Consider the following 115,343-nt stretch of genomic DNA (forward strand, 5'->3'; position numbering starts at 1 on the left):
CGCTTCGATATTTCCCGCATGAAGCAGTTTGCCTATCTGAACTTCGAACGCATCGCGGCTCATATCGGCGGAACCATTGTCGCGTGCTCCGGCAGCGAGCTCGGTGAGATCAAGGAAAAAGTCCATGCGAAATCGGCAGTTCTCGTGGAAAACGGCGTCGATGTCGCCGAGATCCTGCCCCGCCGAGCACGAGACGATGGCAAGACAGTGGTTGGAATGAGCGGTCGGGCATCGTTCCAGAAGAACCATCACGCATTCGTCGAGCTGGCCACCAAACTGCAGCGGGCTGACGTCGACTTCCTGTGGATCGGCGGCGACGCCGACGAGATTCCGGATCCACGCCAGAGCACGGCCGTCATCTGCAGCGGCTGGGTGACTCGCGCACACGCGCTGGCACTCACGTCGGGTCTGGACATCTATGTCCAGACCTCCCGCTGGGAAGGCATGCCGGTCGCATTGATCGAAGCCCAGGTTGCGGGCATACCGGCCGTGGTGACGGACGTCGTCGGTAATCGCGACGTGGTGATTCACGGCGTAACCGGATATATCGCATCGAGCGTCGACGAGATGGCCGTGTATCTGACCAAGCTGCGGGACGACCGGCAACTTCGCGAAAAAATGGGTGCGGCAGCGCGCACGAGAGCGGTTCAAAGGTTTTCGATGAACACGGTCTTCCGGCAGTGGCACATGCTTTATGGCCTGGACGCGGTCGATTCTCACGCCGGCACTCGCGACTTCAAGCCGGTTGCCCTGGATCACGTCAAAGCCCGATTCTGAGTTCAATGTCCAATGATTGACATGACCGCCTTCAAAAAGTCGAAACATCTCGTGTACAACGGTCGATTCACCACGCAGAAGACGACCGGCGTACAACGGGTCGCACGCGAGCTGATCGCCGCGCTCATCAAGTTTCAGCCTCAAGAACCGGTGACCCTCCTTATGCCTCCACAGCCCGGCGTAGAGGTGAACGGCGCGCGGACCGTCAAGGTCGGTTTTTACAAGGGTGCCGTGTGGGAGCAACTGGTGCTCCCGTTTTTCGCCCGTCCCGGTCGGCTCGTCAATCTCGGCAATTCCGCGTCCATTTTCATCCGCAACCAGATCATCTACATGCACGATGCGGCGGTATTCGACACGCCCGCCCACTTTTCGCGTTCGTTTCGGGTGTGGTACCGAATCATGTTCTGGATCCTGGCGCGAACCTCCGCTTGCGTGCTGACCAACTCCTATTTTTCACGGGACCGCCTCGCCTACCACTGTGGCATCTCGACCGAGAAAATCAGCGTCGTTCCGCTTGGTGCGGATCACCTCGACTCGCTGAAGCCCGACACGAGCGTGCTCGACGCGCACTCGCTGACGCCGAACCGGTTCGTGCTCGCGGTCAGCAGCATGAATCCCACCAAGAACTTTGGCCGGCTCATCGCGGCATTTCGGCAGATCGACGATCCGTCGGTCGACCTCGTCATCGTCGGGATGAGAAACACCACCGTGTTCGGAAACCAGGATCATGTCTTGGCGGCAGAACCGAACATCAAGTTCGTCGGCTATATCAGCGACGAGCAACTGAAAGCGCTGTACCAAAATGCGGCATGCTTCCTTTATCCATCCATCTACGAAGGTTTCGGCATCCCTCCTCTTGAAGCGATGCGCTATGGTTGCCCGACGATCGTCGGAAAAGCCGCCGCGCTGCCGGAAGTCTGCGCCGATGCGGCGCTGTACTGCGATCCGTATTCGCAGGACGACATTGCGGAAAAATTGCGGCGCGTGCTGGGTTCCGACGCACTCAGAGCCGAGCTCAGACGGAAGGGAAATCTCCACGCGGAAAAATACTGCTGGAGCAAAAGCGCAAAAATGATGACGGAAATATTCGAAGGGCTGTAGGCGATCGAAGCAAGCCGTCGCTTCGACGGAGGATTCGCACCGACATGATCCGGCGCGCTCACTCTGACGGTCGTCTCAACCAAGACTCGCGCCGTCACCAAGCCCTGGAATCATGGAAAGGGTCGGCATTTGCGCGCCGAGGCAAAGAAGTTCATGACCAAGCCCCCGATTCGACTAGCAAATACTCGACCGGAAACCTGATTCGCGTATGTCACGCGGCTGAATCACCAGTGACGCAGCATCCGATCCTTGCCCATACTTGCGATCATGGCGCGAGCAGCCCTTCGTGCTCTCGGTAGAGGACAACGAACCGTCGTCGCCGCAGACCAACCTGTTCCGTCACGAGCCGCATCACCTCGATCTTGCCGGTATGTTGATCAGGCCAACCCGTTCACGGAAGAGCACGTACATGAGTACGACGGTCACGATCGTTTCGACCATCAACACCGCGATCGCCGCGCCACGCTCCGCGAATAGCGAGGCAAGCGGCGGCAGTATCGTGACGTTCAGCAAGCCGGACGAGATCAGGATGGTACTGAAAACGCGCTTCATGCCGAGCGGCAGCATCGTCTGGATTCCGAATAGATCGGTCATGCATGCCATGAACGGCACCAGCGCAAGACAACGCAGCACGCCGACTGTCGGCCCGAACGAGTCTCCGTACAGGATCCGGACCGCGAGCGGCGCGAACTCGTAGATCACCGCCGACATTGCGAGCACTAGCGCCCCCTGCACGACAATCAGCTTGCGAAGGAACGCGAACGCCTCGTCACGTGCGTTATGCATCAAATAGGTGATATGAGGGTAAGTGGTTGCCCTCAGCGGCTGCAACATGCCGACAGCGGCCCGGATCAGCTTGTCGCCCGCGGCAAAATAGCCTGCGGCCACGTGACCGGAAACGATACTCAGCAGGACGGTATTGGTCGAGGCGTAGAACGAGATTGAAGTCGATGCGAGGAAGACCTGCGTGCCGCCTTTCAATGCATCGACAATATCCGCGAACCGCACGCGGACACGCGCGATCTCTTGACAAAAGAACAGGTAAGCAAGCGAGGTGAAACCGCAGAGCAACGGCACGGCTGCATTAATGGCGACCGCATGAAGAATATCGTCCGGCGTGTGAACCCACAGGAAGAAAGCGGCGACGCTCAGTGCGCGATACCCGACCACCGTCATGCTGAACACGCTCAGCTTCTGAATGCCCTGAAAGTACCAGCCTGGCGTGAGCGCGGCGCCTATTGCCATCCCGAATTCGATCAGCAGCGCCGTGCGCTCCGCTTCGAAGTACGGAATCAACGACGTCATCGCGACGAGTACCGCGAAGCCCGCGACGGTTATCAGCCACTGGGCGCTGATGGTCGTCCAGAAAATTCTGGACCGCTCGATCTTGTCACGCGCGAGCGCGACGCGCGGCGTCGCCGTCAGGTCGAAGCTGTAATTCACCAGATTGATGAAATACGTTGTCACCGCGAGCACGAACGCCAGCCTTCCGTACTGTTGAGGGCCCAGCACACGGGTCAAGAGCGGTAGCGTGACGAGCGGCACGACATACGTCGAGATCTGCAACGCAAACAACATGGCGAAGTTTTTTCGAACGGCGGTCATCGTGCTTTCTGAAGTGAAAATGGGTAGTGCATCGACTGTCAGCAGGCACGCGTGCGCGGTACGGGCTCGTCAATGCCGAGCGCGGCATACAGCGACGATGCGTAGCAATCGATCGAGTAACGTGACCAGTCGTAGTGACGATTTTCGTCGGCGAGGTGCGTGCGTAGCGCGTCGATTGCGCGGGAGAAATCTTCGGGGAAGTTTCGATAGAGGATCTTGTTGCCGATTTCGTCGCCGAATGTCGACAGACTGCCGATGTCGTTCACGAGCACCGGCAGGCCGAGCACCGCGGCCTCGACTATCACGAGGGGGGCGTTTTCCACCCAGATCGACGGAAGCACAAGCGCGTCGTGCGTAGGCAGTTCGGCGAAAAGCGCGGCGTGATCGAGACGGCCGGCAAAACGCAACCTTCCGGCTTTGACGAGGTCCGCGTGGCGTTCCTCGAGAGGACCGCGCTCCGATCCGTCACCATAAACGGTAAGCGATTCGATCGCTTCGCCGGCGGAATCGGCCATAAGCGCGAGAAACTGAGCCAGTCCCTTGTCCGCTTCAATACGGCCGACGAACGCAAGATCCAGGCGAGCGCGCTGCGCAGGTTTCGGCGCGCGCGGAACCAATGCCGAATCGATCGGATTCGATAGAAGCGTGACACGGGTTCGCCCGAATCGCCCGATCAGGTCGCGCATGAACGGGCTTGGGCAGAGGATTTCATCGAACAGGCCAAGCGGGTCGAAAAGTGCATTGACCGTGTGCCAATGCAACTTCTTAACGACGTCGTGGAGAATTCCGTGCGGACTGGCGACAGAGACGATGCGTCGGGCACTGTGCAGCTGGTCCAGCGACAATGGTTTCGTCTGCCCGCGGGAATAGATCTGCAGGCTCGGATTGTAGAACACGAGATGGTAATCGTGCGCAGTCAGGTACAAACTGCACCCCGAGCGCCGCTTGTAGCGGGCAAGCACGGGCAAGATCGCGCTCGACAGCAGATTGTGATAATTGTGTACCAGAATGCGTTGTGGCCGAAACCGATCGAGCTGCGCGACGAGCGCACGCGCAGTCGCGCGCGACCATACACGAGCGCGCCGAATATTTTCGACCGCGGGCAGCGCATGCTCGTCGAAGGTTTCGACCGTCACGTCGTTGCGCGCGCGCAGCACGTCAACGGACATTCGGTACACCTCCTCCGCCCCTCCCCTTCGAACGAAGTCGTTGATGACCAGCACGCGCATCACGCAGGACCTCGACATACGTGATGCCGGAAGCTCGACGCATCGTCATCGTCTTCGCGTCGCGGCGAGATCTGCACGGTGTCGCAGGCCGCTTGCAAGCAGTAAATTTTGCGCAATTTCCGGCAGTCGTGGCAATTTCGTTTCATGGATATTCCTGAGCGGAATCACGGCGCCACGTACGTCCGGCAAGTGGCCCCGTGACACACTACGTCGCAACGATAACGTACCGAGAATGACGAATCTGTTCGCATGGTCACTCAGAGCCGGTTTCGCCATACCTTCCCGGTGTGCCCGCGAACGTTCCCCGCAACGCGCGAAACGAATACCGCGATAGCGGCGGCGACATAACGATGCCCGCCCCGCCGACAACGATAAGGCTGCGGCCTAGCTGCGAAGCGTCAAGAGGTTGTTTCTCGACGCGGGCAGTCTGGCCATCGGCGCAATTCCGCCGATGGCGCTGTGGGCACGATGCCGGTTGTGGTGATGCGGCCAGCTTGCGAAGGCATCGCTGCGGTGGGCGGAGCTTTGGTATGTCCAGGCGTATGCCCACTCGCGCAAGGCCGATTGGATGAACTGCTCAGCCTTGCCGTTGGTCTGCGGACGATACGCCCGTGTAAATTTGTGCCTGATACCCAATTCCTGACAGGCGCGAGCGAATTCGCGTGAACGGAACGCCGAACCGTTGTCGGTCAACAGCCTGCGCACACGCACGCCGAGTGCTGCATACCAAGCCACGGCGTCACGCAAGAACTGCACGGCACGGGCCTGTTTCTCGTCCGGATGCATCGCCGTGAAGGCAATACGAGCGTGGTCATCTACGGCCACAAACAGATACTCCCAGCCGATGCCATCCACCGAATTGCGCCGATCGCCCGTGACGCGATGGCTGGGGCGTGCGATGCGGCCGGGCTTCTTGGTATCGATGTGCAGAAAATCCCCCGGAGCCTCATGCTCGTATCGCTGGATGAGCTCGCGCCGCTGCAGATCGGTCAAACGAGACAATCCAGCACGTACCAAGACTCGACCGACAGTCGACGCAGATACACCGACCTGGCGTGCGATCTGACGCTGCAACAAGCGCTGCTGGCGCAACTCCACGATCAGCAGAGCCGTGTCCGGCGCAATCGCGCAGGGCGCACGAGTTGGTCGAGAAGATGCGTCGGCCAGTGCAGCCGCACCGCCTGCCAGGTAGCGTCCCAGTCATTTGCGTACAGTCGGCGCCGTCACGCCGCGGTCGGCTGCCGCCTGCGGCACACTCAAACCGAATTCGGTGATCTCGTGAACCATCTCAAGTCGGTGGGCAAAGGTGAGTCGGGCATTCTTATGGGTGTTCATCCGGCTGGCTTCCCGGAAGGTTGGATGTTTGGCGACTGTCTCCCGGACTCAGTCCGGATGAACCATCGATACAACCCATTGAAGCTTCACAACTAGAGCGTCGACTCGGTGTGCCGTTTGCGCGAGTGCGACACAGTCGCGTGTTTCGTTTTCTCCGGCACCGCTAGCTCCACCGGCGCCCGCCAACATGCAAGCAGTGTAGTACACCTATCGATGACATATTGCGCGGCGGCGGTACCGTGCAATGAATGATCGACGGATTCCTGCAGATCGACCGATATGTTCGGCAAATGAGCGAACGCTCGCGACGCGGGACCGAAATGCCGTACCAGTGTATCGACGCCCGGATCGAGCATGCCGTAGACAAGATGGGTGCGAATGCCACGCGCCGACATGTCGCGCAGCAATCCTCGCGGCGTATCCTTGCCGGGGTATCTCCCGACCCGCTCTGCGATACGCATGATCGGCACCGACATGAAATCGACGAGGAAGCGCGACAATCCGCGCAGTACCGGACGCAAATCACGACCACTGCGCAGCAGACGGCGCCACTTTCCAGCGCTGCGCAGCGACGCTAGATAGCCTCGCATCGAATTCGTCTGATTCTTGATCACATTCGTGAGCGTCTCTCCGCGCGGCCACACGAAGACCTGGAGATTGACTGCGATCGCGCCGGCAAACTGGCCGTTCGACGCGGCATGAAGCGACGTATACGCGCCGGAGCAAATCCCGAACGAAACAACCTTGTAATGCCCGTGCTCTTTCAGCCAGTCTGCAGCTGAAACCATATCGATGATTACCTGATCCGAATACGGGATGTCCTGCTGATTGTCACGTGCGCGCGCGCCACTGTCACCGATTCCGCTGGCATCGATCCGCAGACTGCAGATACCCTGCGCGGCAAGCGACCGGGCGAGTCGAACCGCGAGGCGTCCATCCGCGATGCGCGGATTGGCGGCCGTATTCGTTATCAGGAGAGTGGGTGCGGCGGCACGCATGATGCCTTCGGCCGGCTCGCACAGCACCCCGACCATCTGCTGCGGACCCACGCGAACGATTCGTTCGATACTTTCTTTTCCCTTCAGTACCACGCCGGCGTCGGTGCATTGCGCGCACGCGCGAACGATCGGATCCGGATCGTCGTCGAGCCAGTCCGCAACCGTGTCGAGCAATGCCTCCGGAAGCCGCGACCAGAGCGGCTCTCGCATTGCGTCCGCCCAGTCGGCGCATGCATGAACCTTTACCTCGACACCCCGCGCCTGCAACGCGTCCGAAAGCGTCGCACTGTCGCCGTACGGTGCATCGACCAGCAATGCGCGCGCCGGCAATGTGCCCAATTGACCGGCAATCTGGCGAAGGTCGATACGCCGCAGCGCCTCGACCAGATCATCTGGGTACAGGTGTCCGAGTATGTTCAGGGGTTTCTCGTCGCGAACCGCGCATCTCACGGTCGGCGGGGCATTGTCGAGCCAGTGTTGCGCGACGACAGAGAGCTCGCGCAGGTAGCCGCGACCGCGCACGACGGGCGCGAGCGCGATGAAACGGGTCAGCCCGGGGATGCCGTCCGCGGCGAGGAGCGCCACTGCCGCGCCGGCACGTACCCCGACGAGCGTCAGATGGTCCACCGTGATGCGCTCTCGCAATGCCTGGACCGCGGACTGAACGCTCCCGAGCATTTTCCCGAAGCGATCAGGATCGCTTTCGTCGCCTAGCGAATCGCCACTCGCCGGATAATGAAAGCGCAGCACCGGGAAGCCACGGTCAGAAAGATGCTCGGCGAGTGAACGCACGAGCTTGTGAAGCCAAAGTGCTTCGTGACCGAGCGGCTCGCAGATGACGATGCCGTGTGTTCGATTGCCCTCGTGAAGCCAGCCGACGCATCCATCAAACTGGACAGGTGTCATGGTCTTATCCTTGTTTTAATAAACTCTAACGAAATCCGCTATATGGACTTCAATCGTGCGGTGCCGACCGATATCCGTTTCATGCCGCAATCCAGCATCCCCCGGAAGATATCGGGCGTCCGCTTCTCGATCCCGAGAACCATCCGCGTTTCTCTTTTTCAATCGGCCCGAATGTCGCCCGGACCGATCCGTACGGATCAGCCGTCAGCGTCGCCAGAGGCAAACAGACTACTGCTGCGCCGTGCGGTGAGCGTACGCGCAAACTCCACGAACGGAGCCTCGCACAAACGATAGCCGGCCCATGACAATGGAATCAAAGGCAGGACCGGTACGATCATGTAGAGACCAAGCGGCCATCCGGTGACGTGGAAACGCTGGCAAAACCAGAACATTGCAAACAACGGGAGGCTATGCAGCAAATAGATCGAGTAACTGATCTCGCCCAGCCATGAAAGCAGGCGAATGCGGAGCTTCAGAACGGTCGCCAATGCGACGAATATCGCGATGCCGATGAAGTAAGCAAGCGAAGTCGGAAAGTGTTCCATGTTGTGATGTCGCCAATCGCTGAGCGCCCCCATCAGCGCGACACTTGCAATCACCGCCGTCAGGCAACCTACCGCCGACCGGTAAGTGAGCGCCATTCGACCCGGTGCACCATGCCCTGGCCATCGAACGCGCAGCAATTTGAGAGGCGTGTCGTATGCCTGCCGAAAGCAGGCACCCCAAAACATGATACCGAGATGGTACGGCATGGTCTTGTATTCGCTGGGCATACCGGCCGGGGCGAGTTTCAACTCGACGATCGTCACGAACAGCCCGGTCAATCCGATGCTGACAACACATAGGCAGAACATCCGGTGAAGTACGCCGCCCCAGAACAAGATTAGGCAGAGCCCGTAAAAATACAATTCCGTCTCGAGCGTCCAGCCATGCGGCAAGATCAGGCTTTCTCCGAATGCGGCGGGCATCATGGTCACGTTTGCCACGATCCCATCGATATCCATTTTTTTATCAAACAGATACCAATGAACAAAATATCCCAAAGGAAGCGCCAACCAGTATGCCGGGTATAACCGGAAGAACCTTCGAACGAGGAACCGCTTCGTTCCCGCACCAATCTCTCCGTGCAGGCTGCTGGGAATCAGCATGCCGCTGATCGCGAAAAACACGACCACACCCACACGCCCGAAATTCATGGAGCGTTGAAGCGTGTCGAGCATGTATTGCGATCCTGCCAGCGGAGCAAATCGCTCGGCATAGTGTGTCCATATGACGAGTATCACGGCAACCGCGCGCATCGCATCGACATGGTGAAAGCGCTTCGAATCGTTCGAGTGGGACATGGCTGAAATAGTGAAAACCCAAGTATCTCGATCGCAACGCGACACCCATGCCTGCGGCGTCCGCCCAAATGATTCCGGTCGTCGAGATCGCACCGTTCGGTGCAACGGCCCAAGCGAATGCCGCATTCAACTCGAGCCGGAACGCCTCCTGTCGATCACGTACCACCAAACCAGTGCGGCCAACGCATAAAATGCCGTGCGCGAGCCGAACATCATCCAGTAATCGCCCTGCTGAACGGCGAAGGTCGCATACGAGAAGACCTTCGCCATCAGCCACAGCATCACGACCCCGCCACGCATCGTGACCAGGATCTGTAACGCGGCCAGCGCACCATATACGACGCCGGTCATCGCGACGAAAATTGCCCCCCCGACATAGCCGAACCAATACACGGGTACCGCCATGTTTCCCATCGTGAACGTGACGTCGTCGAAGATGTAGGCCTTGAGGAGCTGTGGCTCCATATACGAGATCATCAAGTCGCGCAAACCACTCGGTTCGGAATCGTCGAAAAAGGTTGGCATCGTCCAGGAAGCGAGAGAGTTCACGAAACGCCAAAAAGCAGCCGCGCCGCCGAGTGCCGGTGCCGTGAACATCCGCGCATCACCGTCCACCACGTACCACGGCTGCCCCTGCAGCAGAAAGCGCGACGAGATCACATCCGCAACTTCCAGCCCCTGCCCCCGGTAGGCGTAAACGATGGAAACGGTGCCGAGCAAGAGCGCCAGCCCGGCACCTATACCCAGATAGCGGACAACCGGCTTACCGTTCATCGCATGAATCGCGATGAACGGCGCCAGCGAACACAGGCCGATATGCAGCACCGCCATGAATTGCTCGCCATGCAGCACATTGAGGCCCAGGTCGATCGCCATCGTGAGGATCGCCAACCACCGGATGCGTTTATTGGAACTGGTGGCAATGGTGCCCAACAAAAAACCCATGAAGGTTTGATTGTTCAGGAAAAGATTGAACATCGCGCCGTTCGACGCATCATTGCGCAACGCATACCTATTGATGCCGGTAAACAACGAGAATCCCGACGTCAGCCCCGCCAGCACACCGGTCACGATGATCGCGGCCGCAAGTGCAAACCCCATCGTCATACTGATTGGTTGCAACGCGATCCGCGCCCTGATCGGCTTGTACGACGGGCGCTCATCAAGGAACCTGTCGAATGCGACGAGCGCACATAAGACAAAAATCAGATAGAACGAAAGAAGCCGGCTGAAAGCGCCGGTCGCCTCACCCGAGATGTCGGTTTCCCTCAGGTATCCACCGTTCTCCAGTCCGACACCGGCAAGGAATGCAGTCAGCCCGATCGCGAGTACATAGAGCACCGACACTGCAAACACCGGACGATACTTGACCAGGACGACAAGTCCCGATGTTGCCAGCAACAACGTGCACGTGGCGCTCGACTCCGTCACGCCGAGCGCCGGCATCATCGCATTGATCAAAAACGCAAGCGCGAATAACGTCGATATCGTCACCCCGGTTGCGGATATCGCCCCCCCGTTGATTTGTATTGTTCGCGCAGTTTTTTCTATCATGCTGCAACCCGAAATTCGTTCCACCGGTGACGCACCGTTCTAGCCGCGCGCGCCCTGCCCGCTGCAAGATCGCCCCCTTCCGCAAGCGCACTGCCGGCTCCCTCGCTCGATCCAGCCATGAACCAGCGAATTGACTGGTGCATGCGATATCAGGCAACGTTTCTCAGCAGTCCCTTTCTTACCCGCTCCCACGCCCTGAACAGAAATGCAACGGGTACGACGTCGCCTGGAGCGTTTCGCGACTTGGCTTCTTTCGTATGCGGCTCGATGTTCGCGTAATGGCGCCGACGCAACGGTGAAGGCTGAAAGCCGTTGAATACCAGCCCATCCACTTTCACGCCAACCCGGTTCAAATTCCGGATCACATCCGCCACGCCGGCGTAGCTGACCGAACCTTGCCGCGCCACCACCAACGTAACGTCCGCCAGCCTCGACAACATCGCGACCTTCGCGACCGGGCGCGCCACTGGCGCATCCACGACGACCGCGTCGTATTCGCGTCGCAATGCGGTGATCAGAGGATCGAGCCGTTCCATTTCGAACAGGTGCCGCGACGGCTCGACACGTTTTCCGGCAGGCAGTACATCGAAATTTTCCCGGACGTGGTAGATCGCCTTCCCGATGTCCCGCGAGCCAGTCAACACATCCGACATCCCTGCCGGGTATTTCGTGGACACGTATCGATCAGCGCCCGATTCGTCTGCATCGGCACGCACCAGCAGTGTCTTGAGACCGCTTTGCGAGAACAAATGCGCAAGATTGGATGAGATCATCGACCTGCCCTGACCCGGCTCGGGAGACGTGACCAGAACGATCCTTGATTTACCCTGCGTAGCAGTCGTCGCGTAACGCAACAACAGCGCCAGATCGTCCAACGCTTCGGCCAGCGGCGTATCGGGATACTCCCTTGCCGCTATAAACGCCGATCTGTCGTTCAGGTCGGCCTCGACCTGATGTAACGAGGTCGGGACAATACCCAGCACAGGGACGCCGGCCACCTCCTCTAAATGCTCCGGATTCCGGGCGTTTTGGAAAAACAACGCACAGCCTTGTGCCGAAGCAACGCCCAGTATCAAACCGATCGCAGCACCCAGCACGATGACGAGCAAGCGTTTCGGCTGAACCGGTTTGTCGGTGACATCAGCCTTGTCGATAACGGACGCGTTACCGACGGTGCCAGCTTTTGCAATTTGCAGCTGCTGCGCGTTGTTCATCAAGCCGATATAGAGTTGATTGTTGACCTCGACGTCGCGCGATAGGCGCAAGTAGGTCTGCTGCTGCGACGGCAAGCGCGCGACCTTGCTTTTCAATTCCGCCGACTGCTGATCCAGCGTTTTCAGCTTGCTGGCTACCGCAGTAAGCTGAGGTTGTCCGGCGACATATTTCGACGCCAGATCCTGGTACTCGAGCTTGGCTTCGAGCCGCGACTTTTCTACGAGCGCCAACTGGTCGATCAGCAGTTGCACATCGCCTTGCGCATCGATCGATCCCTGTGCATTGCGAAACTCGTTCAACGCATGCTCAGCCTGCTCCAGTCGCTTCTTGACCACCGGCAATTGCGTGTCGAGAAACGCAAGACTGTGCTCGGCATCCTCCGAGCGCCGCTTTGTCTTGGCGTCCAGATAGGCGGCAGCAATGGCATTGAGCAACCGCGCGGCATACACGGGGTCAGGGTCCTCGAAACTCAGCTGCATGATGCCCGACTGACGTTTCGTTTCGGCCCCGTTCAGTTTCTTCAGGACAGCCTCGAGTCGCACCGGCGTGGCGACGCGGCGCACGCGAAATTCCGTACCGGCGCGTGCCACGATCCGCGATACCTCCACCCGATACCCGTTTGCCTCGGTTGGTTGGCCCACTTGGCCCGCCAACACCTCTTGACCATTGCTGTTCTTCAACAGGAAGCGATTACCCTCGAGATAGTCGAGTTCCAGTTTCTTGCCGATCTGCGCATCGGGAACGTCGAATTTCGTGAATTCGATCCGCTCGCCGCCCCACGCCCAAAACGGCGTATTTAACAATGGCTCGACGAGGCCATTGCGATCCTTCGACAAGATCGAACCGAGTAAACCGCCGACGAGCGGAATCGTATTCCTGACCGACACATCTACCTGCGCGACGGTAGCGTCGATTGCCTGGGTGACAACCGCGCGCGAGCGAGCGATATCGATCTCGCCGACGACGGCCGAGTTCTGGATATCCAGCGCGTTTGAAATTTCGGAGAGCGAACCCAACGCGCTGTGCTTGTTTTCCTCGACCTGTATCAACGTGTCCACGGAGTACATCGGTGTTGCCGTAACGGCATACACGATCGCCAACAGCAAACACCCCAGGAAAACAGCCAGGAAAACGCGCCAGTGATCAAACACGTTTTCCAGCAGCTGGACCAGCGTGAAGTCAACCCCGTTTCGAGAAATACTTCCCGATCCGTCTCGAGATCGCTTCGATGAAGGCCTATCCAATGTCATGCATACGCTCCCAAATTGCCGTCCTGACGGGCTTACTGTCGCCGTGCATGCTGTTGATCACGCATGTCCCGCCACTCGCTCCGGGCCACTCTTTTCGGCACATCACGCGAGGCACTTGTCCTGAGTCCGACCACCTGCACGCGAGAACGCACCGTCGAATTCGTTGAACAGAAAACAAGTGACCTTGCTGGTCCGGATCACTATGCGATAAATGCGCGGTTTTCTGAGTGCGATGCCTTACATTAAGCGGCCCCGAGTAAGCGAATCACCGGGTCGCCGACCCTCTCGCGCCACGTCGGGGGTCGATTCGAGAAATGTGGCCCAGCCTACTTGAACGCGCCCGACCGCAAGGTTCCCCCCCTGTTTTCGACCTACCCCAACCGCACAATTAAATGACGAATCAACGACTGCTCGCGAGCGACCAATCCGGCCTGCTATCCACGGCTGGGTGAACTAACGCACATCCTTTTTCCGTGGTTCGTCCAACATGGCCCATGCGGGAACCCATCCCGGATCGGCCGGTACGCCCGGCAGCATGCGATGAGGTCGAGGCGTTTGATAGTCGGTCGACTGGAACGGCAAGCGAGCGAGGAAACAAGTGGGGTCTTCGGTCGAACTCAGGTTCATGAGCCCCCGTCACCTGCCGAAAAACGTCTTCGTCGCAATACGTCAATGTATCGATGACAAGGCTTTTTGTTTAACCATGCTGAATGACGACATGAGCAGCCACGAACGATTCGGCACATCGGTGCCGAACAAGAACGACCCGACAGGGCGCCGAACGCGCGCGGCGCTTTGCCTGGCGATTTCCGCCATGCTTTCCGCTTGTGCATATGCGCCCGGACAGCACATGGCGTCGTCCCCTGCATTGCCGGTCACGACTGACGACAACGGTGACGTGACCAGCGACATGAAGGTGCCGGTCAAGCAGATCGATCTGACGCTGATCACGCTCATTCGCGCGGAGCAGAAGAACCGCACCGCGTCGCCCATTCCCGACAATCTGCTCGGCAGGCCAAGCGGCTACAGGCTCGGTCCGGGAGACGTGTTGCAAATCACGGTATGGGATCACCCGGAATTCGCCACCGCTGCCGGCCAGCCGACGCCGAACACGAAGTCCTCGGACGCGGCGCCCGGTTTCGTCATCGATAGCGACGGCAACGTGCAGTTTCCATACATGACGCGACCGATCCACGCCGCCGGAAAAAACGCGGCGCAGATCCAGCGGGAAGTCACTGCCGAACTCAAGAAGGTGTTTATCAAGCCGCAAGTTACCGTTCGCGTGGCATCGTTCCGTGCCGAACAGGTGTATGTAGACGGTGAAGTGCGAGCACCCGGTTCGCAGGCGATCAACGACATTCCGATGACCTTGGTCGAAGCAGTCAATCGCGCCGGTGGCTTTGCACCGACAGCGGACCAGAGTCGCGTCACGATCACGCGCAATGGGACGACGTATCCGGTGAATGTCGCGCGGATGATGCAAACGGGCAAGAACCCCGCCGCCATCATGCTGCAGCCGGGCGACCTGCTGCATGTGAGCGCGCGCGAAGACAATCCGATCTACGTGATGGGTGAAGTCAACAAGCCGCTGGCCGTGCCGCCGCAACGTGACGGTTCGCTCACGCTGAACGAAGCACTTGCACAGGCCGGCCAACTCAACCAGCAGACGTCGAATGCCAAACAGGTTTTCGTGTTGCGCAAGGCCGACGACAGCGATCCCGTAGTCTATCGACTCGACATGAAGTCACCGGTTTCGATGCTGCTGGCGAATCAGTTCCCGCTGGCGTCGAAGGACATCGTCTATGTCGACAATACCGGGCTCGTCCGGGCCAGCCGCGTGCTGAATCTATTGCTGCCGGCAATCAGTGCGGGTTTGACCGGCGCGCTCATCACCAAGTAATTCCGCTTGTCGGCCTCGGCAAGCCAGCGTGCGAACCGGAAAGACACCGTCCGGTGACGCACGCTGTTTCATTTATCCGGGGGGATACGCCGCGGCCTCGCGTGAGCGGCACGATATACAGTCGGCTAGCGTGTTCCCGCTGGCGTTGTATGTGCCGATTCCGATCTCCCGTTCCCGCTCGGAACACCGGCCCCCGTGACGGCTTGCAGCCCGTAATAGAAAGTATCGGCATTGGCGCACACGGACGAAAATGCGCGGAATCCCGTCATTGCACCGGCCAGGGACAGTGCCCCCGTACCGGTAGAAGTGGTCGTTTCCTGAACCCGATCCTGAAGCTGGAATGCCATATCGATCCTGCACGTGTGATTGTCGGACTTAGCGGAAATCAACTCCTGTCGCACCTTCGGATTCGATGCCCGGTTTATTGATTATCGAAAAGAGATGTGCGAGTTCGATCGAGCGTACGCACCCGCGCAAGACTATAAACAGATTCACCGGCAAACAGTGCGTGAAATGACCCAAGTGATCGAGCGATACCGCCATCGCCATATGAAAAGTACGTTTCGAACATCCGGTCAACCGCGTCGTATTCGATGACATGTCAATGTCGATCCCGTTAGATGTGCACGCAACGAACCGGACAACTAGTCGCGGCGTATTGCTCTCGCAATAGCACCAGCACACAGGTACTTCTTACCCGACCACACCCCCACCATCGGGAACGATGACCGCCTTTCCAACCCACCCTGCGCGACTACGCAATAAAGATCGTACATATCGGTAGAAACACCGATGCTGTAGTCAAACTACATTCATACCATTAGTCGCTGCAGAGAATCGCTACATCCGATTCGGCAGTGCCGGGCGGCCTGCGCGTCGCCGCCCGCGTTGACCGGTCGAGCCCAACCGGCCGTAACGATTCCCCGCCCGGCCTGGCATGCCGACGCGCAACCACCCTGCATCGCCAGCCGAATGCGTCCGGTGCGAATCCACCGGACGAGCGCAGCTCCAGACATCATCCGAACAATCGGCAATACGATCAGGAGAGCAACATGCGGGACACACTCTGGCCGGCCGTCGTGCTGGCAGCGACCCTCTGCACCACCGCCTACGCAGGCGATGCCGACTTCAACACACAAGGCGACGCGACCGATGCGTTCGCGTCGGCCGCCGCACAACGACGCGCCGACCTGCTCGTGCGCAAGATGACGCTCGACGAGAAACTCCAGTTCATCCATTCGCAATACGAAATGTCAAAGGTGCCGGGCGGCGGCGCCGGCTATATCCAGGGCGTGCCGCGGCTCGGCATTCCCGATCTCAACATGGTCGACTCGGCGACCGGCTCCGGCAGCACGTCGCAGGCCAGCACGACGTTCCCCGCGACGATCGCCGTCGCCGCGAGCTGGGATCGCCGGCTGTCGTACGACTACGGCAAGCAGGTCGCGATCCAGTTGCGCGCGCAAGGATTCGGCATGGGCCTCGGCGGCGGCACCAATCTCGCGCGCGAGCCGCGCGGTGGCCGGCTGTTCGAGTATCTCGGCGAAGATCCATTGCTCGCGGGCGACCTGCTCGCCGAACGCACGCTCGCCACGCAGCGGCAAAAGGTCATCGCCACGATCAAGCACTACGCGGGCAACGAGCAGGAGCACGGCCGGATGGGCGGCAACACGCAGATCGACGAACGCACGCTGCGCGAGCTTTACCTGCTGCCGTTCGAGATCGCCGCGAAGCGCGGTCGACCCGGCAGCGTGATGTGCAGCTACAACCGGCTGAACGGCGCATACGCGTGCGAAAACACTCACCTGCTGAACGACGTGCTGAAGAACGAATGGGGCTTCCAGGGCCAGGTGCAGTCCGACTGGGGCGCCACGCACAGTACTGCCGCGGCGATCAACGCCGGGCTCGACGAGGAAGAAGACGTCGGGCCGAGCGTGTACCTGACGCCGACGGCCGTCAAGCAGGCGATCGCGAACGGCTCGGTGTCGACCGCACGACTCGACGACATGGTGCGGCGCAAGCTCGCCGTGATGATCCGCGTCGGCGTGATGGACGATCCGGCCACCGGCGGCGGCACGATCGATTTCGCGGCCGCGAACCGGTTCGCGCAGGCCGCTTCCGAGCAGTCGATCGTGCTGCTGAAGAACGACGGCAATCAGTTGCCGCTGGCGGCATCGGCGCTGTCGCGCATTGCCGTGATCGGCGGCCATGCGGACGCGGCCGTGCTGTCCGGCGGCGGCTCGGGCAACACGCGCGACCCGGTGTCGGGTTCGTTCGCGGGTTGCGGCGGCCTGACGTTCGGCGCGTCGACCGGGTGCAGCTGGTGGCGCAATCCGTGGCTGAAGGTCGACGTGCCGATCGTCGCGGCCATCCGCGCGCTTGCGCCGGCCGCGCAGGTCACGTATGCGGGCAACAGCGACCAGCAGTCGCCGTTCCGTGCGTATACGCAGCAGGAAATCGACCAGGCCGCGGCGCTCGCGGGCCGCTCGGACGTCGCGATCGTCGTGGTGGCCCAGCCGGCCGGCGAGGATTTCGGCGACCTGCAGAGCCTGAGCCTCGCGAACCCGTCGAACCAGGACGCGCTCGTCGAAGCCGTCGCGCGAGCGAATCCGCATACGATCGTCGTCGTCCAGAGCGGCAATCCGGTGCTGATGCCGTGGAAGGACAACGTGTCGGCGATCGTCGAGGCGTGGTATCCGGGCGAAGCCGGCGGCAAGGCGATCGCGAACGTGCTGTTCGGCGCGGTCAATCCGTCCGGCAAACTGCCCGTCACCTTCCCCGCGCGCGATCAGGATTCGCCGGCCTGGGGGCAAAACGGCACGTTCGACAACGACCCGGTCTACGCGGAAAAGCTGAACATGGGCTATCGCTGGTATGACGCGCGCAACATCAAGCCGATGTTCGAGTTCGGCTACGGGCTGTCGTACACGCACTTCGCGTATTCGGGGCTGTCGGTGTCGAAGCAATGGGACGGGTCGCTGAGCGTCGCGTTCACGGTACGCAACGACGGGCGCGTCGCCGGTGCGGAGATCCCGCAGGTCTATCTCGGCGTGCCGTACAAGGACGAACCGCCGAAGCGGCTGGTCGGCTGGGAGAAGATCCGGCTGAATCCGGGCGAGGCGCGGCGTGTCCGCGTGACCGTGTCGCCGCGCATGCAGAGCGTGTGGGATACATCGCGTAACGGCTGGCGGTACGTGTCGGGCGGGACCGTGTACGTCGGTGCGTCGTCGCGGGATATCCGGTTGCAGGGGCACTGAGCGGCGCCAACCCAGCGGAGGAGCCGCGCGTGTCGCGCCCGGCTCCTCCGTCTTCCGCCGTCCGCACCGGCGATCCTCACCGGAACAGTAGCGCCAGCAGCGTCGCGAGCGCGGCAATCGCGGCGATCCCCGCCGTCATCCCGGCCAGATGCGCGGCGACCACGAGGCCGGCCGGCAATCGCACGGATGCCGGGCCGCTCGCCGCACCCGACGGCCCGGCCCGCGATCGCGACGCGGCGCCCGTCGTCATGCTCCGCTCCCTTCCAGCGTATCGAGCAACGGCCTCGCCAGATGCAGCACCTGATACACCGTGCCTGCGCCGCCGTCGTCCGGCTCGTGTTCGGTGACGAGGGCACGCGTGAGCCGCCAGCGTAGCGAGTCCAGGCTGACCGCGGCCGCCACCACACCCTGCCGCGCCGCCACTTCGCGATTGCGCGTCACCTCCCGCGCCAGCGTCGCCTCGAGGTCGGCATCCGCCGGAATGTCGACGGCTTCCAGACGAACGAAGCGCCCCGTCGACGCACTGCCCTTGCGCGCATCGAGCGCGACCTGCACGTCGATCGGCGCGCGGCCGAAGCTGTCCGTCACGACCCGGTACCGGCCGCCCGTGACGAACCCGGCGAACGCCTGCTCGTTACGCCACAGATAGAACGACGCATAGCCGTTTTCCGTCGCACCGTAGCGGCCCGCCTCGCGCAGCAGGAACCCCTTGAACACCAGGTCCGGCGTGTCGTCCCAGAGCTTGCCGCGCTCGCGCACGCGATGGCGGATGATGTCGAGGTCGTAGTCCGCCGGCAGGCGGTGCACGTAGTACGCGGTCAGCATGATCGACTCCTGAAGGGAAACGGAGATTCCGAATGGCTCGAGAACAGCGTAGAAGACCTTGAATCATTTGAAAATACGATGGCAGAATATTTCAATGATTCAATTTCTCAATGGATGAGTGTGCGATGAAAACGCTCGACATCGAAGCCGTGCAGGCGTTCGTGCTGACCGCCGACCTCAAGAGCTTCACGCGGGCCGCCGAGGCGATGGACACGACGCAGTCCGCGGTGAGCCTGAAGATCAAGCGGCTCGAAAGCGGCCTCGGCCGCCGCCTGCTGGAACGCACACCGCGGCAGGTCCGCCTGTCGGCCGACGGCACCGCATTCCTGGAACCGGCACGCGAACTGGTGGCGGCCCACCACGGTGCGGTCGGCGCGTTCGGCACCGGCCGGCGGCGGCTGGTGATCGGCGTCAGCCACCATGTCGTCGGCGCCGATCTCCCGATGCTGCTGCGGCGCATGAGCGAAGCGGAGCCGACGCTCGTGCTGGAGATCCGCGTCGCCGCGTCGCGCGACGTGCTTGATGCATTCGACCGCGGCCAGCTCGACGCGGCCGTCGCGCTGCAGCACGACAGCCGGCGGCTCGACGGCGAAACCATCCTGTCGGAGTCGTTCGGCTGGATGGCCGCGGCGGATTTCGAGTACCATCCGCCGCAACCGCTGCGACTGGCCACGCAAGCCGAGCCCTGCAGCGTGCGCCGCATGGCGATCGGCGCGCTCGACCAGGCCGGGGTCGGCTGGACGGAGGTGTTCGTCGGCGGCGGCGTCGCGACGATCGGCGCGGCGGTGTCCGCGGGGCTGGCCGTCGCGGCGCTCGGGCATCGCGTGGCGCCCGCCGGCACGGTCGACGTCGGTGCGCGCTACGGGCTGCCGCCGTTGCCGACGCGCGACGTGGTGCTCCACTCGAGCCTGACCGATGCGCGCGCCCGGCAGGCACTGCGCACGCTGGGCGCGGCACTGCGCGCGTCGGTCGGGGCGCGTTGATGCCGCACGAGCCGGTGCAGGCCGTATCGCCCCGGCTCGACCCATGCCGAACCGAACCACCCGGAGAGAAGACACATGCGTCCGCTGGACGAACTGGTCAACGAGCGTGAATCCGCCCTGCCGTCATTGATCGAGTGGTCGGCGGCAGCGCCTGATCGTTGCGAGATATTGCCGCCATCGGGCCGGAATGGCGAAATCCTGTCCACCCTTCAGGTCACCACGCGATCGCTCCTGGGGACCATCGCCTATTCGACCGGCGGCCTGCTCGTGGACGGCGGCTACCTTCGTCTGCTCGGCTCGGGCCATCCCGCATTGCCCCGGGACATCGTCGGCTGGAATCAGGGACGCTCCTCCGGCTTTCTGTTGGTCGCGGACGATGCCGTCGGCGGATTCTTCGCCTTGAACGGCGGCGCACTCGGGGAGGACCCGGGCTCCGTGTACTACTTTGCACCCGACACGCTGGAATGGGAGCCCCTCGGGATCGGGTACGGCGACTTCGTGCGATGGTCGCTCGGCGACACGCTGAGCGACTTCTACGCGAGCATGCGCTGGCCCGGCTGGCAGGCCGATGTCCAGCGCCTGACGACGGATCAATGCTTCAGCTTCCATCCATTCCTGTGGACGAAAGAAGGATCGGTCGAACGCAGCAGCCGTCGGGCGGTCGACGTTGCCGAGCTGTATGCACTCCAGATCGGCGCCGGCGCCACGACGTCAAGGCAACCGTGATCCGATGGACCTGCCTTCGAATCCGAAGCGTCGAGTCCCGTGGCCAAGCCGGTGCGCTTGGCCGCACCTGAGCATTCGCATCGGCGTCGCGTTTTGACGGCTTCGAAAGGCGTCGATGCGCGCCACGGTAAAATTCCTGTTTCATCCCGCCCGCTCGTGCCGCCGCCCGATGCCTGCGCGGGTCGATATCAAACGCATCGCCAGGCCGTCATCATCTTGATTTTCCTACACCTTTCATCTCGCGACGCATGAGTTACTCGCTCGCCACCACCTGCATCCGCGAACTCGAGATCCGCAAGAGCCGCTTCATCGGGTTCGCGATCCCCGTCGACGATCGCGACGCCGCGATGCACGCGCTGCAGCGCCTGCGCGACGAGCATCCTGCGGCCACCCACGTATGCTGGGCGTTGCTGGCGGGTGGGCAGTCGGGCATGTCGGACGACGGCGAGCCGTCGGGCACCGCGGGCCGGCCGATCCTCGAAGTGCTGCGCCATCACGATCTCGACGGCGTGCTCGGCGCGGTCGTGCGCTACTACGGCGGCGTGAAGCTCGGCGCGGGCGGGCTGGTGCGGGCCTATACGGATGCAATCGCATCGGCGCTGCTCGACGCCGAGCGCGTCGAACGTGTCCGCTACACGCGGCTCGCGATCGAGATCGGCTACCCGGACGAGGCACGCGTGCGCCGCTGGATCGAACAGGCCGGATACGCGCTGGTGGACAGCGCATACGGGATGACGGTGAAGCTCTCGATCAAGCTGCCGGAAAACGCCGAAGCCGCGGCAAGAACCGAGCTGTTCGACCTGACGCAAGGGCGCTCGGGATTTCCGGCGACGTGACGCGCGGGGAGCGCGTCCGCGTTCCCCGCGTGGCCGGACGAATCCCGGCGCCGGTCAGTCGGTCATTCAGTAGGTATCCGGGACGATCATGTCGTCCGGCACCGGCCGGCGGATGTAGTCCTCGTGGTGCTCGCGCGGCGGGAGGTCGATCGGCGCGTGCGGCACCTCGTGATACGGCACCTGCTGCAGCAGATGGTGAATGCAGTTCAGCCGCGCGCGCTTCTTGTCGACCGCCTGCACGACCCACCACGGCGCTTCCGGAATGTGCGTGCGAAGCAGCATCTCTTCCTTCGCGGCCGTGTAGGCTTCCCAGCGGCGGCGGCTCTCGAGATCCATCGGGCTCAGCTTCCATTGCTTGAGCGGATCCTCGATCCGGCTCTGGAACCGCACTTCCTGCTCGTGGTCGGTGATCGAGAACCAGTACTTGACGATCTGGATCCCGCTGCGCACGAGCATCTTCTCGAACTCGGGCACCGAACGGAAAAACTCCTCGTATTCGTCGTCGGTACAGAAGTTCATCACACGCTCGACACCCGCGCGGTTGTACCAGCTGCGGTCGAACAGCACGATTTCGCCGCCGGCCGGCAGATGCGCGACATAGCGCTGGAAATACCACTGCGTGCGTTCGCGGTTGTTCGGCGCCGGCAGCGCCGCCACGCGGCATACGCGCGGGTTCAGCCGCTGCGTGATGCGCTTGATCGCGCCGCCCTTGCCGGCCGCGTCGCGCCCCTCGAAAATGACGACGAGCCGGTGCCCCGTGCTCACGACCCAGTCCTGCAGCTTCACGAGTTCGCCCTGCAGGCGGAACAGCTCGCGGAAATACTGCTTGCGCGCTTCGCGCCGCTCCTGCGAAAACAGCAGGTCGTCGCTATCGTCGAAGCGGCGATCGTCGAGCTCCATCTCGAGTTCTTCGTCGTAAGCGTCGACCAGGTCTTCCTCGAAGCGGCGCTGGCGCGCTTCCATCGATTCGAGATCGGCGCGGTTGTCGGTCTCGGTGCGGTTATCGTTGTCGCCCATGGGGCCTCCTTCCATCGTTGACGCAGCCAAACGCCGACATTATCCCAGCGTCGCGCGTCAAATTCATGAAAAAGGGCCGGCGCACCGGTCAGAAGCGGAACGCGAGCAGCACGCTCGCCAGCACGGGGTTCGCGGCAATATCGAACGTGTTCGACGCGAGCTGACGGTTCGGCTGGTCGATATCCAGCGTAATCTTCGTACGTAACGGGATATAGGTCACCATGCCGGTGATCCAGAACTGGCGCGTGATCTGGTAGCTCGCGCCGACCGTGAACACCGGCTCCCACACGCTCTTCACCTTCGCCGACACGTTGGTCTTGCCCGACAGCAGCAGGTCGCCGCCGGCATCCCAGATCCGCTGGAACAGCGCCGGGTCGAGCAGCAGCGACTGCAGGCTGCCGATGTCCGCGCCCGCCGCGAGCAGCCCGCCGAGCGAAGCGAGCTTGCGCTGGAACACGGGATTCAGGTTCGTGTTCGTGAAGCGCGTGTAGCTGACGCCGATGCCCGCGAACGGGCGGAAACGGTCGTCGCGCTCGCCGAGGTAATACTTGAACACGACGGACCCGAGCCACGCGCGCGTGGTCGCGAGCGGGTTGCTTTGCGTGTTCGCGAGATCGATCAGCGGAAAGCGCCCCTGGACGCCTGAAAAGATCCGGTCGAGCGGCAGCGCGATGCTGCCGTGCCCGCGCAGCGTCAGCACCGGCGGAATGCCCGCGCCGAGTTCGGCCGCCCAGTTTTCCGAGAAAAAATGCGTCAGCGTGAACGCCAGCGTGTTCGTGTTGCCGAGCGACAGCTGCGACCCCTGGTTCTGGAAGCTGTTCAGCCCGAGTGCGTCCGTGTGCGTCGTCACGGGCGTCGATCGGCCGGTCGTGCCGACGAAGTGCCAGCCGAGGCCGACCATGTTGCGGTCGTCGCCCATCAGCTGCGTCAGCAACGGCGGCGCCTGGGCGGCCGGCAGATCGGGCAGCCGCGACGGATCGACCGGATGCAGTTCGTACGGCATCCGGTCGGCGTGGACGACGCCGGGCGCCGGCATGTCGCTCGCCGCCGCGTCGCGCGGCGCGGCCGGATCGCAGCCGCCAACGGCGCCACCGGCGCCGCCGTCGTCGAAGCCGATGCCGTCCGCGCCGTCGTCGGGCGCTGCCGCGCATGCGCGCCCCGCCCCGCCGTTTCGCTGGCCGAGCGTGATCTTGCGCGCCGTCAACGGGACGGCGTCGGGTTGCGGCCCGTCGGCCTCTTCTCCGTGTCTGCCGTGCCTGCCGCGCCCGCCGCGCGCCGGCCCCGCGTCGGTCGCCCATGCGCTCGCATCGAACCCGTCCGCGTCGCCGCCCGGCCAGAAGCCGATCCCGTCGGCGCCGGCCTGCCAGCGTGGTTCGGCGTCCGCGTCCGGCTGCGGCGCGCCATGCGCGGCGGCCGCGCACGCGAACAGCGTCGCGCCGAGCCAGCGCGACAGCGGACGCACGGCGCCCGGCCGCGCACGGCGGCAGTACGTGTCCCGGCTCGCCATCGGCTCAGGCCGGCACGCCGAACAGGCGTTGACGGATGCGGTACAACGGCTCGAACAGCCATTCGAGCAGGCTGCGCCGCTCCAGCACGATGTCGGCCTTCAGCATCATCCCGGCCCGCAGCGACAGCGGCCGCCCTTCGAACGCCGGCGTGCGGTCAGCCAGCTCGACCCAGGTCTTGAAGTAGGTCTGCGGCGTGGCGGCATCGCCCGGCAGGTTCAGCTCCTTCGCGGAAAATGCGACGGGCGAGATCGACAGCACCTTGCCGCGATAGGTGCCGAACTTCTCGACCGGATAGCTTGCATACGCAACCTTCACCTCCTGCCCCTTCTTCACGAAGCCGGCCTTCGACGACGGAATGTAGACCTCGGCGATCAGCCCGTCGGCCTTCGCGGGCAGGATCTCGACGACGCGCGTACCCGGCGGGTCGATCACGCCGCCCTGCACGACGTCGAGCCGCACGATCTGCCCGTCGGCCGGCGCGTACAGCACCTGGTTCACGTTCTCGTCGATGTTGTATTCCTTCGCGTTCAGCTCCTCCTGCTTGATCTTCAGTTCCGCGTTCGCACCGTCGTACTTGCTCTGCATCGTGTCGAGGTCGCCGCGCAGCTTCATCGCATTCTTCGCGAGCTCGGCGCGGCGCAGCAGCAGGTCCTGGTACGCCTGCCCGGCCTGCAGGTACTGCGTGTTGACCTGGTTGTACTGCTCGAGCGTCACGACCTGTTCGTCGAGCAGCTGCTTCACGCGTGCGCGCCGTTCGCCATACTCGTCGACGATGCGCTTCTGGTCCTGGATCTGCCGATCGATCAGCCCGCGGCTCTCGCCCTGCGCGGCGATCTGCTGGTTGATCTGCTGTACCGACGACCGGTATTCGAGGCGTGCCGCGTCGATCTGCTGCGTGACCTCGACGCGCTGCCGGTCGAGCGCCGCACGCATCCCCTGCACGTTGTTCGCCTGGCTCACGAAGCTCGTGTCGCGCGTCACCGCCAGCAGCCGCTGGCCGGCCTTCACGTGCTGGTCCTTGCCGACGTAGACGTCGCGCACGGCCCAGCCCGGCGGCGCGCTGACGCCGATCAGCCCCGAACGCGGCGTCAGCATCCCCGACACGCTCTCGGTATTCGCGTAGCTCAGTTCGACGAGCGCGGTCACGAACATCGCGAACATCGCGAGTGACAGGTAGCAGAAGAAGCGCATCGACACCGGCACGTCGACGACGCCGTGGATCACGGTGCCGAAGGTCGTGCCGCGCGCGAGCTTGCGCGACGGCTTCTGTTCTCGGAGGGCGGAGTTCCAGGTCGGCATGGGGCAGGCTCGTCAGGAGCGACGCCGCGCGGCCGCATCGAGCAGCGGCGTCGGCATCAGGTAAGGCGTGAAGTGTTCCCAGAAATGCCACTGCTCGGGCTGCCGCACGAGCGCCTGTTCGAGACGGTCGACGATGCGCTGGTGCGTGGCGCGCACCGGCGACGCGTCGTCTTCCGCGCCGAGCATCGGCACGAGCGGGCTGGCCGCGAGCTCGGTGAAATGCACCGCGCAGCGATCGCGGAACGGCACGCCCGTCGCGTATGAGACGAGCAGCGGAATCCCCTGCTCGACCGCGAGCTTCACGCCGCCGCCGGCCATCCGCACCCAGCGCCCGCCGAGCCGGCAGCGGTTGGTCTTGCCGAACTTGCCGTGCAGGTCGGAGAACAGCAGGAACACGGGCGCCTCGCGCCGCAGGCTGGTGATCAGCCGCCGCAGGTGCACGCGTTCCTCGATGTCGATGAACTCCACCTCGCCTGCGCCGTATTCGGCGACGAGCCGCAGCGCATCGTCGAAGAACGCACCGGGCGCATCCCGGTGCAGAATCACCATCAGCTTGCGGTCGTCGGGAATCATGAAGCGCAGCTTCGTGACGAACAGCATCAGGTTGCCGAAGTGCAGCCCCGCGAGCATCAGCGGGCCGCCGCGCGCGAGTGCCGCCCGCAGCTGCTCGTCGCCTTCGCACGCCATCCCGTCGATCATCGACTTCATCGATTCGAGGCTGTGCGTGCGCAGCTTGAGCCCCGCGAATTCCGCTTCGAACAGTTCGCGCACGATCGCCGCCGACACGTCCCGCACGCGCCGCGGATCGTCGTTCAGGTGCGCGCTCAGCATGTACGCGACCGCGCGCTCGATCGACTCGCGAATGCACGGAAAGCAGCGCAGGCAGGCGCCCGAGCACCAGCGCATCAGCCGCAGCCCGCGCGCCGGCGACGTGCGCAGCGCGACGGCCCGCACCGCGCGCCGCACCAGGAACGCATACGAGAAAGGATTGAGCAGGAAGAGTCGCCCGAGCATCACCGTGCCTCCTCGGCCGCACGCCACGCATCGGTCGCGTCGGTCAATACGCCGTCGTGCATCTGGTAGATCCGGTCGACCATCGACAGGATCGACGCGTCGTGCGTAACGAGCACGATCGTGCACGGCAGCGTCAGCACGTTGCGGCAGATCTCGTGGGTCGTCGCCTGATCAAGGTTCGACGAGAATTCGTCGAGGATCAGCAGGCGCGGCTCGCAATACAGCGCCCGCGCGATCAGGAGCCGCTGCATCTGCCCGGCCGACAGGAATTTCTGCGTATCGCCGAGCGGCGTGTCGTAGCGATGGTCGAGCCGCTCGATCTCGTCGTGGATGCACGCGAGCTTCGCCGCGTCGAACATCGCGCCGATGCGCGGCGCGGGCGCGAAGTTCGTGATGTTGTCGCGGATCGTGCCGCGAAACAGCTGGTCGGACTGCGTCACGGCCGCGAGATGCTTGCGGTACTGCCGCAGGTTCACTTCCGCGAGATCGACGCCGCCGACGAACAGCGTGCCGGGCTCGGGCCGCACGAGCCCGCAGATCAGGTTCAGCAGCGTCGTCTTGCCGCTGCCGGTGCGGCCGACGATCGCGATCTTGCTGCCGGCCGGCACGTCGAGCGCGATGTCGCGCAGGATCGGGCGGTTGCCGCCCTTCGGCGTGTACGACAGCGCGCGGATGGAAAGCGTGCCGTCGAAACCGTCGACGGGCCGCACGACCGCGTCCGGCGCGGGTTCCTCGGTCTCGGTCTGCAACACGTCGGCGACGCGGTCCATGTGCACCTGCAGCACCTTGCGGCGCACGTAGAGCTGGATCGAATCGATGAACTTGTCCGCGAACAGGTTCTTGTACTGGATGAACGCGTAGATCACGCCGATCGTGCTCTGCCCGTGCATGACGAGCCACGCGCCGTATGTGACGATCACGAGCTGCTCGACGTGCACGATCCCCTTCGACACCGCATCGAACAGCAATTGCAGCCGCTCCTGCTGACGCATCGCCTGCAGCTTCTGCGTGAACGCGTTGACCCACAGGCTGCTGCGCGCGGTTTCGGCCGACAGCAGCTTGATCGAGTGCGCGGAGCGGATGTTCTCGATCAGCAGTGCGTCGGCTTCCGCGCCGCGCGTGAGGATCTGCGACATCGCGTCCTGCAGTTGCGGCTGGATCGCGAGCCGGCTGAGCGCGAACAGCACCATCCCGGCCAGGCTGATGCCGGCCAGCACCGGGCTGTAGTACAGCATCAGCACGAGCGTCAGCGTGCAGGTGACGATATTGAGCAGCCCGCCGACCAGCCCGTCGACGAGAAACCGCCCGACCTCCGACACCGACGACACGCGCGAGATCGAATCGCCGGTGTTGTGGAACAGGAAATAGCCGATCGGCAGCCGCGCGAGATGCCCGACCATGTTCGCCGACAACTGCTGCGACACGATGTTGCGCAGGTAGCTCTTGATGTTGCCGACGAGGTTCGCGTAGAGCGTGTCGAACAGGAACACGATCGCGAACAGGATCGTCAGCAGGTACAGGATGTCGACGTCGGTCTTCTTCAGCGCCTCGTCGATCGTCAGTTGCACGTATGACGGGCCGAGCAGCAGCAGGAGCTGCGCGGCGACGCCGCCCGCGATGCCGATCGCGAGGCTCTTGCGAATGCCGGTCAGCCCTTCGAGGTAGTCGCGCAGCCTGATCCGGTCGGCCTGCCCCGCCCGCGTGAAGCCGATATCGGGATTCAGTTCGAGCGCGTAGCCCGTGATGTGCGTGAGCGCCTGCGCGAGCGGCAGCTTCGTTTCGCCGAGCGCGGGATCGACGATGTGCACGCTGCCGTAGCCGACCTTCGTCAACACGACATAGTGGTTCATCCCCCAGTGCAGGATGCACGGCGTCTTGAGCGCGTCGAGTTCGCCCGCGTCGAACTGCAGCCCGCGTGCGCGCAGGCCGAGATCGTTCGAGATCTCCATCAGGTCGAAGAACGACAGCCCGGAATCGATCCGGACCGGATAGCGGTTGCGCAGCGTGCGCAACGTCGTTTCGCGCCCGTGCCACGACGCGATCATCGCGAGGCAGGCCAGGCCGCACTCCGTTACCTCGTCCTGCAGGACCGGACGGACTTTACGCGTATTGAAGAGCATGGTCGGGCACCCGGGGCGCGACGACGCGCCGCCCGGGCCTGCCGGTGCGGGCCCGTGGCGGGTCGTGCGCGATACGCAAGGGCACAGCCGGCACGCTGCCGGCTGCGACGGAAGACCGGTGTTACCGGCCGCCTGGCGGGCCGCTCAGCGCGACGAGCCGAGCGACATCCGGAACTGTTCGACGGCGCGGGTCTGGTACTGGGTCATCAGGCCCTGCAGCGTGGTCCCGATCGACTGGTTGACGAGATCGACCGTATAGGCGGCCGAATTGGAGTAAAGCGACGCGCCGCCGCGAATCTGGCGGGCCTGTTCTTCCGTGATGTCTCGCATTTGTTGTGGCCTTTATATTGTCGGAATGCCCGCCACCGTCAGCCAATTGAAATCTCAATGGCCGTTAACTTTATTACGGGGATAATCCGGCACTCCCGCCTCCTGATAATCGCCCGAACCGGAAATAATGCATTCCGGATTCGCTTTATTGCCACTTCGGCGATCGATTCTTTTCCTTCTGTTTCGCAGCATTTCGCGCGGGGGGCGCCTCCCCGCGCACGGCGGTTACTTGCCGGTGTTATTGAACGTCTTCGGGTTCTGCAGGTAATTGCCGAGGCTCGGCAGGAACTGGCCGAGCGCGGTCACCACCGGCGCGGCGTCAACGGCGAGGCTACCCAGCGAGCTGATCGCACCGCCGCCATGCACATTCCTGACCTGTTCCGTCGTCATGACCTTCATCATTCTCTCCTCGTAAAAAATAAAGATGATGCAAAGAACCTTCATAGAAAGACAAACGGCTTTTAATCCCTAGCGACTTGTTAATCTAATAATCACTGCGATTACGAGCCGAAATCAGGCTATCATGCGGGCGCATCGGAATTCAATGGAGGACACACTCTTACAGGCGCGTTTTCCGGTGCGCCACGGATGGCAGGCATTCACGCTGTTTGAATTTCAATTTCAATACGTTTAAATCCCGCCGCAATGCTTTGCGGCACGGGCAGGAGACGGAGACGGCCATGTTTGAAACGAGGCGCGCGAATTACGGATCGGCGACACGGAACTCGGGTAATTCCCTATCAAGTTTTACGACTAGGTGGAATCCCCGACTTGCAACCGTGACATTGTTCGCTGTAACGATAGCCGGCGTGTCGGCGAACGCGCACGCGTTCTGCCTCGACACCGCCTACCAGTACGCGGTCGTGCATGATCCGCGCTACCTGCAGGCGCGCAGCGAATACGATGCGGCCCGCCAGAAATTCCCCGAAGCACGCGCGCAGATGTTGCCGCAGGCCGCCGCGCAACTCGAATGGGGACGCTACGGTACGCACGCGAACCTGTTCGGCATCGACGTCAGCGGATCGAGCAATGCCGCATACGGTTCCGCGCAGGTCACGCAGGCGCTGTTCAACGTGCCCTACCTGTACGACATGCGGCGCGCGACCGAGTACGAGGAATCGGCGAAACAGAAACTCGAAGTCGCAAGGCAGGACCTGATCCTGCGCGTCGCGAACGCGTGCTTCGACCTGCTGAGCGCGCGCGAGAAACTGCAATCGGCCGACGACGAGGTGAACGCGCTCACCCGGCTCGAAAGCGATACGCGACGCATGGCACAGCTCGGCATGAAGACGATCGGCGACACGGCCGAAATCGAGGCGCGCCGCAGTCTTGCGCAATCCGACGAAGCTCTCGCGCAAACCGACGTGGACGCGCGCCGTGCGCGCTACGAGACGCTGCTCGGGTCGACGATCGATTTCTCGCGCTGGCCGCGGCTCGCGATGCGCGGCTCGTCGCCGCGCATTCCGTCGGGCGACTACGCGCCGCAGGACAACCCCGCGTACCGGCAGGCGTACCGCGACGTCCAGGTCGCGCGGCTCGCCGCGAAGCGCGTCAGCGCCGAGCACTTGCCGACCGTCGACCTGTTCGCGTCGTATTCGCGCGGGCTCAACCCGAACCTGCGCGGGCTCACCGATCGCTCCGACTTCCATCAGAGCGCGGTCGGCGTGCAGGTGACGATCCCGATCTTCTCCGGCGGCAGCGTGTACTACCGGCAGGTGGAAGCCGAGCACGTGACCGAGCAGTACCGCAACCGGCTGCGTGAAGTCGAAGAGCAACTGGGCACCGACCATCGCGAGGCGCTGTCCGCGCTCGAATCGGTCGGCAAGCGTATCCGCGCGCTGCAGCAGTCGCTGCAGGCCGCGCGCCTCGCGTACGATTCGTCGATGAAGGCGCATCAGGTCGGTTACAGCACGACGTACGAAACGCTGAACCTGCGGCGCGACATCTCGGGCATCCGGCAGAAGCTGTTCGACAGCTATCTCGACGCGCTGAAGCTGCAGCTGAAGCTGAAAAGTGTACTGGGCACGCTCGACGAGCAGTCGTTGATCGCGGTGGACAGCTTTCTCGAAAGCAACGCGGCGAGCGACCGAGGTTAAGCGTGGTCGAGCGTGGGTCGGCGCGCATCGGCATCGCGCAAAAAAAGGTTGTACACGCAACCTTGATGACCGATGCCGACGCGCCGGCCGGTCGATCCATCGAAGCCGGCGCGGCACGACAACGCGCCGTCGTTCACGCAAGCGTGCGTCCGACCCCGCTCGATCGCGCGGCGCAATACGCGATCCCGGACGCATGCCGCGCCCTCACCGCGTGCAGGGGTATACGCGATGTTGCGTCAAAAAAAAACTTTGCCTAGAGTGCATCCCATCGATCCGGCGGACAAAGACGTCCCACGATCGTGCGCAGCGCGCGCCCGCTAGCCCGCGCTTCGCCGGCCCCGTTTCGGGCCGCCCATCCGCATTCCCGTTATCCGACAGCGTTGTCGGATGAACGGACCGGCAAAGAAGCCCTTGCCTCGCTCGTCGAGGCAAGGGCTTTTTTTTGTCTTTCGAAAACGCACGTCTTCACCCGAACCAGGAGCACACCATGCGTCATGGCGATATTTCCAGCAGCAACGACGCCGTCGGCGTCGCCGTCGTCCAGTACAAGATGCCGCGCCTGCACACGCGCGCCGACGTGATCGCGAACGCCCGCGAAATCGCGGAGCGCGTGGTCGGCATCAAGCGCGGCCTGCCCGGCATGGACCTCATCGTGTTTCCCGAGTATTCGACGCACGGGATCATGTACGACGCGAAGGAGATGTATGACACGGCATCGACGATCCCCGGCGAGGAAACCGACATCTTCGCGGCCGCGTGCCGCAAGGCGAACGTGTGGGGCGTGTTCTCGCTGACCGGCGAGCGCCACGAGGAACACCCGGACAAGGCGCCGTACAACACGCTCGTGCTGATCAACAACCAGGGCGAGATCGTGCAGAAGTACCGCAAGATCATGCCGTGGGTGCCGGTCGAAGGCTGGTATCCGGGCGACTGCACGTACGTCGCCGAAGGGCCGAAGGGGCTGAAGATCAGCCTGATCATCTGCGACGACGGCAACTACCCGGAGATCTGGCGCGACTGCGTGATGCGCGGCGCCGAGCTCGTCGTGCGCTGCCAGGGCTACATGTACCCGGCGAAGGACCAGCAGGTGCTCGTGTCGAAAGCGATGGCGTTCATGAACAACTGCTACGTGGCAGTCGCGAATGCGTCCGGATTCGACGGCGTGTACTCGTATTTCGGCCACTCCGCGATCGTCGGCTTCGACGGCCGCACGCTCGGCGAATGCGGCGAGGAAGAGAACGGCGTGCAGTACGCGGAGCTGTCGGTGAGCCTGATCCGCGACGCGCGCCGCAACATGCAGTCGCAGAACCACTTGTACAAGCTGCTGCACCGCGGTTACACGGGCAAGATCGGTTCCGGCGAATCGCCGAACGGCGTCGCGCAATGCCCGTTCGAGTTCTATGCGAACTGGGTGAACGACCCGGACGGCACACGCCAGGCTGTCGAACGGCTGACACGCGCGACACCCGGCACGCCCGAATGCCCGATCGAAGGCATTCCGTCCGAAGCGCCCGCGCATCGCTGAACCCGCGCCCCGCCCGGCCGTTCGCGCTGCCTGCGCGAACGGCGCCGTCTCACTCTGGAGCCCTCATCATGCTCGGTGTCGCTCTCTTTTTCATCGGCGCGGTGCTGGTCGTCAACGGCGTCGCGCTCACCGGCCGCATCGAACCGCGCGACGCAGCCGGCCTGAACCTGCTCGTCGGGCTGCTCGCGCTGCTGATCAACCTCGCCGGCCTCGTGCAGGCGTCGGCGCCGCCGCAGTTTTTCTCGAGCGCGGGCGGGCTGCTGTTCGCGTTCACGTACCTGTATCTCGCCGCCGTCCAGTGGCGCGGGCTGCAAGGCGCCGGCCTCGGCTGGTATTGCCTGTTCGTCGCGATCAGCGCACTCGTCTACGCGGGCACGTCGAGCGACGCGCGTTTCGGGGCGATGTGGCTGCTGTGGTCGAGCCTGTGGTTCCTGTTCTTCGTCGCGCTCGGGCTGAAGCGGACCGTGCGCTTCCTGCCCGGCTACACGATCGCGATCGGCGTCGGCACCTGCTGGCTGCCCGGCATGCTGATGATGACGGGGAGGTGGTAATGAGCGCACGCGATACGCCGCTGGCCACCGATCCGCTCGCCGGGCACCGCATCGCCGATGTGCCGTTCTACCAGCCGGCCGGTGCCGAGGCCGACTGGTTCGAGACGGCCTGCCGCCATCACCTGCCGGTCCTGCTGAAAGGGCCGACCGGCTGCGGCAAGACGCGTTTCGTCGAATACATGGCGTGGCGCATGGGCCTGCCGCTGATCCAGGTCGCGTGCAACGACGACACGTCGGCGGCCGACCTGACGGGCCGCCACCTGCTCGACGCCGACGGCACCTACTGGGCCGACGGGCCGCTCACGCTCGCGGCGCGGCATGGCGCGATCTGCTATCTCGACGAGATCGTCGAGGCACGCCCCGACGCGACGGTCGTGATCCACCCGCTGACCGATTCGCGGCGCGTGCTGCCGCTCGACCGGCTCGGCGAAGTCGTGCATGCGCATCCGGATTTCCATCTGGTGATCTCCTACAACCCCGGCTATCACGGCGAGCACCGGCGGCTGAAGCCGTCGACGCGGCAACGTTTCGTCGCAATCGACTTCGGCTATCCGGATGCCGCGCACGAGACCGACGTCGTCGTGCGCGAAAGCGGCGCCGACCGCGAAACCGCGCGCCGGCTCGTCGATCTCGCGCAGCGCACGCGTGCGCTGGCACAGGCGGGCAACGGGCTCGACGAAGGCGCGTCGACGCGCCTGCTCGTGCACGCGGCCCGCCTGATCGTCGCGGGGCTCGCGCCGCTCGATGCCTGCCGGATCGCGATCAGCGACGCGGCGACCGACGACGCCGACACGCGTGCCGCGCTGCAGACGATGGCCGCCGCGCACTTCGCGACATGAGCGCGCTGCCACTCGCCCGCTTCCTGCACGGGATGACCGCGCACGAGACCGACGTGCGGCTCGACGATGCGGCGCCGCGCGCGACGCTCGGCCATGCCGCGCTGTGTGTGCCCCGTGCGTTGCCGCCCGATGCGCGCATCGCGGCGGCCGCGCACGCGCTGGCCCACTGGCGCCACTCGCCGTCCGGCGAGCCGGCCGACACGCTGACGCAGATCGGTTCGGCCGTCGCCGGCGTGATCGAGGATGCGCGCGTCGAGGCGCTGCTGGCCCGCGAATGGCCGGGGCTCGCAACGTTCTGGGCGCCGGCGTTCGCGCCGATCGGCCGTGAAGGACTCACGTTCGGCTGCCTGTGCGCGCGGCTCGCGAAAGCGCTGTTCGATCCGTCGTATCGCGACGGCAACCCGTGGGTCGACAAAGGCACGCAGCTGTTCGCCGAGCGGCGCGACACGCTTGACGATTACCGTGCGTTTCGCACGATTGCATCGAGGCTCGCGAACGATCTCGGCCAGATGCGCGTGCGCTTCGAACCCGACGACGGCGCATGGCTGCCCTATCGCGACGACAATGCGTGGCTGTGGGCGCGGCCGGCCACCGCGGCGGCCGAACAGGCGGGCAACGACGGCGTCGAGATGTCGGCCTCGACCGGCGGCCACAGCGACGAGCCCGACGACGCACCGCCGTCCGCACCCGATGCGCCGCGCTATCCCGAGTGGAATTGCCACACGCAGCGCGAACGACGCGACTGGACGACGATCGTCGAACGCGCGCCCGCCACGTCGGCGCCGCCGCCGTCGCTTTCCGCACTGATCGACGCCGACCGGCGCGCGGCAAAGCGAATGCCGGCCGCGCGCGCATCGGAGCTGCTGCGGCGCGTCGGCCGCCAGCTCGACGGCGATGCGCTCGACGTCGATGCGGCGATCGCCGCACGCATCGCCCGGCGCGCCGGGCACGCGCCCGATCCGCGCGTGTTCCGTCGCCGCGTGCCGCACGACGCGCGCGGGCCCGTGCTGATCCTGCTCGACCTGTCGGCGTCGACGGCCGCGCAGGTCGCCACGCTCGAGAAACGCGCGGCGTTCGTGCTAGGCGACCTGTTCGACCGGCAGCGGCGCCGCTGGGCCGTGCACGGCTACACGTCGGACGGACGGCATCGCGTGTACTACGCGTGCTTCAAGGATTTCGGCGAAGCGTTCGACGCCGGCCGACGCGCGGCGCTGCTCGCGGCCGATAGCGGCATGAGCACGCGCACGGGCGCGGCACTGCGGCATGCGCTGGCCTTGCTGCGCCGCGAAACCGGGAGCGCGCGGGCCGCCGTGCTGATGATCGGCGACGGCGAAGCCGCCGACATCGACGTGTTCGACCCGCGCTACCTCGTCGAGGATGCGCGTCACGCGGCACGCCTGGGCCGGCGGCGCGGTGTCGCGATTGCCGGTCTGTCGTTCGGCGAGCCGCCCGGGTTGTCTACAATACTTGGCGTCGGCCCGCGCTGCGTGCACGCGGCGAACGGCGACGCATTGCCGGCCGTCGTCGCGCACGCGGCCGGGCGACTGACCGCGTGACGGCTCTACCCGAAAGAGACAGGAACGACCGAATGAACAGTGTGAAGGTTGGCGTATTGTTCTCGCAGAGCGGATGCACGTCGCACCTTGGCCGGAGCCAGTTGCGCGGCACGCTGCAGGCGATCGCCGAGATCAACGAAGCGGGCGGCGCGAACGGCTGCGAGATCGTGCCCGTCGTGCGCGATGCCTGTTCGGACCCGGCCGTCTATGCGCGGCTCGCCGAGGAACTGATCGCCACGGAGCGCGTGAACGTGCTGTTCGGCGGATACATGTCGAGCAGCCGCAAGGCGCTGATTCCGATCGTCGAGAAGTGGGACAAGCTGCTGTTCTACCCGACGCTCTACGAAGGCTTCGAGTTCTCGCCGAACGTGATCTACACGGGTGCGGCCCCGAACCAGAACAGCGTGCAGCTCGCCGCGTTCATGACCGCGCAGTTCGGTGCGCGCGTGTATCTCGTCGGGTCCGACTATATCTACCCGTACGAGTCGAACCGCATCATGATCGACCTCGTCACGCAGCATCCGGAAGGCCAGATCCTCGGCGAGGTCTACATGCCGCTCGTCGCGTCCGAGCAGGATTTCGCGGCGGTCGTCGAGGACATCCGCGCGAAGGCGCCCGACTTCGTGTTCAGCACGCTCGTCGGCGACAGCACGGCCGCGTTCTACCGTGCGTATGCGCAAGCCGGCCTCGATGCACGCAGGATGCCGATCGCGAGCCTGACGACCTCCGAGATCGAGCTCGGTCAGATGGGCGCGGCCGCGGCCGGCCACTACACGTCGTCGCCCTACTTCCAGACCATCGATTCGGACGTGAACCGGCGCTGCATCGCGCAGCTCAAGGCGCGCTTCGGCGACGACGCGAACGCCTCCGCGCCGTGGGAAGCCGCGTATTTCCAGGTTCACCTGTTCGCCAATGCGCTCGCGCGCGCCGGCACCGACCAGCGCGACCGGCTCGTCGAACATCTCGCGGACGCGGAATTCGACGCGCCACAGGGCCGCGTGAAGATCGACCGGCTCACGCAGCACACGTGCCTGTACCCGCGCATCGGCTGCGCGACGGCCGACGGCAATTTCACGATCGTGCGCGAAGCGACGCGGCGCGTGCATCCCGATCCGTACCTCGTCACGCATTCGCTCGGCGACCGCGTGCACGCGCCCGACGAACAGAAGGCATAACCGACGATGCGCGCCCGCACCCCGATCCGCTCGACGCCGCGCCTGCTCGCCGAACTGCGCTCGCTGCGCGTGATGGTGTACTACCCGGATGACGACAACGGCCTGCTGCTCGTCGAGCAGCTCTCGCGCATCGGTTGCCCGAGCGAGCAGCGCTGGCCGCCGCCCGCCGCGCTGCCGGAGAGTGTCGACCTCGTGATTCTCGCGGTCCGGCCCGACCTGCTGCACCTGTCGATCCCGTGGCTCGAGGACGATGCGCGGCCGCCGCTCATCGCCGTCACGACCTACGAAAGCCCGACGATCCTCGAACTGATGCTGCGCATCGATGCGCAGAGCGCGGTGACGACGCCGGTGCGTTCGTTCGGCCTGTTGAGCGCGATGGCGCTCGCGTGTCACCAGAGCCGGCGGCACGACGAATACCGGCGCCGCATCGCGCAGCTGGAACAGCGCGTGATGTCCGCGCGCACGCTGCAGGAAGCGAAGACGCTGCTGATGCAGCACAACGCGATCAGCGAGGAAGAGGCCTATCAGCAGATCCGCTCGCAGGCGATGGAGCGGCGCATCTCGATCAACCAGCTCGCCGAGCAGATCGTGCACGCGCATGCGCTGTTGAAGCGGTAACCCGAACGCGATCGCCGATCGCCACGCGTCAGGCGCGTCAGTCCGGCGGCGGCAGCACGACCGTGTCCTCCGGCCCGAGCACGCGCCCGTCCTGCGAACGCAGCTCGAGCTTCCTGACGGGCAGCCCGGTCTTCCGGTCGACGAGCAGCACGTGCGCCTCGTCGGGTTCGAAGAAGAAATCCTCGCCCCACTGCCGCAATGCGACGAGCAGCGGAAACAGGCCGCGCCCTTTCTCGGTCAGCACGTATTCGTGATGCGCGCCGCCGTCCGCGGCCGGCACGATGTCCATGATCCCGTGCGCGACCAGGTTGCGCAGACGCGCGGCCAGGATGTTCTTGGCCAGCCCGAGGTTCTTCTGGAATTCGCCGAAGCGGCGCAACCCGTCGAACGCGTCGCGGACGATCAGCAGCGACCACCAGTCGCCGATCGCGTCCAGCGGGCGGGCAACGCCGCAAAGGGAATCTTCGTGCGTGGTTCGTCTGTTCATCGATGCATGAGGCAATGCCGTTCCGGGAATGCGGCCGGAACGGCGGTTACGCTCGGTGAAATGAATGGTTGCAATATAAAACTCGTCGCACGAAAGATCAATCGCGCGGGGCCCGACTGTTCGCGATCAACGAACGCCATGGCCGATTCGGGCCTCATTGGCACTTCAGTTCGTACATCTGGCATATAAATTCCGGTATTTCCCCGTTCCGGCACATCATCGCGCACCAACGTGCCGAGCGTCCGTCGATTGCGGCCGCCCTTCTTTTTGGTTGCAACTTGAAACCCGATATCCTACGCTTCGATTCAGTTTCAACTTGAAACCAAACTATCCGACTACCGAAGGAGCGTTCGATGATCCGGCCCGATGCCACGTTCGACGGCACCTTTCCTTTCGCCCCGCATTTCGACGACGCGTCCGGCTTCCGGATGCACTACGTGGACGAAGGCCCGCACGACGGCGAAACCGTCCTGTGCCTGCATGGCGAACCCACGTGGGGTTACCTGTTCCGCGATCTGGTGACGGCGCTGAGTCCGACGCACCGCATCGTCGTGCCCGATCACATGGGCTTCGGCAAAAGCGCGACGCCGCAGGATCGCAGCTACTGGCTGCAGGACCATATCGACAACCTCGAGCGCTTCGTGCTCGCGCGCGACCTCGATCGCCTCACGCTCGTGATGCACGATTTCGGCGGCCCGGTCGGCATGGGGCTTGCCGCGCGGCATCCGGATCGCATCCGGCGCATCGTGTCCGCGAACGGGCCGACGCCGTTCGGCCAGCCCGATCTCGTCGAGCGCCTGAATGCGAACGGCCGCGATGCGCCATGGTTCCAGTGGATCATGCGCGCGGCGGCCGATGACACGCTCGAAACCGTGCTCGGGCAGCTCGGCTTCAACATCCTGAGCACGCTGAAACTGAACGGTTTCGAGAACCACGCAGTCATCACCGACACGTGGATTGCCGCGTACGGTGCGCCGTTCGCGCAACCGGCGGACTGTCTCGGCGCGATCGGATGGGCCCGCGGGTTTGCCGAGGGCGCGCACCGGTTCGAGGTGCCCGATGCAGCGGCATTGCGCGCGATACGCGAGAAACCCGCGCTCGCGATCTGGGGAGACGCCGACCGGACGCTCGGCGCGGAACACTTCCTGCCGCTTTTCACCGCGCTGTTTCCGCGCGCACCCGTCGAGCGGCTGGCGGGTGTCGGGCATTACTGTTTCGAGGATGCGCCCGACGCCATCGCGGCGCGGATCGCCGGATTCATCCGGACGACCGGCTGAGTGCGTTCCGCAGCGGGCATCCGGCACCCCGCCGCGGAACACGGCGTGCGCGGCCGCCTTCGCAACCGCGCACGCACCGCTTCACGTCAGCGAATGATCCGCGTCACGCCACGCCCGCGCGGGTCGGCCATCGCCTCCGGCGTCTTGCCGTCGATCTTGATCACCTGGATGTCGCCGCTGAAATCCTGCCCCTTCAGCGTGTAGCCGCGCGCCTCGATCTGCTTCGCGAGTTCGCCTTCGATCGGGTGGTACGGCTCCCAGAAGATCGTGTTCGGCGGCAGCAGCTGGTGATGGAAGCGCATCGCGCCGACGGCCTCCTTCAACGGCATCTTGAAGTCGTAGATGTTGTTGATCACCTGGAAGATCGACGTGAAGATGCGCGAGCCGCCCGGCGTGCCGATCACGAGCGACACCTTGCCGTCCTTCGTCATGATCGTCGGCGACATCGACGACAGCGGGCGCTTCTTCGGTTCGATCGCGTTCGCGTCGCTGCCGACCACGCCGAACATGTTCGCCACGCCCGGCTTCGCGGAGAAGTCGTCCATCTCGTCGTTCAGCACGATGCCCGTGCCGTCGGCGATCACGCCCGAACCGAAATAGCCGTTGACCGTGTAGGTGTTCGACACCGCGTTGCCCCACTTGTCGACCACCGAGAAGTGCGTCGTTTCAGCCTTCTCCGGCATCGTAGTGCCGAGGCCCGGCTGCACGCTCTTCGTATCCGACGGTTCCTTCGGGTTGACTTCGGCCGCCCGCTTCGCGATGTAGGCGTCGTCGGTCAGCTGCGCGATCGGCACCTTGTAGAAATCGGGATCGCCGAGATACTGCGCACGATCGGCGAACACGCGCTTCTCGATTTCCGCGACGAGGTGGATGTACTGCGGCGAGTTGAGCTTCACGCCCTCGAAGTCCTGCTTGAGGTCGGCCTTCATCTTCAGCAACTGCACGAGGCCGATGCCGCCCGAGCTCGGCGGCGGCGCGGTGATCACGTCATAACCGTTCCACTTCGCCTGCACCGGCTGGCGCCACACCGCGCGGTACTGCGCGAGATCCTCGGTGGTGATCAGCCCGTTGCCGTCGCCGGTCTTCATCGACGCGGCGATCAGCTCGGCCGTCTTGCCCTTGTAGAAACCTTCCGCGCCGCCGTTCGCGATGCGCGTGAGCACGTCGGCGAGATCGGGCTGCTTGAAGTTCACGCCCGCCTTCAGCCCGGAGAAATACTTGTCGAAGTTGGTCTTGCCGCCGAACTCCTTCGACGCGTCGACGCCGCGCTGCGCGAGCTGCTCGTCGACGACGAAGCCATCGCGCGCATAGTGGATCGCCGGCGCGAGCACCTGCTTCCACTTCAGCTTGCCGAAGCGCTTCTGCGCTTCCCACATGCCCGCGACCGTGCCCGGGACGCCGACCGCACGCGGGCCGTACAGGCTCATGCCCTTGACGACGTTGCCGTCCTTGTCGAGATACATGTCCTTCGTCGCGGCGAGCGGCGCACGCTCGCGGTAGTCGATGAAGTACGGCTTGCCGTCCTTGTAGATCGTCATGAAGCCGCCGCCGCCGATGTTGCCGGCTTCCGGATACGTGACGGCGAGCGTGAAGGCGATCGCGACGGCCGCGTCGATCGCGTTGCCGCCTTCCTTGAAGATCCGCTCCGCGGCATCCGCGCTGTACTTGTCGGCCACCGCGACCGCCGAGCTCGTCAGGACGGCCGGCTGCGGCCCCTTCGCATAAACGGGTGCGTTCGGCAGGAAACCGATGCCGGCCACCGTCGCGAGCACGGCAGCGGATGATTTGAAGCGATTCAGCGTAGTCATTGCATGTCCCCCATGTGGATCTCCTTCAGGCAGGAAAAGCACCTGTCCCGCGCATGGCCGCCGGCGCACCGACGGCCATATCCGGTTTCGTAGTATAGGGGGACAAAAAGGGTCGAACACGTGACATGCGTTGAAAGCGCATTCGCTGTGCGCGCCTCGTCATGTCGCCGCTTCCCGACACGGATGCGGGCAGGTCGAATTTTCACCGGGCGCGCAGCCGTAGTTCACACCGGTTCACGTCTTCACGCAGCGCACAAAACCGAAAGTTGCGAACTGCGCGACAGGCCACGTGACGCGTGAAAAAAAATCTGCAAACCACCGTCCCGCTGCACGATCCGATCTGCGAAGATAGCGCCCCGCTTTCGCACCGCATCATTGATTCGTTCACGCGCCGCCTCACGTTTCTTCGTCTCGCTTCCTATGGCATCACACAACGCGCATCATGCGTCCGGCTTCGCGGCCGGCGTCGCCGCCGCCGCCCTCGTCGCACAAACCGGCGCCACGGGCCCGTGGCATTCGGGCATGTTCGCCGCATTCGCGGCGGGCGTCGCGGGCGGCACCGCGCCCGACTGGCTCGAAGTCGCATGGTGGCGCCGCAAGCGCCGCCTGTGGGTCACGCATCGAACCATCACGCACTGGGGCATCGGCTGGATCGCCCTGCTCGCGCTCGGCTGGCACGGGCTCATCCATCATCCGCATCCGCTGTGGGCCGCGCCGCTGTTCGGCTTCGCATGCGGCGGCGTGATGCACCTGCTCGCCGACTGGCCGAACCCGCTCGGCGTCCCGTGGATCTGGCGGCGTCATTCGCTCAACCTGTGGAACAGCGGGCGTTGCGACCTGATCATCGTGGGCGCCGCATGGGGCGGCACGCTGTGGCTCGCGCAGTCGTTGTGCTCGCGTGCGCCGCTGCTCGAACACTGGCTCGGCTGGCTGCATCGCGTCTAGTTGCAATTCGGCGCAATTTGACGCGATTCGGCGTGCTATCGATACGCCGGCGCGCACGCAACTTTCCGTCCATTGAAAGTACGGTGCAGGCCCCCATTTGAGTCCGGAGCGCCGACACGCGCACCCGGCACGCACGCGCGACGTCTGGCACACTGGCGATTCGATTCGTGCGCGCCTCGCGCACGCTTTGCGCCCTGCTTGCACCCTATTTCAACGCTCCGATGGACGTCACCGCTACCCGCCCTGCCGCCCGTGCGCTCGACGTGTTCCACCCGGCCGTCGCCGCGTGGTTCCGGCGCACGTTCGCCGCGCCCACCGGCGCGCAGGCGCTCGCGTGGCCGCACATCAAGGCCGGCCGTTCGACGCTCGTCGCCGCGCCCACCGGCTCCGGCAAGACGCTCACCGCGTTCCTGTGCGCCCTCGACGATCTCGTGCGCGATGCGCTCGCGCACGACGGCACGCTGCCCGACGCGACGCTGGTCGTCTACGTGTCGCCGCTGAAGGCGCTGTCGAACGACATCCACGTGAACCTCGACGCGCCGCTCGCCGGCATCGCGGCATCGCTCGCGCAACTCGGCCTGCCGGTGCCGGCGATCCGCACCGCGGTGCGCACCGGCGACACGACGCAGGCCGAGCGCGCCGCGCTGCGCAAGCGCGCGCCGCACATCCTCGTCACGACTCCCGAGTCGCTGTACGTGCTGCTGTCGTCCACCTCGGGGCGGCAGATGCTGTCGAACGTGCGCTCGGTCATCGTCGACGAGATCCACGCGCTCGCATCGTCCAAGCGCGGCAGCCATCTCGCGTTGTCGCTCGAACGTCTCGACGCGCTGGCCGGCCGTGCGCTGCCGCGTATCGGGCTCTCCGCCACGCAAAAGCCGATCGACGCGGTCGCGCGCTTCCTCGTCGGCGGCCCGGCTGGCGCGCCGCGCGATTGCACGATCGTCGACACGGGCCACACACGCGAGCGCGACCTCGCGCTCGAACTGCCGAACGTGCCGCTCGAACCCGTGATGGCCACCGACGTGTGGGAACAGGTGTACGACCGCATCGCCGGGCTCGCAGCCGCGCACCGCACGACGCTGGTGTTCGTCAACACGCGGCGCACCGCCGAGCGCATGGCGCGCCATCTCGCCGACCGGCTCGGCAAGGAAGCGATCGCCGCGCATCACGGCAGTCTCGCGAAGGAGCACCGCTTCGACGCCGAGCAGCGCCTGAAGCGCGGCGAACTGAAGCTGCTCGTCGCCACCGCATCGCTCGAACTCGGCATCGATATCGGCGACGTCGATCTGGTCTGCCAGGTCGGCTCGCCGCGCGGCATCGCGCCGTTCCTGCAGCGCGTCGGCCGCTCCGGGCACCATGTCGGCGGCGTGCCGAAGGGGCGCCTGTTCCCGCTGTCGCGCGACGAGCTCGTCGAATGCGCGGCGCTGCTCGATTGCGTGCAACGCGGCGAGCTCGACGCGTTGCGGATTCCCGAAGCGCCGCTCGACGTGCTCGCGCAGCAGATCGTCGCCGAAGTGGCGTGCGCGGAATGGCAGGAAGACGCGCTGTATGCGAGCTTCACGCGCGCGGCGCCGTACGCGCGGCTGACACGCGAACGCTTCGACGAAGTGATGAAGATGCTCGCCGAAGGCTTCACGAGCCGCCGCGGCGTGCGCGGCGCGTACCTGCATCGCGACGTGGTCGGCGGCACCGTGCGCGGGCGCCGCAACGCGATGATGACCGCGACCACGTCGGGCGGCACGATCCCCGACATGGCCGACTACGCGGTGCTGCTCGAACCGCAGGGCATCCAGGTCGGCACGGTCAACGAGGATTTCGCGATCGAGAGCCTCGCGGGCGACGTGTTCCAGCTCGGCAACCAGTCGTACCGGATCATTCGCGTGGAAACGGGCCGCGTGCGTGTCGAGGACGCGCAGGGCCAGTCGCCGAACATTCCGTTCTGGCTCGGCGAGGCGCCGGGGCGCAGCGACGAGCTGTCGGCGGCGGTCGGCCGGCTGCGCGCGCGGCTCGACGGGCTGTTCGCGGAAGGCGACCGGCTCGCACATGGCAACAACCGTGAACGCATCGGTGAAGGGACTGGCGGGAAGTCCATGCCCCGGGCCGACGCCAAAGCGGGTGCGAAGGCGGCATCGAAGGCCGGGATCGAAGCCGATACCGATGCCTCGCTCGACGTGCGGCACGACACCGTTGTCGCCGCCACCGCCGAAAGCCGCCTCGCGCCGGCGTTGCGCTGGCTCGTCGACGATCTCCGCCTGTCGCCCGACGCCGCCCGCCAGATCGTAGACTACCTCGCCCGCACCCGCGCCGCGCTCGGCGCGCTGCCGACGCAGGACACGCTCGTGATGGAACGCTTCTTCGACGAATCGGGCGGCACGCAGCTCGTGATCCATTCGCCGTTCGGCAGCCGCATCAACCGCGCATGGGGGCTCGCGCTGCGCAAGCGCTTCTGCCGCAGTTTCAACTTCGAGCTGCAGGCGGCCGCGACCGACGACGCGATCATCCTGTCGCTGTCGCTCGCGCACAGCTTCGCGCTCGACGAAGTGTGGCGTTACCTGCGTTCGGCCAGCGCCGAACACGTCCTCGTTCAGGCACTCCTCGACGCGCCGATGTTCGGCGTGCGCTGGCGCTGGAACGCGACGACGGCGCTCGCGCTGCCGCGCTTCACCGGCGGCAAGCGCACCGCGCCGCAACTGCAGCGGATGAAGAGCGAGGATCTGCTCGCGACCGTGTTTCCCGATCAGGTCGCGTGCCTCGAGAACATTGTCGGCGAACGCGAGATACCGCATCACCCGCTCGTCGACCAGACGCTCGACGACTGCCTGCACGACGCGATGGACACCGATGGCTGGCTCGCGCTGCTGCGCCGGATCGAGAGCGGTGCGATCGAGCTGATCGCGCGCGACCTGCCCGCGCCGTCGCCGCTCGCGGCCGAGATCCTGAACGCGAAACCGTATGCGTTCCTCGACGATGCGCCGCTGGAAGAGCGCCGCACGCAGGCCGTGCAGTCGCGCCGCTGGAGCGATCCTGAATCGGCCGACGATCTCGGCGCGCTCGACGCCGACGCGATCGATGCGGTGCGCGACGAAGCCTGGCCGCTCGTGCGCGACGCCGACGAAATGCACGACGCGCTGCTCACGCTCGCGTGCATCGCCGACAGCGAAGCACACGCGCACGAAGGCTGGCCCGAGCGGCTCGCGGAACTTGCCGAACGCCGCCGCGCGACGAAACTCATGACGCCCGGGGGCGCCCTGTGGGTGCCGGTCGAACGGCTCGTGTGCCTGCGTGCGCTGCATCCCGACGCGCGCATCGCGCCGGCGCTCAAGGTGCCGCCTGCCTGCGCGCAGCCGTGGGAAGCGGATGCCGCGCTCGTCGACGTGATCCGCGCGCGTCTCACCGGTTTCGGCCCGCTTGCACTCGACGCGATCGCGACACCGCTCGGCCTGCCGCCGGCGTCGGTCGCGACGGCGCTCGCGGCGCTGGAGCGCGAAGGTTATGTGATGCGCGGCCGGTTCACACCGGGCACGACGACCGACGAATGGTGCGAACGCCATCTGCTTGCGCGCATTCATCGCTATACGGTGAAGCGGCTGCGCCGCGAGATCGAACCGGTCGAACGCGCCGACTTCATGCGCTTCCTGTTCCATTGGCAGCACCTGACGCCCGACACGCGCGGCACCGGCCGCGACGCGCTCGCTGCCGTCGTCGAACAACTCGAAGGCTATGAGGCCGCGGCGAGCGCATGGGAAGACGCACTGCTGCCCGCGCGGCTCACCGACTATATGGCGGGCGGGCTCGACGAGCTGTGCCGCTCGGGCAAGCTCGTGTGGACGCGCATCGGCGCGCCGGCACGTGCGGCCGGCACGCCCGTGAAGACGACGCCGATCGTGCTGCTGCCGCGCCGCCACCTCTCCGCCTGGCAGGCGCTGCGCGATCCCGACGCACAACCGGCGCTGTCCGCGCGGGCCACGCAGGTGCGCGACGCGCTCGCCGCGCACGGCGCGATGTTCTTCGATGCGCTGCTCGACGACCTGCACATGCTGCCCGTCGAACTCGAACAGGCGCTCGGCGAACTCGTTTCGGCCGGCCTCGTGAATGCGGACAGCTACGCGGGCCTCCGCGCACTGCTGAAGCCTGCCGTCAAGCGCAGCGCGACCTATGCGCCGCGCACGCGGCGCGGCGGTGCGCTGATCGGCGGAATGGACGACGCCGGCCGCTGGGCGCTCGTGCAACGCGCTTCGGCACCGACTGACACGCCAACGCCGGCACCGAAGCGCAGTGCGCCCGCGACCGATCCCGACGCACTCGAACACATCGTCTGGACGCTGCTGCGCCGCTATGGCGTCGTGTTCTGGCGGTTGCTCGAACGCGAAGCCGACTGGCTGCCGAACTGGCGCGAGCTCGTGCGCGTGCTGCAACGCCTCGAAGCGCGCGGCGAGATTCGCGGCGGACGCTTCGTCGCCGGGCTCGCGGGTGAACAGTTCGCGCTGCCTGAAGCGATCCCGGTCCTGCGCGAACTGCGGCGGCAACAGGGCGACGGACAGTACGTTTGCGTGACGGGCGCCGATCCGCTGAATCTTGCCGGCACGCTGCTGCCCGGCGACAAGGTGCCGGCCCTCGCCGGAAATCGCGTGCTGTTCCGTGACGGCGTGCCCGTCGCCTCGCTGGTTTCCGGGGCGTTCCACTACGCCCCCGAACTGTCGCCCGCCGCGCGCGAGGATGCACGCCTGCGGCTCGCGCGCAGCCACTGACATCGGCTGACACGCGGCACCACACCGACTACTGATCGCGGGGCCGCGCGACCGCCTGCCTTCGGGTAGCATCGAACGACTTTCCGCGCGGACGCCCGCGCTCCAGCACAACAAGATTTCCGGAGACTGCTGTCCATGCCCTCGCATGCCGACTCGCCCGCCGCACATCACGCGGGCTCGCTGACCATTTTCCAGGGCGCCGCGCTCTATATCGGCGCGGTGCTCGGCACCGGCGTGATCGCGCTGCCCGCGCTGGCCGCCGAGGTCGCGGGCCCGGCGTCGCTGCTCGCGTGGGCCGCGCTGGTCGTGTTGTCCGGGCCGCTCGCGGCCACCTTCGCCGCACTCGGCGCGCGCTATCCCGATGCAGGCGGAGTCTCGACCTACGCCCGGCGCGCATTCGGGCCGAAAGCCGCGGCGGTCGTCGGATGGTGCTTCTACTTCGCGGTACCGGCCGGCGCGCCGGCTGCCGCGATGTTCGCCGGCGCATACGTCGCCACCGTGACGGGCGGCGGGCACACGACCGTCGTCGTTACCGCCGCCGCGCTGATCGCGACCGTGTCGGCCGCGAATGCATTCGGTGTCACCGTTTCAGGCCGCATGCAGCTCGTGTTGTCGGCGTTGCTCGTCACGCTGCTGCTCGCGGCGGTGCTCGCCTCCGCGCCGCATGCGCGCACGGCGAACCTGCATCCGTTCGCCCCGCACGGCTGGCTCGCGGTCGGCCAGGCCGCCGCGCTGCTCGTGTGGAGTTTCGCCGGCTGGGAAGCAATCACGCACCTCGCGGCCGAGTTCCGACGGCCCGCGCACGACATGCCGCGCTCGGCCGGGATCGCCGTCGTGGTGGTCGGGTTCCTGTATCTGTCGGTCGCCGCCGCGAGCGTGACGGTGCTCGGGCCTTCCGCGGGCGCATCGGGCGCGCCGCTCGCCGAACTGATCGCAGGCGGCATCGGCGGTCACGCACAGGTGCTCGCCGCCGTTGCCGCGCTGCTGCTCACGCTCGGCACGATGAACGCGTATTTCGCGGGTGCGGCCAAGCTCGGTGCGGCGCTCGGTCGCGACGGCGCGTTGCCCGCGTGGCTCGCGCAAGGCAGCCAGGTCGGCGGCGTCCCGCGCCGCAGCCTCGGCGTGATCGCCACGCTCGCAGCCGTTGCGCTGGCTGCGACGGCGATCTCGGACGTCGGACCGAAACCGCTCGTGCTCGTGACGTCCGGGTGTTTCGTGATGGTGTATGGGCTCGGTGCGGCCGCCGCGCTGAAGTTGCTGCCGCGCGGTGGCATCGCTTACCGCTGTGCGTGGGTTTCGCTGGTCGCGGTTGCCGGGCTGTTCCTGACGACGGGCTGGGCCATCCTGTGCCCGCTGCTGCTCGCGGGCGGTGCGCTGCTCTATCTGCGGGTGACCGGACCGCGCCAGTAACCCGGTAGTTGAGCGCGGGCCGACATTCGCCGGCTTGCGGCGACACGCCGGCGAAATGCCGGCGAATCATGGCCGACCCGCTGGCCGGAGGGCCGGCCACTGCGCCGTGCGCGTCACACGTACGGTCGCGAACTCGGCCATACGCCGCCGCTTCACGCTCGTCAGGCCGGCACCAGCTCGAAGCTGAGCCGCTTGCCGAGCGCGGCGGCCGCGCTCGCGAGCGTCGCCAGCGTGAGGCTCGTGTCGGTTTCGTCGAGCAGACGGTTGAGCGCGGCGCGGCTGGTTTTCATCCGCGCGGCCATCGCGGTTTTCGTGATGTGCTGCGCCTTCATTTCCTGCCCGATCTGCCACGCGATCACGCGCTTGATCGCGGTGGCGGTGGCCGCTTCGAGATTGCCGTCTTCCTCGAGGAAGGTATCGAAATCGCTGCCGATATGCGGATGGTTCGTGGTCGTCATGAGGTACTCCAGTGCATGGCGTTGCCGGCTGCCTGCCCGTCGAAGACGGTGCGTTCCGGCGCAACCGGGAAATTCAGATGGCACGTATCAACGCGTTCAGACGCGCGACGGTGACATCGAGATCGTCCGACGGCGTGGCCCGCGACTGCTTGAAGAAACCGTGCAGCAGGACCATCGTGTCGCCGACGACCGTAAACAGCACACGGGCGCTCCGCCCCGGCAGCGCCACGCGGATCTCCCACAGATCCGGTGCCATCTTCCGGACCAGCGGCATGCCGAGCGGCCAGCCGAGTTGAACGGTCTTGATCTCTTCGCCGATCACCCTGCGCTCCGCTTGCCCGAGCGCCTTCAACCATTCGCGCACCGGCTCGTTGCCACGGGCCGTCTGAAAGAACCGCACGCCGAGCGTGACCTGGATCTGCTGTCTCGTCATCGTCTTGACACCCATCGTACCAAAATAGGTACGATATGCCAAGCACCACCGGGACGGCTACTGGCCGGACGGCCAATTCGATAGCCGGAAACGGGTCGGTCCGCGCTTGCCGCGCGATCCGCCCCGGGTTATTCGTCGCGCCGAGCCCGCTTGCGCGTCGCACGTGGCGACTGGTGCGCTCGCGCATCGCCGAACCGCGACCGCGCGATGTCGCGCACGGCATCGATCAGCGTCCGCGCGACCGGCGACGGCTGCGCATCGGTGCGCAGGATGAGCCCGACCGGCTCGTCGGTGCCCGCGGACGGCAGCGGCAGGCGTGCCAGCGCCCCGGCCGACAGGTCGTATTCGGCCGCATAGAGCGGCACGAACCAGACCGCATCGTTTTCGAGCGTCAGCGCGCGCGCGACCGATACCGACAGCACCTCGATGAACGAATCCAGCGGCGGCGCGCCGCAGGCGCCGAGCAACTGCTCGGCCGACTGGCGGATCAGCGTGCCGAACGGCGGCAGCACGACCGGATGGCGTGCGAGCTCGGCCGCCGGCGCCGCGCTTGAAAGCAGCGGATGTCCGGCGCGCACGACGGCGACGAGCGGCTCGTTGTACAGCTGCTCGAACGCGAGCCCGATCATCCGCTCCGGCTCCGACAGCCGCCCGATCGCGCACTCGATCGCGCCCGACTTCAGGCGCTCGAGCAGATCGGCGTTCGCGGCCGTCGTGATCCGCACGACGACGCGCGGCCAGCGCTCGGCGAGCGCCTTCATCAACGCAGGCGCGAGCGATGCCGCGACGGTCGGCAGCATGCCGATTTCCAGCGTCGCCGCGGCGGCTCCGCCCTCGCGCGCAAGCAGCCCGACACCCTGGCGCAGCGCCAGCACGCACGCGTTCGCATGCGGCATGAACAGCTGCGCCTCGCGGGTCGGCTGCGCGCCCTGCCGGCCGCGCTCGAACAGCTTCACGCCGAGGATCGCCTCCAGTTCGGCAATCGTCTTCGAGACGGCCGGCTGCGTGATCGACAGGCTTTCCGCCGCCTTCTGCACGCCGCCCAGCTGCGCGACCGCGAGAAAGCACTGCAGGTGCCGGAACTTGACGCGGCCGTCGGCGATTCGGTTATTCATAACGGGTGGTTATGCGATTGACGATGAAACGCCATTTTGCATAACTTTCCGGATAGCCCCAAGCGTTCGACGAGCCATCATGCGCGACGCCGCAGAGCCTGGAAACCGGCCGGCTCCCACATCCGCTTCGCGATCAGCAAGCTCGTCCCGTGCTTCTGCGCGAGCGGCGCGGACGACGATTCCGCATGCAGCGCGGCCGCCTTGCTGCGCAGCCGGCGCAACTCCAGTTCGAGCTCCGCGGCGGCGGCCTCCGTCAGCATCCCCTGCGAGAACGTCATCGTCTCGCCCTCGCCGTCGAAGCGGCTGTCGAGAAAATCGCCGAGCGCGTGCGCATGGAAATAACGGCGGATCGGCCCGCCGGGCAGCCAGTCGAAATCGCGCGCGACGCGCACACGAATCCGGTCGCCCGGCAGCAGCGCGACGACGTTCATCCGGTCGAGCATCAGCAGGTATTTCACGCACTCGGCCTGGGTCACCTGATAGGTCGACACGATGTCCTGCACGGTCCAGTAGTTGATCGCGCAGACGGCAACGAGCAGCAGTTTGTCGTCCGACACGAGCAGCGCCTCCTGCTGCTCGGTCAGCACGCGCAGCCTCGGCGCCGACGCGGAAGCCTCCTGCACGAGCTCGGCGAGCGTATAGCCGAGCAGCTGGGCGATCTCCACGACACGCTCCAGCGTGAAGCGGCCGCTGGCGAACAGCCGCTTCACGCTCGTCTCGGAGACGTCGAGCGCCCGCGCGACGTCGCGGTAGGTCATGCCCTGCGCCTTCAACTGGCGCTTCAGCATTTCGATGAGTTGGGCGGTTTCGGTCATTTTGGTATCGAAAAATGATGCTCAAGGTCAGATATTAGGCTACCTGTGCACGCAAATGAACACTTTCGGATACTTGTCTGCATAATCCGCTCCGTGCTGTCACTGAACGACGGAGCCGAAATGACCACCCGAACCGAAACCGCCGCCTACGAATCGCGCCACACCGCCCCGCGCAATGCACGCGACACGGATCGCACGATGCCGCTCGCCACGATCCGCACGCTGGCCGCCAGCGCGCACGTCGGGGATCTCGTGTTCATCCGCGTGCCGGCGAGCGCGCCGCGCGACGCAGCGGGCACGACGGGCACGTGGGCCAATCGCTTCGGCATCGTCGTCGATACGTCGGGCGACGAGCCCGTGATCGCCGAATCCGGGTTTGCGTGGACGAAACTCACGCCGCTGTCGCGCTTCGTCGCCCGTACCGACGGCGGGCGCATCGCGCTGGCACGCCGCGTCGCGGCACCGACCGCCGACGCGCAGCGCCGGGTGCATGCAACGGCGGAACAGCGGATCGACGCGCTGCTCCGCAACCGCTTCAACCTGCGGACGCGGCGCGGGTTCTGCGCGGATTACGTGAGCGACGTGCTCGGCGCCGACCGGGACGCGACGCCTGCGGCACTGCTGCGCGGCGGCACGCTGTCACTCGAATTCGACGGGATCGTGTTCGATCCCGGCCGCCAGTCATGAAGGGCGCGCTCAGGGAGACCGGATAACAACAAGAACGAAAACACAAAAAGCAGCGACGGGCTGGCTGGAGGGCCGTGCACGGGGTCGTCACCGACGACGCGAAGCCCGATCGCTTTTTCCGCCGGACAGGCATTCTGTCCGGCGGAATTTTCATTGGTGCGCCGAACATAACGAACAGTTATGCGATTCGCGAAAAAAGGTCATTTTGCATAACTTTCCGGATTGGCTAAAGTCCTGCCATCCACTTCGCGAAATACCTATCAGGAGACGCCCGATGGATTCCCCCACGATCCTCACGCCGCGCGACTGGCCGTCGCATCCGGCCTATATCCACCCCGAATACCGTTCGTCCGTGAAGCGCGGCCCGACCCGCCCGCTGATCCCGCTGAAGGAGAAACTGCGCGACCAGTACGCGCCCGTCTACGGCGCCGAGGATCTCGGCGCGCTCGACCACGACCTGACGAAGAACGCCGTGAAGAACGGCGAGCCGCTCGGTGAGCGCATGGTCGTCACGGGCCGTGTGCTCGACGAAGGCGGCAAGCCCGTGCGCAACACGCTCGTCGAGGTGTGGCAGGCGAACGCGGCCGGCCGCTACGTGCACAAGGTCGACCAGCACGACGCGCCGCTCGACCCGAACTTCCTCGGCGCGGGCCGCTGCCTGACCGACAACGAAGGCCGCTACCGCTTCCTAACGATCAAGCCCGGCGCGTATCCGTGGGGCAACCATCCGAACGCGTGGCGCCCGAATCACATCCATTTCTCGCTGTTCGGCGATTACTTCGGCTCGCGTCTCGTCACGCAGATGTACTTCCCCGGCGACCCGCTGCTCGCGTACGACCCGATCTTCCAGGGCACGCCCGAGGCCGCGCGCGACCGCCTGATCTCGCGCTTCTCGATGGACATCACCGAAGAAGGCTATGCGCTCGGCTACGAATTCGACATCGTGCTGCGCGGCCGCGACGCTACCCCGATGGAGCGCTGAACCATGACGACGCTGAAGCAAACCCCTTCGCAGACGGTCGGCCCGTACTTCGCATACGGCCTGTGCCCGCAGCAATACGACTACGACCTGAAAAGCCTGTTCACGCCGACGATCGCCGCGGCACACGCCGATGGCGAGCACGTGCTGCTGGTCGGCCAGGTGTTCGACGGCGACGGCAACGTCGTTGGCGACGCGGTGCTCGAATTCACGCAAGTGGACGGCGCGGGCCGCTACCCCGCGTCGCGCGACGACATCGCGAAATCCGGCTTCACGGGCTTCGCGCGGGTCGGCACCGGCACCGATGCGCAGCAGCGCTTCGTCGTCGAGACGGTGAAGCCGGGCCGCATCACCGCCGGCGAGGCGCCGCACATCAACGTGACCGTGATGATGCGCGGGATCCTCACCCATGCGTTCACGCGCGTGTATTTCGACGACGAAGCCGCCGCGAACGCGGCCGACCCGGTGCTGAACGCCGTGCCCGCCGAGCGTCGCGCGACGCTCGTCGCGAAACGCGACGCGCAACCGGGCCGCCCGGTCGTCTACCGCTTCGACATCCGCATGCAGGGGCCCGACGAAACGGTGTTCTTCGACGTGTGACGCGGGCCGGCGCACGCCGGCTTCGCCCGCTACCGCAACGCCGCGTGGCGCGATACCGACAGGCATCGCACCGCGCGGCGTTTTTCGTGTTGCGGCGCCATCATTCGATGCTGCGGCGCAGCGCGCCAGGTCACTGGCATCGATGCCCGTTGTCATGGGCTGTCGCCCCCGTATCGAACGCGCGATTGAAACGCATGCTGCGACTGCACATGAATCATCGCCCCGGCACGATATCGTTTGCGCGTTATGCGGCGTATCCTGCGTTATCCGCAATGCTCAAACGGAATTAAATCAGGATCGGCAACAATTACGCATGTCATGCGCGATATCGGCCCACCGGGCCGTGCGCGCATTTTTTCTGACCGAGTGCCTTTAAGCGCGTCTGACCGAAGTTGGCAGACGCGTATTTTTTTGCGGCAACCGGCACATCGGCGTGGTGCCGCGGATGCCTTCCGGTCAGCGCCGAATCTCCAGATAGCGGCTCGGCGTATCGCCCAGAATGCGGCGAAACGCCGACGTGAACGCGCTGGCGCTCGCGTACCCGAGATCGAGCGCGACGCGCGTGACCGGCTGCCCGTCGCTCAGGCGGGCGATCGCCGCGAGCATGCACACCTGCTGGCGCCATGCGGCAAAACTCACGCCCGTCTGCGCGCGAAACTGCCGCGTGAACGTGCGCCGGCTCACGCCGGCATCGGCGGCCACCTGGTCGAGATCGGCCGCGATCGACGGCGACGCGAGCAGGTGCCGGCACACCTTCGCCAGCCTCGCGTCGGCCGGCAGCGGCGCATGCAGCGACAGGCGCGGCATCGTCGCGATTTCCGCGACCAGCAGCGCCATCAGCTTGCCCGCGCGCCCGTCGACGTCGTACAGGGCCGGCAGGTCGATCGCATCGTCGATCAGTTGCCGCAGCAGCGCCGATACGCCATAGACGCCGCATTGCTCGGGCAGGCCCGCCTCGAGCGCGGCGTCGCCGGACACGAACGTGTTGAGCATCGTGACCGGCCCGGTCATCGTCATTTCGTGCCGCACGCCGGCCGGCACCCAGCACGCGCGCTGCGGCGGCACCAGCCAGCGCCCGTGCGGCGTCGACACGCTGATCGTGCCGCGCGACGCGAACGCGAATTGCCCGCGCACGTGCGCGTGTTCCGGAAACGTCGTACCCGCCGCGTAGTCGTTCGCGGTCACGACCACGCTTCGCGGAATGTGTTCGTAGGGATCTAGCAGCGTATTTCTCACGGCCCGAATTCCATCATCAATGACCCGATATCGAAGGCGGGTCTCCTTCGCGCGATCTACGATCCGCTCCACCCCTTGCGCGACCTCGCGGCCGCAAGACCCGTCGGCCTGATCGGCCGGATTACCACTTCATCGGAGCGGACATGCCGAATACGTTTCATCGCGTGGGGGACGGCCCCCACCCTGTTCTTGTACTGCACGGCTGGTTCGGCGACGCCCACGCGTTCGAACCCGTCGAAGCGTGGCTGTCGCGTGAGCGTTTCAGCTATGTGTTCATGGACTACCGAGGTTACGGCCGCATGCGCGACACAGCCGGCGACTACACGATCGACGAGATCGCCGCCGACGCGCTCGCGCTTGCCGACGCACTCGAATTCCCGACCTTCAGCGTCGTCGGCCACTCGATGGGGGCGATGGCGGCCGAGAAAATCGCCGTCATCGCACCCGACCGGGTGCGCGCGCTCGTGCCGGTCACCCCCGTGCCTTGCGGCGGCCTGCCGTTCGACGCGGAGAAACGCGCGCTATTCGAGCGGGCCGCCGACCACGTCGCCGATCGCCAAACCATCATCGATCGCAGCACCGGCGGCCGGCTGCCCGCCGCCTGGGTCGCGTGGAAAGCCGCGTATTCGGCAGCCCGTTCGTCGCCGCCGGCGTTCGGCGCGTACTTCCGCGCGTGGGCCGATACGGATTTCAGCCACGAGATCGCCGGCACCCATCCGGTGAAAGTGCTGATCGGCGAGCACGATCCGGCGTTCGACGCGGCGCTGATGGCCCGCACTTACCTGCGGCGCTACCCGCGCGCCACCGTCGACGTGTTGCGCAATGCGGGCCACTATCCGATGAACGAGACGCCGCTCGCGCTGGTCGCGGCCATGGAAACGTTCCTGCTTGCCGTGACAGCGAGCCCTGCAGCCGCCCATTGACCGGTCGCACGCCGGCGACATCGCCGCGGCACGCATCACCGCAGCATGAACGACATCGCAGACAGGCTGTTCAACGTGCGCACCACGTGCTCGACCGAAGGCCCGTCGAAGCGCAGCGTCACCGCATCGACGCGCTCCAGCGACGGCAGCACGCAGAACAGGTCGGCCAGTGCCGCCGTCTGCACACGCAACGTGCAGGCGGCCGGCGCGGGCCGACGGGCGCCGGCGCGCACGCCTGCCGACAGTGCCTGCGCGACCGTCTCGCGCGCAGCGGCTGCGATCCGCGCACACGATGCGGACGGCGTGAGCGTATCGCCGCTCGAAGCGCCACCGGCCGTCTTGACCGTCTCGAAATGCGCATCCGGAAACAGCGGCTGCGTTTCTTCCGCGAACACGTCGTCGCCGGTGGCCAGCGCGACGTGCGCGCCGTATTCGCGGGCCAGCGCGCCGTACAGCCCGGCTTCGCCGAGCTCGACGCCGTTCAGCCACACCTGCGTGAACGCGAAACTGTTGATCGTGTGCGCGAGGATGCCGCGCGTCTGCGATTTCGCGTGATAGCCAATCATGAACACGAGGTCGGGCTGCTGTTCGAGGCCCGCCATCATCCCGAGCGTGCGCGGCTTGCCGAGCACGACACGCGCACGCGCATCGAGCCCGTCGGGCAGCAGGTTGCGGAAACCGCCGTGCGAATCGTTGACCCACACGGCCTGCGCGCCGCCCATGAACGCGCCTTCGATCGCCGCATTCGCCTCGGCGGTCATCCAGCGCCGCGCGCGTTCGTATTCCGGATTGCCGGCACGCGTCTGCTCGGTGGCGAACACGCCGGCGACGCCTTCGATGTCGGTCGAAATCAGGATCTTCATGACTGGATAAGACGTCCTTCGTGGCCTTCGTTGAACAGGCGATCGAGATCGGGCACCGCGTCGCGCAGCGATTGCCGCACGTGACCGTCGCGCCCGGCCACCGTCACGGCCTGCAGCAACGCATCGGCGATGGCGTGCTCGACGCTTTCGGCGGCAGCCATGAACAGCGGATCGAGCGCCGCATCGGCGACGAGGGCCGGCAGCGCGATGGTCGACGCGTCGTGCGCGATCGTGTAGGCGGTGGAGAAGGCGAGCGCGATGTCGCCGCTGCCGTGCCCGTAGACCGAACCCGTGCGGGCCAGGCCCGCGCCCGCACGGCGCGCGAGCCGCGCCAGTTGCCGCGCGTCGAGCGGCGCATCGGTGGCCAGCAACAGGATGATCGAGCCCTGCTCGGGTGGCGCCGCGTGCGCGGCCTCGGCCGCGCGCCGTTGCGCGACGATGCGCCCGAGCGGCACGCCGCCGAGCGTCAGCATCGGCAGCCGGCCGAAATTCGCGAGCACGAGTGCGCCGACCGTATAGGGCCGGCCGGCCGCGACCGCAACGCGCGACGCCGAACCGATCCCGCCCTTCAGGTCGAAGCACGACATCCCGCGCCCGGCCCCCACCGCGCCGCGCGCGACGTCACGCGACGCCGCGCGGCACGCGTCGTCGTAATGCGCGGCCGTGACCGCGAACGCCTGGATATCGTTCAGATAACCGTCGTTGCACTCGAACACGAGCGGGTTGACGGTCGGCCAGTCGCGGCCGATCCGCGGATTCGCCGCGATCGCCGCGCGGATCTGCGCGTGCGCGAGCGCGCCGACGCCGAACGTATTGGTCAACGCGATCGGCGTCTCGAGCGTGCCGAGTTCGTCGACCTGCACGAGCCCGACGCTCTTGCAGAAGCCGTTGATCACGGCGGCCCCCGCCGGCACCTTGCTGCGGTACACGTCGCCCGGATGCGGCTTCACGACGGTCACGCCCGTCTGCACGTTGCCGGCATCGAGCGTGCAATGGCCGACCGTCACGCCCGGCACGTCGGCGATCGTGCCGCGCGGCCCAGCCGGCAGCGTCGCCGTCCACATCGGTGCGATGCGCATCAGCGGCGCTCCAGCTTCGGATCGAGCGCGTCGCGCAGCCCGTCGCCGAGCAGGTTGAACGCGAGCACGGTCAGGAAGATCGCGAGGCTCGGGAAGATCGCGATGTGCGGCGCCGTCACCATGTCCGCGCGCGCCTCGTTGAGCATCGCGCCCCACTCCGGCGTCGGCGGCTGCGCACCGAGCCCGAGGAACGACAGGCTCGCGGCCGTGATGATCGACGTGCCGATCCGCATCGTGAAGTAGACGACGACCGACGACACGGTGCCCGGCAGGATGTGCCGCATGATGATCGTCCAGTCCGATGCGCCGATGCTGCGCGCGGCCTCGACATAGGTCATGTGCTTGAGCATCAGCGTGTTGCCGCGCACGAGCCGCGCGAATGCCGGGATGCTGAAGATCGCGACCGCGCAGATCACGTTGACCATCCCGTTGCCGAGGATCGCGACCACGCCGATCGCGAGCAGGATGCCCGGGAACGCGAACAGCACGTCGGCCACGCGCATCGTGATGCGGTCCCACCAGCCTTCGTAGTAGCCGGCGAGCAGCCCGAAGAACGTGCCGATCACCGCGCCGAGCGCGACGGAGAAGAAACCGGCCGCGAGCGAGATGCGCGTGCCCGTGATGATCCGGCTGAAGATGTCGCGGCCGAGCGAATCGACGCCGAACCAGTGCACGGCCGACGGCCCGGCGTTCAGGGCGTCGTAGTCGAAATAGTTCTCCGGATCGAACGGCACGACGTGCGGGCCGACGAACGCCAGCACGACGAGCGCCAGCACGAAGCCGCCCGCGACGAGCGCGACGGTCTGCTTGCGGAACTTGCGCCAGAATTCGCGCCACGGCGTGCGGATCGCGGTGGGTGCGGCCGGCGCCGCGGTCTGGACAGTCGCGTTCATGCGCGCCTCACTTGAACCGGATGGTCGGGTTGATGACCGCGTACAGCACGTCGACGGTCAGGTTGATCAGGATGAATTCGAGCGAAAACAGCAACACGATCGCCTGGATCACGGGGTAGTCGCGCATCGTCACGGCATCGACGAGCAGGCGCCCGAGCCCCGGCCAGTTGAACACGACCTCGACGACGATCGAGCCGCCGAGCAGGAAGCCGAACTGCAGCCCCATCATCGTGACGACCGGGATCATCGCGTTGCGCAGGCAATGCTTGAGCACCACCATCGGCTCGTGCACACCTTTCGCGCGCGCGGTGCGCACGAAATCCTCGTTCAGCACCTCGACGAACGACGCGCGCGTGAAGCGCGCCATCACGGCCGCGACCGCGGCGCCGAGCGTCAGCGACGGCAGCACGTAGCTCCGCCACGAACCGTCCGGCACGACGGGCAGCCAGCCGAGCTTCACCGAGAAAATCTCCATCAGCAGCATGCCGAGCGCGAACGCGGGAAACGAGATGCCCGACACCGCGAGCGTCATGCCGAGGCGGTCCGGCCAGCGGTTGCGCCACACCGCCGACGCGATGCCGATCGCCATGCCGAAGGCCGTCGCCCACGCCATGCTGACGAGCGTCAGCATCAGCGTCGGCATGAAGCGCTCGCCGATCTCGGTCGAAACCGGCCGCTTGCTGCGGGTCGACAGGCCGAAATCGCCGTGCGCGATCTTCACGAAGAAGTTCACGAACTGCGCGGGCAGCGGCTGGTCGAGGCCGAGATCGGTGCGCACCAGCGCGACCGTCGCGTCGTCGGCTTCGGGCCCGGCCGCGAGCCGCGCCGGGTCGCCCGGCAGCAGGTGGACGAACAGGAACACCAGCACCGCGACGATCGCGAGCGTGGGCAGCAGGCCGAACAGGCGTTTGACGAGAAAATTCAGCATGGGGCACCGATCGAATCAGCGTGCCGGCGGCTTGCGCCGCCGGCACCGCGTGGCGGACGAACCGCCGTCATCACCACTGTCATTTCAGCGAGATTTCGTCGAAGTTGAACGAGCCGTCCGGCATCACGTACGCACCCTGAAGCCGCTTGCTGCGCGCATACACGATCTTCTCCTGCACGAGGAAGATCCACGGCGCATCGGCCCAGATCTGCTTCTGCGCATCGGCGTAGAGCTCGGCCTTCTTCGAGCGGTCGACCGTCTCCAGTGCCTTCGAGAGATCGCCGTCGACCGTGTCGTTCTTGTAGTACGCGGTATTCAGGAGCTTCGGCGGCGCCGACGTGCCGGCGAGCAGCGGCGTGATCGCCCAGTTCGCCTCGCCGGTCGACGACGACCAGCCGATGTAGTACATCCGCACCGGCGCCTTCGCCGGATCCGGCGCGCTCTCGACCTTCGCGACGCGCTCGCCGGCTTCCAGCGCCTGCACCTGCACCTTCACGCCGACCTGCGCGAGCTGCTGCTGCACGAACTGGATCGCCTTCTGCGACGTCGAGTTGTTATAGGCGGACCACAGCGTCGTCTCGAAGCCGTTCGGGTAACCGGCCTCCTTCAGCAGCGCGCGCGCCTTCGCAGGGTCGTAGGGCCACGGGCCCGGCTTCGTCGCGTAGTCGACGCCCTGCGGCACCACGCCGGTGGACGGCGTCGCGAAGCCGGCGAACGCGACCTTCGCGAGCGCTTCCTTGTTCACCGCGTAGTTCAGCGCCTGGCGCACCTTCGGGTTGTCGAACGGTTTCTGCTGCAGGTTCAGCGACACGTAGCGCTGCACGATCGACGGACGCTCCACGACGTCGACCTTCGGGTTGCCCTTCAGGTCGGCAGCCTGCTCGAACGGAATGCGGAACGCGAAATCGGCCTCGCCCGTCTTGATCAGCGCCGCGCGCGTGTTGTTGTCGACCACCGGCTTCCAGTCGATCGCGTCGATCTTCGGGTAACCCTTCTTCCAGTAGCCGGCGAACTTCTTCACCTTCAGGTCGTCGGTCTGCTTCCATTCGACGAACTCGAACGGCCCCGTGCCGACCGGATGCAGCGCGATGTCGCGGCCCCACTTCTTCAGCGCGGCCGGCGAGATCATCACGGCCGACGGGTGCGCGAGCGTGTTGATCAGCGCGGAGAACGGCTCGCGCAGCGTGATCTTCACCGTGTACGGATCGACCACTTCGGTCTTCTCGATCACGCGGAACATGTTGTAGCGCTTCAGGTGGTTCGCGGGATCGGTCACGCGGTCGAAGTTCGCCTTCACGGCCGCCGCGTTGAAATCGGTGCCGTCATGGAACTTCACGCCCTGGCGCAGCTTGATCGTGTAGGTCTTCGCATCCGGGCTCGCGTCGTAGCCGGTTGCCAGCACGTTGACGAGCTTCATGTCCTTGTCGAAGCCGAACAGCCCCTGGTAGAACGACTTGACGACGGCCTGCGACACCGTGTCGTTCGCGTCGTACGGGTCCATCGTCGTGAACGTCGAATCCACCGCCATCACCGCGGTCTGCTGCGCGAACGCGGGCACCGCGGCCGACAGCGCGAGCGCGCCGGCACCCGCTGCGAGCAGTGCGCGTGGACGGAACATCGGGAACGAATACGGCTTGTTCATCTTGCTGGGCTCCTGTGGGTGATTCGATAACGCGTGGTGAGAGTCGCGGCGGGACGGCGCCCGCTCGGGGAAAATGCGTCGTTGCCTCGCTCGTGCGCAGCTGCGGTCCATGGCAACCTGCGCGCGTTCAGTACGCGCCGCCGACGCGGTGCGTCGCGACGTAGTGATCGGGGCCGACCGCGACGAGCGGCGCGACGACCGGCTCGTCGCCGGCCGCGCGGATCGGGCTCGGGATTTCGTCCGCCGCGAGCTGGCGCGGGGCGTGCCGGCGCGCGGGGTCGGCCACCGGCACCGCGCTCATCAGCTTCTTCGTGTACGGATGCTGCGGCGCCTCGAACACCGCGCGGCGCGGGCCGATCTCGACGATCTGGCCGAGATACATCACCGCGACGCGATGGCTGATGCGCTCGACGACGGCCATGTCGTGCGAGATGAACAGGTACGCGACGCCGAGTTCGCGCTGCAGGTCGAGCATCAGGTTGACGATCTGCGCCTGCACCGACACGTCGAGCGCCGACACCGATTCGTCGGCGATCACGACCTTCGGGTTCAGCGCGAGCGCGCGCGCGATCGCGATCCGCTGGCGCTGGCCGCCCGAGAATTCATGCGGATAACGACGCGCGGCCTCGGGCGGCAGGCCGACCTTGTCGAGCAGCCAGTCGACCCGCGCCTGCGCCTCGCGGCCGCTCGCGACACCGTGCACGAGCAGCGGCTCCATGATCGAGAAACCCACGGTCAGGCGCGGGTTCAGCGATGCGAACGGGTCCTGGAAGATGAACTGGATGTTCCGGCGCAGCGCCTGCAGGTCGGGGCCTTTCAGCGCGCTGATGTCGCGGCCGTCGAACTCGATCGAGCCGCTCTGCGATTCGACGAGGCGCAGCAGCGAGCGGCCGGTGGTCGACTTGCCGCAGCCCGATTCGCCGACCAGCGCGAGCGTCTCGCCCGCGCGCAACTCGAAGCTCACGCGCTCGACCGCATGCACGTATTGCGATACACGGCCGAACACGCCGCTCTTCACCGGGAAGCGCGTCACGAGGTCGCGCACGCGCAGGATCGGCGACGCGGATTGATCGAAGCCCGGCTGCGCATCGTCGTTCGCCGCCGGTGCGGGCGCCGGCGATGCCGCCGGTGCTGCCGTGTTTGCGCCCTCCACCTTCAGCAGAGGGAATTTCTCGGGCGCGTCGGTGCCCTGCATCGAGCCGAGCTTCGGAACGGCCGCGAGCAACGCCCGCGTATAGCGATGCGCGGGCGCCGCGAAGATGCGATCCGACTCGCCCTCCTCGACCTTCTCGCCGCGATACATCACGAGCACGCGATCGGCCACTTCGGCCACCACGCCCATGTCGTGCGTGATGAAGATCACGCCCATGTTCATTTCGTCCTGCAGCCCGCGCACCAGTTGCAGGATCTGCGCCTGGATCGTCACGTCGAGCGCGGTCGTCGGCTCGTCGGCGATCAGCAGCGCGGGCCGGCACGACAGCGCCATCGCGATCATCACGCGCTGCCGCATCCCGCCCGACAACTGGTGCGGATAGCGCGCGAACACGCGGCGCGCCTCCGGAATGCGCACGAGTTCGAGCAGCCGCAGCGTCTCCGCGCGCGCTTCCGATGCACTCTTCGACTGATGCAGCGCGATCGCCTCGCTGATCTGGTCGCCGACCGTAAACACCGGGTTCAGCGACGTCATCGGCTCCTGGAAGATCATCGCGATGTCCGCGCCGCGAATGCCGCGCATCGTCGCAGCGCTTGCCTGCGCAAGATCGACGAGCGCGCCGCCGCGCCGGCGGAACGCGATCCGGCCGTTCGTGATCGCGCCGCCGCCGTGCTCGACGAGCCGCATCAGCGCGAGCGACGTGACCGACTTGCCCGAGCCCGATTCGCCGACGATCGCGAGCGTCTCGCCGCGATCGACGTGAAACGACACGTTGCGCACCGCGTCGAACGTCGCGCCTTCGCGGCGGAACGTGACCGACAGGTCGTCGACGGCCACCACGCGCTGCTCGGGCAGCACCAGGCCGGACGGGTTACGGCTCGAAGTCATCGTGGATCTCCTCTTCGTGCTGGCCGGGCTCAGGCCGTGTCGTCGTCGCGATAAATGCCGACCACCGGCGCTTCACCGACGCGCGCGTAACCGCGGTACATCCCTTCGGTGTTGAACGGCATCGCGACGTTGCCTTGCGCGTCGACCGCGATGATCCCGCCGCGGCCCGCGAGGCGCGGCAGCTTGTTCATCACGACGTCGTGCGCGGCATCGGCGAGCGACGCGCCGCGATACGCGATCTGCGCGGCAACGTCATGCGCGGTCGCGAGCCGGATGAACATCTCGCCGGTGCCCGTCGACGACACCGCGCAGGTCGCATCGTCCGCATAGCAGCCCGCGCCGATGATCGGCGAATCGCCGACGCGCCCCGGCTGCTTGTTCGTGATGCCGCCCGTCGACGTCGCCGCCGCGATGTGGCCGTGCCGGTCGCACGCGACCGCACCGACCGTGCCGTGCTTGCGGTCGGGATCGAGCGGCTCGGCCGGCTGCGGCTGCGACGGTGATTTGCCGAACGCGAACGTCGCCGCGTCATGGTCGAGCATCGCGCCGGCTGCCGTGCGCGCCTTGACCCACTGCGCGTGACGCGCTTCGGTGTCGAAATAGCCGGGCTCCGCGAGTTCGAGCCCCTGTGCGGCCGCGAACGCATCGGCTCCCGCGCCGGCGAACAGCACGTGTTCGCTCGCCTCCATCACGCGCCGCGCGGCGAGCACCGGATTGCGCACGCGCGTCGCGCAGCAGATCGCACCCGCGCCGAGCGTCGCGCCATCCATGACCGCCGCGTCGAGTTCGTGCTTGCCTTCGGCCGTATAGACGGCACCGCGCCCGGCGTTGAACAACGGACAGTCCTCGAGCATCCGCACCGCGACGGTGACGGCGTCGAGCGCGCTGCCGCCGTCGGCCAGCACCTGCTGGGCGGCCGTCAGGATCGCGGTCAGCTCGGCACGGTACTGACGTTCGGTGTCGGAATCCATCGCATCGCGCAGGATCGTGCCTGCGCCGCCGTGAATCGCAACGATCGCGGATGAAGTCATGTTTTTTTCGGACGGTGGGAAGAAGGGTTGGCGGCCGGCTGCGTCGCTTGCGGCTGCATGAGCCACGGCAGCAGGAATTCGGTCATCTCGGCGGCGGATTTCGCGGACCGGTGCGTGCGCAGCGCGACCGCGTCGATCAGCGCCTCGATCATCGTGAGCACGGCTGCTTCCGACGTGGCCGCGAAGCGCCGTTCGGCCTTGACGTACAGGTTCAGCGACGCGATCGGCGCCAGCGGCGATTGCGGGCCGTCGGAGATACCGAGTACGCGTGCACCGCGCGCCGCCGCGCGGCGGGCCAGTTCGATCGTGTCCTTCACGTAGCGCGGAAACGCGAGCGCGATCACGAGATCGCGCGAGTCGGCCGTATAGAGCCGCCGGGCCGCGTGCGACGGGCCGCCGAGCAGCGCGAGCGACTGCACGTTGTCGTGGCAGACGGACAGCCCGTGCTCCATGAGCCCGGTGAGGAACGCGCTCGACCCCGCGCCGAGGATCAGCACGCGCCGCGCGCCGACGATCGCCTCGACCGCGGCCTCGACATCGGCCGCGTCCAGTTGCGCGCGCGTGTTCTCGATGTTCGCGACGGCCTGGTCGAATACCGCGTCGATCCATGCGGCACCGCGTACCCCGGACTCCTGCTCCTGCGCGGAACGCAGCCGTTCGACCGGCCCGAGCGTCGCCTCGAAGCCGCGCACGAGCGCCGCGCGCATCGCCGGATAGCCGTCGAAACCGAGCGCCTTCGCGAAACGGTTCGCGGTCGCGATCGACGCATTCACGGCCTGCGCGAGTTCGTCGATGCGCATCGTCGCCGCGCGGAACGGATTCGCGAGCACGAACTCGCCCATGCGCCGGTGGATCGGCGTCATCAACGGCATCGCCGACGCGATCCGTTCGGCGATCGCGGGTTCGTCGTGACTGGCATCGTGCGGAGCGAGAGGCGTCATGCGAAGGGTTGTTGAAAGAATGATGGAAATGAATTTACACAATCCGTGTCGCGAAAAGAAATAAATTTTCATCCGGGTTGTCGCGTCCCGTTCCCGCGCCCCGCGATCGCCCGACGCCCGCACAGCCCCGCCGCACGGGCCTTTGGCATGTGATCGCGGCAGGTCTGCGCATGCGTCGCCCGCGCCCGCCCATCGGGAAAACCCCAAGCAAGTTCGTTCGAATGCAATTTCGCGTTGACCGGATTCGAATTCGAACATAGGATGTTCGAAAATGATCAGTCGTCAGATAACTGAAGCCTCGGAAGACAGCAAAGTGTTCGCTTGAACGCCATCATTCCGCGTCAAACCGGGAAAACTGGCGCCCATCAAGATCGGACATCATACAAATAAAGCGAAACAGGCCATCCCCAACGGATGGTCGTCATGGATCGGTCCGGCGCCGCGCGCCGGCCCTGCCCGACAGGAGACAGCAGTGAAGACAGTCAAGGCGTTGCGCTGGTGGATCATCGTGCTCGTATGTCTCGGCACGATCCTCAACTACCTCGCACGGAATTCCCTCGCGGTGCTCGCCCCCGAGTTGAAGCACGTGTTCGCGATCTCGACGCAGCAGTATTCGTACATCGTCGGCGCGTTCCAGATCGGTTACACGATCATGCAGCCCGTGTGCGGTTTCATCGTCGACCTGATCGGCCTGCGGCTCGGGTTCGCGCTGTTCGCGATGCTGTGGTCGGTGGTCGGCGTCGCGCACGGCTTCGCATCGGGCTGGCTGTCGCTCGGCATCCTGCGCGGCCTCCTGGGCCTGTTCGAAGCCGCCGCGATTCCGTCGGGGATGAAGGCGGTTGCGGAATGGTTTCCCGATCGCGAAAAATCCGTCGCGGTCGGCTATTTCAACGCGGGCACGTCGCTCGGCGCCGCGATCGCGCCGCCGCTCGTCGTGTTCCTGTCGATGCGGTTCGGCTGGCAGGCCGCGTTCATGGCCACCGGCGCGCTCGGCTTCGTGTGGGCGGCGCTCTGGTACACGCAATACCGGTCGCCCGCCGACCATCCGCGCATCACGCCGCAGGAGCGCGCGCTGATCCGCGACGGCCAGGCGACGATGCCGCCCGTGTCGAAGCGCCGCATTCGCGACGTCGTCACCGCGCGGCGCTTCTGGGCCATCGCGCTGCCGCGTTTCTTCGCCGAGCCTGCGTGGCAGACCTTCAGCTTCTGGATTCCGCTGTACCTCGCGACCGAGCGCCACATGCCGCTCACGCAGATCGCGATCTTCGCGTGGATGCCGTTTCTCGCGGCCGACGCCGGCGGCATCGCGGGCGGCTACCTGTCGCCGTATCTCGCGAAGCGGTTCAGGCTGCCGCTCGTGTGGTCGCGCGTCGCCGGCGTCGCGCTCGGCGCGGTGCTGATGCTCGGGCCCGCGATGATCGGGCTCGTGTCGTCGCCGTACACGGCCATCGCGCTGTTCTGCGTCGGCGGCTTCGCGCACCAGATGATCTCCGCGCTCGTCAACACGCTGTCGGCCGACGTGTTCGATTCCGAGGAAGTCGGCACGGCGAGCGGCTTCGCCGGAATGGCCGCGTGGATCGGCGGGCTCGGTTTCTCGCTGCTGGTCGGCGCGCTCGCCGACAAGATCGGCTATGCGCCGCTGTTCGCGTGCCTCGGCCTGTTCGACATCATCGGCGTCACGCTGCTCGCGGTGCTGATCCGCGGGCAGTCGAAGCAGGAACGCCTGCTCGCACGGCACGCCTGACCTTCGCCCTTAACAGGAATCGCACTCATGACTTCGCTTCTTCATCCGCCCGTGTTCCGCGTCGCCGGCCAGCACGCGAACCGTGTGCTGCTCGCGTCCGATACGGGCGCGACCCTCGAGATCTTCGTGCTCGAGGACGACATCGTGCGGGTACGCGTGCTGCCCGATGCGACGGCGCGCAACCCGCGCACGTGGACGATCGCACCGGGCCTCGACGACGTACCGCTCGAAGGGCGCGACCGCCTCGACCTGAGCGGCTTCGCGCTGCCCTCCCATACGCTCCAGGAAGACGACGACGGCGTGTACATCGAAACCACGCAGATCCGCCTCGCCGTGAGCCGGCAAGGCGGCCATTGCACATGGTCGATGCGCGGCGCCGACGGCGCGTGGCGCGTCGCGCTTGCCGACCGCCCGACGCAGGCCTACAACTTCGGCTGGTGGGACGACCGCGCATATCACTACGTCGCGCGCGAACGCGGCGACAAGGTATTCGGCCTCGGCGAACGCGCGGGCGAACTCGACCGCACCGGCGCGCGCTTCGAGATGCGCAACATCGACGCGATGGGCTACAGCGCGAAGCACACCGACCCGCTGTACAAGCACATCCCGTTCTACATCACGTGGTCGCCCGATGCGTGCCAGGGGTTCGGGCTGTTCTACGACACGCTGTCGGACTGCGCGTTCGACATGGGCCGCGAGCTCGACAACTATCACGGCCCGTACCGCTACTTCGTCGCCGAGCATGGCGATCTCGACTACTACTTCGTCGCGTCGCCCGACACGCCGCTCGCGGCCGCACGGCGCTTCACGTGGCTCACGGGGCGCCCCGCGCGCACCCCGAAATGGGGGCTCGGCTACTCGGGCTCGACGATGAGCTACACCGATGCGCCGGACGCGCAGCAGCAGATGAACCAGTTCGTCGAACAGTGCGACACGCACGACATCCTGTGCGATTCGTTCCACCTGTCGTCGGGCTATACGTCGATCGGCGCGAAGCGCTACGTGTTCAACTGGAACCGCGACAAGTTTCCCGACGCGAAGGGCTTCGTGCAGCATTACCGCGACCACGGCATCCGCCTGTGCGCGAACATCAAGCCGTGCCTGCTGCGCGACCATCCCGCCTTCGAAGACGCCGCAACGCGCGGGCTGCTGATCCGCTCGGCGTCCGGCGAGCCGGCCTGGGTGCAGTTCTGGGACGAGGTCGGCGCGTATCTCGACTTCACGCAGCCGGACACGTACCGATGGTGGCGCGAGCAGGTCACGTCGGCGCTGCTCGAATACGGGATCGAGTCGACCTGGAACGACAACAACGAATACGAGATCTGGTCGCCCGACGCGATCGCGCACGGCTTCGGCCAGCCGTTTCCCGCGCGCGAGGCGAAGGTGCTGCAGACGATGCTGATGATGCGCGCGTCGCGCGAAGCGCAGCGCGCGCATGCACCGGCGCGGCGCCCGTTCCTCGTGTCGCGCTCCGGCGGCGCCGGCATGCAGCGTTATGTGCAGACCTGGTCCGGCGACAACTACACGTCGTGGGAAACGCTGCGCTACAACCTGAAGATGGGCCTCGGGCTCGCGCTGTCGGGCGTGTCGAACATCGGCCACGACATCGGCGGCTTCTCCGGGCCCGCACCGTCGCCCGAACTGCTGCTGCGCTGGGTGCAGTTCGGCATCTTCATGCCGCGCTTCAGCATCCATTCGTGGAACGACGACGGCACCGTCAACGAACCGTGGATGTACCCGGAGATCACCGCGCAGGTCGCATCGCTGATCAAGCAGCGCTACCGGCTGCTGCCCTACCTCTATCACCTGCTGTGGCTGTCGACGACGCGCTACGAGCCCGTGCTGCGGCCGACCTTCGCCGATTTCCCCGGCGACGCGCGCTGCTACGACGCATGCGACGACATGATGCTCGGCGACGCGCTGCTCGTCGCGCCGGTCGTCGATCCGGGCCTGACGGAGCGCACCGTCTACCTGCCGTCGGGCGCGCGCTGGATGTGCTGTGCGAGCGCGCGGTCGTTCGACGGCGGCGCGAACGTGACGCTGCCCGCCCCGCTCGACACGCCGGTGATGCTGCTGCGCGAGGGCCGCGTGCTGCCGCTGAACGTCGCGGAACAGCATTTCGGCGCACGTGCCGACACGCGCGGCTTCGTCGTCGCGCCGTGCATCGAGGACGGCGTCGCGTACGGCGAATGCATCGAGGACGACGGCGAGACGGAAGCATGGCGCGACGGCGAATACGGGCTGTGGCGCGTCGAAACCGGCCGCGAGGCGTCGGGCGTGCTCGGCGTGTCGGTGCGCTGGGACGGCCGCCCGGCACGCCCGGCCGACCGCGTCGAGATCCTGCTGCCCGCGTCGGTGCAAGGCCCGGTCGCCGTGCGCGGCGCACGCGTCGAACAGGATGCGCAGAGCGGTACCTGGCGCCGCATCGTCGTCGCCTTCGACCACTGAAGCAAACCCGATCGGGCGGGCCGTTCATGCGGCCCGCCGCCCGCCACAGAGGAGGCGACCGAGCCTCCCGACCACCTTGAAAAGACGAAGAGATCCGGAGATCGACAATGAAAGCACCCGTCAACCGCTATGCAATCCTGATTTTGTCGACCGCGTCGCTCGGCGCGACCGCTGCCCATGCGCAGAGCAGCGTGACGCTATACGGCGTCGTCGACGATTCGCTCGCGTACGTGAACAACCAGCAGGGCCATTCGAACCTCTACATGCGCGACGGAAACCTGTATGCGTCGAAGTTCGGGCTGCGCGGCGACGAGGATCTGGGCGGCGGCACGCATGCGATCTTCGACCTGCAGTCGGGCTTCAACCTGAACAACGGCGCGCAATCCGCCGCCGGCCTGATATTCAATCGCCAGGCCTTCGTCGGCCTGCGCAACGATCGCTACGGCACGATGACGGCCGGCCGCCAGTACACGCCCTACTTCCTGTTCGTCGGCCCGTATGCATCGAGCAGCTGGCTGACTGGTGCGACGGGCGCGCACCCGGGCGACATCGACGGCCTCGACACGACGATCCGCGTGAACAATTCGGTGACCTATACGTCGCCGACCTTTGCCGGACTGACCGCGAGCGCGATGTACGCATTCGGCGGCATCGCCGGCGCGACCGGCAAGGGCAACACGTTCAGCGCCGCACTGCGTTATGCGAACGGGCCGATCGGCGTCGCGGCCGGCTACCTGCGCATCAACAGCTCGGGCTCGTCGGCAGGCTTCCTGAATCCGGCGACCGCCGCGTCGGGCAGCTTCGCGGTGTCCGTGCTGAACCAGGGCTACCTGACCGCGAAGGCCATCGAGCAGGTCGCGGCGGCCGGCAACTACACGCTCGGCAACCTGACGATGGGCGTGAACTATTCGAACGTGAAGTATCTGCCCGGCAACGGCTCCGCGTTCACGGACACAGCCGTGTTCAACACCTACGGCGCGCTCGCCGCATACCGTTTCACGCCGGCATTCTCGGTGGCCGGCGCGTTCGCGTACACGCTCGCGTCGAAGGCGAACGGCATCGACAGCGCGGCCCGCTACCAGCAGTATTCGCTGAAGGAGTCGTACAGCCTGTCGAAGCGCACGACGCTCTATGCGCTGCAGGCGTACACGCACTCGAGCGGCCGGACGCTCGGTGCGCAAGGTGCCGGCCACGTGATCGACGCGGCGCCGATCGTCGGCGATTCGCAGCAGCTCACGCCTTCGACGACGCACGGCCAGTTCGTCGGCATGGCCGGCATCGCCGTCACGTTCTGAGCCATCGCGGCAGCGCCTTCGGCGCGCTGCCCCTGCCCCGGGGCGACACGTATTTCGCGGATGCCTCGCGTGCTGTCCGGGCACCCGATACGCGGCCGCCGCGGGGCGTTTTCAGCGCCCCGTCCGCGCGCCGCGCAAACTGCACGGGTTTTCTCGATCCCCTCGATACCTTACAATTCGTCAGGTTCATCCCTCCTGCATACCCCTTCTTGCAGTCCTGACACCGCGGTACACTCGACGCACGCCGTATCAGGGTCCGACGCGCGACACGCGCGCCGGGCGGCGTCGCGCCTCGTTGCGCCCACAACTGGATGCCAGCCATGCCAGATTCCCGCCCCTCGCCCCGCACGACATTCAAGCCGCAGGTCGTCTTGCCCGCGCTCGCAGTCATCGGCGCACTGCTCGTCGTGTGTGCGCTGCTCCCGAGCGAAGCCGGCGCACTGTTCTCCGCCGGCCAGCAATGGGTCGTCGCGCGCTTCGACTGGTTCTACGTGCTCGCCGTCACCGGCTTCCTCGTGTTTCTCGTGCTGATCGCCGCGAGCGACTTCGGCAACATCCGGCTCGGCCCCGACGATGCCGAACCCGAATTCAGCTTCGTGTCGTGGACAGCGATGCTGTTCGCGGCCGGCATGGGCATCGGCCTCATGTACTTCGGCGTCGGCGAGCCGATGCAGCACTTCCTGAAGCCGCCGACCGTCGACCCCGGCACGCCCGCCGCTGCCCGCGAGGCGATGCTGATGACCTTCTTCCACTGGGGCTTCCACGCGTGGGCGATCTACGGGCTGATGGGGCTCGTGCTCGCGTACTTCGGCTTCCGCTACAACCTGCCGCTGACGCTCCGCTCGGGGCTGTATCCGGTGCTGCGCGAGCGTATCAACGGCTGGATCGGCCACACGGTCGACGCGTTCGCGCTGGTCGGCACGGTCGCCGGCATCGCGACGACGCTCGGCTACGGGGTCATGCAGATCAGCGCGGGCCTGCATACGGTCGCCGGCTGGGATACGGGCAGCAATGCGTTTCGCATCGGGCTCGTCGCGCTCGTCGTGATCCTCGCAGGGCTGTCGGCCGCAAGCGGCCTCGACAAGGGTGTGCGACGGCTGTCCGAACTGAACCTGCTGCTCGCGTTCCTGCTGCTCGCGTTCGTGGCCGTCACGGGCCCGACGGCGTTCCTGTTGCGCGCGCTCGGCGACAACATTGGCCAGTACCTGTCAAGCCTCGTCGACCTGTCGTTCCGCACGTACGCGTATGCGTCGCCGCGCGAGGAAGGCTGGTTCGGCGGCTGGACGATCCTCTACTGGGCATGGTGGGTGTCGTGGTCGCCGTTCGTCGGCATGTTCATCGCACGCATCTCGCGCGGCCGCACGATCCGCCAGTTCGTGATCGGCGTGCTGCTCGTGCCGACCGCGTTCAACCTCGTGTGGATGACCGTGTTCGGCAACAGCGCGATCTGGCTCGATACGCATGGCGCGGCCGGCGCGCTCGCGCAGACGGCCACCAATGTCGATGCGCTGCTGTTCCGCTTCTTCGATTTCCTGCCGCTGTCGCAACTGCTGTCGATCGCCGCGATCGTGCTGATCGCGGTGTTCTTCGTCACGTCCGCCGATTCGGGCGCGTTCGTGATCGACCAGATCGCGACGCGCGGCCACGCGCACTCGCCCGTCTGGCAACGGCTGTTCTGGGCCGCGCTGCTCGGCGTGACGGCTGCGGTGCTGCTCGTCGCAGGCGGGCTCGGCGCATTGCAGGCGATGACGCTGATCGCCGCGCTGCCGGTCGCGATCATCATGATCGCGCTCTGCTACGGGCTGTGGCGCGGGCTCGCGGCCGACCGCGTGCACTATTCGCAGGACGTCGCGCCCGCGACGAGCTTCTGGACCGGCCAGCACTGGCGCCACCGCCTGACCCACATCCTGCGGCAGACGACTGAAGCCGAAGCACGCCAGTTCGTCGCCGAAACGGTCGAGCCGGCGTTGCGCAAGGTCGCCGACGAGTTGCGCGCGGGCGGCGTCGATGCGCACGTGCAACGCGACAGCGACGACGCCGTGCGCCTCACCGTGCCGACCGCCGACCACCGCGATTTCGTGTACGGCGTGCGCGTGACGGTGAAATCCGCGGCCGCGTTCCTCGTGCGCGAGACGGCCGGGCCGGAAGCGGCACGGGCCCACGTGTACGGGATCGTCACGTTCTTCGAGGACGGGCGGCTCGGCTACGACGTCGAATACCTGCGCGGCGACGAAGTGATTGCCGACGTGTTGCGCCAGTACGAACGCTACGTGTCGCTCGCGGCCGACAAGCGCACGCATCTGCTGAGCCGCGCGCCGGGGCATGCGACGGAGGCCGAATGAACCTGCCCGCCGTCTTTACTGCGCCGTGGCGGCCTGCCACGCCCGACGGAGCCGCACGATGACCGGGCTCCTGCAAAGCCGCGCCTCCGACGTCATCGCGCTCGGCACGCTCGCCGTGCTCTATCTCGGCGGAGCCGGCATCGCGCTGTGGCGGATCCGCGCCGCGGCGCCGCGCGGCAAGGTCTACTGGATCGTCTGCGCGACACTGCTTGCCGGCGGCGCCGTCGCGATGGGCATCAACCTGTCGCCGATGCCGGACACCGGGGACATGCCGCCCGGGTTCGCGCTCGGCGTCGAAGCCGTCCTGCTCGGTCTCGCATTGGTCGCCGGCGGTTGCGCGTGGCTGATGCTGCGCGCGCGGCGACGCTGACGCGCGTATGCCATGCGGCCCGGCCACGTCCCGCGCGAACGACGACGCGCGGGACGAAGCGGCCGCCCCTTCCCCGATCCGCTTCCTCGCCGCAGCGCGTCACGCGGACGGTGCACGCGCCGTCACGAGCCAGCAAGCCGCGTCGAAGCGCACATCCGCGCCGTCGACGTAAGGCTCGAATGCGGCACGCATCGTGTCGATCACGCGCCGCCGCGTTGCGTCGTCCACTTCCAGCAACGCCAGCCCGACCGGGCCCAGCCGGGTGATGTAGTCGTCCAGCGCGGACGCGGGCAGCGCGCAAGCCAGTTCGACCGGCTCGATCGCCACGTCCGCCCAGCCGCTGTCCGCCAGCACCGACGCGATCCGCTGCCGGTCGCCGAAGCCGAACTGCCCCGGCGCGCCGGGCCGCCGTGCGGGCAGGTTCGGCAGCAACGGCGCCGCGGCCCGCTCGGCGATCGTCATGAACGGATTGTCTGCCGCGCTGCGCCATACGACGAACCGCATCCGCGCGTCCGGCCGCGCCGCATGCCGCAGATTCGCGAACGCGCGAACCGGATCGTCGAAGAACATCACGCCGAGGCGCGACACGATCAGGTCGACGCTCGCGGGCTCGAACGCGTGCGTCTGCACATCGGCACGCACGAAGCGGGCGTGGACGCCGCTGCGTTCGGCACGCGCCTGCGCGGCGTCGATCATCCGGGCCGAGATATCGATACCCGTGCATTGCGCATGCGCGCCGAGCCGCCGCGCGATCGCAACCGTGACCGCGCCCGTGCCGCAGCCGACGTCGAGCACGCTGCGCGCGGACGACGTGGCAACCGCCTCCACGAGCAACCGCTCCAACGGCTCGAACATCCGGTCGATCGGCGCCTGCGTCTCGACCCAGGCGCGGCCCGACGGGCCGTTCCAAAGCGCGGATTGTTCGTCATTGGGCCGTCTGGTTTCCATCGTCGATTCCCTTTCTGGTTGATGGATCGTCATTGATCGTGCATCGCACTTTGCTGCTTCAAGCCGGCTTGAAGTCAAGCCCCCGCGGCCGCGACCCGCCGCAGCAACATCCACGCCCGGCCCGCGCGCGCCCTCCGTCGCGCCCCGTTTTTCATATTTCTTACATTCATGTTGCGTATCGTCGACGACTTTCCCACGGTGCCTCCCATGCGACGACTCCTCCCGCGCGCCCTGCTCGTCCGCTGCGCTCCCCTTGTTGCTTTCGCCGCGCTGTCCGCGTGCTCGAACCACATCGATTCGCCGGACGATCCGGCGAGTGTGTCGGTCAACGTCCAGGCCGCATGGGTCGAGATCGGCGACACGAACCAGGCGATCGCGCGCGTCATCACGAACTACTCACCCGCTTCCACCAGCGATCCGTTGTGCCCGCAACTGAGCGTCGACGGCAAGCTGTCGCGCATGTCCCTGCGCGCGGGCGCCGCGACCATCGCCCAGCGGCCGACCGCCAGCGATCCGTCCGATTCGAAGCCGTCGAGCTTCCCGGTGTCCGTCTGCGAGGCGACGCTGCCGGCCGGTGCGCAGGCGGCGAGCGTCGCGGGCCGCACGCTGCCGCTGCCGAAGGCGCAGCCGCAACGCATCGCGATCATCGCCGACACCGGCTGCCGCATGAAGAAAGCCGACAACGCATGGCAGGCGTGCAACGACGCGACTGTCTGGCCACTCGACACGATCGCGGCCAGCGTCGCGAAGCTGTCGCCCGACCTCGTGATGCACATCGGCGACTACCATTACCGCGAAAACGCATGCCCGCCGGACATCGCCGGCTGCAAAGACAGCCCGTGGGGCTACGGCTGGGATACGTGGCAGGCCGACCTGTTCCGCCCGGCTGCGCCGTTGCTCGCGAAGGCGCCGTGGGTCGTCGTGCGCGGCAACCACGAGGAATGCGCACGCGCGGGCCAGGGCTGGTTCCGCTTCCTCGATCCGCGCCCGTATTCGGCCGCGCGCTCGTGCGACGATCCGGCCAACGACAACAACGCGAACTATTCGGAACCCTATGCGGTATCGCTCGGCGGCGGCTCGCAGGTGATCGTGTTCGACACCGCGAAGGTCGGCCGCACGCCGCTCAAGACAACCGACGCGCAGTTCGGCATCTACCAGAAGCAGTTCCAGACGGTCGCCGCGCTCGCGTCGAAGGCCGGCATGACGACGACGATCTTCACGAACCACCATCCGATCCTCGCGTTCGCGCCGATCGCCGGCAGCACGCCCGCGCCGGGCAACCTCGCGCTGCAGTCGGTGATGTCGAGCCTCAACGCCCAGGCGTACTACCCGCCCGGCGTGCACGTGGCGCTGCACGGGCACGTGCACGATTTCCAGGCGATCAACTTCTCGTCCGGGCACCCGGCGACGATCGTGTCCGGCAACGGCGGCGACAATCTCGACGTCGCGCTGCCCGACCCGTTCCCGGCCGGCCTGACACCGGCACCGGGCGCCGTGATCGAGCGGCTGTCGCACAACAACAGCTTCGGCTTCCTGATCATGGAACGCCGGGCCGCCCCGGCGACCGGCTGGGTCTTCCACGCGTATTCGGCGGCCGGCAAGCTGCTCGCGTCGTGCAACCAGTCGGGCACGACGCTCGCCTGCGACAAGACGGGGTTCATCGCGCCGTGAGTGAAGGAGTTCGATGTGACGGCCGCCATGCGCGCGGCCGGCAAACGCTGCGCACGCTGGCCGCTGCCGTGCTCGCCGGCCTGACGCTCGCGGCGCACGCCGCGCCGGCCGAAACCGTCCTGCTTCCCGGTGCGCCGCCGTCGCGAGTCGTCGACACGATCGGCAACGGCACGCCGCAGGTGACGGGCAAGATCGATGCGGCGACCGCGCGCTTCGCCCCCGACCCGACACTCGTCGCGCTCGGCCGCCGGATCTTCTTCGATTCACGGCTGTCCGAGCCGCGCGGCATGTCGTGCGCGGGCTGCCACGACCCGGGCCGCGCGTTTGCGCCGACGCTGTCGGCCGCCTCGCTCGCGGGGCCCGGCGTGCCGGAAGGCAGCCGTCCCGGGCATTTCAGCCGGCGCAACGCACCGTCGCTGCTCTATGTGCGCTACGTGCCGCGCCGCCACTTCTACCAGGACGACGACGCGCCCGCACCGTCGCCGTTCGGCGGCCTGTTCAGCGACGGCCGCGCGGATACGCTCGCCGAGCAGATCCGCGGGCCGCTGTTCGATCCGAACGAGATGAACAACCGGTCGCCGGCCGCGCTGCTGCGCAAGGTCGACGCGACCGAACTCGCGCCCGATCTCGCCGCGCGCTTCGGCGCGTCGGTGCGGCGCGATCCCGGGCAACTGGTGCGGGCGCTGGGCCTGGCCGTCGAGGCCTATCTGCAGAGCGACGAGATGGCGCCGTTCACGTCGCGTTTCGACGCGTTCCTGCGCACGCGCAAGCCGCTCGCGCCGGCCGAGATGCGCGGCCTCGCGCTGTTCCGGAATCCGGACAAGGGCAACTGCATGACCTGCCACACGCTGTCGGAGACGTCGAGCCGACCGGAGCGTTCGCTTTTCACCGATTTCGGCTACGACGCCATCGCGGTGCCGCGCAACCGCGCGCTGCCGGCGAACCGCGATCCACGGCATTTCGACAACGGGCTGTGCGACACCGCCCGGCGGCTGCGCTGGCCCGAGCCGACGCAATGGTGCGGCTACCTGCGCACACCGGGGCTGCGCAACGTCGCGCTCAAGCAGACGTTCATGCACAACGGCGTGTTCACGACGCTGCGCGACGCGGTCGCGTTCTACAACACGCGCTCGACCGACCCGGGCTTCTGGTATCACGGGGCTGGAACGTTCGACGATGTGCCGGCCGCCTATCGCGGCAACATCAACGTCAACTCGACGCCGATGAACCGCCGGCCCGGCACGCCGCCCGCACTGACCGACGCGGAGATCGACGACATCGTCGCGTTCCTCGGCACGCTGACCGATGCGCGCTATACGGCGGGCGCCGCCTCCGCGGCGCCCGCTGCCCCGGTCGCCCCTGCGGCCGCTGCGGCCGCTGTTGCCCGGGTCACGCGCACCGCCGCGCCGGCTCGCTGATCCTGGCCGAACGGCCAGCCGCATACGCCCCCCGCTTGCGGTCGCTCAAAACACTGGTTATATTTACAGTACTGTATTTATGAACAGTGAGGTGCGTGATGGAACAACTGGTTCGTATCGTCAACGACGCCGATCGCCAAGTGCTGGCATGGCTCCGCGCCCAGGTCGGCGACGCCCGCGTCGAGCGCGCGGCTCGCCAGCTCGGGCATACACGCAAGCCCTTCCCGTCCGCCGTTTGCCGTTACCTGGGCATGAGCGCACCGGCCACGCTGCGCCAGGCCGAACGGCCGCGCGTCGCGCGCGATTTCTCGGTCGGCGATCGTTACCTGTCGCTGATCCGCCAGCACCTCGCCACACACTCGGCCAGCCGATGAAATGGCGGCGGCTGGCCGCGTCAATGGCCCGGAAGGCCAGTGCGCTTGCGGTTTCGCAAGCCCGGCCGGCGGCCACCGCGCTTATCTGGCCGCCATGGCTTCCCGCACGAGGCGGCCGAGCGTTTCGAACGCCGCTTCGTGCGCCGCATCGAACACGCGCGTGCAAGCGAGTCGGATATAGCCGTCGAAGCGGTCGGAATTCGAGAAGATCGCCCCGGGCGCGATCCTGACCCCGTGCGCCAGCGCGGCATCAAACAACGCCTCGGAGCGCACGCCGTCCGGCAACGCGATCCACAGCAGCATCCCGCCCGGCGGCTGGTTCATCCGGGTTCCGGCCGGGAAATGCCGTGCGATCGCGTCGATCGTCGCGTCGCGCTGCACGCGCAACTGTTCGCGGAACCGGCGCAGATGTCGATCGAACGCGCCCGAACCGACGAATTCGGCCGCAACGGCCTGCAACAACGCGGCGTTGTGCCGGCTGTGCGCGAATTTCAGCATCTTCACGCGCGCGTGCCAGCGCCCCGCGCTTATCCAGCCGAGCCGCATCCCGGGGGCCAGCACCTTGTTGAACGACGGGCAGTAGATCACCGTGCCGTCGCGGTCCCATGCCTTGACCGGCTTGACCGCCTGCGGCGCCTCGACGAGTTCGCGATAAGGCTCGTCCTCGATCACGGCCACGCCGTGGCGCGAACAGAGCGAGACGAGCGCGGCCTTGCGCCCGTCGGGCATCACGCAGCCGAGCGGGTTCTGCAGGTTCGGCACGACCACCACGGCACGAATGTCCGGATACGCGGTCAGCGCCACTTCGAGCGCCTCGATCGACAGGCCGGTCGTCGGGCTGGCCGGGATTTCGAGTGCGCGCAAGCCGAGGCTTTCGAGCAACTGGATCAGGCCGAAGAACGCGGGCGATTCGATCGCGATCGTGTCGCCGGGGCGCGCGACCGCACGCAACGCGAGATTCACGGCATCGACGCCGCCGCTCGTCGACATCACGTCGTCCGGCGTCAACGTCACGCCATAAGACAGCGCGCGCTTGGCCATCGTCTGGCGGAACTCGGGCGAACCGCCGACGGGCCCCGCATCGGTCAGCAAGGTGGGCTTGCGCCGCAACAAACGGATCGCGAGCGCCTGCAGGCGCTCGGCCGGATACAGCGTGGCCAGCGCGGACGCGCCGCCGAGATTCAGCGCATCGGGCGTCGCGTTGGCGCGGTCGATCACACGCGACACGCGCTCGTGCAGGCCCGCGAACGGCGGCTCGACGCTCAGCGGCGGCCCGTCGCTTTCCGGCAGCGTTTCGAGCGCGACTGCCGCGCGGCGCCGCACGAAGTAGCCGGAGCGCGGCTTCGCCTCGCACCAGCCCGTATCCTCGAGCCGCCGGAACGCCTGAATCGCGGTCGACAGACTCACGCCGTGCTGTGCCATGAACGCCCGCACCGACGGCATCCGGTCGCCGGGCGACAGCGTGCCGGCCGCGATGATGCGGCGGTAGTACTCGGCGAGCCGTTCGTAAAGCGGCTCGCCGTCCATCGGCAACGGTGGGCGGGATGAATCGGTGAAAGGCGTCATGCACGCGATCGTGCCCGCGCGGCCGACGGCTCGCCAGATACAGATTCCGGGGAAAGCCACCGATACAGCGGCGCAAAATCGTCGTCTGCACCGCAACAGATTCCCGTCCCCTGAATCTGTCGTGCCGGTGCCCGTTTCCCTAACCTGACTGCACGCTGTCGCCTCGCCGTCGCGAGGCCGCGCAACCGCGAAAGGGAATCGCCATGCGAACGCATCACATCCGGCTCGACGCCGGGCAAAGCCACTTTGCGTGGTTCGACAAGGGCAGCCAGTTGATCGTGCTGGACGGCGCGCTTGCGGTCACGCTGCGCCACGGCGGGCTCGACTGGCTGCCCGACGCGCCGCGGCACATCCGTCGCTTGCTCGACGAAGAGGAATGCCTGACGCTCGAGACGGCCGGCCACGTGGCGCTGTCGGCCGGTGGCGCGGGCGCGGTCAGCACGGCCGTCGTGGAACCGGCAAGCCGGAGCGGCTGGCTCGTGGCATGGCGCGCGATCCTGCGCCGGTTGTCCGGGAGGATGCGCGGCGGCCATCGTGTGCACGAGCATTCGTGAAATGGAAACTTGCCGTGGTGTCATGGAGGGGCGTCACGCCGCGCCGCATCAGCCGATGGAGATCCGGCACGACCCGGCACGACCCGGTAGCGCCGTGCTCATGCGGATCGACCGACCTTGACCACCGGCGCAACCGCCGCAGCGCGCCTCCGGCATGCGGCGGTCACGGCATCACCGCACGCTTCTGCGCCTTTCGAACCACTCGAATACCGCCATCCCGGCCAGCATCGCGACGACGAACCCGATCCCCTTCGCCGACCCGAAGCCGATCGACACGATCGCGGGCCCCGGGCAGAACCCGGCGATCCCCCAGCCGATGCCGAATACGGCACTTCCGGCAACCAGGCGCACGGTGATCGCCCGCAGGGCCGGCAACTGCATCGGCAGGCCGAGCCATGACCGCGTCCGGCGCTTCGCCCATGCGAACGCGAACACGGCCACCCCGGTCGCGCCGGCCATCACGAACGCGAGCGATGGATCCCAGCGGCCCGCCAGGTCGAGAAAACCGAGCACCTTCTGCGGATTGGCCATACCCGACACGATGAGGCCGACGCCGAACAGCAGCCCAGCCAGAAACGCGAATCCTGCCTGCATGTCAGCCTCCCAGCACGTGCCGTCGCACGAATACGGTCGCGAAGCCCGCGACCATGAAGACCGCCGTCGCGACCACCGAACGCAGCGCGCCGCGCGACATCCCGCACACGCCGTGGCCGCTCGTGCAGCCTCCCGCGTACCGCGTGCCGATTCCGACCAGCAGCCCGGCCGCCACCAGTTCGAACCAGCCCGCATCGACCTGCGGCGTCAGGCTGTTCCCGGCGACGCGCATCGCAAGCGGTGCCGCGACCAGCCCGGCGACGAACGCGGCGCGCCAGCCGCGTTCGCCGGCGCGTGCCGTGAGCAAGCCGCCGACAATGCCGCTGATGCCCGCGATCCGGCCGTTGAACGCGACGAGCCACGCGGCGGCGAGCCCGATCAGCACGCCGCCGGCCAGCGACAACCACGGCGTGAAATGAAGCGCATCAAGCTGCATCGCGCCGCCCCTTCGCGGCCGGGCCGCAGAACTGTTCGTACAGCACGCCCATCACCGCGATCGCGGCGGGGCTGTCGAGCGAGTAGTGGATGTTCTTGCCGTCGCGGCGCGTGCGGACCAGCGCGTTGTCGCGCAACACGCCGAGCTGCTGGGACAGCGTCGGCTGACGGATGTCCAGCGCTGCCTCGAGATCGCTCACGCAGCGCTCACCCTGGGACAGCTCGCAGAGCAGCATCAACCGGTCGGGATTCGACAGCACCTTGAGCAGCGCGCAGGCCGATTCGGCGGCCGCGCGCATCTGGTCGGGTTCCGGAAACCCGGCGGAAAGATCGTCGTTCATCGGCATTGGGAGACAATTAAAAAATCAATATTATATTGATTCATATAATGTTGCATCTCCCTGTCTGCCGACGAGTGGCCTTGCGCCCTCCTTTGCTCAGGCCCGCTCGCCCGCCATCGTCTTCGCGGCGGGCACGCGCGCCGCACCGGCACGAACCGCGCCGAGCGCGAGCACCGCGATCGCCGCGATCACGCACGGCGCCGCGACGACCGCAAACGCGGTCGACAACGGCACGCCCATCGCCAGCATCGCACCGCCCGCCATCGATCCGACGACCGAGCCGCCACGGCCGATCCCGTTCGCCCAGCTCACACCGGTGGTGCGGCACTCGGTCGGATAGAACGCGGCCGACAGCGCATTGGCGCCGACCTGTGAACCCGACACGCAGAAACCGGCCGCGAACACGGCGAGCGCGGCGCCCCACGGCGACGCGGCAACCAAGCCGATCGCGGCGACGAACACGCCGGCCGCCGCGTAGCTGCAGGCCAGGACGCGATGCGGGTCGAAACGGTCCATCAGCCAGCCGAGGACGATCGCACCGAGCGTGCCGCCGACCTGGAACATCGCGGTCACGTGCGCGGCCGTCCGCAGCGTCGCGCCGGTCGTGCGCAGCAGCGTCGGCAGCCAGCTGGACAACAGGTAGATGACGAGCAGGCTCATGAAGAACGTGAGCCACAGCAGCAGCGTGCCGCGCAACAGGTCGGGGCCGAACAGGCGGCCAAGCGGCGATCCGGCCGGCTTGCCGGCGGGCGCGGTGAACGACGCGTTCGCAAGCCGGGGATCCGGCGCGATGCGGCCCAGCATCGCCGCGATCCGCGCGGAAGGCGCGTGCCGATTGACGAGATAGCGCACCGATTCCGGCAGCCGCCACGCGAGCACCGGCAGGAGCAGCAGCGGCGCCGCGCCGCCGACGACGAGCACCGCGCGCCAGCCGTGGTGCTCGATCAGCGCAGCGGCCGCGAGCCCGCCGAGCGCGGAGCCGATCGTGAAGCCGCAGAACATCGTCGTCACCAGCAGCGAACGGCGCCGGGCCGGGCAGTACTCGGACGTCAGCGTGATCGCATTGGGCATCGCGCCGCCGAGCCCGAGCCCGGTCACGAAACGCCACGCGATCAGCTCGGTCAGGCCGCCCGCGCTCGCCGACGCGGCACTCGCGATGCCGAAGCACGCGACGCATGCGAGCAGCAGGCGCTTGCGGCCGAACCGGTCGCCGAACGGCCCGAACACGAGCGCGCCGGCCATCAGCCCCGCGAGCCCCGCGCCGAACACCGGGGCGAGCTGCGCGGGCGACAGGCCCCATTCCGCGCGAATGACGGGGGCGATGAAACCGATCGAAGCGGTATCGAAACCGTCGATCGCGACGATCAGGAAGCACAGGACGACGATCGCGGCCTGAAACGGCGCAACGCGATGCCGGTCGATCCATTCGCTGACGTCGATGGACAGCGTATCGGTCATGGTGATGTCTCCTCCAGGAAGGCGGTCGCGCGTCGTGTCGTTGAATTGCGCGCCGCCGGAATCGGGCTCGCCGAGCTGCGTCACGCAGCCGGCGTCAGGCAGTCCTCCGCGCGCCAGCCGTGCAGCCAGTCGAGCGCGTCGTAGAACTGCGCCTGCGTACGGCCGACCCAGAGCCCGTTGCGCACCAGCCGCTCGACGCCCTTCGCGTGATAGATCCGCCCCATCTCGCGCGCCGAATACAGCACGCGCGCGGTGCGCGGAATCCGCACGCGTTCGTACAGCGCGAACGCGGCCTCGAAATCGCCGTCGGCCCGCGCGACGGCCGCGCCGAGCGTCACCGCGTCCTCGAGCGCCTGGCACGCGCCCTGCGCAATGTATTGCGTCATCGGATGCGCGGCGTCGCCGAGCACCGTCGCGCGGCCCTCGCTCCAGCGCTCGACCGGATCGCGGTCCGCGGTCGCCCAGCGCTTCCACGACGTCGGCCGGTCGAGCATCTGCTTCGGCAGCGGATGAATGCCGTCGAAGTACGACAGCACCTCTTCCTTGCTGCCCTCGCGCACGCCCCAGGTTTCCTGCTCGCGGCTGTGGAACGTGACGACGAGGTTGTACTGCCGCCCGCCGCGCAGCGGATAGTGGACGAGATGGCAATGCGGGCCGGCCCACACGACCGGCGCATTGATCTGCAGATCCTTCGGCATGTTGTCGACGTCGACCACCGCGCGATACACGACGTGGCCCGTCACGCGATGCGCATCGCCGATCAGCGCCTGACGGATCGCGGATTTCACGCCGTCGCAGCCGATCACCGCATCGGCGCGATAACGTTCGCCGTGCTGGTCGGTCACGGTCACGCCGTTGCCGTCCTGCGCGAACCCGCACACCTGCGTGCTCGTCCGGAACTCGATCAGCGGATGGTCCTTGACCGCCTCGTAGATCGACAGGTGAATGTCCGCTCGATGAATCACCGCATACGGATTGCCGAAGCGCTCGCGGTACGCGGCGCCCGTATCGATGCGCGCAACCTCGCGCGCATCGATCGCATCCATCAGTTGCAGCCAGTCGGTGAACACGGCCCGGCGGCGCGCGGCCTCGCCGACACCCAGCGCATCGAGCGCGTTGAACGCGTTCGCCGCGAGCTGAATCCCCGCGCCGATCTCGCCGATATGCTCCGCCTGTTCGAGCAGCTTCACGCGGATGCCCTGGCGTGCGAGCGCGAGCGCTGCCGCGAGCCCGCCGATGCCGCCGCCGATCACCAGCACGCGCCGGCCGTTGTCTTGTGTCTCGCCCATCTTTGTCTCCTGCTTCGTGTTACGCGACGTAATCCGGTTGCCGCTGCGGCTGCGCCGCGTCGAACGCCGGCTCGTGCCGTGCGTGTTCGTACACCGCGAGGCTGCGGGGATACGCGCTCAGGTCGCAATCCATCCGCAGCGCGTTCGCGACCTGCGGCACGAGGCACACGTCGGCCAGCGTCGGCGCGTCGCCGAAGCACCACGGGCCCTCGTCCGCGCGCGCGAGCAGCCGCTCGACGCCGGCCATCCCTTCCGCGACCCAGTGCCGGTACCACGCGGCCTTCTGCTGGGGCGTGACCTTCAGCTCGCTGTCGAGATAGCGCAGCACGCGCAGGTTGTTGACCGGATGGATGTCGCAGGCGATCAGCGCCGCGAGTTCCAGCACGCGCGCACGATGTCGCAGTTCGAGCGGAATCAGTCGCGGCGTCGGCTGGATCTGGTCGAGGTAATCGAGGATCGCGAGCGACTGGCCGAGACCGAAATCGCCGTCGACCAGCGCCGGCACCGCTGCGGACGGGTTCACGTTCGCGACGTAGGCCGCGTCGCGATGCTCGCCGGTGCGGATGTTCACCGGCAGCGTGTCGTAGGGCAGCCCTTTCAGCGCGAGCGCGATGCGCACCCGGTAGGAGGTCGAACTGTTGAAGAAGCTATGCAGTTGCACGATGTCGCCTTTCGGGGAAGATGCGTCAGACCACGCGCACGGCCAGTTCGCCGAGCCGCTCGACGCCGACCTTCATCACGTCGCCCGCGACCACCGCGCCGACACCTTCCGGCGTGCCCGTGAAGATCACGTCGCCCGGTTCGAGGCGGAAGAACTTCGACAGGTCGGCCACCGTTTCCGCGACCGACCAGATCAGGTGCGACACGTCGCTCTTCTGCTTCGTCGTGCCGTTGACGGTCAGCCACAGGCCGCCCTGTTCGAAATGGCCGACGTCGCTCGCCGGATGCACGGGGCCGATCGGCGCCGAGCGGTCGAACGCCTTGCCGATCTCCCACGGCCGGCCCATTTCGCGCATCTTCATCTGCAGGTCGCGGCGCGTCATGTCGAGGCCGACCGCGTAGCCCCACACGTGTTCGAGCGCGCGTTCGAGCGGAATGTCCGCCCCGCCCTTGCCGATCACCGCGACGAGCTCGGCTTCGTAGTGATAGTTCTGCGTCTGCGACGGATACGCGAGATCGAGCGTTTCGCCGTACCCGACCGGCACGATCGAATCGGCCGGCTTGCAGAAGAAGAACGGCGGCTCGCGATCGGGATCGAAGCCCATTTCACGCGCATGGGCCGCGTAGTTGCGGCCGACACAATAGACGCGGCGTACCGCGAACCGGGCATCGCTGCCGGCAACGGGGAGCGCCACGGGCGCTTCGGGCGGAAAAACGAAAGTCATCAATGGCTCCAGCGTAAACATGAATGAAAGGGGCGCGCGGCAGCGGCGGCGCGCGGAAAACGGAATCCTTGAACGCTGCCGGCGTCAGTCGCGCGCTTCGCGCAGCAGGTTCAGCGCGGACAGCACGGGCCGGTCGGAATAGCTGAACAGCACGCTGTCGGACGACGCCGACAGCCGCACCGGCGCCCACGACGGCACGACGAAGATGTCGTGCGGCTCGAATTCGAATGCGTTGCCGCCGATGAACGCGGTGCCGCTGCCCTCGACGACGCAGTAGATCGTCGCGTCGGTGCTGCGGTACGTGCGGCCGTCGAAACCGGCGGGCAGGAACTGCATGAAGGTGGCGATCGTCGGCATCGGCCAGCCGCCCGTCGCGGGGTTCACATAACGCAGCTTCACGCCGTCCCACGCATCGAGCTCGCCGTTCCGGTACAGCACGTCGAGCGCCTCGCGGGTGCGTGCGTACGGATAGCTGAACACCGGCGACGTCGGATCGCTCGCGCGATGCCGCACCGGCACCATGTTGTGACCGAAGCGGGCGAGGCTGTCGCCTTCCGGGCGATTCACGGGCTGCACGGCTTCCGGGTAGTTCTCCGCGAAGCCGGCATCGAGGTGCGCGACGAGCGGAATGTCGAGCCCGTCGAGCCACACGACCGGCTCGCCGCCCGCTTCCTCCGACGGGTTGCCGTGGTCGTGCCATGCCCACGACGGCGTGATGATGAAGTCGCCCGGATGCATCGTCGTGCGCTCGCCGTTCACGGCCGTCCACGCGCCGCGCCCTTCGACGATGAAGCGCAGCGCCGACTGCGTATGCCGGTGGCTCGGCGCGATCTCGCCGGGCAGGATCAGCTGCAGCCCCGCGTACAGGCTCGGCGTCATGCTCGACTTGCCGGGCAGCCCGGGGTTCTCCAGCACCAGCACGCGGCGCACGGCTTCTTCCGCGCTGATCACGCTGCCGGCCTGCATCACGAGGTCGCGCACCTGCGCGTACTTCCAGATCGCGGCCTGCGCGGCCGGCTGCGGGGATTTCGGCACGAGGTTGTGCAGCGATTCCCACAGCGGCGCCAGGCGTTGCTCGGCGATCCGTGCGTAGTAGGCGGCGCGCGACGCGTCCGGATGGGTCGTCATGATGTCTCCTGGGAGTCGGCCGATCGGCGTCGGCGCTATGTCGGGTCGGGGACCGTCCTGCAGTCCGTCAGCAGATTTATATTCGACCCAGACATACCCGGTAAAATGGTCAAATCATCTAATCCATATCATTCTGGATATACCTTCTTGCGACGAGGCATGCGATGGACTGGACCCACCGGCTGCGACTGCGGCATCTGCAGGTACTGTTGAGCCTTGCCGGCACCGGCAACCTGAGCCAGTCGGCGGTGGCGCTCGCGACCACGCAGCCCGCGCTGTCGAAATGGCTGAAGGAACTGGAAGAGGACGTCGGGCTGCCGCTGTTCGAACGGCATGCGCGCGGGCTGCGGCCGACCTCCTACGGCGAAGCGCTGATCGAGCATGCGCGCCGCGTCGAAGCGCAGCTCGACGTCGCGCGCGACGACATGGCCGCGCTGCGGGAAGGCGGCAGCGGCCTCGTGACGATCGGCACGTCAGGCGTCGCGGCGGCCGACACGGTGCCGCTCGCGGTGTCGCAACTGCTCAAACGGATGCCGCGCGCGCAGGTGCGGCTTACCGAAAGCACGATGAACCAGCTGATGCCGCAGCTCGCGCGCAGCGAACTGGACATCGTCGTGGGCCGCTCGGGGTCGACATCCGTCGATCCGCTGCTGCATGCCGAAGCGCTGTATGTCGATCCGGTCGTGTTCGTCGCGCGGCCCGGTCACGCGCTCGCCGGTGCGGCGTCGGTCGGCTGGGACGACGTGCTCGCCTGTTCGTGGATCGTGTGGCCGTCGGGCACGCCCGTGCACAACGCGCTCGAGGCCGCGCTGACGGCCGCCGGCCGCGTTCGGCCGCCCCACTGTGTCGAATCGAATTCGTCGATCCTCAACCTCACGCTGCTGAACAACACCGACCTGCTCGGTGTCGCGTCGTATCGTGCCGCGCAGCGCTTCGCGCAATTGAACGCGATCCGGATCCTGCCGATGCAGCTCGAAGGCCAGGGCGCGGTGTCGATGTACTGGCACCCCGACAGTGCGAATCGCGCGGCGGTGGCCGCGACGATCGAGTGCCTGCGCGCCTGTGCCGCGCCGCAGGTCGGTGGATGGGAGAAAGTGACGGCGGAATGAATGACGCGGCCCGGTGTCAACCGGGCCGCGATGTTGCGATGTTGCGATGTTGCGATGTTGCGATGTTGCGATGTTGCGATGTTGCGATGTTGCGATGTTGCGATGTTGCGATGTTGCGATGTTGCGATGTTGCGATGTTGCGATGTTGCGATGTTGCGATGTTGCGATGTTGCGATGTTGCGATGTTGCGATGTTGCGATGTTGCGATGCTGTGATTCCGCGATGCCGCGATCCGTCACGCGCCGTCGCAGGAGCCCGTACCGTCCAGCATCAGCGTGCCGACCCGCGCGGGCACGAGCGGCGTGCGCGGTACCGGCGGCGTCCAGCCGAACAATGCCTGCGCAGCCGCACCGCACACGCGGCCCTGGCATGCGCCCATCCCGCAACGCGACTGCAGTTTCGCGGCCGTCCAGCCCGGCGCTTGCGCGACTGCCTCGAAACGCACGTCTTCGCAGCGACACAGCAGCGTATCGGGCCGCGCCAGCCGGCGGACCGGCTCGCGGATCGCAAACCGTTCGCGCACGGCGTCCGCGAACGCCTGCCAGTGCGCGCGCCGCGCGACGAGCGCAGCCAGCGGCGCCGTCTGCCCGGTTGCCGCATGGCCGGCGATCTCGCCTTCGACCATCGCCAGTTCGCTGCCGCCGACGCCCGTGCACTCGCCGGCCGCAAACACCCCGTCGCGGCTCGTACGCTGGTGCGCGTCGACCGCTACCGCACCGTTGTCGATCCGGCAGCCGAGATGGCTCGGCAGCACCGTATTCGGCACGAGGCCGAAACCGCACGCGAGCCGGTCGCAGTCGACGTCGAACTCTCGGTCGCCGTGCCGGATCCGCACGCGTTCGAGCCGCTTGTCGCCGAACGCCTCGACGACGTGCGCATCGGCCCGGTACGCAGCCGTGACGAGCTTCGCGGCCTGCGCGAGCTTCGACGGCCAGCGCCACAGCCCGGCGCCGAAGCCGGCCACATCGCCCCGGCCTGCCTGTTCGAGCACGTGCGACACGCGCGCACCGGCCTGGCGGGCCGTCGCCGCGCTCGCCAGCAGCAGCGGCCCGCTGCCCGCGATCACCGTTCGCTGCCCGCGCACGTCGAGGCCGTACTTGACCAGCGCCTGCAGGCCGCCCGCACCGGTGACGCCCGGCAGCGTCCAGCCCGGAAACGGCAGCAGCAGTTCGCGTGCGCCGCAGCAGAGAATCAGCGTCCGGAAATCGAGCAGCAGCCCGCGTTCGTCGTCTTCGAGCAGCAGCGTGCCCGGCTGCGTTTCAGCGACGATGCGCGTCGCCGCGAGATGCGTGACGTTCGGCTGCCGCAATACGGCGAGCCGCTCGGCAGCGACCAGCGCGGGCGTGGCCGCTGCGCCCTGTCGCCAGATCTGCCCGCCCGCGCGCGGGTTGTCGTCGACGATCGCCACCGTCGCACCGCTTCGTGCGGCGGCCCGCGCGGCCGACAGCCCGGCCGGGCCCGCGCCGACGATCGCGATGTCGACGCTCAGTCGTTCCTGTTTCATCGCGTACGCTCCACCTGCATCCCGTCACGGCACAACGTCTGGCAAGCCAGCCGGCGCCGCCCGTCGATCGTCATCCGGCACTCCTGGCAGATGCCCATCCCGCAAAACGGCGCGCGCGCCGCGCCCGTGCACGACACGCGCGTCGTGTCGTCGCCGCTCGCCGCAATGGCGGCCGCGACGGTCGCGCCGTCGGCCACCGTCAGCGCGCGGCCGTCCAGATGAATGATCATGTCAGCCTCCGCCGGGCCGCCCCAAGGAGGCTGACCGCCCCCCCGGGAAGCAGCGAACGAAGTGAGCGTGGGGGTCGTTTCATGTCAGCCTCCGCCGGGCCGCCCCAAGGGGGCTGACGGCCCCCTCGGGGGGCAGCGAACGAAGTGAGCGTGGGGGTCGTTTCATGTCAGCGCTCCGGCTACAAGGGACGCGGTCAGGAAGCGTCCCGGCAAATACGGTTCGATATCGATGGGCGGCCGCTCGCCGGCCATCAGCGCGGCGACGAGCCGCGCGCTGCCCGGCGCGGTCGTCACGCCGAGCCCTTCGTGCCCGACCGCGAGCCACACGCCCGGCCGTGCCGGGTGCTCGCCGAGCAGCGGCAGACCGTCGGGGCTCGCGGAACGGAACCCCGTCCATGCGCGGATGCCGTTCAGGTCGGCCAGGTCCGGCAGATAGCCCACCGCGCGGCGCAGCATGCGCGCGAGCACGGGCGGCTCGACTTGCGCGTCCTCGGTGTCGAACTGGCGCGACGAGCCGATCAGCAACTGGCCGGTCGGCCGCGGCTGCACGTTGAACGCGACCGACGTGCCGTCGCTCGCATGCGCGCTCGCCGCATAACCCAGCTCGACGAGCTGGTGCGACACCTGGCCCGGATAGCGGTCGGTAATCAGCAGATGGCCCTTTTTCGGGCGCAGCGGCAGTTCGGGCAGCAGCGTGCGCGCCGCAACGCCGTTCGCGACGACCACCCGCTCCGCGCGCAGCGTGTCGCCGCTCGCGAGCGTCACGCTCGGGCCGTCGACCGCGACGGCCCGGTCGCGCCGCAACGTGATGCGCGGCGCGCGCTGCAGCAGCCAGTTCGCGGTGACGGGCGCATAGAGGATCGCGTCGCCCGGAATCTTCAGCGCGCCGCCGAGGCCCGCGCGCAACATCGGCTCCAGTTGCGCGAGCGCCGCCGCGTCGATCAGTTCGCCCGCCACGCCGTGCGCGGCGAGCGCCGCCTGCTTCGCGCGCGCGAGATCCATCTCGTGCGCATCGGCCGCGAGCCACAGCGTGCCGCAGTTGCGGTACGCGCAGCCTTCGGGCATCTCGCCGCTCAACGCGCGCCACAGTTCGATCGAGTAATGGCTCAGCGCGAGTTCGGCCGCGTTGTCGTCCATCGCGACGAGGTGCCCCATGCCCGCGCCGGTCGCCCCGCCGCTCGCGTCGTCGACGACGAGCACGCGCAGCCCGCGCTGCGCGAGTTCGTGCGCGCACGCGGCGCCGACGATGCCGGCGCCGATCACGACGACATCCGTCTTCGCGTCGCTCACGGCGCGATACCCCAGCCGAACGGATCGTCTTCCTCGATCAGGAGCGTCGCTTCCGCGCTCAGGTGCGCACTGCCGCGGATCGTCGGCACGATCCCGCCGTCGGCTTCTTCGTAGCTCGCGTGGAACACGCTGCCGATCACGCTCGCCTGCCGCCACACGACGCCCGGCGCGAGCTTGCCGTCGGCCGCGAGGCACGCGAGCTTCGCGCTCGTGCCGGTGCCGCACGGCGAACGGTCGTACGCGAGGCCCGGGCACAGCACGAAGCTGCGGCTGTCGTGCTCGGGATCGTCGGCGAACAGCTCGATGTGGTCGATCTCGCCGCCGTTCGCGCCGGTGATGCCCGCGCGTTCGAGCCCTTCGCGCACGGCCGACGCATACGCGGTGAGCGCCGCGACGTTGTCGCCGGCGACGCGCTGCCCGTGGTCGCTGATCAGGAAGAACCAGTTGCCGCCCCACGCGATGTCGCCTTTCACGGGGCCATAACCCGGCACGTCGAGCGCGACGCCCTTCGCATGGCGATACGCGGGCACGTTGCGCACGCTGACCGACAGGTCGTCGTGCAGCGTCGCCTCGACGGTACCGACCGGCGTTTCGATCCGGTGCACGCCGGGCGCGATGCGCCCCATGTGGTGCAGCGTGCGCACGACGCCGATCGTGCCGTGCCCGCACATCCCGAGATAACCGCTATTGTTGAAGAAGATCACGCCGGCCGCCGCATCGGGCGACACGGGCTCGCACAGCAGCGCGCCGACCAGCACGTCGCTGCCGCGCGGCTCGAGGATACATGCGGTGCGGTAACGGTCGTGCTCGCGCGCGAGCACATCGCGGCGCTCGGCCATCGTGCCGCTGCCGAGCGCGGGGAAGCCGGACACGACGAGCCGAGTGGGTTCGCCGCCCGTGTGCGAATCGATGATCTGGATGCGCTTCATCATGAGCCGTCCGAAGTGGGGAAAGGAGCATAGCTTCCTCCGTCGCGCGTCCGTCCGCTTGTGGCTTTTCGATGAGGACGACGACGAAATCGGCATAGTGCGAGGCGCCCTTCGCGCCCCTGCCGGCCGCTGTGCCGATTTCGTCATTTTGCTCCGCGATACGACTCAAGCGTGATGGGCATTTGCGCGGCGATACTGGTTGCCACACCGACACACCCGTCGGCCGACCGATACGAACGTAGGAGATTTCAGTGAGCCGCAAAGCCATTCAATGGACCGGGGTTTTCCCGGCCGTCAGCACCCAGTTCAAGCCGGACTTTTCCCTCGACATCGACGCCACGCACCGCGTGGTGAAGAACCTGGTGAACGACGGCGTGTCGGGCCTCGTGGTCTGCGGCACGGTCGGCGAGAACACGTCGCTGTCGACGAGCGAGAAACTCCAGGTGATCGAGGCCGCACGCGACGCGGCAGGCGGCAAGATTCCGGTGATCGCCGGCATCGCCGAATTCACGACCGAATTCGCGCGCAACACGGTGCGTGAAGCGCAGCGCGTCGGCGTCGACGGCGTGATGGTGATGCCCGCGCTGGTCTACTCGGCCAAGCCGCATGAAACCGCCGCGCACTTCCGCGCGGTCGCGACGAGCACCGACCTGCCAGTGATGGTCTACAACAACCCGCCGATCTACAAGAACGACGTGACGCCCGACGTGCTGATCGCGCTGCAGGATTGCGAGAACATCGTCTGCTTCAAGGATTCGTCGGGCGATACGCGCCGCTTCATCGACCTGCGCAACGCGGTCGGCGATCGCTTCGTGCTGTTCGCGGGCCTCGACGACGTCGTGGTCGAGAGCATCGCCGTCGGCGCCGAAGGCTGGGTGTCGGGCATGTCGAACGCGTTCCCGAAGGAAGGCGAGACGCTGTTCCGCCTCGCGAAGCAAAAGCGTTTCGACGAAGCGCTCGCGCTGTACCGCTGGTTCATGCCGCTGCTGCACCTCGACGCGCGTCCCGACCTCGTGCAGTGCATCAAGCTGTGCGAAGAGCTGGTCGGCCGCGGCAGCGCGATCACGCGCCCGCCGCGCCTCGCGCTGCAGGGCGACACGCTCGCGGAAGTGAAGGCCATCGTCGCGAAGGCGCTCGAAACGCGCCCGGCGCTGCCCGACGTCGGTCTCTGATCGACTTCCCCAGCGGCGGCTTGCAGGCTTTCCCCCCTGCGCGCCGCCGTCTCCGGTCCGGCATGGCCTGCGGGCCCGTTCGCCCCGGCGCCCGCCTGCGCCGCGCGTGAACGGCCCGCGGCCCGCCCCGGTCGTTCGAACCGGGCGACGCCGGCCGGCAGGCGTGCGCCGCTGCTCCGTCGGAGCGCGGCGCATTCGACGCCTGCACCGCCATTCCCCCAGGAGACAAGCCCATGCCAGGCCAAGGCAACGCACACCCGTCTGTCCCACTTTCCCGTTCCGCGCACCCCGACGCGGGTCACGGCAAGTTCAAGAAACAGCTGTCGCTGACCGATCTCACGTTCATCGGTCTCGGCGCCATTTTCGGTTCGGGGTGGCTGTTCGCCGCGAGTCACGTCTCGACGATCGCAGGCCCGGCCGGCATCTTCTCGTGGCTGCTCGGCGGCTTCGCGGTGCTGCTGCTCGGCATCGTCTACTGCGAACTCGGCGCCGCACTGCCGCGCGCGGGCGGCGTGGTCCGCTACCCGGTGTTCTCGCACGGCCCGCTGCTCGGCTACCTGATGGGCTTCATCACGTTGATCGCCTTTTCGAGCCTGATCGCGATCGAGGTCGTCGCCGCGCGCCAGTACGCGGCCGCGTGGTTTCCTGGCCTGACGGTCGAAGGATCGAGCGACCCGACCACGCTCGGCTGGCTCGTGCAGGCCGCGCTGCTGTGCTTCTTCTTTTACCTGAACTATTCGAGCGTGAAGACGTTCGCGAAGGCGAACAACATCATCAGCGTCTTCAAGTTCATCGTGCCGCTCGCGGTGATCGGCGTGCTGTTCACGTTCTTCAAGCCCGCGAACCTGACCGTGCACGGCTTCGCGCCGTTCGGCATGCCGGGTATCGAGATGGCCGTGTCCGCCGGCGGCATCATCTTCGCGTACCTCGGGCTCACGCCGATCGTGTCGGTCGCGAGCGAGGTGCGCAATCCGCAGCGCACGATCCCGATCGCGCTGATCCTGTCGATCCTGCTGTCGACGCTGATCTACGTGCTGCTGCAGCTCGCGTTCATCGGCAGCATCCCCACCGCGATGCTCGCCGGCGGCTGGCACGACATCAGCAAGGCGTTCACGCTGCCGTACCGCGACATCGCGCTCGCACTCGGCGTCGGCTGGCTCGCGGTGATGGTCGTCGCCGACGCGATGATCTCGCCGAGCGGCTGCGGCAACATCTACATGAACGCGACGCCGCGCGTGGTCTACGGCTGGGCGAAGACGGGCACCTTCTTCAAGGTGTTCACGCGCGTCGACGAAGCGTCGGGCATCCCGCGCGCGGGCCTGTGGCTCACGTTCGGCCTCGCGATCTTCTGGACGATGCCGTTCCCGTCGTGGGAAGCGCTGATCAACATCGTGTCGGCCGCGCTGGTGCTGAGCTACGCGGTCGCGCCCGTATCGGTCGCCGCGCTGCGTCGCACCGCGCCCGACCTGCCGCGACCGTTCCGCGCGAGCGCATTCGGCATCACCGGCCCCGCGTCGTTCGTGATCGCCGCGCTGATCGTCTACTGGTCGGGCTGGAGCACGGTGTCCTGGCTGCTCGGCCTGCAGATCGTGATGTTCGTCATCTATCTCGCGTGCCGCCGCTGGGTGCCGACCGCGCACCTGAGCCTCGCCGAACAGGTGCGCTCGTCCGCATGGCTGATCGCGTTTTATGCCGCGATGATCGTACTGTCGTATCTCGGCGGTTTCGGCGGCACGGGCCATCTCGCGCATCCGTACGACACGGTCGTCGTCGCGGCCGTCGCGCTCGTCATCTACTACTGGGGCGCGAATACCGGCGTGCGTTCCGACAAGCTGCAGCTCGACGACGACGAGGACTGACGCACCCGCTCCCTTTCTCACCGTCACTCCGGCCGGGCGCACCACGCCCGGCCCCTGTTTTTTTCCGAGGAAAACCATGCAACTCACAGGTCAGCTCCTGATCGGCCAGTCCGCCGTCGCCGGACAGAACGGCACCCTCCACGCGATCGCCGCCGCGACCGGCGAGCCACTCGAACCTGCTTTCGGTGGCGCGAGCCTGCACGACCTGGAGACGGCCTGTGCGCTCGCCGACGACGCGTTCGACACGTATCGCGAAACGACGCTCGACGCGCGCGCCGCATTTCTCGACGCAATCGGCCGCCACATCATGGCGCTCGGCGACGACCTGATCGAGCGCTGCGTCGCCGAAACGGGCCTGCCGCGCGCACGCATCGAAGGCGAACGCGGCCGCACGGTCGGCCAGCTCGCGCTGTTCGCGTCGCTGGTGCGCGACGGCGGGTTTCTCGATGCGCGGATCGATCCGGCGCACCCCGAGCGCAAGCCGCTGCCGCGCGTCGACCTGCGCCTGCGCAACGTCGCGGTCGGGCCCGTCGCCGTGTTCGGCGCGTCGAATTTCCCGCTCGCGTTCTCGGTCGCCGGCGGCGATACGGCGTCGGCGCTCGCGGCCGGCTGCCCGGTGATCGTCAAGGCGCATTCGGCGCACCCCGGCACGTCGGAACTCGTCGGCCGCGCGATCCAGCAGGCCGCGCGCGAATGCGGGATGCCGGCCGGCGTGTTCTCGCTGCTGTTCGACGCATCGCGCGAGATCGGCCAGGCGCTCGTCGCCGATCCGCGCATCAAGGCCGTCGGTTTCACCGGCTCGCGCCGCGGCGGCGTCGCGCTGATGCACATCGCGGCCGCACGCCCCGAGCCGATTCCCGTCTACGCGGAAATGAGCTCGATCAATCCCGTGCTGCTGTTTCCCACCGCGCTCGACGCGCGCCACGACACGATCGCGCCGCAGTTCGTCGCATCGCTCACGCTCGGCGCCGGCCAGTTCTGCACGAATCCGGGCCTCGTGCTCGCGGTCGACGGGCCCGCGCTGCGCGCGTTCGAAGCTGCGGCGGCCGATGCCGTGCGCGCGGCAGCCGCGCAAACGATGCTGACACCGCACATCCACGCGAGCTACGCGCAAGGCGTCGCGGCGCTGCGCGGGCACGATACGGTCGAACGGCTGGCGGAAGGCGTCGAGGGCGGTCGCTACCAGGCCCGCGCGGCGCTGTTCGCGACGTCGGCCGACGCGTTCATCGCGCGCCCCGAACTGCGCGAAGAAGTGTTCGGCCCCGCGTCGCTGATCGTGCGCTGCCCGGACGCCGATACGCTGCATCGCGTACTGAAGTCGCTCGAAGGCCAGCTGACGATCGCCGCGCATCTCGCCGACGGCGACGCCGCACTGTTCGCCGCGCTGCGCCCGACGCTCGAGCGCAAGGCCGGCCGCATTCTCGTCAACGGCTTCGGCACGGGCGTCGAGGTCGGCCATGCGATGGTGCACGGCGGCCCGTTCCCGGCGACGTCCGACACGCGCACGACGTCCGTCGGCGCGCGTGCGATCGAGCGCTTCCTGCGTCCCGTGTCGTATCAGGACCTGCCGGATGCGTTGCTGCCGGAAGCGATCCGCAACGGCAATCCGCTGAACGTGCCGCAGCGCATCGACGGCGTGCCCGCGCCGCGCGAGGTGAACCATGTCTGAGCAAATCGCCGAAGTCGTCCTGTCGCTCGATGAAGTCCACGCGCTCGCGCTGCGTGTGCTGACGCACCACGGCATGTCCGACGCCCATGCCCGGGCCATCGCCAACGTGATCACGCAGGGCCAGCGCGACGAATGCCATTCGCATGGCGTGTACCGGCTGCTCGTCTGCGTACGTTCGCTGAAGAAGGGCAAGGTCGATCCGCAAGCCGTGCCGACGCTGCGCCGGCTGTCGTCGTCGATCGTCGCGGTCGACGCGCATCGCGGCTTCTCGCTGCTGAGCTTCGAAACGGGCATGCCCGTGCTCGTCGAGATGGCGAAACAGCACGGCATCGCCGCGATGACGATCAACCATTGCTACCACTTCTCCGCGCTGTGGCCGGAAGTCGAGGCGATCGCGGCCGAGGGGCTGGTCGGCATCGCGATGAATCCGAGCCATAGCTGGGTCGCGCCGGAAGGCGGCAGGGAGCCCGTGTTCGGCACGAACCCGATCGCGTTCGCGTGGCCGCGCCCGGGCGGCGTGCCGTTCGTGTTCGACTTCGCGACGAGCGCGATCGCACGCGGCGACATCGAGCTGCATGCGAAGCAAGGCAAGGCGATCCCCCCGGAATGGGCGATCGACGCCGATGGCCGGCCGACCACCGATCCGAAGGCCGCGCTGCAGGGTGCGATGCGCACGTTCGGCGGTCACAAGGGATCGGCGCTCGCGGCGATGGTCGAGTTGCTCGGCGGCGCGCTGATCGGCGACATGACGAGCCGCGAGTCGATGGACTTCGACGAAGGCGTCGGCGCGACGCCGTGCCATGGCGAACTCGTGATCGCCTTCGACCCAAAGGTGTTCCTCGGCGACGATCTCGACACGGGGCTCGCGCGCGGCGAGCGGATGTTCGAATCGATCGTCGCGCAGGGCGCGCGGCTGCCGTCGCAACGGCGCTTCGACGCCCGCGCGCGCAGCATCGCGAACGGCGTGCGGATTCCGAAGGCGCTGTACGACGAGATCCTGACGCTGCTCGACTGATCGCCCGCTCGGGGCCGGATCGCGCGGCGATCACCGATCGATGCGCGGCCCGGCACCTCCCCGCCCGGTCGCGCGGCCGTCCCGCGGCCTTCGGCACGTTTTACGCCGGGCACGCCTGCGGCGCCGGTTGCCGGCCCCGCGGGCGCCACGCCCGCGGCGGCTGTGGGATAATCGCCGGGTTTGCCCAGGGCGCAGCTCAAGAGGTTGTTCGCACGGGCGCGAGAGAGGCCCTTATTCCCCGTGCCTCCACCCTTTTCCCGCGATATTTCTTCAGCAACGACAATGCCCACTTACCGTTCCAAAACTTCCACCGCCGGCCGCAACATGGCGGGTGCGCGCTCGCTCTGGCGCGCCACCGGCATGAAAGACGACGATTTCTCGAAGCCGATCATCGCGGTCGTCAACTCGTTCACCCAGTTCGTGCCCGGGCACGTGCACCTGAAGGATCTCGGCCAGCTCGTCGCGCGGGAGATCGAGGCTGCCGGCGGCGTCGCGAAGGAATTCAACACGATCGCGGTCGACGACGGCATCGCAATGGGCCATGACGGCATGCTGTATTCGCTGCCGAGCCGCGACATCATCGCGGATTCGGTCGAATACATGGTGAACGCGCACTGCGCGGACGCGATGGTCTGCATCTCGAACTGCGACAAGATCACGCCGGGGATGCTGATGGCCGCGATGCGCCTGAACATCCCGGTGATCTTCGTGTCGGGCGGCCCGATGGAAGCCGGCAAGACGCGCCTCGCGAACCCGGTCACCAAGACCGTCGAACTGAAGAAGCTCGACCTCGTCGACGCGATGGTGATCGCGGCCGATCCGTCGTATTCGGACGCCGACGTCGCCGAAGTCGAACGCTCGGCCTGCCCGACCTGCGGTTCGTGCTCGGGCATGTTCACCGCGAACTCGATGAACTGCCTGACTGAAGCGCTCGGCCTGTCGCTGCCCGGCAACGGCACGGTGGTGGCCACGCACGCCGATCGCGAGCAGCTGTTCAAGCGCGCCGGCCGCCGGATCGTCGAACTCACCCGCCAGCACTACGAGCAGGACGACGAACGCGTGCTGCCGCGCTCGGTGGGTTTCAAGGCGTTCGAGAACGCCATGACGCTCGACATCGCGATGGGCGGTTCGACCAACACGATCCTGCACCTGCTGGCGATCGCGCAGGAAGCCGGCATCGACTTCACGATGAAGGACATCGACCGCCTGTCGCGCGTCGTGCCGCAGCTGTGCAAGGTCGCGCCGAACACGAACAAGTACCACATCGAGGACGTGCACCGCGCAGGCGGCATCATGGCGATCCTGGGCGAGCTCGACCGCGCCGGCAGGCTGCACACCGACGTGCCGACCGTGCACGCGCCGTCGCTGAAGGATGCGCTCGACCAGTGGGACATCGTCCGCACGCAGGATGATGCGGTCCGCACGTTCTACCTGGCCGGCCCGGCCGGCATCCCGACGCAGGTCGCGTTCAGCCAGGACACGCGCTGGCCGAGCCTCGACCTCGACCGCGCGGAAGGCTGCATCCGCTCGTACGAGCATGCGTTCTCGAAGGAAGGCGGCCTCGCCGTGCTGACCGGCAACATCGCGCTCGACGGTTGCGTGGTGAAGACGGCCGGCGTCGACGAGAGCATCCACGTGTTCGAAGGCTCGGCTCACGTGACCGAATCGCAGGATGAAGCGGTCGAGAACATCCTCAACGACAAGGTCAAGGCCGGCGATATCGTGATCGTCCGCTACGAAGGCCCGAAAGGCGGCCCCGGCATGCAGGAGATGCTCTACCCGACCAGCTACATCAAGTCGAAGGGGCTCGGCAAGGCATGCGCGCTGCTGACGGACGGACGCTTCTCGGGCGGTACGTCGGGCCTGTCGATCGGCCACTGCTCGCCGGAAGCCGCGGCGGGCGGCGCGATCGGCCTCGTGCGCGACGGCGACAAGATCCGCATCGACATCCCGAACCGCACGATCAACGTGCTCGTGTCCGACGAAGAGCTGGCGCGCCGCCGCGAAGAGCAGAACGCGAGGGGCTGGAAGCCTGCGCAGCCGCGTCCGCGCAAGGTGTCCGCGGCGCTGAAGGCCTACGCGAAGCTGGTCATGTCCGCCGACAAGGGTGCCGTGCGCGACCTGTCGTTGCTCGACGACTGACGCGAGCAGCACCGCCGGCTGCCCGCCACGCGCAGCCGTTCGGACTGGGGGCAGGACAATCCGCCCGCGCCGCTGTGGAAGCCGCTCTCCGGAGCGGCTTTTTTTCGTCCGGCGCCCGGGAATCCCCGGCGCCGGCGACATCAGTGACGGAAATCCTCGGGGCCACCGCCTCCGCCACCACCGTGGTTGCCGCCACCGTTTCCACCACCTTGCGGCCGCGCATAACCGCCGCCGCCCCCGCCTCCCTGACGCACCGGCGGCGGCATCGGACGCCCCTCGCCTCCCTGGTGCACCGCCGGCGGCATCGGACGCGCGTCGCCACCCGGCCCGGGCGGCGGGCGCAGCACGGCCGGCGGCGGGCTGGCCGGACGCGCGTTGCCCGCCCCGCCCGGCATCGGTGAAGGCGCCGGTGCTGCCGGCGGCGGTGTGCGGATTGCGCCGTTCCAGCCGCCGCGTGCAGCCGACGGCCGCGCGTCGTGCACGGGCGGCGGGCCGCCCGGCGCAACCTGCATCGGCCCGCCCGGTTGCGGACGGCCTTGTCCCGGCGGCATGCCTCCGGGGCCGAGCCGCGGTTCCGGACGATGCGCCCAGCGATCGCGGTCGTGATACCACGGACGGTGCCGGTAATAACGATCCCAGTACGCGGCGATCGCGAACCCCGTCACCGGAACCCCGATGATCGCACCGTATTCGAGCAACGGCACGTAGCTGCCCTGGTACGGATACTCGAGCAACTGCGCATCGATCCAGCCGCGCACGCCCGGCAGCGCGACGTCGCACCACGAGTAGTCGCTCAGGCAGCCGAAGACGTCCAGCGCCGTGTCGGGCGGAATCTGCGCCACCACCGGATAGTCGGGCGCCGGCCCCGCAAACAGTTCGGCCGGCGAGTTCGTGTAGGCGCTGCTCTGCGCATCGGCGACGCCCGGCGCGGCCGCGAGGCCGAGCAGGACGGCGTACAGACTTCGGACAATCGTATTCCTCATGATGCTCTCCCGCGCGGTGCCGCCGCGCGCCGGTCAGTGCCGATGCCCGCCCCAGCCGCCACCCCAGTGGCCGCCGCCCCACGGACGATGCCAGTCCCCGCCGCGTCCGCGCCAGTGGCCACCGCCCCAGCCGCCCCAGAAGCCGACCGAGATCGCCGGCGCTCCCCAGCCGTACCAGCCCGGGTAATACGCGGGGGCATAGTACGGATACGGATAGGGATACGGCGGCGGATAGGCCGGCGCGACGTAGACGGGAGCCGGGTCGGCCACGGGCGGCGCGACCGCCGTCGAGCCCTGGCTCGGTGCGGCGCTACCCGGTGCAGCCGGCGTGACGGGTATCTCGCGCTGCGTCAGCGTGGCCGGCGCCGGCGCGTAATACGGCGCATAACCGTACGGACTCGTGTAATAACAGCCGCCGAGGGCCAGCGTGGTCAACGCGAATGCCGCACACCTCGCGGCGGGAATCAGGGTCATTTCTTGCTCCGGCGGAATCTGCGCTGCGCAGCCAGGCTGCGCGCCTGACTCTAGCTTACGTCCCCTGCAGATTTCCGCCCGGTATGATCGGTTACTTTTTGTTTCCAGCACCAGACGCGCGCGCAGGCACGCCGCGTGCTGGCACGTCTGCCGCGCTCGCGTTGAAGTTCGCGCAAATGCCCTCAACTTGAACGATGTCAGGCTGGCCGGCGCGGACGGGGTTCGCGAGCAACCGGCGGCCCGAAACCGGCGGACTTCGGCCCGCCCAGACAGGAGCGCGGTTCACGCCGCCATCGACATGACTACGCCACGCCCCACTCCCCGGGCGGACACGCCGCTCGATCCGATCATCCAGTTGCTGGCGCTCGCCGGCGAACAGGGTTATCTGACCCACGCCGACCTCGTCGACGCGCTGCCGCCCGAAAGCGACAGCCCCGACGCGCTCGACGTCGTGCGCGCCGCACTCGCCGACATCGGCATCGCCGTGCTCGACGAGCCGGCCGCGCCTGCGCCGTTCGCCGGTTCGTCGCCGGTCGACGTCGATCGCGATGCGCTCGACGAAGGCCGCGCGATGCTCGGCGACCTCGCACGCGGCACGAGCGCGTCGACCGACCCGCTCGCGCTCTACATGCGGCGCATGCAGGCGGTGCCGCTGCTCACGCGCGAAGGCGAAATCGTGCTTGCCCGCGAACTCGAGACGGGCCGTCACCAGATCCTGCATGCGATCGCCGGCTATCCGGCGGCGGTCGACTCGCTGCTTGCGCGTCACCGCGCGACGGCGACGACCGGCAGCGCCGGGTCTTCCGACGGCGACGCCCCCGACACGCCCGCGCCGGCCAGCTACGACGCACTGCAGGCGGCCGTCGCGGCCCTGCGCGGCGCGTTGCACGCGCATGGCGTCCGTTCGGACGAATACCGCGACGCGCGTAACCGCATGGCCGCCCTGCTCGGCTCGATCGCGTGGCTCGCACCGGCGGTCGACGACGCGAGCCGCGTCGTGGGCACGCTCGCGTCCGCGCCGCACGGCACCGAAGCAGGCGAAGCCGCCTGCTTCGACGCGGTCGCGCGGCGGGCACTCGCCGCAGCGCTCGCCGACGGCCAGCAGAAAGTGCGCGACGCCACGCGCGCGATGCTCGAGGCGAACCTGCGGCTCGTGCTGTCGATCGCGCGCAAGTACATGAACCGCGGCGTCGACCTGCCCGATCTCGTGCAGGACGGCAGCCTCGGCCTGATGCGCGCGATCGAGAAATTCGAATACCGGCGCGGGTTCAAGTTCTCGACCTATGCGACCTGGTGGATTCGCCAGGCGATCGCGCGCGCGGTCGCGGATCGCGCGCGCACGATCCGCGTGCCCGTGCACGTGGGCGACCAGTACCAGCGTGTGCAACGGCATGCGCTGCGTTTTCACCAGCGCACGGGGCGCCGGGCGACGCCGGCCGAACTCGCGGCCGAAACCGGCCTCGACGAGGACAAGCTGCGTGCGGTGCTCGCGCTGCCTGCCGAGCCCGTGTCGCTCGATGCGCCGCTGCCCGACGCGGACACCGGCCTCGTGGAGCTGATCGAGGACCAGGCGTCGGCCAGCCCGTTCGAGCAACTGGCCGACACGCGCATGCGCGAGTGTGTGCGGTCGCTGCTCCGGTCGGTCACGCCGGCCGAGGCCGACGTGCTGCGCCGGCGGTTCGGCCTCGGCGGCGCCGAGCCCGATACCTACGATGCGATCGCGCACGACGCCGGCATGTCGCGCGAACGCGTGCGCCAGATCGAGAAACGGGCACTCGCCACGTTGCGCACGGCTGCCGAGGCCGAGAACGCGCAGTCGTTTCTCGACGCGTGACCGCATCACGCGACGCACGGTCGTGCCCCTATCGGCACGACCGTGCTCCTCGCACCTGTGCTACGTTTGCTATTGACGTGCGTCAAGTTTTCTTCAACGCGTGTCGCGACAATGATGAACAGCCGACCGGCGCATCGTTCGCCGTGTCCATTCCGTTTGTGCTTCCCCGGGTCCCTCGCGATGCAGACGAGCGCCAGCCAAACGTACGAGGAAAACCGGCATATCGCGGCCTGCCTGCGCGAGGCGGCGCAACGGCTGGCTGACCAGGGCGCGAATCCTTACCGGGTCGCCGCGTACCGCGCGTCGGCCGGGACGGTCGAAGCGCTCGACCACGACATCCGCACGCTGTTCGAGTCCGGCGGCGTCGATGCGCTCGGTACGTTGCCCGAGATCGGCACGGGCGTCGCCCAGGCGATTGCCGAGCTGCTGGTGACCGGGCGCTGGCGGCAGCTCGACCGGCTGTGCGGCGACGCCGTACGTACCTCCGCATTCGAAGCGGTGCCGGGTATCGGCCACGCGCTCGCGTTACGCATTCACGACCTGCTTCACATCGATACGCTCGAGGAGCTCGAACGCGCGGCCCGCAACGGCCAGCTCGAAACGATCTCGGGCGTCGGCCCGCGGCGCGCAGCCGGCATCCGCACCGCGCTCGACGATGTGCTGAGCCGCCGCCGGCGCTGGCAGGGCCACGTGCAGGACGCCGGCCCCGGCACCGAGCCTCCTGTCGAACTGCTGCTCTACATCGACCGCCTGTACCGTAACAAGGCCGCCGCCGGCGTGTTGCCGACGCTCGCGCATCGGCGCCTGAACGTGGACGGTTACGTGCCGTCGCCCGTGATGCACATGACCAAGGGCGGCTGGCATTTCACGGCGCTGTGCCTGCTTGCCGCGATGCGCACGCCGGAGGCCTCCCGCCCGACCGACTGGGTCTCGCTCTATTTCTACGACGCCGGGCAGCGCGAACACCAGCGCACCGTCTTCACCGAAACGGTCGGCTCGCTCGTCGGCAAGCGCATCGTGCGCGGGCGCGAGCAGGAATGCCGCGTGTACTACGCGGGCTGAGTCAGTCGTCGGAGGTTTCGTCGACGTCGAACGCCACGCCGAGCACGGACGCGATCTCGCGACAGGCATGTGTGAGCGCGCGTGTGCGGCGACCGGAATATTCCACCTCGAGATCGAACCAGGTCGAATACGACACGTAATCGGCGCCGCTTTTCCGGTTCGGCATGTCGAACCACAACGTCACCGTGTAGCCGCCCTTCCAGCGTATCGGTATCACCCGCGTGAGCCGCAATCTCGTGATCGCGCCGTGACGGAAGCGGAAGCTGTCGTCGCCCACGCGGAACCCCGACCATGCGCCGTCGTTCGACACGAACACGGTCAGCGTTTGGTCAGGTGGCGCGGCCGGCGCGCCATCCTCGACGGCAAGTTCGGCCATCGACACCATCGACGCGCCCGAATCGCCGTGCCCCGTCTCGACGTCCACATACGATTCGATCGTCCGCTTCGCGTTGTCGTAGAAATAGCGCGCGACGTCGGGCCGTGCGTTGCCAGCCATCGGAACCACTTGCTTGAATCGTGCATGCTCGCCGTATCGAAGCGGTACGTCGGGCGCGTCGCCGGCATCGCCGGCGTCTTCGGCGTCGTCAGCCGGTTCGTCGTCCGGACTGTCGGCCGAAACGGCCTGCGCGGCCGTCTCGGGCTGCCCGATGCCCCCGCGCCGTCGCTTCACCCAGGCAGTTCCCCACGTCAGCAGGGCAGTCTGCGCCGCCAGCACGGCCGCCATCGTCGCGCACCCCGCGAGAAATCCGTAGTGCGGCCCGACCTTCGATGCCGCATATGTGGCCGGAAGCACATAAAGCACCAGCAATGGCGCAAGCAATAACGACACGCGTCAACCCCGTTGTTCCTGCTTTCGTTTTCGAATTCCGGCCGGGCATGGCGGCGCCGCCACCCTGCCGCCGGACTGCTGATGACACCCGCACATCGCGCGGGCCCGCTACACCTATGCGCCTTCCGCCTTCGCGCGACGCGCCGGATTGCGATGCGCGGCAATGCGCAGCAGCTTCTGGAACGACGGGCATTCGAGATGGTTCGCCGCCGGGCACACGGCCGCGTGCCGCAGCGCATCGCGCACGGCGCCGAGACGGCGGATCGTGCGGTCGAGTTCGTCGGCCTTGCTGTCGAGCTTCGCGCGATCGATCGCAGGCAGGCCGTCCGTGTCCACCATCGCGAGGATGTCGTCGAGCGAAAAACCGGCCTCGCGGCCCAGCGCGATCAGTGCCAGGCGCTCCAGCACCGACTCGTCGTATTGCCGCCGCAGCCCGTGGCGGCCGATCGGGACGATCAGCCCCTTTTCCTCGTAGTAGCGCAGCGTCGACGCGGGCAATCCCGAGCGCCGCGCCACATCCGCGATGTCCAGCCGACTCATGCTTGACCTCAAGTGAACTTGAAGTTGCAAGATAGGCGCCCGACTCCATAAAGACAAGCCCTGACTGCCATGAAACCGCCGAATCCACGCTGTATCCCGCTGCGCCGCGCAACCGTGACCCTCCGCGCCGGTGGTCCGCGATGAGCCTGCCCGACGTCCTGCTCAACCTGTTGCTGATCGGCGCGGGCGCCACGCTCGTGATGGATCTGTGGGCGCTGTTGCGCCGACGTGCATTCGGCATTCCGTCGCTCGACCATGCGCTGGTCGGCCGCTGGATCGGTCACATGACGCAAGGCCGGTTCCGGCACGTGTCGATCGCCGCCGCGCCGCCCGTGCCGGGCGAACGCACGCTCGGCTGGATCGCGCATTACGCGATCGGCATCGCGTACGCGGCGCTGCCCGTCGCGATCGCGGGCACGGCGTGGATCGGCACACCGACGCCGCTCCCCGCGCTCGTCGCCGGCCTCGCCAGCGTGGTCGCGCCGTTCTTCGTGATGCAGCCCGCGTTCGGCCTCGGCATCGCGGCGTCACGCACGCCGCACCCGGGCGTCGCGCGCCGGCGCAGTGTCATCGCGCATCTGTCGTACGGCGTGGGACTTTATCTGGCGGCGTTCACGCTGGCAGCGCTGACCCGTTGAGCGCACCATCTTGCCGAAGCCATGACGGGTAGCGCCGGCTCCACGGAGCCGACATCGACGCCCGCACAAGCGCTTCGTCGAAGTGTGCCGGGCGCTTTGTCCTGCGCGAGCCGAGCGATGGCCGCGCCGGGCCTCCGCACGGGCGCAGCGGCGAGGCAATGTCCACCCCCATGCCGTCATACGGGCCAACGTGGCACGCCTGCGCACGGCCACCCGGTATTCCCGTTGCGGTCAACGCGTTCATCCGGACGCCGCGGATGACACCGCCCATCACTCCCCGCCGCAGTCGATCAGGTTGTGGCGCACGCGCCCGAGCAGCCGCACCAGCGTATCGCGCTCGTCGGGCGTGAAGCCGCGCAAGCCGTCGTCGACGACGGTGTCACCCACTTCGAGCATCTGCGGAAAGATCTCGCGCGACTTGTCGGTCAGCCGGATCACGAATGCACGGCGATCGTCGTCGTTCGCGACGCGCTCGATCCAGCCATAACTTTCCATCCGGTCGAGCAACCGGGTAAGCGAGATCGGCGCGATCTCGAGCCATTCGGCGAGCCGCGCCTGATTCATCTCGCCCTTCCACGTCAGGTATGCGATCACGCGGCTTTGCGCGCGCGTCAGCCCGATGCGCTTCGCGCGCCGGTCGAACAGGCGCCCGTTCAGGCGGGCCACGTCGGAAATCAGGTAGCCGATCCGGTTCTCGTAGGTCTTGTCCATGCCGGGATTATAGGGTCAAGCCGACAGCCACCCATCGCTCGCGGCCCGGCGATAAGCGGATCTATGATAAGCATGCTTATAATTCCAGCGATACCTGATCGCCGCCCACGGCGACCGCCCCATGGAGACACCCGCTTGAACCCCGCCGCCGACGCCCCCGCCTCGCCCGCCCTGAACCGGCCGATGCTGACCCTGTCGATCATGCTCGCCACGCTGATCCAGACCCTCGACAGCACGATCGCGAACGTCGCGCTGCCGCACATGCAGGGCACGCTGTCCGCGTCGCAGGACGAGATCACGTGGGTGCTGACCTCCTACATCGTCGCGGCGGCGATCGCGACACCGCTAACCGGCTGGCTGTCCGACCGGCTCAGCGTGAAGCGGCTGCTGATCGTGTCGATCGCGGGCTTCACGGTCGCATCCGCGCTGTGCGGGCTGTCCGAGACACTCGTGCAGATCGTCGGCGCCCGCCTGCTGCAGGGCGTGTTCGGCGCCGCGCTGGTGCCGCTGTCGCAGTCGATCCTGCTCGACATCAACCCGCGCGAGAAGCAAGGCCAGGCGATGGCGATCTGGGGGATGGGCGTGATGGTCGGCCCGATCCTCGGCCCGACGCTCGGCGGCTGGCTCACCGACAGCTACAACTGGCGCTGGGTGTTCTTCATCAACGTGCCGATCGGCGCATTCGCGCTGGCCGGCGTGATGACCTTCCTGCCCGCCCGCGCGCCGCGCCCGCACGTGAAATTCGACGCGTTCGGCTTCGCGACGCTGGCGCTCGCGATCGGCGCGTTCCAGGCGATGCTCGACCGCGGCGAACAGCTCGACTGGTTCGGCTCGTACGAGATCCGCATCGAGGCTATCGTCGCGGCACTCAGCTTCGCGTTCTTCCTCGTGCATACCGCGACCGTCGGCAAGGCGTCGTTCTTCAAGTCGGAACTGCTGCGCGACCCGAACTTCGCGACGGGCACGCTGTTCATCTTCGTGGTCGGCGCGGTGCTGTACGCGACGCGCGCGCTGCTGCCGCCGATGCTGCAGAACCTGATGGGCTACCCGGTCGCGACGACGGGCCTCGTCACCGCGCCGAGCGGCGCCGGCACGATGATCGCGATGCTGTTCGTCGGCAGGCTGCTGAAATACGTGGATGCGCGGATGCTGCTGCTCGCGGGGCTGTCGATTTCCGCGCTCGCGCTATGGCAGATGATGCAGTACACGGTCGTGCTGTCCGAGGCGGACATCGTGTGGCCGGGCGTGGTGCAGGGCTTCGGGCTGGGGCTCGTGTTCGTGCCGCTGAGCGCGCTGTCGTTCTCGACGTTGCCGCCCGACCTGCGTGCGGACGGCACCGCCACCTACAGCCTGATGCGCAACATCGGCAGCAGTATCGGCATCTCGATCGTGCAGACGCTGATGACGCGCAACACGCAGGTGTCGCACGCCGATCTCGCCGCGCAGATCACGCCGTTCAACCCGGCCGTGCAGGCGATGGCCGGCAGCCGTCTCGACATCGCGCTGCTCGACCGCACGATCAACCAGCAGGCATCGATGATCGCCTACCTGAACGACTTCAAGCTGATGTTCGTCGCGACGCTGCTGATGATTCCGCTGTTGCTGCTGATCCGCCCGCCGCAGAAAACGGCGAGCGTGGAGATCGCGCACGCGGCGATGGATTGACGATGCGACGGGCACGCGCCCGTCGCAGGCCGAACCGTCAGGCCTTCATCGTCCCCGTACGCACGTAACGCTCGTGCCACGACAGCGCCTCGGCGAGCAGGTGCGGCGTGTGCTTGCCGAAGCTCTCGCGCGACGCACGCTCGAAATAATCCTCGAGCATCGGCCGGTAGTCGGGATGCGCGCAGGTCGCGATGACCTTGCGTGCACGCTGCTTCGGCGACAGGCCGCGCAGGTCGGCGAGGCCCTGCTCGGTGACGACCACCGCGACGTCGTGCTCGGTGTGGTCGACGTGGCTCGCCATCGGCACGATCCGCGAGATCGCGCCGCCCTTCGCGGTACTCGCCGACATGAAGCACGACAGGTAGCCGTTGCGCGCGAAGTCGCCCGAGCCGCCGATGCCGTTCTGGATCTTCGTGCCCATCACGTGCGTCGAGTTCACGTTGCCGTAGATGTCGGCCTCGATCATCCCGTTCATCGCGATGCAGCCGAGACGGCGCACGAGTTCCGGATGGTTGCTGATCTCCTGCGGGCGCAGCACGATCTTCTCGCGGAACGTCGCGATTTCGTCGGCGAAGCGCTGCACGGCGGCCGGGCTCAGCGACAGCGCGGTGGCCGACGCGAAGCTCAGCGTGCCGTCCTGGAGCAGGTCGAGCATGCCGTCCTGGATCACCTCGGTGTACGCGGTCAGGTTCGAGAAGCCGGCCGAGCTGAGCTCCGCGAGCACCGCGTTCGTGATGTTGCCGACGCCCGACTGCAGCGGCAGCAGGTTTTCCGGCAGGCGGCCGCGCTTCACTTCGTGGCGCAGGAAATCGATCAGCTGGTGCGCGATCTGCTTCGACGTCGCGTCCGGCGCGGAGAATGCGTTGCTGCGATCCGGTGCATCCGTCTCGACGATCGCGACGATCTTGTCGGCCGGGCAGCGCAGGTACGGCTCGCCGATCCGGTCGTCGCTTTTCGTCAGCGGAATCGGCTTGCGGTGCGGCGGCAGCGCGGTGCCGTAATAGACGTCGTGCATCCCGTCGAGGCCGAGCGGCTGGCGCGAGTTGACTTCGAGGATCACGTGCTTCGCGCGTTCGAGCCATGTCTTGTTGTTGCCGATCGAGGCGGACGGAATCAGCAGCCCGTCCTCGCGGATGCCCGCGACTTCGACGATCGCGACATCGAGATCGCCGTACAGCCCGAACCATGCGTATTGCGCGACGTGGCTCAGGTGGACGTCCTGGTAGTCGACTTCGCCGCCGTTGATCTTGTCGCGCAGCGTCGGGTCGGACTGGTACGGCAGGCGCATCGAGATGCCGTTGGTGCGGGCGAGCGCGCCGTCGAGCTCCGGTGCGGTCGACGCGCCCGTCAGCACGTTGATCCGGAAGTCCTCGCCGCGCGCGTGCGCCGCGTCGATGTGAGCGGCGAGCGCGGCCGGAACGGCCTTCGGATAGCCCGACCCCGTGAAGCCGCTCATGGCGACGGTCATGCCGGGACGGATCAGCGCGGCGGCTTCGTCGGCGGTGCGGACGAGCGAACGCAGGGCGGGAGCGAGGATGCGTGATGAAGACATGGCTGGATTCTGATGCTTTGGTCTGTCGTTGACGTCGCTGGGGGTGTCTCCTGAGCGACATGAAGCCCTTGTGGCCGCGACGGGCGGCCGGCACCACAGGCATGGTCGGAGTATCTCAGAGGCGGTCGCCACGAAATGTCCGCCGTATGAAAAAGATCGTTGCCGGATTTGCCGCGTATCGAACGGCCGTTCTGTGACAGGCGCCCCGTTCGATTCGAATGCACATGAAAGGTGCGCGAAAGCATCGGACACAACGACCGGTCGACGATCACCAATCCGCACACGTCAATCGACGGATTTCCATTGCGATTCATCGCCTGTCGATCGGCAATGGTCGATGCCGAATCCGGCGCGGCCAATTGTCACCCGATGCCGGTTGTCCCGGCCTGACGCACGTCAACCTCGCACGCGCCGCGCGTCTCCCGCCGGGAAGCGCGAAAAACACCGCCTCACCGGCTTCCGAGGCCCGTCCGTCCTTGACAGGCGCGCGACGCGAACCACACTGGAATACGGATCCCGCAGCCCCGTTCGGCCGCCCTTTCGCGCACGCGCTTTTCGGTCGGCCGATCGTCGCAAGACGCGGTAACACTCGCTCATGTCAGGACATTGATCGAATAAAAAGCAACAAATTACAATTCCGTATATATTTCGCCGATGGACCAAAGAAAAACCGCCACACGTTCCGAACCGCCCCTGCCACGCACCTGGGATGCGCGGCTCGCGCGCTCGCTTGTCCGACCGCTCGTCGACACGCCCGTCACCCCGAATCACCTCACCACCGTTCGTCTGCTGATCGGCCTCGCCGGCGCCTGGTGCCTCGCGCACGGCGGCTTCGGCTGGAGCAATGCAGGCGCGTTCCTGATCGTGCTGTCGAACTTCGTCGACCACACCGACGGCGAGCTCGCCCGCATCAGCGGGAAATCCAGCAAGATCGGTCATTTTTACGACCTCGCGGCGGACGCGCTCGTCACGATCGCGCTGTTCGTCAGCATGGGCCTCGGCATCGTCGCCCAGGGCGGCCAGATGGCCGCGTCGCCGGTGCTGCTCGGCGCGGTGGCCGGCGCCGCCGTCGCGCTGATCTTCTTCCTGCGCATGCGGATCGAATCGATCGCCGGCAAGGCCGGCACCAAACAGGCGTTCGCCGGCGGCTTCGAAACCGAAGACGTGCTGTACCTGCTGCCGCTCGTGACGCTCTTCGACGGCGTCGAGCCGTTCCTGCTCGCGGCGTCGATCGGCGCCCCGCTCTTCGCCGCATGGGTCGTGATCGACTGGTGGCGCATCGTCCGGCGCGGCAACGTCGCGCAGAATCCAACTGAAATCCAGGCTTCCAAATGACTCCTAGCACGCGCGACGACTCCGTGCTGAGCCCGGCACGCCCCGCGCCTGCGCGCGCGGCCGTCGCCGATCCCGATCGCACCGTGGCCGACTGCGTCGGTTCGCTCGACCTCGACCGCCTGCGCGGCGACTACACGCGCCAGGGCTCGTTCCTGTACCTCGACGCCTTCCTGCCGGCCGACGCGCACGCGAAGCTCGCGGCGGCCGCCCGCGCGATGCAGTCCGGCCTGAACCGCAATTACCTGCCCGGCCACAAGCAGGGCGGCAGCGTGAGCCGCCATACGATCGACGAGCAGGCGCCGTACATCGCCGAGCTGTATCGCTCGAAGGCACTCATCTCCTTCCTGGAGAAGGTCACGGGCGACAAGCTGATGCTGTCGCCGGACGACGATCCGCACGCGTATGCGCTGTATTACTACACGAAGCCCGGCGACCACATCGGCTGGCACTACGACACGTCGTACTACGACGGCCGCCGCTATACGCTGCTGATCGGCGTGATCGACGAATCGTCGTGCCGGCTCGACTACGAGCTGCACACGCGCAATCCGGACATGGCCGACGAACCGGGCTCCGTCCAGATCGCCGACGGCGGCATCGTGCTGTTCGACGGCGACAAGCTGCGCCACCGCATCACGCCGCTGGGCCAGAACGAGATGCGCGTGTCGCTCACCTTCGAATACGTGACGAATCCCGGCATGCGCCCGTGGAAGCGCTTCATCTCGAACATGAAGGACGCGATCGCGTATTTCGGCTTCCGCCAGGTGTTCAAGCAACTGGCGACGCGACGTCCGACCGGGTCATGACACGCGCCGGCCTGATCCTGCTGTCCCTCGGGACCGCACTCTTCGTCGCGCTCCTGGCCTGGCAGGGCGTCGGCGCGGTCGCGTCCACGTTCCTCGCGGCCGGCTGGGGGCTCGCGCTCGTCGCGGCGTTTCACGTCGTGCCGCTCGTGATCGACGCGATGGCGATCTCCGTGATGTTCCGCCACGGCCAGCCCGGCGCCGAACTCGGCAATGCGCTGCGTGCGCGCTGGGTCGGCGAATCGGTGAACAGCCTGCTGCCCGCCGGGCAGATCGGCGGCCCCGTGCTGATGGTGCGCCACCTCGCGCAGCGCGGCACGCGGATGGCCGACGCGGCGGCCGCCGTCACCGTCAGCACGACGATGCAGGCGCTCTCGCAAATGGCGTTCGCGCTGATCGGCATCGCCGCGTTCAGCCTGTACGCCACGCACGAATCGGTCGCGCACCTGCGCACACCCGCGCTGATCGCCACCGGCGTGCTCGGCGCCCTCGCCGCGCTGTTCTACGTCGCGCAGCGGCGCGGGCTGTTCGGCCGCGGCCTGCGCCTCGCGTCGAAGCTGCTCGGCCCGCGCGACTGGTCGTCGCTGGCGACCCGCGCCGACGCGATCGACGACGCGGTCGGCGCGCTGTACCGCGATCGTGCGAAGGTCGCGAAGACGTTCGCATTGAGTCTCGTCGGCTGGATCGTCGGCACCGCGGAAGTGTGGCTCGCGCTGCACTTCCTCGGGCACCCGGTGAGCTGGCTCGACGCGCTGCTGCTCGAGAGCGTCGGCCAGGCCATTCGTGGCGCGGCCTTCGCGATCCCGGGCTCGCTCGGCGCGCAGGAAGGCGGCTACCTGCTGCTCGCGCCGCTGGTCGGACTGCCGCCCGACGCGGCGCTCGCGCTGTCGCTCGCGAAGCGCGCGCGCGAACTCGCGCTCGGCCTGCCCGGCCTGCTCTACCTGCATTTCAGTGAAAGAAACTGGCAGCGGCGCCGTGCGCCGCAGCCGCTCGCCGACTGATCGTTCAGATCCGCCGGCTTTTTGGTTGGAGAACCCATGCGAGCCATCATTCTTGCGGCAGGCCTCGGCTTGCGCCTGCAACAACCGCCCGAGGCACAGTTCCCGAAGTGCCTGCTGCGCTTCGACGACGTGTCGCTGCTCGAGCGCCATCTGCGCGTGCTCGATGCCGCGGGCGTCGACGAAATCGTGCTCGGGCTCGGCTTCCAGGCCGGGAAGGTCGAGCAGGAATTGAAGCGCCTCGGCCGCCAGGCCGAGATCGTGATCAACGAACGCTACGACCTCGGCAGCGTGCTGACCGTGCATACCGTCGCCGACGCGATGACGCGCGGCGGCGACGTGCTGCTGATGGACGCCGACGTGCTGTATGACGAGAACATCCTGCACGCGCTGGTGGCCGATGCCGACAAGGCGGTCGACCGCCTGTTGATCGACCGCGACTTCGAGGCCGGCGACGAGCCCGTCAAGCTGTGCCTGAAGAACGGCGTGCCGGTCGAGCTGCGCAAGCAGCTCGCGGTCGACCTCGAATACGACACGATCGGCGAATCGGTCGGCTTCTTCCGCTTCACCGAAGGCACCGCGCGCCGCCTCGCGACGATCGTCGCGGGCTACGTCGACAGCGGCCGCGCGAACATGCCGCACGAGGAAGCCGTGCGCGACCTGCTGCTCGAAGGCGGTCATTCGTTCGACGTCGCCGACGTCACCGGCTCGCCGTGGATCGAGATCGACTTCCCGAACGACGTCGCCCGCGCCACCCAAGAAATCCTCCCCCTGATTCAACGCACCACCGCAGGAGTCGCACGATGAACGCACGCGAACCCAACTTCACCGAATCGCGCAGCGCCCGCCTGCGCCGAATGCTCGTCAGCAGCGATCTCGAATTCCTGATGGAAGCGCACAACGGCCTGTCCGCGCGGATCGTCCGCGAGGCCGGCTTCAAGGGCATCTGGGCATCGGGCCTCGCGATCTCCGCGCAGTTCGGCGTGCGCGACAACAACGAAGCGAGCTGGACGCAGGTCGTCGACGTGCTCGAATTCATGGCCGACGCAAGCGACCTGCCGATCCTGCTCGACGGCGACACCGGCTACGGCAACTTCAACAACGTGCGCCGCCTCGTGAAGAAGCTCGAGCAGCGCGGCATCGCGGGCGTCTGTATCGAGGACAAGCAGTTCCCGAAGACCAACAGCTTCATCGGCGGCGAGCGCCAGCCGCTCGCGGAAATCGACGAATTCTGCGGCAAGATCAAGGCCGGCAAGGATTCGCAGACAGATCCGGACTTCTCGATCGTCGCGCGTGTCGAGGCGCTGATCGCAGGCTGGGGGATGGACGAGGCACTGCGTCGCGCGAACGCATATGCGGAAGCCGGCGCCGACGCGATCCTGATCCACAGCAAGCTGTCGCGCCCGGACGAGATCCTGCAGTTCGCGCGCGAATGGAGCGGCAAGGCGCCGCTCGTGATCGTGCCGACCAAGTACTACAGCACGCCGACCGACGTGTTCCGCCAGGCCGGCATCAGCACCGTGATCTGGGCGAACCACCTGATCCGCGCGTCGGCATCCGCGATGCAGGCGACCGCGCGCGAGATCCACGAGAGCGAAACGCTGATCAACGTCGAGGACCGCGTGGCATCGGTCAACGAGATCTTCCGCCTGCAGGATGCCGACGAGTACTCGGCCGCCGAGCGCATCTACCTGTCGTCGTCGTCGCGCGCGTCGAACGCCGCGATCGTGCTCGCCGCGAGCCGCGGCAAGGGCCTCGAAGCCGTGACCGAAGACAAGCCGAAGGTCATGCTGCCGGTCGCCGGCAAGCCGCTGCTGCGCTGGCTCGTCGACGGCTTCAAGACGCACGGCGTGAACGACATCACCGTGGTCGGCGGCTATCGCGCCGACGCGATCGACACGTCGGGCATCAAGCTCGTGGTCAACGAGCGCCATGCGCAGACGGGCGAACTCGCGTCGCTCGCATGCGCGGCCGAACGCCTGACCGGCGACACCGTGATCTCGTACGGCGACCTGCTGTTCCGCAGCTACATCGTGCGCGACCTCGCGGAGAGCGAGGCCGAGTTCAGCGTGGTGGTCGATTCGTCGCTGACGGAAACCAACCAGAGCGTGCGCGATTTCGCGCTATGCTCGGCGGCGGACGATCGCGGCCTGTTCGGCCAGAAGACCTACCTGCAACGCGTATCGAGCGACGTCGCCACGGGCACGCCGCACGGCCGCTGGATCGGCCTGCTGAACGTGCGCGGTGCCGGTGTCGAGCGCCTGAAGGCGATGCTCGCGACGCTGCAGGCGCGCGACGATTTCGACACGCTCGACATCCCGTCGCTGCTCAACGAACTGATCGCCGCCGGCGAGAAGATCGAAGTGCAGTACGTGCACGGCCACTGGCGCGGTGTGAACGATCTCGAAGACTTCCGCCGCGCGGGTGACTTCGCGCACGGCCAGACGCCGCTGTCCGAACCGGGCACCGGCAACGGGGGCGCGCAATGATCGAAGCGGCACAGTTCGTCGAGGCCGCGCGAGAGCGCGGTTTCGACTGGTACGCGGGGGTGCCCTGCTCGTACCTGACGCCGTTCATCAATTACGTGCTGCAGGACCCGACGCTGCATTACGTGTCGGCCGCGAACGAAGGCGACGCGGTCGCGCTGATCGCGGGCGCGACGCTCGGCGGCAAGCGCGGCATCGCGATGATGCAGAACTCGGGGCTCGGCAACGCGGTGAGCCCGCTCACGTCGCTGACCTGGACGTTCCGCCTGCCGCAGTTGCTGATCGTCACGTGGCGCGGCCAGCCGGGCGTATCCGACGAGCCGCAGCACG

General features: G+C 67.0%; 97 protein-coding genes and 1 pseudogene (2 of these 98 cut by a window edge). 47 read left to right on the forward strand and 51 right to left on the reverse strand.

The genetic code is table 11. The features are described from left to right. Both PQB87_RS27185 and PQB87_RS27190 read left to right on the forward strand, forming a co-directional pair. On the forward strand, positions 1-777 hold the 3' portion of the coding sequence (locus tag PQB87_RS27185; RefSeq protein WP_059683290.1) for a glycosyltransferase. 378 nt of this gene lie to the left of the window's left edge; only the last 777 of its 1,155 coding nucleotides appear in the window; its start codon lies beyond the left edge, outside the window; the stop codon is at positions 775-777. A 21-nt stretch (positions 778-798) separates the two neighbouring features. Then, positions 799-1,878 (forward strand): glycosyltransferase family 4 protein, encoded by a 1,080-nt coding sequence (locus tag PQB87_RS27190; RefSeq protein WP_059696333.1) that lies wholly within the window; start codon positions 799-801, stop codon positions 1,876-1,878. Positions 1,879-2,229: 351 nt separating this feature from the next. Here the strand turns inward: PQB87_RS27190 and PQB87_RS27195 are convergent, their stop codons facing one another. The 7 genes and pseudogenes from PQB87_RS27195 to PQB87_RS27225 all read right to left on the reverse strand — a co-directional run bounded on the left by PQB87_RS27195 (position 2,230) and on the right by PQB87_RS27225 (position 13,313). Next, positions 2,230-3,483, reverse strand: a complete 1,254-nt coding sequence (locus PQB87_RS27195) for an oligosaccharide flippase family protein (RefSeq protein ID WP_059683288.1) — start codon at positions 3,481-3,483, stop codon at positions 2,230-2,232. Positions 3,484-3,521: 38 nt separating this feature from the next. After that, complete coding sequence (locus tag PQB87_RS27200; RefSeq protein WP_059683286.1) at positions 3,522-4,712, reverse strand: glycosyltransferase family 4 protein; 1,191 nt, start codon at positions 4,710-4,712, stop codon at positions 3,522-3,524. Positions 4,713-5,096: 384 nt separating this feature from the next. Next, positions 5,097-6,047: pseudogene (locus PQB87_RS27205) on the reverse strand (IS481 family transposase). Positions 6,048-6,139: 92 nt separating this feature from the next. After that, complete coding sequence (locus PQB87_RS27210; protein WP_489242953.1) at positions 6,140-7,951, reverse strand: serine aminopeptidase domain-containing protein; 1,812 nt, start codon at positions 7,949-7,951, stop codon at positions 6,140-6,142. A gap of 197 nt (positions 7,952-8,148) precedes the next feature. Further along, positions 8,149-9,294, reverse strand: coding sequence for an acyltransferase family protein (locus tag PQB87_RS27215; RefSeq protein WP_489242954.1), 1,146 nt, complete (start codon positions 9,292-9,294; stop codon positions 8,149-8,151). A 126-nt stretch (positions 9,295-9,420) separates the two neighbouring features. Beyond that, positions 9,421-10,848, reverse strand: a complete 1,428-nt coding sequence (locus PQB87_RS27220) for a DUF6418 domain-containing protein (protein WP_153490721.1) — start codon at positions 10,846-10,848, stop codon at positions 9,421-9,423. A gap of 149 nt (positions 10,849-10,997) precedes the next feature. Then, entirely contained in the window at positions 10,998-13,313 is a 2,316-nt protein-coding gene (locus tag PQB87_RS27225; protein WP_153489660.1) for a GNVR domain-containing protein, read from the reverse strand. 718 nt (positions 13,314-14,031) lie between these two features. Here PQB87_RS27225 and PQB87_RS27230 point away from each other — a divergent pair. Together PQB87_RS27230 and PQB87_RS27235 are read left to right on the forward strand one after the other, a co-directional pair. Continuing rightward, the gene (locus tag PQB87_RS27230; protein WP_175828912.1) at positions 14,032-15,213 is read left to right on the forward strand and encodes a polysaccharide biosynthesis/export family protein; all 1,182 of its coding nucleotides are present in this window, start codon (positions 14,032-14,034) and stop codon (positions 15,211-15,213) included. Positions 15,214-16,265: 1,052 nt separating this feature from the next. Further along, positions 16,266-18,467 carry a glycoside hydrolase family 3 C-terminal domain-containing protein gene (locus PQB87_RS27235; RefSeq protein ID WP_226145843.1) on the forward strand — a complete coding sequence of 734 codons (2,202 nt, stop codon included), beginning with the start codon at positions 16,266-16,268 and terminating at the stop codon, positions 18,465-18,467. Between the two features lie 76 nt (positions 18,468-18,543). Here PQB87_RS27235 and PQB87_RS27240 read toward each other — a convergent pair whose 3' ends face one another. Both PQB87_RS27240 and PQB87_RS27245 read right to left on the reverse strand, forming a co-directional pair. Next, complete coding sequence (locus tag PQB87_RS27240) at positions 18,544-18,717, reverse strand: hypothetical protein (protein ID WP_226215660.1); 174 nt, start codon at positions 18,715-18,717, stop codon at positions 18,544-18,546. Then, positions 18,714-19,292, reverse strand: a complete 579-nt coding sequence (locus tag PQB87_RS27245; protein ID WP_060276948.1) for a DUF4865 family protein — start codon at positions 19,290-19,292, stop codon at positions 18,714-18,716. Before PQB87_RS27245 ends, PQB87_RS27240 begins: the two co-directional genes overlap by 4 nt. A gap of 125 nt (positions 19,293-19,417) precedes the next feature. Between PQB87_RS27245 and PQB87_RS27250 the strand changes: the two genes are divergently transcribed. The 3 genes from PQB87_RS27250 (at position 19,418) to PQB87_RS27260 (ending at position 21,837) form a co-directional block, all read left to right on the forward strand. Next, positions 19,418-20,275, forward strand: a complete 858-nt coding sequence (locus PQB87_RS27250) for a LysR family transcriptional regulator (RefSeq protein ID WP_272545982.1) — start codon at positions 19,418-19,420, stop codon at positions 20,273-20,275. A 75-nt stretch (positions 20,276-20,350) separates the two neighbouring features. Further along, the gene (locus tag PQB87_RS27255; RefSeq protein ID WP_175757445.1) at positions 20,351-21,001 is read left to right on the forward strand and encodes a DUF2625 domain-containing protein; all 651 of its coding nucleotides are present in this window, start codon (positions 20,351-20,353) and stop codon (positions 20,999-21,001) included. A 248-nt stretch (positions 21,002-21,249) separates the two neighbouring features. Then, positions 21,250-21,837: an IMPACT family protein gene (locus tag PQB87_RS27260; RefSeq protein ID WP_059650901.1), complete on the forward strand. Its 588-nt coding sequence runs from the start codon at positions 21,250-21,252 to the stop codon at positions 21,835-21,837. 66 nt (positions 21,838-21,903) lie between these two features. On the opposite strand, the gene ppk2 is transcribed toward PQB87_RS27260, so the two are convergent. From ppk2 to PQB87_RS27295, 7 genes are all read right to left on the reverse strand, one after another. Further along, positions 21,904-22,854 (reverse strand): polyphosphate kinase 2, encoded by a 951-nt coding sequence (gene ppk2 / locus PQB87_RS27265; protein ID WP_021159485.1) that lies wholly within the window; start codon positions 22,852-22,854, stop codon positions 21,904-21,906. An 88-nt stretch (positions 22,855-22,942) separates the two neighbouring features. Continuing rightward, positions 22,943-24,361 (reverse strand): OmpW/AlkL family protein, encoded by a 1,419-nt coding sequence (locus tag PQB87_RS27270; protein WP_111941617.1) that lies wholly within the window; start codon positions 24,359-24,361, stop codon positions 22,943-22,945. Positions 24,362-24,365: 4 nt separating this feature from the next. Next, a complete protein-coding gene (locus tag PQB87_RS27275; RefSeq protein WP_027791389.1) occupies positions 24,366-25,661 on the reverse strand; it encodes an HlyD family secretion protein in 1,296 nt (431 codons plus the stop codon). A gap of 12 nt (positions 25,662-25,673) precedes the next feature. Continuing rightward, positions 25,674-26,678: a lysophospholipid acyltransferase family protein gene (locus tag PQB87_RS27280; protein ID WP_489242955.1), complete on the reverse strand. Its 1,005-nt coding sequence runs from the start codon at positions 26,676-26,678 to the stop codon at positions 25,674-25,676. After that, on the reverse strand, positions 26,675-28,795 hold the full coding sequence (locus tag PQB87_RS27285; protein WP_059683259.1) for a peptidase domain-containing ABC transporter: 2,121 nt from the start codon (positions 28,793-28,795) through the stop codon (positions 26,675-26,677). Before PQB87_RS27285 ends, PQB87_RS27280 begins: the two co-directional genes overlap by 4 nt. 144 nt (positions 28,796-28,939) lie before the next feature. Further along, entirely contained in the window at positions 28,940-29,125 is a 186-nt protein-coding gene (locus PQB87_RS27290; protein WP_027791386.1) for a hypothetical protein, read from the reverse strand. A gap of 225 nt (positions 29,126-29,350) precedes the next feature. Next, the gene (locus PQB87_RS27295) at positions 29,351-29,527 is read right to left on the reverse strand and encodes a hypothetical protein (RefSeq protein ID WP_006479216.1); all 177 of its coding nucleotides are present in this window, start codon (positions 29,525-29,527) and stop codon (positions 29,351-29,353) included. A gap of 278 nt (positions 29,528-29,805) precedes the next feature. Here PQB87_RS27295 and PQB87_RS27300 point away from each other — a divergent pair, with 278 nt between their 5' ends. The 7 genes from PQB87_RS27300 to PQB87_RS27330 all read left to right on the forward strand — a co-directional run bounded on the left by PQB87_RS27300 (position 29,806) and on the right by PQB87_RS27330 (position 37,485). Further along, positions 29,806-31,221, forward strand: a complete 1,416-nt coding sequence (locus tag PQB87_RS27300; protein WP_489242957.1) for a TolC family protein — start codon at positions 29,806-29,808, stop codon at positions 31,219-31,221. Positions 31,222-31,708: 487 nt separating this feature from the next. After that, a complete protein-coding gene (locus tag PQB87_RS27305; RefSeq protein WP_021159493.1) occupies positions 31,709-32,746 on the forward strand; it encodes an aliphatic amidase in 1,038 nt (345 codons plus the stop codon). A 68-nt stretch (positions 32,747-32,814) separates the two neighbouring features. Then, positions 32,815-33,297: an AmiS/UreI family transporter gene (locus PQB87_RS27310; RefSeq protein WP_021159494.1), complete on the forward strand. Its 483-nt coding sequence runs from the start codon at positions 32,815-32,817 to the stop codon at positions 33,295-33,297. Further along, complete coding sequence (locus tag PQB87_RS27315; protein ID WP_060061874.1) at positions 33,297-34,136, forward strand: CbbQ/NirQ/NorQ/GpvN family protein; 840 nt, start codon at positions 33,297-33,299, stop codon at positions 34,134-34,136. The genes PQB87_RS27310 and PQB87_RS27315 overlap by 1 nt, the downstream gene beginning before the upstream one ends. Beyond that, positions 34,133-35,692: a nitric oxide reductase activation protein gene (locus tag PQB87_RS27320; RefSeq protein ID WP_489242958.1), complete on the forward strand. Its 1,560-nt coding sequence runs from the start codon at positions 34,133-34,135 to the stop codon at positions 35,690-35,692. Before PQB87_RS27315 ends, PQB87_RS27320 begins: the two co-directional genes overlap by 4 nt. A 32-nt stretch (positions 35,693-35,724) precedes the next feature. Next, positions 35,725-36,867, forward strand: a complete 1,143-nt coding sequence (locus PQB87_RS27325) for a transporter substrate-binding domain-containing protein (RefSeq protein ID WP_059485061.1) — start codon at positions 35,725-35,727, stop codon at positions 36,865-36,867. 6 nt (positions 36,868-36,873) lie between these two features. Then, on the forward strand, positions 36,874-37,485 hold the full coding sequence (locus PQB87_RS27330) for an ANTAR domain-containing response regulator (protein ID WP_027791381.1): 612 nt from the start codon (positions 36,874-36,876) through the stop codon (positions 37,483-37,485). Between the two features lie 37 nt (positions 37,486-37,522). On the opposite strand, the gene PQB87_RS27335 is transcribed toward PQB87_RS27330, so the two are convergent. Continuing rightward, on the reverse strand, positions 37,523-37,972 hold the full coding sequence (locus tag PQB87_RS27335) for a winged helix-turn-helix transcriptional regulator (protein WP_027791380.1): 450 nt from the start codon (positions 37,970-37,972) through the stop codon (positions 37,523-37,525). 353 nt (positions 37,973-38,325) lie between these two features. Between PQB87_RS27335 and PQB87_RS27340 the strand changes: the two genes are divergently transcribed. Continuing rightward, positions 38,326-39,249, forward strand: a complete 924-nt coding sequence (locus tag PQB87_RS27340) for an alpha/beta fold hydrolase (protein ID WP_489242959.1) — start codon at positions 38,326-38,328, stop codon at positions 39,247-39,249. Positions 39,250-39,335: 86 nt separating this feature from the next. Here the strand turns inward: PQB87_RS27340 and ggt are convergent, their stop codons facing one another. Then, positions 39,336-41,057 (reverse strand): gamma-glutamyltransferase, encoded by a 1,722-nt coding sequence (gene ggt, locus PQB87_RS27345; RefSeq protein ID WP_059683245.1) that lies wholly within the window; start codon positions 41,055-41,057, stop codon positions 39,336-39,338. Between the two features lie 420 nt (positions 41,058-41,477). Here ggt and PQB87_RS27350 point away from each other — a divergent pair, with 420 nt between their 5' ends. The 3 genes from PQB87_RS27350 (at position 41,478) to PQB87_RS27360 (ending at position 48,160) form a co-directional block, all read left to right on the forward strand. Beyond that, positions 41,478-42,002: a metal-dependent hydrolase gene (locus PQB87_RS27350; protein WP_059683243.1), complete on the forward strand. Its 525-nt coding sequence runs from the start codon at positions 41,478-41,480 to the stop codon at positions 42,000-42,002. Positions 42,003-42,223: 221 nt separating this feature from the next. Then, positions 42,224-46,750, forward strand: coding sequence for a DEAD/DEAH box helicase (locus PQB87_RS27355; RefSeq protein ID WP_489242960.1), 4,527 nt, complete (start codon positions 42,224-42,226; stop codon positions 46,748-46,750). A 135-nt stretch (positions 46,751-46,885) separates the two neighbouring features. After that, complete coding sequence (locus PQB87_RS27360) at positions 46,886-48,160, forward strand: APC family permease (RefSeq protein ID WP_059683239.1); 1,275 nt, start codon at positions 46,886-46,888, stop codon at positions 48,158-48,160. A gap of 161 nt (positions 48,161-48,321) precedes the next feature. Here the strand turns inward: PQB87_RS27360 and PQB87_RS27365 are convergent, their stop codons facing one another. The 4 genes from PQB87_RS27365 to PQB87_RS27380 all read right to left on the reverse strand — a co-directional run bounded on the left by PQB87_RS27365 (position 48,322) and on the right by PQB87_RS27380 (position 50,981). Then, positions 48,322-48,618, reverse strand: a complete 297-nt coding sequence (locus PQB87_RS27365) for an XRE family transcriptional regulator (RefSeq protein ID WP_027791374.1) — start codon at positions 48,616-48,618, stop codon at positions 48,322-48,324. A 73-nt stretch (positions 48,619-48,691) separates the two neighbouring features. Beyond that, the gene (locus PQB87_RS27370) at positions 48,692-49,051 is read right to left on the reverse strand and encodes a type II toxin-antitoxin system RelE/ParE family toxin (protein ID WP_060061975.1); all 360 of its coding nucleotides are present in this window, start codon (positions 49,049-49,051) and stop codon (positions 48,692-48,694) included. A 128-nt stretch (positions 49,052-49,179) separates the two neighbouring features. Continuing rightward, positions 49,180-50,166, reverse strand: coding sequence for a pca operon transcription factor PcaQ (gene pcaQ, locus PQB87_RS27375; protein ID WP_060061879.1), 987 nt, complete (start codon positions 50,164-50,166; stop codon positions 49,180-49,182). Between the two features lie 77 nt (positions 50,167-50,243). After that, positions 50,244-50,981: a helix-turn-helix domain-containing protein gene (locus PQB87_RS27380; protein WP_027791371.1), complete on the reverse strand. Its 738-nt coding sequence runs from the start codon at positions 50,979-50,981 to the stop codon at positions 50,244-50,246. Positions 50,982-51,101: 120 nt separating this feature from the next. On the opposite strand from PQB87_RS27380, the gene PQB87_RS27385 reads away from it, so the two are divergent. The 3 genes from PQB87_RS27385 to pcaG all read left to right on the forward strand — a co-directional run bounded on the left by PQB87_RS27385 (position 51,102) and on the right by pcaG (position 53,247). Beyond that, positions 51,102-51,668 (forward strand): YiiX/YebB-like N1pC/P60 family cysteine hydrolase, encoded by a 567-nt coding sequence (locus PQB87_RS27385; protein WP_111941695.1) that lies wholly within the window; start codon positions 51,102-51,104, stop codon positions 51,666-51,668. A 274-nt stretch (positions 51,669-51,942) separates the two neighbouring features. Further along, positions 51,943-52,650: a protocatechuate 3,4-dioxygenase subunit beta gene (pcaH, locus tag PQB87_RS27390; RefSeq protein WP_021159510.1), complete on the forward strand. Its 708-nt coding sequence runs from the start codon at positions 51,943-51,945 to the stop codon at positions 52,648-52,650. A gap of 3 nt (positions 52,651-52,653) precedes the next feature. Next, positions 52,654-53,247 carry a protocatechuate 3,4-dioxygenase subunit alpha gene (pcaG, locus tag PQB87_RS27395; protein ID WP_153489677.1) on the forward strand — a complete coding sequence of 198 codons (594 nt, stop codon included), beginning with the start codon at positions 52,654-52,656 and terminating at the stop codon, positions 53,245-53,247. Between the two features lie 456 nt (positions 53,248-53,703). On the opposite strand, the gene PQB87_RS27400 is transcribed toward pcaG, so the two are convergent. Next, on the reverse strand, positions 53,704-54,483 hold the full coding sequence (locus tag PQB87_RS27400) for an AraC family transcriptional regulator (RefSeq protein ID WP_027791368.1): 780 nt from the start codon (positions 54,481-54,483) through the stop codon (positions 53,704-53,706). Positions 54,484-54,626: 143 nt separating this feature from the next. Here PQB87_RS27400 and PQB87_RS27405 point away from each other — a divergent pair, with 143 nt between their 5' ends. Next, on the forward strand, positions 54,627-55,406 hold the full coding sequence (locus PQB87_RS27405; RefSeq protein ID WP_489242961.1) for an alpha/beta fold hydrolase: 780 nt from the start codon (positions 54,627-54,629) through the stop codon (positions 55,404-55,406). A 35-nt stretch (positions 55,407-55,441) separates the two neighbouring features. On the opposite strand, the gene PQB87_RS27410 is transcribed toward PQB87_RS27405, so the two are convergent. The 8 genes from PQB87_RS27410 to PQB87_RS27445 form a co-directional block, all read right to left on the reverse strand. Continuing rightward, complete coding sequence (locus PQB87_RS27410) at positions 55,442-56,269, reverse strand: M55 family metallopeptidase (RefSeq protein ID WP_226215678.1); 828 nt, start codon at positions 56,267-56,269, stop codon at positions 55,442-55,444. Next, complete coding sequence (locus PQB87_RS27415) at positions 56,266-57,348, reverse strand: DmpA family aminopeptidase (protein ID WP_489242962.1); 1,083 nt, start codon at positions 57,346-57,348, stop codon at positions 56,266-56,268. Before PQB87_RS27415 ends, PQB87_RS27410 begins: the two co-directional genes overlap by 4 nt. Further along, a complete protein-coding gene (gene gsiD, locus PQB87_RS27420; RefSeq protein WP_021156639.1) occupies positions 57,348-58,241 on the reverse strand; it encodes a glutathione ABC transporter permease GsiD in 894 nt (297 codons plus the stop codon). The genes PQB87_RS27415 and gsiD overlap by 1 nt, the downstream gene beginning before the upstream one ends. 7 nt (positions 58,242-58,248) lie before the next feature. Next, positions 58,249-59,169, reverse strand: a complete 921-nt coding sequence (gsiC, locus tag PQB87_RS27425; protein ID WP_042972832.1) for a glutathione ABC transporter permease GsiC — start codon at positions 59,167-59,169, stop codon at positions 58,249-58,251. A gap of 79 nt (positions 59,170-59,248) precedes the next feature. Continuing rightward, complete coding sequence (gsiB, locus tag PQB87_RS27430) at positions 59,249-60,811, reverse strand: glutathione ABC transporter substrate-binding protein GsiB (RefSeq protein ID WP_059683217.1); 1,563 nt, start codon at positions 60,809-60,811, stop codon at positions 59,249-59,251. Between the two features lie 127 nt (positions 60,812-60,938). Then, positions 60,939-62,852 carry a dipeptide ABC transporter ATP-binding protein gene (locus PQB87_RS27435; protein WP_489242964.1) on the reverse strand — a complete coding sequence of 638 codons (1,914 nt, stop codon included), beginning with the start codon at positions 62,850-62,852 and terminating at the stop codon, positions 60,939-60,941. 29 nt (positions 62,853-62,881) lie between these two features. After that, positions 62,882-63,883 carry an isoaspartyl peptidase/L-asparaginase family protein gene (locus tag PQB87_RS27440; protein WP_489242965.1) on the reverse strand — a complete coding sequence of 334 codons (1,002 nt, stop codon included), beginning with the start codon at positions 63,881-63,883 and terminating at the stop codon, positions 62,882-62,884. Then, positions 63,880-64,824 carry a MurR/RpiR family transcriptional regulator gene (locus PQB87_RS27445; RefSeq protein WP_059683210.1) on the reverse strand — a complete coding sequence of 315 codons (945 nt, stop codon included), beginning with the start codon at positions 64,822-64,824 and terminating at the stop codon, positions 63,880-63,882. The genes PQB87_RS27440 and PQB87_RS27445 overlap by 4 nt, the downstream gene beginning before the upstream one ends. 472 nt (positions 64,825-65,296) lie before the next feature. Here PQB87_RS27445 and PQB87_RS27450 point away from each other — a divergent pair, with 472 nt between their 5' ends. The 5 genes from PQB87_RS27450 to PQB87_RS27470 all read left to right on the forward strand — a co-directional run bounded on the left by PQB87_RS27450 (position 65,297) and on the right by PQB87_RS27470 (position 73,023). Further along, entirely contained in the window at positions 65,297-66,568 is a 1,272-nt protein-coding gene (locus PQB87_RS27450; protein ID WP_059530320.1) for an MFS transporter, read from the forward strand. A 27-nt stretch (positions 66,569-66,595) separates the two neighbouring features. After that, entirely contained in the window at positions 66,596-69,016 is a 2,421-nt protein-coding gene (locus PQB87_RS27455) for a glycoside hydrolase family 31 protein (RefSeq protein ID WP_489242966.1), read from the forward strand. 107 nt (positions 69,017-69,123) lie between these two features. Beyond that, positions 69,124-70,311: a porin gene (locus tag PQB87_RS27460; RefSeq protein ID WP_489242967.1), complete on the forward strand. Its 1,188-nt coding sequence runs from the start codon at positions 69,124-69,126 to the stop codon at positions 70,309-70,311. Between the two features lie 320 nt (positions 70,312-70,631). After that, a complete protein-coding gene (locus PQB87_RS27465) occupies positions 70,632-72,653 on the forward strand; it encodes a BCCT family transporter (protein WP_059683204.1) in 2,022 nt (673 codons plus the stop codon). Positions 72,654-72,711: 58 nt separating this feature from the next. Then, on the forward strand, positions 72,712-73,023 hold the full coding sequence (locus tag PQB87_RS27470) for a hypothetical protein (RefSeq protein ID WP_111941589.1): 312 nt from the start codon (positions 72,712-72,714) through the stop codon (positions 73,021-73,023). 99 nt (positions 73,024-73,122) lie between these two features. Here PQB87_RS27470 and PQB87_RS27475 read toward each other — a convergent pair whose 3' ends face one another. Next, positions 73,123-73,971 carry a class I SAM-dependent methyltransferase gene (locus tag PQB87_RS27475; RefSeq protein ID WP_489242968.1) on the reverse strand — a complete coding sequence of 283 codons (849 nt, stop codon included), beginning with the start codon at positions 73,969-73,971 and terminating at the stop codon, positions 73,123-73,125. Positions 73,972-74,178: 207 nt separating this feature from the next. Here PQB87_RS27475 and PQB87_RS27480 point away from each other — a divergent pair, with 207 nt between their 5' ends. From PQB87_RS27480 to PQB87_RS27490, 3 genes are all read left to right on the forward strand, one after another. After that, the gene (locus tag PQB87_RS27480) at positions 74,179-75,642 is read left to right on the forward strand and encodes a metallophosphoesterase family protein (RefSeq protein WP_489242969.1); all 1,464 of its coding nucleotides are present in this window, start codon (positions 74,179-74,181) and stop codon (positions 75,640-75,642) included. After that, positions 75,639-77,060 carry a cytochrome-c peroxidase gene (locus PQB87_RS27485; RefSeq protein ID WP_489242970.1) on the forward strand — a complete coding sequence of 474 codons (1,422 nt, stop codon included), beginning with the start codon at positions 75,639-75,641 and terminating at the stop codon, positions 77,058-77,060. Before PQB87_RS27480 ends, PQB87_RS27485 begins: the two co-directional genes overlap by 4 nt. 98 nt (positions 77,061-77,158) lie before the next feature. Continuing rightward, the gene (locus PQB87_RS27490) at positions 77,159-77,434 is read left to right on the forward strand and encodes a CppA family protein (RefSeq protein ID WP_489242971.1); all 276 of its coding nucleotides are present in this window, start codon (positions 77,159-77,161) and stop codon (positions 77,432-77,434) included. A gap of 81 nt (positions 77,435-77,515) precedes the next feature. On the opposite strand, the gene PQB87_RS27495 is transcribed toward PQB87_RS27490, so the two are convergent. Beyond that, a complete protein-coding gene (locus PQB87_RS27495) occupies positions 77,516-79,000 on the reverse strand; it encodes an aminotransferase-like domain-containing protein (RefSeq protein WP_489242972.1) in 1,485 nt (494 codons plus the stop codon). A gap of 203 nt (positions 79,001-79,203) precedes the next feature. Between PQB87_RS27495 and PQB87_RS27500 the strand changes: the two genes are divergently transcribed. Next, a complete protein-coding gene (locus PQB87_RS27500) occupies positions 79,204-79,554 on the forward strand; it encodes a hypothetical protein (protein WP_489242973.1) in 351 nt (116 codons plus the stop codon). Between the two features lie 171 nt (positions 79,555-79,725). Here the strand turns inward: PQB87_RS27500 and PQB87_RS27505 are convergent, their stop codons facing one another. The 8 genes from PQB87_RS27505 to gtdA form a co-directional block, all read right to left on the reverse strand. Next, positions 79,726-80,148: a DUF6691 family protein gene (locus PQB87_RS27505; protein WP_059696413.1), complete on the reverse strand. Its 423-nt coding sequence runs from the start codon at positions 80,146-80,148 to the stop codon at positions 79,726-79,728. 1 nt (position 80,149) lies between these two features. After that, entirely contained in the window at positions 80,150-80,584 is a 435-nt protein-coding gene (locus tag PQB87_RS27510) for a YeeE/YedE family protein (protein ID WP_021156656.1), read from the reverse strand. Continuing rightward, positions 80,574-80,924, reverse strand: a complete 351-nt coding sequence (locus PQB87_RS27515) for an ArsR/SmtB family transcription factor (protein ID WP_027791347.1) — start codon at positions 80,922-80,924, stop codon at positions 80,574-80,576. The genes PQB87_RS27510 and PQB87_RS27515 overlap by 11 nt, the downstream gene beginning before the upstream one ends. Before the next feature lie 96 nt (positions 80,925-81,020). Then, positions 81,021-82,382, reverse strand: a complete 1,362-nt coding sequence (locus PQB87_RS27520) for an MFS transporter (protein ID WP_153489691.1) — start codon at positions 82,380-82,382, stop codon at positions 81,021-81,023. Positions 82,383-82,462: 80 nt separating this feature from the next. Continuing rightward, a complete protein-coding gene (locus tag PQB87_RS27525; RefSeq protein ID WP_489242974.1) occupies positions 82,463-83,671 on the reverse strand; it encodes a 3-hydroxybenzoate 6-monooxygenase in 1,209 nt (402 codons plus the stop codon). Between the two features lie 19 nt (positions 83,672-83,690). Then, positions 83,691-84,332 carry a maleylacetoacetate isomerase gene (gene maiA / locus PQB87_RS27530; RefSeq protein ID WP_174413130.1) on the reverse strand — a complete coding sequence of 214 codons (642 nt, stop codon included), beginning with the start codon at positions 84,330-84,332 and terminating at the stop codon, positions 83,691-83,693. 25 nt (positions 84,333-84,357) lie between these two features. Next, entirely contained in the window at positions 84,358-85,056 is a 699-nt protein-coding gene (locus PQB87_RS27535; protein ID WP_059814358.1) for a fumarylacetoacetate hydrolase family protein, read from the reverse strand. Between the two features lie 84 nt (positions 85,057-85,140). After that, a complete protein-coding gene (gene gtdA / locus PQB87_RS27540) occupies positions 85,141-86,184 on the reverse strand; it encodes a gentisate 1,2-dioxygenase (RefSeq protein WP_059861461.1) in 1,044 nt (347 codons plus the stop codon). A gap of 164 nt (positions 86,185-86,348) precedes the next feature. On the opposite strand from gtdA, the gene PQB87_RS27545 reads away from it, so the two are divergent. Continuing rightward, complete coding sequence (locus tag PQB87_RS27545) at positions 86,349-87,293, forward strand: LysR family transcriptional regulator (RefSeq protein ID WP_059530269.1); 945 nt, start codon at positions 86,349-86,351, stop codon at positions 87,291-87,293. A 235-nt stretch (positions 87,294-87,528) separates the two neighbouring features. On the opposite strand, the gene PQB87_RS27550 is transcribed toward PQB87_RS27545, so the two are convergent. From PQB87_RS27550 to PQB87_RS27565, 4 genes are all read right to left on the reverse strand, one after another. Then, the gene (locus tag PQB87_RS27550; protein WP_489242975.1) at positions 87,529-88,797 is read right to left on the reverse strand and encodes an FAD-dependent oxidoreductase; all 1,269 of its coding nucleotides are present in this window, start codon (positions 88,795-88,797) and stop codon (positions 87,529-87,531) included. Further along, complete coding sequence (locus PQB87_RS27555) at positions 88,794-89,027, reverse strand: 2Fe-2S iron-sulfur cluster-binding protein (RefSeq protein WP_027791339.1); 234 nt, start codon at positions 89,025-89,027, stop codon at positions 88,794-88,796. The genes PQB87_RS27550 and PQB87_RS27555 overlap by 4 nt, the downstream gene beginning before the upstream one ends. A gap of 162 nt (positions 89,028-89,189) precedes the next feature. Continuing rightward, positions 89,190-90,317 (reverse strand): NAD(P)/FAD-dependent oxidoreductase, encoded by a 1,128-nt coding sequence (locus PQB87_RS27560; RefSeq protein ID WP_111941569.1) that lies wholly within the window; start codon positions 90,315-90,317, stop codon positions 89,190-89,192. Further along, positions 90,314-91,246 carry a 4-hydroxyproline epimerase gene (locus tag PQB87_RS27565; protein WP_021156666.1) on the reverse strand — a complete coding sequence of 311 codons (933 nt, stop codon included), beginning with the start codon at positions 91,244-91,246 and terminating at the stop codon, positions 90,314-90,316. The genes PQB87_RS27560 and PQB87_RS27565 overlap by 4 nt, the downstream gene beginning before the upstream one ends. Positions 91,247-91,497: 251 nt before the next feature. Between PQB87_RS27565 and PQB87_RS27570 the strand changes: the two genes are divergently transcribed. The 5 genes from PQB87_RS27570 (at position 91,498) to ilvD (ending at position 99,103) form a co-directional block, all read left to right on the forward strand. Next, positions 91,498-92,418 (forward strand): dihydrodipicolinate synthase family protein, encoded by a 921-nt coding sequence (locus PQB87_RS27570; protein ID WP_011547925.1) that lies wholly within the window; start codon positions 91,498-91,500, stop codon positions 92,416-92,418. Between the two features lie 233 nt (positions 92,419-92,651). Then, positions 92,652-94,277: an APC family permease gene (locus PQB87_RS27575; protein ID WP_489242976.1), complete on the forward strand. Its 1,626-nt coding sequence runs from the start codon at positions 92,652-92,654 to the stop codon at positions 94,275-94,277. 76 nt (positions 94,278-94,353) lie between these two features. Further along, positions 94,354-95,946 carry an aldehyde dehydrogenase (NADP(+)) gene (locus tag PQB87_RS27580; RefSeq protein ID WP_489242977.1) on the forward strand — a complete coding sequence of 531 codons (1,593 nt, stop codon included), beginning with the start codon at positions 94,354-94,356 and terminating at the stop codon, positions 95,944-95,946. After that, complete coding sequence (locus PQB87_RS27585; RefSeq protein WP_489242979.1) at positions 95,939-96,961, forward strand: Ldh family oxidoreductase; 1,023 nt, start codon at positions 95,939-95,941, stop codon at positions 96,959-96,961. Before PQB87_RS27580 ends, PQB87_RS27585 begins: the two co-directional genes overlap by 8 nt. A gap of 282 nt (positions 96,962-97,243) precedes the next feature. Further along, the gene (gene ilvD, locus PQB87_RS27590) at positions 97,244-99,103 is read left to right on the forward strand and encodes a dihydroxy-acid dehydratase (protein WP_489242980.1); all 1,860 of its coding nucleotides are present in this window, start codon (positions 97,244-97,246) and stop codon (positions 99,101-99,103) included. A 140-nt stretch (positions 99,104-99,243) separates the two neighbouring features. Here the strand turns inward: ilvD and PQB87_RS27595 are convergent, their stop codons facing one another. Both PQB87_RS27595 and PQB87_RS27600 read right to left on the reverse strand, forming a co-directional pair. Further along, on the reverse strand, positions 99,244-100,086 hold the full coding sequence (locus tag PQB87_RS27595) for an SH3 domain-containing protein (RefSeq protein WP_489242981.1): 843 nt from the start codon (positions 100,084-100,086) through the stop codon (positions 99,244-99,246). Between the two features lie 33 nt (positions 100,087-100,119). Then, positions 100,120-100,560 (reverse strand): hypothetical protein, encoded by a 441-nt coding sequence (locus PQB87_RS27600; RefSeq protein ID WP_059683163.1) that lies wholly within the window; start codon positions 100,558-100,560, stop codon positions 100,120-100,122. A 298-nt stretch (positions 100,561-100,858) separates the two neighbouring features. Between PQB87_RS27600 and PQB87_RS27605 the strand changes: the two genes are divergently transcribed. Continuing rightward, a complete protein-coding gene (locus PQB87_RS27605) occupies positions 100,859-102,394 on the forward strand; it encodes a sigma-70 family RNA polymerase sigma factor (RefSeq protein WP_153489701.1) in 1,536 nt (511 codons plus the stop codon). A 180-nt stretch (positions 102,395-102,574) separates the two neighbouring features. Continuing rightward, on the forward strand, positions 102,575-103,456 hold the full coding sequence (locus PQB87_RS27610; protein WP_060061906.1) for a helix-hairpin-helix domain-containing protein: 882 nt from the start codon (positions 102,575-102,577) through the stop codon (positions 103,454-103,456). 1 nt (position 103,457) lies between these two features. Here the strand turns inward: PQB87_RS27610 and PQB87_RS27615 are convergent, their stop codons facing one another. Then, positions 103,458-104,249 carry a hypothetical protein gene (locus tag PQB87_RS27615; protein WP_489242982.1) on the reverse strand — a complete coding sequence of 264 codons (792 nt, stop codon included), beginning with the start codon at positions 104,247-104,249 and terminating at the stop codon, positions 103,458-103,460. 150 nt (positions 104,250-104,399) lie between these two features. Then, on the reverse strand, positions 104,400-104,825 hold the full coding sequence (locus PQB87_RS27620) for a helix-turn-helix domain-containing protein (RefSeq protein ID WP_060052882.1): 426 nt from the start codon (positions 104,823-104,825) through the stop codon (positions 104,400-104,402). 140 nt (positions 104,826-104,965) lie between these two features. On the opposite strand from PQB87_RS27620, the gene PQB87_RS27625 reads away from it, so the two are divergent. Further along, positions 104,966-105,463 carry a DUF2938 domain-containing protein gene (locus PQB87_RS27625; protein WP_489242983.1) on the forward strand — a complete coding sequence of 166 codons (498 nt, stop codon included), beginning with the start codon at positions 104,966-104,968 and terminating at the stop codon, positions 105,461-105,463. Between the two features lie 270 nt (positions 105,464-105,733). On the opposite strand, the gene PQB87_RS27630 is transcribed toward PQB87_RS27625, so the two are convergent. After that, complete coding sequence (locus tag PQB87_RS27630) at positions 105,734-106,174, reverse strand: MarR family winged helix-turn-helix transcriptional regulator (RefSeq protein ID WP_021162076.1); 441 nt, start codon at positions 106,172-106,174, stop codon at positions 105,734-105,736. Between the two features lie 135 nt (positions 106,175-106,309). Here PQB87_RS27630 and PQB87_RS27635 point away from each other — a divergent pair, with 135 nt between their 5' ends. Next, positions 106,310-107,839: a DHA2 family efflux MFS transporter permease subunit gene (locus tag PQB87_RS27635; RefSeq protein WP_021162077.1), complete on the forward strand. Its 1,530-nt coding sequence runs from the start codon at positions 106,310-106,312 to the stop codon at positions 107,837-107,839. A 37-nt stretch (positions 107,840-107,876) separates the two neighbouring features. Here PQB87_RS27635 and scpC read toward each other — a convergent pair whose 3' ends face one another. Beyond that, complete coding sequence (gene scpC, locus PQB87_RS27640) at positions 107,877-109,391, reverse strand: succinyl-CoA:acetate CoA-transferase ScpC (RefSeq protein ID WP_027791325.1); 1,515 nt, start codon at positions 109,389-109,391, stop codon at positions 107,877-107,879. A 654-nt stretch (positions 109,392-110,045) separates the two neighbouring features. On the opposite strand from scpC, the gene PQB87_RS27645 reads away from it, so the two are divergent. The 6 genes in view from PQB87_RS27645 to aepY are tightly spaced (at most 36 nt apart) and all read left to right on the forward strand, a layout consistent with a single transcriptional unit that may run on beyond the window. Continuing rightward, positions 110,046-110,726, forward strand: a complete 681-nt coding sequence (locus PQB87_RS27645; RefSeq protein WP_021162080.1) for a CDP-alcohol phosphatidyltransferase family protein — start codon at positions 110,046-110,048, stop codon at positions 110,724-110,726. Beyond that, on the forward strand, positions 110,723-111,532 hold the full coding sequence (locus PQB87_RS27650) for a HalD/BesD family halogenase (RefSeq protein ID WP_489242984.1): 810 nt from the start codon (positions 110,723-110,725) through the stop codon (positions 111,530-111,532). Before PQB87_RS27645 ends, PQB87_RS27650 begins: the two co-directional genes overlap by 4 nt. Further along, positions 111,529-112,530: an HpnL family protein gene (locus tag PQB87_RS27655; protein WP_021162082.1), complete on the forward strand. Its 1,002-nt coding sequence runs from the start codon at positions 111,529-111,531 to the stop codon at positions 112,528-112,530. The genes PQB87_RS27650 and PQB87_RS27655 overlap by 4 nt, the downstream gene beginning before the upstream one ends. 36 nt (positions 112,531-112,566) lie before the next feature. Beyond that, on the forward strand, positions 112,567-113,334 hold the full coding sequence (locus PQB87_RS27660) for a phosphocholine cytidylyltransferase family protein (protein ID WP_027791322.1): 768 nt from the start codon (positions 112,567-112,569) through the stop codon (positions 113,332-113,334). Then, complete coding sequence (gene aepX / locus PQB87_RS27665) at positions 113,331-115,016, forward strand: phosphoenolpyruvate mutase (protein WP_021162084.1); 1,686 nt, start codon at positions 113,331-113,333, stop codon at positions 115,014-115,016. Before PQB87_RS27660 ends, aepX begins: the two co-directional genes overlap by 4 nt. Beyond that, positions 115,013-115,343: the 5' portion of a phosphonopyruvate decarboxylase gene (gene aepY / locus PQB87_RS27670; RefSeq protein WP_489242985.1), read on the forward strand. It continues 851 nt past the right edge of the window; 331 of the gene's 1,182 nt are visible here — the first part of the coding sequence; it begins with the start codon at positions 115,013-115,015; its stop codon lies off the right edge, out of view. Before aepX ends, aepY begins: the two co-directional genes overlap by 4 nt.

The sequence above is a fragment of the Burkholderia sp. KL41 genome, assembly GCF_057005415.2.

Coding starts and splice junctions, on each gene's coding strand:
- PQB87_RS27355 (WP_489242960.1), top strand. CDS start 42,224: ATGGACGTCACCGCTACCCGCCCTGCCGCCCGTGCGCTCGACGTGTTC.
- PQB87_RS27550 (WP_489242975.1), bottom strand. CDS start 88,797: ATGAAACAGGAACGACTGAGCGTCGACATCGCGATCGTCGGCGCGGGC.
- PQB87_RS27235 (WP_226145843.1), top strand. CDS start 16,266: ATGCGGGACACACTCTGGCCGGCCGTCGTGCTGGCAGCGACCCTCTGC.
- PQB87_RS27435 (WP_489242964.1), bottom strand. CDS start 62,852: ATGACTTCGAGCCGTAACCCGTCCGGCCTGGTGCTGCCCGAGCAGCGC.
- PQB87_RS27275 (WP_027791389.1), bottom strand. CDS start 25,661: ATGCCGACCTGGAACTCCGCCCTCCGAGAACAGAAGCCGTCGCGCAAG.
- PQB87_RS27580 (WP_489242977.1), top strand. CDS start 94,354: ATGCAACTCACAGGTCAGCTCCTGATCGGCCAGTCCGCCGTCGCCGGA.
- PQB87_RS27500 (WP_489242973.1), top strand. CDS start 79,204: ATGCGAACGCATCACATCCGGCTCGACGCCGGGCAAAGCCACTTTGCG.
- PQB87_RS27555 (WP_027791339.1), bottom strand. CDS start 89,027: ATGATCATTCATCTGGACGGCCGCGCGCTGACGGTGGCCGACGGCGCG.
- PQB87_RS27460 (WP_489242967.1), top strand. CDS start 69,124: ATGAAAGCACCCGTCAACCGCTATGCAATCCTGATTTTGTCGACCGCG.
- PQB87_RS27360 (WP_059683239.1), top strand. CDS start 46,886: ATGCCCTCGCATGCCGACTCGCCCGCCGCACATCACGCGGGCTCGCTG.
- PQB87_RS27365 (WP_027791374.1), bottom strand. CDS start 48,618: ATGACGACCACGAACCATCCGCATATCGGCAGCGATTTCGATACCTTC.
- PQB87_RS27465 (WP_059683204.1), top strand. CDS start 70,632: ATGCCAGATTCCCGCCCCTCGCCCCGCACGACATTCAAGCCGCAGGTC.
- PQB87_RS27495 (WP_489242972.1), bottom strand. CDS start 79,000: ATGACGCCTTTCACCGATTCATCCCGCCCACCGTTGCCGATGGACGGC.
- PQB87_RS27520 (WP_153489691.1), bottom strand. CDS start 82,382: ATGACCGATACGCTGTCCATCGACGTCAGCGAATGGATCGACCGGCAT.
- PQB87_RS27370 (WP_060061975.1), bottom strand. CDS start 49,051: ATGACGAGACAGCAGATCCAGGTCACGCTCGGCGTGCGGTTCTTTCAG.
- PQB87_RS27215 (WP_489242954.1), bottom strand. CDS start 9,294: ATGTCCCACTCGAACGATTCGAAGCGCTTTCACCATGTCGATGCGATG.
- PQB87_RS27325 (WP_059485061.1), top strand. CDS start 35,725: ATGAACAGTGTGAAGGTTGGCGTATTGTTCTCGCAGAGCGGATGCACG.
- PQB87_RS27490 (WP_489242971.1), top strand. CDS start 77,159: ATGGAACAACTGGTTCGTATCGTCAACGACGCCGATCGCCAAGTGCTG.
- PQB87_RS27645 (WP_021162080.1), top strand. CDS start 110,046: ATGGACCAAAGAAAAACCGCCACACGTTCCGAACCGCCCCTGCCACGC.
- PQB87_RS27200 (WP_059683286.1), bottom strand. CDS start 4,712: ATGCGCGTGCTGGTCATCAACGACTTCGTTCGAAGGGGAGGGGCGGAG.
- PQB87_RS27605 (WP_153489701.1), top strand. CDS start 100,859: ATGACTACGCCACGCCCCACTCCCCGGGCGGACACGCCGCTCGATCCG.
- PQB87_RS27245 (WP_060276948.1), bottom strand. CDS start 19,292: ATGCTGACCGCGTACTACGTGCACCGCCTGCCGGCGGACTACGACCTC.
- PQB87_RS27655 (WP_021162082.1), top strand. CDS start 111,529: ATGACACGCGCCGGCCTGATCCTGCTGTCCCTCGGGACCGCACTCTTC.
- PQB87_RS27290 (WP_027791386.1), bottom strand. CDS start 29,125: ATGCGAGACATCACGGAAGAACAGGCCCGCCAGATTCGCGGCGGCGCG.
- ggt (WP_059683245.1), bottom strand. CDS start 41,057: ATGACTACGCTGAATCGCTTCAAATCATCCGCTGCCGTGCTCGCGACG.
- PQB87_RS27595 (WP_489242981.1), bottom strand. CDS start 100,086: ATGAGGAATACGATTGTCCGAAGTCTGTACGCCGTCCTGCTCGGCCTC.
- PQB87_RS27575 (WP_489242976.1), top strand. CDS start 92,652: ATGCCAGGCCAAGGCAACGCACACCCGTCTGTCCCACTTTCCCGTTCC.
- PQB87_RS27295 (WP_006479216.1), bottom strand. CDS start 29,527: ATGATGAAGGTCATGACGACGGAACAGGTCAGGAATGTGCATGGCGGC.
- PQB87_RS27505 (WP_059696413.1), bottom strand. CDS start 80,148: ATGCAGGCAGGATTCGCGTTTCTGGCTGGGCTGCTGTTCGGCGTCGGC.
- PQB87_RS27470 (WP_111941589.1), top strand. CDS start 72,712: ATGACCGGGCTCCTGCAAAGCCGCGCCTCCGACGTCATCGCGCTCGGC.
- scpC (WP_027791325.1), bottom strand. CDS start 109,391: ATGTCTTCATCACGCATCCTCGCTCCCGCCCTGCGTTCGCTCGTCCGC.
- PQB87_RS27255 (WP_175757445.1), top strand. CDS start 20,351: ATGCGTCCGCTGGACGAACTGGTCAACGAGCGTGAATCCGCCCTGCCG.
- PQB87_RS27415 (WP_489242962.1), bottom strand. CDS start 57,348: ATGCGCATCGCACCGATGTGGACGGCGACGCTGCCGGCTGGGCCGCGC.
- PQB87_RS27650 (WP_489242984.1), top strand. CDS start 110,723: ATGACTCCTAGCACGCGCGACGACTCCGTGCTGAGCCCGGCACGCCCC.
- PQB87_RS27190 (WP_059696333.1), top strand. CDS start 799: ATGACCGCCTTCAAAAAGTCGAAACATCTCGTGTACAACGGTCGATTC.
- PQB87_RS27610 (WP_060061906.1), top strand. CDS start 102,575: ATGCAGACGAGCGCCAGCCAAACGTACGAGGAAAACCGGCATATCGCG.
- PQB87_RS27250 (WP_272545982.1), top strand. CDS start 19,418: ATGAAAACGCTCGACATCGAAGCCGTGCAGGCGTTCGTGCTGACCGCC.
- PQB87_RS27315 (WP_060061874.1), top strand. CDS start 33,297: ATGAGCGCACGCGATACGCCGCTGGCCACCGATCCGCTCGCCGGGCAC.
- PQB87_RS27660 (WP_027791322.1), top strand. CDS start 112,567: ATGCGAGCCATCATTCTTGCGGCAGGCCTCGGCTTGCGCCTGCAACAA.
- PQB87_RS27335 (WP_027791380.1), bottom strand. CDS start 37,972: ATGAACAGACGAACCACGCACGAAGATTCCCTTTGCGGCGTTGCCCGC.
- gtdA (WP_059861461.1), bottom strand. CDS start 86,184: ATGACGACCCATCCGGACGCGTCGCGCGCCGCCTACTACGCACGGATC.
- PQB87_RS27475 (WP_489242968.1), bottom strand. CDS start 73,971: ATGGAAACCAGACGGCCCAATGACGAACAATCCGCGCTTTGGAACGGC.
- PQB87_RS27260 (WP_059650901.1), top strand. CDS start 21,250: ATGAGTTACTCGCTCGCCACCACCTGCATCCGCGAACTCGAGATCCGC.
- pcaH (WP_021159510.1), top strand. CDS start 51,943: ATGGATTCCCCCACGATCCTCACGCCGCGCGACTGGCCGTCGCATCCG.
- PQB87_RS27515 (WP_027791347.1), bottom strand. CDS start 80,924: ATGAACGACGATCTTTCCGCCGGGTTTCCGGAACCCGACCAGATGCGC.
- PQB87_RS27585 (WP_489242979.1), top strand. CDS start 95,939: ATGTCTGAGCAAATCGCCGAAGTCGTCCTGTCGCTCGATGAAGTCCAC.
- gsiD (WP_021156639.1), bottom strand. CDS start 58,241: ATGAACGCGACTGTCCAGACCGCGGCGCCGGCCGCACCCACCGCGATC.
- gsiB (WP_059683217.1), bottom strand. CDS start 60,811: ATGAACAAGCCGTATTCGTTCCCGATGTTCCGTCCACGCGCACTGCTC.
- PQB87_RS27510 (WP_021156656.1), bottom strand. CDS start 80,584: ATGCAGCTTGATGCGCTTCATTTCACGCCGTGGTTGTCGCTGGCCGGC.
- pcaQ (WP_060061879.1), bottom strand. CDS start 50,166: ATGAATAACCGAATCGCCGACGGCCGCGTCAAGTTCCGGCACCTGCAG.
- ilvD (WP_489242980.1), top strand. CDS start 97,244: ATGCCCACTTACCGTTCCAAAACTTCCACCGCCGGCCGCAACATGGCG.
- PQB87_RS27330 (WP_027791381.1), top strand. CDS start 36,874: ATGCGCGCCCGCACCCCGATCCGCTCGACGCCGCGCCTGCTCGCCGAA.
- PQB87_RS27440 (WP_489242965.1), bottom strand. CDS start 63,883: ATGACTTCATCCGCGATCGTTGCGATTCACGGCGGCGCAGGCACGATC.
- PQB87_RS27285 (WP_059683259.1), bottom strand. CDS start 28,795: ATGCTCTTCAATACGCGTAAAGTCCGTCCGGTCCTGCAGGACGAGGTA.
- PQB87_RS27545 (WP_059530269.1), top strand. CDS start 86,349: ATGGACTGGACCCACCGGCTGCGACTGCGGCATCTGCAGGTACTGTTG.
- PQB87_RS27630 (WP_021162076.1), bottom strand. CDS start 106,174: ATGGACAAGACCTACGAGAACCGGATCGGCTACCTGATTTCCGACGTG.
- PQB87_RS27300 (WP_489242957.1), top strand. CDS start 29,806: ATGTTTGAAACGAGGCGCGCGAATTACGGATCGGCGACACGGAACTCG.
- PQB87_RS27230 (WP_175828912.1), top strand. CDS start 14,032: ATGAGCAGCCACGAACGATTCGGCACATCGGTGCCGAACAAGAACGAC.
- ppk2 (WP_021159485.1), bottom strand. CDS start 22,854: ATGGGCGACAACGATAACCGCACCGAGACCGACAACCGCGCCGATCTC.
- PQB87_RS27350 (WP_059683243.1), top strand. CDS start 41,478: ATGGCATCACACAACGCGCATCATGCGTCCGGCTTCGCGGCCGGCGTC.
- gsiC (WP_042972832.1), bottom strand. CDS start 59,169: ATGCTGAATTTTCTCGTCAAACGCCTGTTCGGCCTGCTGCCCACGCTC.
- PQB87_RS27620 (WP_060052882.1), bottom strand. CDS start 104,825: ATGAGTCGGCTGGACATCGCGGATGTGGCGCGGCGCTCGGGATTGCCC.
- PQB87_RS27220 (WP_153490721.1), bottom strand. CDS start 10,848: ATGATAGAAAAAACTGCGCGAACAATACAAATCAACGGGGGGGCGATA.
- PQB87_RS27455 (WP_489242966.1), top strand. CDS start 66,596: ATGACTTCGCTTCTTCATCCGCCCGTGTTCCGCGTCGCCGGCCAGCAC.
- PQB87_RS27305 (WP_021159493.1), top strand. CDS start 31,709: ATGCGTCATGGCGATATTTCCAGCAGCAACGACGCCGTCGGCGTCGCC.
- PQB87_RS27525 (WP_489242974.1), bottom strand. CDS start 83,671: ATGGGCGAGACACAAGACAACGGCCGGCGCGTGCTGGTGATCGGCGGC.
- PQB87_RS27240 (WP_226215660.1), bottom strand. CDS start 18,717: ATGACGACGGGCGCCGCGTCGCGATCGCGGGCCGGGCCGTCGGGTGCG.
- PQB87_RS27385 (WP_111941695.1), top strand. CDS start 51,102: ATGACCACCCGAACCGAAACCGCCGCCTACGAATCGCGCCACACCGCC.
- PQB87_RS27480 (WP_489242969.1), top strand. CDS start 74,179: ATGCGACGACTCCTCCCGCGCGCCCTGCTCGTCCGCTGCGCTCCCCTT.
- PQB87_RS27410 (WP_226215678.1), bottom strand. CDS start 56,269: ATGAAGATCCTGATTTCGACCGACATCGAAGGCGTCGCCGGCGTGTTC.
- aepX (WP_021162084.1), top strand. CDS start 113,331: ATGAACGCACGCGAACCCAACTTCACCGAATCGCGCAGCGCCCGCCTG.
- PQB87_RS27310 (WP_021159494.1), top strand. CDS start 32,815: ATGCTCGGTGTCGCTCTCTTTTTCATCGGCGCGGTGCTGGTCGTCAAC.
- PQB87_RS27405 (WP_489242961.1), top strand. CDS start 54,627: ATGCCGAATACGTTTCATCGCGTGGGGGACGGCCCCCACCCTGTTCTT.
- pcaG (WP_153489677.1), top strand. CDS start 52,654: ATGACGACGCTGAAGCAAACCCCTTCGCAGACGGTCGGCCCGTACTTC.
- PQB87_RS27340 (WP_489242959.1), top strand. CDS start 38,326: ATGATCCGGCCCGATGCCACGTTCGACGGCACCTTTCCTTTCGCCCCG.
- PQB87_RS27195 (WP_059683288.1), bottom strand. CDS start 3,483: ATGACCGCCGTTCGAAAAAACTTCGCCATGTTGTTTGCGTTGCAGATC.
- PQB87_RS27600 (WP_059683163.1), bottom strand. CDS start 100,560: ATGACCCTGATTCCCGCCGCGAGGTGTGCGGCATTCGCGTTGACCACG.
- PQB87_RS27380 (WP_027791371.1), bottom strand. CDS start 50,981: ATGACCGAAACCGCCCAACTCATCGAAATGCTGAAGCGCCAGTTGAAG.
- PQB87_RS27270 (WP_111941617.1), bottom strand. CDS start 24,361: ATGGCGAGCCGGGACACGTACTGCCGCCGTGCGCGGCCGGGCGCCGTG.
- PQB87_RS27225 (WP_153489660.1), bottom strand. CDS start 13,313: ATGACATTGGATAGGCCTTCATCGAAGCGATCTCGAGACGGATCGGGA.
- PQB87_RS27535 (WP_059814358.1), bottom strand. CDS start 85,056: ATGACTTTCGTTTTTCCGCCCGAAGCGCCCGTGGCGCTCCCCGTTGCC.
- PQB87_RS27320 (WP_489242958.1), top strand. CDS start 34,133: ATGAGCGCGCTGCCACTCGCCCGCTTCCTGCACGGGATGACCGCGCAC.
- PQB87_RS27565 (WP_021156666.1), bottom strand. CDS start 91,246: ATGAAGCGCATCCAGATCATCGATTCGCACACGGGCGGCGAACCCACT.
- PQB87_RS27625 (WP_489242983.1), top strand. CDS start 104,966: ATGAGCCTGCCCGACGTCCTGCTCAACCTGTTGCTGATCGGCGCGGGC.
- PQB87_RS27210 (WP_489242953.1), bottom strand. CDS start 7,951: ATGACACCTGTCCAGTTTGATGGATGCGTCGGCTGGCTTCACGAGGGC.
- PQB87_RS27445 (WP_059683210.1), bottom strand. CDS start 64,824: ATGACGCCTCTCGCTCCGCACGATGCCAGTCACGACGAACCCGCGATC.